113 protein-coding genes and 6 pseudogenes (2 of these 119 only partly in view) are annotated in these 115,075 nt (G+C 40.8%); 69 read left to right on the forward strand and 50 right to left on the reverse strand.

What is annotated here, in order from left to right; all coding sequences use genetic code 11:
- The 4 genes from ACKTT2_RS47785 to ACKTT2_RS47800 form a co-directional block, all read right to left on the reverse strand.
- On the reverse strand, positions 1-584 hold the 5' portion of the coding sequence (locus tag ACKTT2_RS47785) for an aspartoacylase (RefSeq protein ID WP_407900282.1). Its footprint begins 331 nt before the window's first position; the window shows 584 of its 915 coding nt (coding positions 1-584); it begins with the start codon at positions 582-584; its stop codon lies beyond the left edge, outside the window.
- Positions 585-865: 281 nt separating this feature from the next.
- Entirely contained in the window at positions 866-2,041 is a 1,176-nt protein-coding gene (locus ACKTT2_RS47790; RefSeq protein ID WP_407900051.1) for a lipocalin-like domain-containing protein, read from the reverse strand.
- Between the two features lie 122 nt (positions 2,042-2,163).
- Positions 2,164-4,728 (reverse strand): FtsX-like permease family protein, encoded by a 2,565-nt coding sequence (locus tag ACKTT2_RS47795; RefSeq protein WP_407900053.1) that lies wholly within the window; start codon positions 4,726-4,728, stop codon positions 2,164-2,166.
- A 104-nt stretch (positions 4,729-4,832) separates the two neighbouring features.
- Positions 4,833-5,552: an ABC transporter ATP-binding protein gene (locus ACKTT2_RS47800; RefSeq protein ID WP_407900055.1), complete on the reverse strand. Its 720-nt coding sequence runs from the start codon at positions 5,550-5,552 to the stop codon at positions 4,833-4,835.
- 231 nt (positions 5,553-5,783) lie between these two features.
- Between ACKTT2_RS47800 and ACKTT2_RS47805 the strand changes: the two genes are divergently transcribed.
- The 8 genes and pseudogenes from ACKTT2_RS47805 to ACKTT2_RS47840 all read left to right on the forward strand — a co-directional run bounded on the left by ACKTT2_RS47805 (position 5,784) and on the right by ACKTT2_RS47840 (position 9,893).
- Positions 5,784-6,035, forward strand: a complete 252-nt coding sequence (locus ACKTT2_RS47805; protein WP_407900057.1) for a hypothetical protein — start codon at positions 5,784-5,786, stop codon at positions 6,033-6,035.
- Positions 6,032-6,481, forward strand: a pseudogene (locus ACKTT2_RS47810) (type II toxin-antitoxin system VapC family toxin). Before ACKTT2_RS47805 ends, ACKTT2_RS47810 begins: the two are co-directional and overlap by 4 nt.
- A 233-nt stretch (positions 6,482-6,714) precedes the next feature.
- A complete protein-coding gene (locus ACKTT2_RS47815; protein ID WP_407900059.1) occupies positions 6,715-6,933 on the forward strand; it encodes a type II toxin-antitoxin system HicB family antitoxin in 219 nt (72 codons plus the stop codon).
- A complete protein-coding gene (locus ACKTT2_RS47820; RefSeq protein ID WP_407900061.1) occupies positions 6,930-7,163 on the forward strand; it encodes a type II toxin-antitoxin system HicA family toxin in 234 nt (77 codons plus the stop codon). Before ACKTT2_RS47815 ends, ACKTT2_RS47820 begins: the two co-directional genes overlap by 4 nt.
- Positions 7,164-7,616: 453 nt before the next feature.
- Entirely contained in the window at positions 7,617-8,132 is a 516-nt protein-coding gene (locus tag ACKTT2_RS47825) for a hypothetical protein (protein ID WP_407900063.1), read from the forward strand.
- Between the two features lies 1 nt (position 8,133).
- A complete protein-coding gene (locus ACKTT2_RS47830; RefSeq protein ID WP_407900065.1) occupies positions 8,134-9,183 on the forward strand; it encodes an RAMP superfamily CRISPR-associated protein in 1,050 nt (349 codons plus the stop codon).
- Positions 9,183-9,305, forward strand: a complete 123-nt coding sequence (locus tag ACKTT2_RS47835) for a hypothetical protein (protein WP_407900067.1) — start codon at positions 9,183-9,185, stop codon at positions 9,303-9,305. Before ACKTT2_RS47830 ends, ACKTT2_RS47835 begins: the two co-directional genes overlap by 1 nt.
- Positions 9,306-9,473: 168 nt before the next feature.
- Positions 9,474-9,893 carry a hypothetical protein gene (locus ACKTT2_RS47840; protein WP_407900069.1) on the forward strand — a complete coding sequence of 140 codons (420 nt, stop codon included), beginning with the start codon at positions 9,474-9,476 and terminating at the stop codon, positions 9,891-9,893.
- A gap of 136 nt (positions 9,894-10,029) precedes the next feature.
- Here ACKTT2_RS47840 and ACKTT2_RS52480 read toward each other — a convergent pair.
- Together ACKTT2_RS52480 and ACKTT2_RS47850 are read right to left on the reverse strand one after the other, a co-directional pair.
- Positions 10,030-10,482 (reverse strand): annotated as a pseudogene (locus ACKTT2_RS52480) (hypothetical protein); the annotation flags it as partial.
- Between the two features lie 245 nt (positions 10,483-10,727).
- Entirely contained in the window at positions 10,728-12,026 is a 1,299-nt protein-coding gene (locus tag ACKTT2_RS47850) for a glycosyltransferase (protein ID WP_407900073.1), read from the reverse strand.
- A gap of 24 nt (positions 12,027-12,050) precedes the next feature.
- Here ACKTT2_RS47850 and ACKTT2_RS47855 point away from each other — a divergent pair, with 24 nt between their 5' ends.
- On the forward strand, positions 12,051-13,385 hold the full coding sequence (locus ACKTT2_RS47855; RefSeq protein WP_407900075.1) for a cytochrome P450: 1,335 nt from the start codon (positions 12,051-12,053) through the stop codon (positions 13,383-13,385).
- Positions 13,386-13,772: 387 nt separating this feature from the next.
- Here ACKTT2_RS47855 and ACKTT2_RS47860 read toward each other — a convergent pair whose 3' ends face one another.
- The 4 genes from ACKTT2_RS47860 to ACKTT2_RS47875 form a co-directional block, all read right to left on the reverse strand.
- Positions 13,773-14,714, reverse strand: a complete 942-nt coding sequence (locus ACKTT2_RS47860; protein WP_407900077.1) for a glycosyltransferase family 8 protein — start codon at positions 14,712-14,714, stop codon at positions 13,773-13,775.
- 896 nt (positions 14,715-15,610) lie between these two features.
- A complete protein-coding gene (locus tag ACKTT2_RS47865; protein ID WP_407900079.1) occupies positions 15,611-16,795 on the reverse strand; it encodes a glycerate kinase in 1,185 nt (394 codons plus the stop codon).
- A gap of 9 nt (positions 16,796-16,804) precedes the next feature.
- Positions 16,805-17,521, reverse strand: a complete 717-nt coding sequence (locus ACKTT2_RS47870) for an HAD family hydrolase (protein WP_407900081.1) — start codon at positions 17,519-17,521, stop codon at positions 16,805-16,807.
- Positions 17,522-18,340: 819 nt separating this feature from the next.
- On the reverse strand, positions 18,341-18,592 hold the full coding sequence (locus ACKTT2_RS47875) for a peptidoglycan-binding domain-containing protein (RefSeq protein ID WP_407900083.1): 252 nt from the start codon (positions 18,590-18,592) through the stop codon (positions 18,341-18,343).
- Between the two features lie 413 nt (positions 18,593-19,005).
- Here ACKTT2_RS47875 and ACKTT2_RS47880 point away from each other — a divergent pair, with 413 nt between their 5' ends.
- On the forward strand, positions 19,006-19,887 hold the full coding sequence (locus ACKTT2_RS47880; protein WP_407900085.1) for a LysR family transcriptional regulator: 882 nt from the start codon (positions 19,006-19,008) through the stop codon (positions 19,885-19,887).
- Between the two features lie 646 nt (positions 19,888-20,533).
- A complete protein-coding gene (srmL, locus tag ACKTT2_RS47885) occupies positions 20,534-21,559 on the forward strand; it encodes a PheS-related mystery ligase SrmL (RefSeq protein ID WP_407900087.1) in 1,026 nt (341 codons plus the stop codon).
- Positions 21,560-21,741: 182 nt separating this feature from the next.
- Here the strand turns inward: srmL and ACKTT2_RS47890 are convergent, their stop codons facing one another.
- From ACKTT2_RS47890 to ACKTT2_RS47900, 3 genes are all read right to left on the reverse strand, one after another.
- Entirely contained in the window at positions 21,742-22,407 is a 666-nt protein-coding gene (locus ACKTT2_RS47890; protein ID WP_407900089.1) for a hypothetical protein, read from the reverse strand.
- A gap of 103 nt (positions 22,408-22,510) precedes the next feature.
- Positions 22,511-22,705 (reverse strand): hypothetical protein, encoded by a 195-nt coding sequence (locus ACKTT2_RS47895; protein WP_407900091.1) that lies wholly within the window; start codon positions 22,703-22,705, stop codon positions 22,511-22,513.
- A gap of 209 nt (positions 22,706-22,914) precedes the next feature.
- A complete protein-coding gene (locus ACKTT2_RS47900) occupies positions 22,915-24,183 on the reverse strand; it encodes an FGGY-family carbohydrate kinase (RefSeq protein WP_407900093.1) in 1,269 nt (422 codons plus the stop codon).
- 221 nt (positions 24,184-24,404) lie between these two features.
- Here ACKTT2_RS47900 and psaM point away from each other — a divergent pair, with 221 nt between their 5' ends.
- Entirely contained in the window at positions 24,405-24,539 is a 135-nt protein-coding gene (gene psaM, locus ACKTT2_RS47905) for a photosystem I reaction center subunit XII (protein ID WP_407900095.1), read from the forward strand.
- A 222-nt stretch (positions 24,540-24,761) separates the two neighbouring features.
- Positions 24,762-25,166: a slr1601 family putative cell division protein gene (locus ACKTT2_RS47910; protein WP_407900097.1), complete on the forward strand. Its 405-nt coding sequence runs from the start codon at positions 24,762-24,764 to the stop codon at positions 25,164-25,166.
- 352 nt (positions 25,167-25,518) lie between these two features.
- On the opposite strand, the gene ACKTT2_RS47915 is transcribed toward ACKTT2_RS47910, so the two are convergent.
- Positions 25,519-26,616 (reverse strand): Gfo/Idh/MocA family protein, encoded by a 1,098-nt coding sequence (locus ACKTT2_RS47915; protein ID WP_407900099.1) that lies wholly within the window; start codon positions 26,614-26,616, stop codon positions 25,519-25,521.
- Between the two features lie 525 nt (positions 26,617-27,141).
- On the opposite strand from ACKTT2_RS47915, the gene pstC reads away from it, so the two are divergent.
- From pstC to ACKTT2_RS47940, 5 genes are all read left to right on the forward strand, one after another.
- Positions 27,142-28,074, forward strand: a complete 933-nt coding sequence (pstC, locus tag ACKTT2_RS47920) for a phosphate ABC transporter permease subunit PstC (RefSeq protein ID WP_407900101.1) — start codon at positions 27,142-27,144, stop codon at positions 28,072-28,074.
- Between the two features lie 4 nt (positions 28,075-28,078).
- Complete coding sequence (pstA, locus tag ACKTT2_RS47925) at positions 28,079-28,981, forward strand: phosphate ABC transporter permease PstA (RefSeq protein ID WP_407900103.1); 903 nt, start codon at positions 28,079-28,081, stop codon at positions 28,979-28,981.
- Positions 28,982-29,143: 162 nt separating this feature from the next.
- Positions 29,144-29,974 carry a phosphate ABC transporter ATP-binding protein PstB gene (pstB, locus tag ACKTT2_RS47930; protein WP_407900105.1) on the forward strand — a complete coding sequence of 277 codons (831 nt, stop codon included), beginning with the start codon at positions 29,144-29,146 and terminating at the stop codon, positions 29,972-29,974.
- A 251-nt stretch (positions 29,975-30,225) separates the two neighbouring features.
- The gene (locus ACKTT2_RS47935) at positions 30,226-31,137 is read left to right on the forward strand and encodes a pirin family protein (protein WP_407900107.1); all 912 of its coding nucleotides are present in this window, start codon (positions 30,226-30,228) and stop codon (positions 31,135-31,137) included.
- 502 nt (positions 31,138-31,639) lie between these two features.
- Positions 31,640-31,966 (forward strand): RpnC/YadD family protein, encoded by a 327-nt coding sequence (locus ACKTT2_RS47940; RefSeq protein WP_407900290.1) that lies wholly within the window; start codon positions 31,640-31,642, stop codon positions 31,964-31,966.
- A 67-nt stretch (positions 31,967-32,033) separates the two neighbouring features.
- Here the strand turns inward: ACKTT2_RS47940 and ACKTT2_RS47945 are convergent.
- The 5 genes and pseudogenes from ACKTT2_RS47945 to ACKTT2_RS47965 all read right to left on the reverse strand — a co-directional run.
- Positions 32,034-32,129 (reverse strand): annotated as a pseudogene (locus tag ACKTT2_RS47945) (hypothetical protein); the annotation flags it as partial.
- A complete protein-coding gene (locus ACKTT2_RS47950) occupies positions 32,114-32,389 on the reverse strand; it encodes an effector-associated domain EAD1-containing protein (protein WP_407900110.1) in 276 nt (91 codons plus the stop codon). The gene ACKTT2_RS47950 and the pseudogene ACKTT2_RS47945, both read right to left, overlap by 16 nt.
- Before the next feature lie 204 nt (positions 32,390-32,593).
- On the reverse strand, positions 32,594-33,046 hold the full coding sequence (locus ACKTT2_RS47955; protein WP_407900112.1) for a clan AA aspartic protease: 453 nt from the start codon (positions 33,044-33,046) through the stop codon (positions 32,594-32,596).
- Positions 33,047-33,247: 201 nt separating this feature from the next.
- Positions 33,248-34,789 (reverse strand): tetratricopeptide repeat protein, encoded by a 1,542-nt coding sequence (locus tag ACKTT2_RS47960; protein WP_407900114.1) that lies wholly within the window; start codon positions 34,787-34,789, stop codon positions 33,248-33,250.
- Positions 34,786-36,492 (reverse strand): ATP-binding protein, encoded by a 1,707-nt coding sequence (locus ACKTT2_RS47965; RefSeq protein ID WP_407900116.1) that lies wholly within the window; start codon positions 36,490-36,492, stop codon positions 34,786-34,788. The genes ACKTT2_RS47960 and ACKTT2_RS47965 overlap by 4 nt, the downstream gene beginning before the upstream one ends.
- 277 nt (positions 36,493-36,769) lie before the next feature.
- On the opposite strand from ACKTT2_RS47965, the gene ACKTT2_RS47970 reads away from it, so the two are divergent.
- A complete protein-coding gene (locus ACKTT2_RS47970; RefSeq protein ID WP_407900118.1) occupies positions 36,770-37,363 on the forward strand; it encodes a hypothetical protein in 594 nt (197 codons plus the stop codon).
- A 56-nt stretch (positions 37,364-37,419) separates the two neighbouring features.
- Here ACKTT2_RS47970 and ACKTT2_RS47975 read toward each other — a convergent pair whose 3' ends face one another.
- Entirely contained in the window at positions 37,420-37,719 is a 300-nt protein-coding gene (locus ACKTT2_RS47975) for a hypothetical protein (protein WP_407900120.1), read from the reverse strand.
- Positions 37,720-38,021: 302 nt separating this feature from the next.
- Here ACKTT2_RS47975 and ACKTT2_RS47980 point away from each other — a divergent pair, with 302 nt between their 5' ends.
- Positions 38,022-39,371, forward strand: coding sequence for a serine hydrolase (locus ACKTT2_RS47980; protein ID WP_407900122.1), 1,350 nt, complete (start codon positions 38,022-38,024; stop codon positions 39,369-39,371).
- Positions 39,372-39,392: 21 nt separating this feature from the next.
- On the opposite strand, the gene ACKTT2_RS47985 is transcribed toward ACKTT2_RS47980, so the two are convergent.
- Positions 39,393-40,160, reverse strand: a complete 768-nt coding sequence (locus tag ACKTT2_RS47985) for an alpha/beta fold hydrolase (RefSeq protein ID WP_407900124.1) — start codon at positions 40,158-40,160, stop codon at positions 39,393-39,395.
- Between the two features lie 329 nt (positions 40,161-40,489).
- Between ACKTT2_RS47985 and ACKTT2_RS47990 the strand changes: the two genes are divergently transcribed.
- A complete protein-coding gene (locus tag ACKTT2_RS47990; protein WP_500691436.1) occupies positions 40,490-40,792 on the forward strand; it encodes a type II toxin-antitoxin system RelE/ParE family toxin in 303 nt (100 codons plus the stop codon).
- 13 nt (positions 40,793-40,805) lie between these two features.
- Positions 40,806-41,108, forward strand: a complete 303-nt coding sequence (locus ACKTT2_RS47995) for a HigA family addiction module antitoxin (protein ID WP_407900127.1) — start codon at positions 40,806-40,808, stop codon at positions 41,106-41,108.
- 177 nt (positions 41,109-41,285) lie between these two features.
- Here the strand turns inward: ACKTT2_RS47995 and ACKTT2_RS48000 are convergent, their stop codons facing one another.
- A complete protein-coding gene (locus tag ACKTT2_RS48000) occupies positions 41,286-42,314 on the reverse strand; it encodes an NAD(P)/FAD-dependent oxidoreductase (RefSeq protein WP_407900129.1) in 1,029 nt (342 codons plus the stop codon).
- Positions 42,286-44,508, reverse strand: a complete 2,223-nt coding sequence (locus tag ACKTT2_RS48005) for a hypothetical protein (RefSeq protein ID WP_407900131.1) — start codon at positions 44,506-44,508, stop codon at positions 42,286-42,288. Before ACKTT2_RS48005 ends, ACKTT2_RS48000 begins: the two co-directional genes overlap by 29 nt.
- A gap of 552 nt (positions 44,509-45,060) precedes the next feature.
- Between ACKTT2_RS48005 and ACKTT2_RS48010 the strand changes: the two genes are divergently transcribed.
- Together ACKTT2_RS48010 and mtnB are read left to right on the forward strand one after the other, a co-directional pair.
- Positions 45,061-45,612: a 1,2-dihydroxy-3-keto-5-methylthiopentene dioxygenase gene (locus ACKTT2_RS48010; RefSeq protein ID WP_407900133.1), complete on the forward strand. Its 552-nt coding sequence runs from the start codon at positions 45,061-45,063 to the stop codon at positions 45,610-45,612.
- A gap of 52 nt (positions 45,613-45,664) precedes the next feature.
- Positions 45,665-46,294, forward strand: coding sequence for a methylthioribulose 1-phosphate dehydratase (gene mtnB / locus ACKTT2_RS48015; RefSeq protein WP_407900135.1), 630 nt, complete (start codon positions 45,665-45,667; stop codon positions 46,292-46,294).
- 278 nt (positions 46,295-46,572) lie between these two features.
- On the opposite strand, the gene ACKTT2_RS48020 is transcribed toward mtnB, so the two are convergent.
- On the reverse strand, positions 46,573-47,022 hold the full coding sequence (locus tag ACKTT2_RS48020; RefSeq protein ID WP_407900137.1) for a hypothetical protein: 450 nt from the start codon (positions 47,020-47,022) through the stop codon (positions 46,573-46,575).
- Between the two features lie 433 nt (positions 47,023-47,455).
- On the opposite strand from ACKTT2_RS48020, the gene ACKTT2_RS48025 reads away from it, so the two are divergent.
- From ACKTT2_RS48025 to ACKTT2_RS48055, 7 genes are all read left to right on the forward strand, one after another.
- Entirely contained in the window at positions 47,456-48,145 is a 690-nt protein-coding gene (locus ACKTT2_RS48025) for a cadmium resistance transporter (protein ID WP_407900139.1), read from the forward strand.
- 342 nt (positions 48,146-48,487) lie between these two features.
- Positions 48,488-49,138, forward strand: a complete 651-nt coding sequence (locus tag ACKTT2_RS48030; protein WP_407900141.1) for a hypothetical protein — start codon at positions 48,488-48,490, stop codon at positions 49,136-49,138.
- A 453-nt stretch (positions 49,139-49,591) separates the two neighbouring features.
- Entirely contained in the window at positions 49,592-51,040 is a 1,449-nt protein-coding gene (locus tag ACKTT2_RS48035) for an AAA-like domain-containing protein (protein ID WP_407900143.1), read from the forward strand.
- Positions 51,041-51,045: 5 nt separating this feature from the next.
- Entirely contained in the window at positions 51,046-54,741 is a 3,696-nt protein-coding gene (locus tag ACKTT2_RS48040) for an AAA-like domain-containing protein (RefSeq protein WP_407900145.1), read from the forward strand.
- Positions 54,742-54,775: 34 nt separating this feature from the next.
- A complete protein-coding gene (locus ACKTT2_RS48045; protein WP_407900147.1) occupies positions 54,776-56,212 on the forward strand; it encodes an ABC transporter substrate-binding protein in 1,437 nt (478 codons plus the stop codon).
- Complete coding sequence (locus tag ACKTT2_RS48050; RefSeq protein ID WP_407900149.1) at positions 56,202-57,599, forward strand: ABC transporter substrate-binding protein; 1,398 nt, start codon at positions 56,202-56,204, stop codon at positions 57,597-57,599. The genes ACKTT2_RS48045 and ACKTT2_RS48050 overlap by 11 nt, the downstream gene beginning before the upstream one ends.
- A 215-nt stretch (positions 57,600-57,814) precedes the next feature.
- Positions 57,815-59,266, forward strand: a complete 1,452-nt coding sequence (locus ACKTT2_RS48055) for a sugar ABC transporter substrate-binding protein (RefSeq protein WP_407900151.1) — start codon at positions 57,815-57,817, stop codon at positions 59,264-59,266.
- 166 nt (positions 59,267-59,432) lie between these two features.
- Here ACKTT2_RS48055 and ACKTT2_RS48060 read toward each other — a convergent pair whose 3' ends face one another.
- Both ACKTT2_RS48060 and ACKTT2_RS48065 read right to left on the reverse strand, forming a co-directional pair.
- The gene (locus ACKTT2_RS48060; protein WP_407900153.1) at positions 59,433-60,851 is read right to left on the reverse strand and encodes a hypothetical protein; all 1,419 of its coding nucleotides are present in this window, start codon (positions 60,849-60,851) and stop codon (positions 59,433-59,435) included.
- Positions 60,852-60,920: 69 nt separating this feature from the next.
- Entirely contained in the window at positions 60,921-62,414 is a 1,494-nt protein-coding gene (locus tag ACKTT2_RS48065; protein ID WP_407900155.1) for an FAD-dependent oxidoreductase, read from the reverse strand.
- A 106-nt stretch (positions 62,415-62,520) separates the two neighbouring features.
- Between ACKTT2_RS48065 and nudC the strand changes: the two genes are divergently transcribed.
- Both nudC and ACKTT2_RS48075 read left to right on the forward strand, forming a co-directional pair.
- Positions 62,521-63,336 (forward strand): NAD(+) diphosphatase, encoded by an 816-nt coding sequence (gene nudC, locus ACKTT2_RS48070; protein ID WP_407900157.1) that lies wholly within the window; start codon positions 62,521-62,523, stop codon positions 63,334-63,336.
- Positions 63,337-63,345: 9 nt separating this feature from the next.
- A complete protein-coding gene (locus ACKTT2_RS48075) occupies positions 63,346-64,011 on the forward strand; it encodes a gamma-glutamylcyclotransferase (protein WP_407900159.1) in 666 nt (221 codons plus the stop codon).
- On the opposite strand, the gene ACKTT2_RS48080 is transcribed toward ACKTT2_RS48075, so the two are convergent.
- Positions 64,000-64,947 carry a 1-aminocyclopropane-1-carboxylate deaminase/D-cysteine desulfhydrase gene (locus tag ACKTT2_RS48080; RefSeq protein WP_407900161.1) on the reverse strand — a complete coding sequence of 316 codons (948 nt, stop codon included), beginning with the start codon at positions 64,945-64,947 and terminating at the stop codon, positions 64,000-64,002. The genes ACKTT2_RS48075 and ACKTT2_RS48080 overlap by 12 nt on opposite strands.
- A 203-nt stretch (positions 64,948-65,150) precedes the next feature.
- Here ACKTT2_RS48080 and ACKTT2_RS48085 point away from each other — a divergent pair, with 203 nt between their 5' ends.
- Positions 65,151-65,774 carry a hypothetical protein gene (locus tag ACKTT2_RS48085; protein WP_407900163.1) on the forward strand — a complete coding sequence of 208 codons (624 nt, stop codon included), beginning with the start codon at positions 65,151-65,153 and terminating at the stop codon, positions 65,772-65,774.
- Between the two features lie 97 nt (positions 65,775-65,871).
- Here the strand turns inward: ACKTT2_RS48085 and ACKTT2_RS48090 are convergent, their stop codons facing one another.
- The 7 genes from ACKTT2_RS48090 to ACKTT2_RS48120 form a co-directional block, all read right to left on the reverse strand.
- Positions 65,872-66,339 carry a hypothetical protein gene (locus tag ACKTT2_RS48090; protein ID WP_407900165.1) on the reverse strand — a complete coding sequence of 156 codons (468 nt, stop codon included), beginning with the start codon at positions 66,337-66,339 and terminating at the stop codon, positions 65,872-65,874.
- Complete coding sequence (locus tag ACKTT2_RS48095; protein WP_407900168.1) at positions 66,336-66,788, reverse strand: hypothetical protein; 453 nt, start codon at positions 66,786-66,788, stop codon at positions 66,336-66,338. Before ACKTT2_RS48095 ends, ACKTT2_RS48090 begins: the two co-directional genes overlap by 4 nt.
- A 24-nt stretch (positions 66,789-66,812) precedes the next feature.
- A complete protein-coding gene (locus ACKTT2_RS48100; RefSeq protein ID WP_407900171.1) occupies positions 66,813-67,466 on the reverse strand; it encodes a hypothetical protein in 654 nt (217 codons plus the stop codon).
- Between the two features lie 134 nt (positions 67,467-67,600).
- Positions 67,601-68,086 (reverse strand): MEKHLA domain-containing protein, encoded by a 486-nt coding sequence (locus tag ACKTT2_RS48105; RefSeq protein WP_407900173.1) that lies wholly within the window; start codon positions 68,084-68,086, stop codon positions 67,601-67,603.
- A gap of 204 nt (positions 68,087-68,290) precedes the next feature.
- Complete coding sequence (locus tag ACKTT2_RS48110) at positions 68,291-68,458, reverse strand: PIN domain-containing protein (protein ID WP_407900284.1); 168 nt, start codon at positions 68,456-68,458, stop codon at positions 68,291-68,293.
- A 24-nt stretch (positions 68,459-68,482) separates the two neighbouring features.
- Positions 68,483-68,674, reverse strand: a complete 192-nt coding sequence (locus tag ACKTT2_RS48115; RefSeq protein WP_407900175.1) for a type II toxin-antitoxin system VapC family toxin — start codon at positions 68,672-68,674, stop codon at positions 68,483-68,485.
- 4 nt (positions 68,675-68,678) lie between these two features.
- The gene (locus tag ACKTT2_RS48120; protein ID WP_407900177.1) at positions 68,679-68,912 is read right to left on the reverse strand and encodes a DUF2281 domain-containing protein; all 234 of its coding nucleotides are present in this window, start codon (positions 68,910-68,912) and stop codon (positions 68,679-68,681) included.
- Positions 68,913-69,241: 329 nt separating this feature from the next.
- Here ACKTT2_RS48120 and ACKTT2_RS48125 point away from each other — a divergent pair, with 329 nt between their 5' ends.
- The 4 genes from ACKTT2_RS48125 to ACKTT2_RS48140 all read left to right on the forward strand — a co-directional run bounded on the left by ACKTT2_RS48125 (position 69,242) and on the right by ACKTT2_RS48140 (position 70,255).
- Entirely contained in the window at positions 69,242-69,376 is a 135-nt protein-coding gene (locus tag ACKTT2_RS48125; protein WP_407900179.1) for a hypothetical protein, read from the forward strand.
- A 142-nt stretch (positions 69,377-69,518) separates the two neighbouring features.
- Positions 69,519-69,749, forward strand: coding sequence for a DUF433 domain-containing protein (locus ACKTT2_RS48130; RefSeq protein WP_407900181.1), 231 nt, complete (start codon positions 69,519-69,521; stop codon positions 69,747-69,749).
- The gene (locus ACKTT2_RS48135; RefSeq protein WP_407900183.1) at positions 69,746-70,015 is read left to right on the forward strand and encodes a DUF5615 family PIN-like protein; all 270 of its coding nucleotides are present in this window, start codon (positions 69,746-69,748) and stop codon (positions 70,013-70,015) included. Before ACKTT2_RS48130 ends, ACKTT2_RS48135 begins: the two co-directional genes overlap by 4 nt.
- 96 nt (positions 70,016-70,111) lie before the next feature.
- On the forward strand, positions 70,112-70,255 hold the full coding sequence (locus ACKTT2_RS48140; RefSeq protein WP_407900185.1) for a hypothetical protein: 144 nt from the start codon (positions 70,112-70,114) through the stop codon (positions 70,253-70,255).
- On the opposite strand, the gene ACKTT2_RS48145 is transcribed toward ACKTT2_RS48140, so the two are convergent.
- From ACKTT2_RS48145 to ACKTT2_RS48155, 3 genes are all read right to left on the reverse strand, one after another.
- Positions 70,252-70,575 carry a hypothetical protein gene (locus tag ACKTT2_RS48145; protein ID WP_407900187.1) on the reverse strand — a complete coding sequence of 108 codons (324 nt, stop codon included), beginning with the start codon at positions 70,573-70,575 and terminating at the stop codon, positions 70,252-70,254. The genes ACKTT2_RS48140 and ACKTT2_RS48145 overlap by 4 nt on opposite strands.
- Positions 70,576-70,584: 9 nt before the next feature.
- Positions 70,585-70,842: a hypothetical protein gene (locus ACKTT2_RS48150; RefSeq protein ID WP_407900189.1), complete on the reverse strand. Its 258-nt coding sequence runs from the start codon at positions 70,840-70,842 to the stop codon at positions 70,585-70,587.
- Positions 70,843-71,079: 237 nt separating this feature from the next.
- The gene (locus ACKTT2_RS48155) at positions 71,080-71,409 is read right to left on the reverse strand and encodes a helix-turn-helix domain-containing protein (RefSeq protein ID WP_407900191.1); all 330 of its coding nucleotides are present in this window, start codon (positions 71,407-71,409) and stop codon (positions 71,080-71,082) included.
- Positions 71,410-72,048: 639 nt separating this feature from the next.
- Between ACKTT2_RS48155 and ACKTT2_RS48160 the strand changes: the two genes are divergently transcribed.
- The 6 genes and pseudogenes from ACKTT2_RS48160 (at position 72,049) to ACKTT2_RS48185 (ending at position 76,472) form a co-directional block, all read left to right on the forward strand.
- Complete coding sequence (locus ACKTT2_RS48160) at positions 72,049-72,441, forward strand: transposase family protein (protein ID WP_407900193.1); 393 nt, start codon at positions 72,049-72,051, stop codon at positions 72,439-72,441.
- 27 nt (positions 72,442-72,468) lie between these two features.
- Positions 72,469-73,011, forward strand: a complete 543-nt coding sequence (locus ACKTT2_RS48165; protein ID WP_407900195.1) for a transposase — start codon at positions 72,469-72,471, stop codon at positions 73,009-73,011.
- Positions 73,011-73,376, forward strand: a pseudogene (locus tag ACKTT2_RS48170) (ISL3 family transposase); the annotation flags it as partial. The gene ACKTT2_RS48165 and the pseudogene ACKTT2_RS48170, both read left to right, overlap by 1 nt.
- A 52-nt stretch (positions 73,377-73,428) precedes the next feature.
- Positions 73,429-73,533 carry a hypothetical protein gene (locus ACKTT2_RS48175; protein ID WP_407900285.1) on the forward strand — a complete coding sequence of 35 codons (105 nt, stop codon included), beginning with the start codon at positions 73,429-73,431 and terminating at the stop codon, positions 73,531-73,533.
- Between the two features lie 139 nt (positions 73,534-73,672).
- Positions 73,673-75,763 carry a GAF domain-containing sensor histidine kinase gene (locus ACKTT2_RS48180; protein WP_407900199.1) on the forward strand — a complete coding sequence of 697 codons (2,091 nt, stop codon included), beginning with the start codon at positions 73,673-73,675 and terminating at the stop codon, positions 75,761-75,763.
- 61 nt (positions 75,764-75,824) lie between these two features.
- Positions 75,825-76,472, forward strand: a complete 648-nt coding sequence (locus ACKTT2_RS48185) for a response regulator (protein ID WP_407900201.1) — start codon at positions 75,825-75,827, stop codon at positions 76,470-76,472.
- A 74-nt stretch (positions 76,473-76,546) separates the two neighbouring features.
- On the opposite strand, the gene ACKTT2_RS48190 is transcribed toward ACKTT2_RS48185, so the two are convergent.
- Positions 76,547-78,235, reverse strand: coding sequence for an FAD-dependent oxidoreductase (locus tag ACKTT2_RS48190; RefSeq protein ID WP_407900203.1), 1,689 nt, complete (start codon positions 78,233-78,235; stop codon positions 76,547-76,549).
- A gap of 457 nt (positions 78,236-78,692) precedes the next feature.
- Positions 78,693-78,884, reverse strand: coding sequence for a hypothetical protein (locus ACKTT2_RS48195; RefSeq protein ID WP_407900205.1), 192 nt, complete (start codon positions 78,882-78,884; stop codon positions 78,693-78,695).
- Between the two features lie 303 nt (positions 78,885-79,187).
- Between ACKTT2_RS48195 and ACKTT2_RS48200 the strand changes: the two genes are divergently transcribed.
- From ACKTT2_RS48200 to ACKTT2_RS48250, 11 genes are all read left to right on the forward strand, one after another.
- Positions 79,188-79,886 carry a pirin family protein gene (locus ACKTT2_RS48200; RefSeq protein ID WP_407900207.1) on the forward strand — a complete coding sequence of 233 codons (699 nt, stop codon included), beginning with the start codon at positions 79,188-79,190 and terminating at the stop codon, positions 79,884-79,886.
- A gap of 71 nt (positions 79,887-79,957) precedes the next feature.
- Positions 79,958-80,395 carry a YybH family protein gene (locus ACKTT2_RS48205; protein WP_407900209.1) on the forward strand — a complete coding sequence of 146 codons (438 nt, stop codon included), beginning with the start codon at positions 79,958-79,960 and terminating at the stop codon, positions 80,393-80,395.
- A 76-nt stretch (positions 80,396-80,471) separates the two neighbouring features.
- The gene (locus tag ACKTT2_RS48210) at positions 80,472-81,206 is read left to right on the forward strand and encodes an NmrA family NAD(P)-binding protein (RefSeq protein WP_407900211.1); all 735 of its coding nucleotides are present in this window, start codon (positions 80,472-80,474) and stop codon (positions 81,204-81,206) included.
- Between the two features lie 12 nt (positions 81,207-81,218).
- Entirely contained in the window at positions 81,219-81,524 is a 306-nt protein-coding gene (locus tag ACKTT2_RS48215; RefSeq protein ID WP_407900213.1) for a hypothetical protein, read from the forward strand.
- Between the two features lie 235 nt (positions 81,525-81,759).
- Positions 81,760-81,909 carry a hypothetical protein gene (locus tag ACKTT2_RS48220; protein ID WP_407900215.1) on the forward strand — a complete coding sequence of 50 codons (150 nt, stop codon included), beginning with the start codon at positions 81,760-81,762 and terminating at the stop codon, positions 81,907-81,909.
- A complete protein-coding gene (locus ACKTT2_RS48225) occupies positions 81,909-82,661 on the forward strand; it encodes an alpha/beta fold hydrolase (protein ID WP_407900217.1) in 753 nt (250 codons plus the stop codon). Before ACKTT2_RS48220 ends, ACKTT2_RS48225 begins: the two co-directional genes overlap by 1 nt.
- Complete coding sequence (locus tag ACKTT2_RS48230; RefSeq protein WP_407900219.1) at positions 82,658-82,996, forward strand: SDR family oxidoreductase; 339 nt, start codon at positions 82,658-82,660, stop codon at positions 82,994-82,996. Before ACKTT2_RS48225 ends, ACKTT2_RS48230 begins: the two co-directional genes overlap by 4 nt.
- A gap of 74 nt (positions 82,997-83,070) precedes the next feature.
- Positions 83,071-84,087, forward strand: a complete 1,017-nt coding sequence (locus ACKTT2_RS48235) for an NADPH:quinone reductase (RefSeq protein ID WP_407900221.1) — start codon at positions 83,071-83,073, stop codon at positions 84,085-84,087.
- A gap of 66 nt (positions 84,088-84,153) precedes the next feature.
- Positions 84,154-84,351: an SDR family NAD(P)-dependent oxidoreductase gene (locus ACKTT2_RS48240; RefSeq protein ID WP_407900223.1), complete on the forward strand. Its 198-nt coding sequence runs from the start codon at positions 84,154-84,156 to the stop codon at positions 84,349-84,351.
- A gap of 53 nt (positions 84,352-84,404) precedes the next feature.
- Positions 84,405-84,581: a type II toxin-antitoxin system HicB family antitoxin gene (locus ACKTT2_RS48245; protein ID WP_407900225.1), complete on the forward strand. Its 177-nt coding sequence runs from the start codon at positions 84,405-84,407 to the stop codon at positions 84,579-84,581.
- Positions 84,578-84,850, forward strand: coding sequence for a type II toxin-antitoxin system HicA family toxin (locus ACKTT2_RS48250; protein ID WP_407900227.1), 273 nt, complete (start codon positions 84,578-84,580; stop codon positions 84,848-84,850). Before ACKTT2_RS48245 ends, ACKTT2_RS48250 begins: the two co-directional genes overlap by 4 nt.
- On the opposite strand, the gene ACKTT2_RS48255 is transcribed toward ACKTT2_RS48250, so the two are convergent.
- A complete protein-coding gene (locus ACKTT2_RS48255; protein ID WP_407900229.1) occupies positions 84,820-86,334 on the reverse strand; it encodes an aromatic ring-hydroxylating dioxygenase subunit alpha in 1,515 nt (504 codons plus the stop codon). The genes ACKTT2_RS48250 and ACKTT2_RS48255 overlap by 31 nt on opposite strands.
- Before the next feature lie 47 nt (positions 86,335-86,381).
- Between ACKTT2_RS48255 and ACKTT2_RS48260 the strand changes: the two genes are divergently transcribed.
- From ACKTT2_RS48260 to ACKTT2_RS48275, 4 genes and pseudogenes are all read left to right on the forward strand, one after another.
- On the forward strand, positions 86,382-86,513 hold the full coding sequence (locus tag ACKTT2_RS48260) for a hypothetical protein (RefSeq protein WP_407900231.1): 132 nt from the start codon (positions 86,382-86,384) through the stop codon (positions 86,511-86,513).
- 12 nt (positions 86,514-86,525) lie between these two features.
- A pseudogene (locus tag ACKTT2_RS48265) lies at positions 86,526-86,747 on the forward strand (tudor domain-containing protein); the annotation flags it as partial.
- 125 nt (positions 86,748-86,872) lie between these two features.
- Complete coding sequence (locus tag ACKTT2_RS48270) at positions 86,873-87,109, forward strand: DUF433 domain-containing protein (RefSeq protein WP_155745252.1); 237 nt, start codon at positions 86,873-86,875, stop codon at positions 87,107-87,109.
- Entirely contained in the window at positions 87,106-87,456 is a 351-nt protein-coding gene (locus tag ACKTT2_RS48275) for a DUF5615 family PIN-like protein (RefSeq protein WP_407900234.1), read from the forward strand. Before ACKTT2_RS48270 ends, ACKTT2_RS48275 begins: the two co-directional genes overlap by 4 nt.
- Before the next feature lie 51 nt (positions 87,457-87,507).
- Here the strand turns inward: ACKTT2_RS48275 and ACKTT2_RS48280 are convergent, their stop codons facing one another.
- The 3 genes from ACKTT2_RS48280 to ACKTT2_RS48290 all read right to left on the reverse strand — a co-directional run bounded on the left by ACKTT2_RS48280 (position 87,508) and on the right by ACKTT2_RS48290 (position 90,438).
- Complete coding sequence (locus ACKTT2_RS48280; protein WP_407900236.1) at positions 87,508-89,214, reverse strand: RluA family pseudouridine synthase; 1,707 nt, start codon at positions 89,212-89,214, stop codon at positions 87,508-87,510.
- Between the two features lie 208 nt (positions 89,215-89,422).
- Positions 89,423-89,782 (reverse strand): S8 family serine peptidase, encoded by a 360-nt coding sequence (locus ACKTT2_RS48285; RefSeq protein ID WP_407900238.1) that lies wholly within the window; start codon positions 89,780-89,782, stop codon positions 89,423-89,425.
- On the reverse strand, positions 89,773-90,438 hold the full coding sequence (locus ACKTT2_RS48290) for a hypothetical protein (protein ID WP_407900240.1): 666 nt from the start codon (positions 90,436-90,438) through the stop codon (positions 89,773-89,775). Before ACKTT2_RS48290 ends, ACKTT2_RS48285 begins: the two co-directional genes overlap by 10 nt.
- Before the next feature lie 30 nt (positions 90,439-90,468).
- Between ACKTT2_RS48290 and ACKTT2_RS48295 the strand changes: the two genes are divergently transcribed.
- From ACKTT2_RS48295 to ACKTT2_RS48305, 3 genes are read left to right on the forward strand one after another with little or no spacing between them, the layout of a single operon-like run.
- Entirely contained in the window at positions 90,469-90,783 is a 315-nt protein-coding gene (locus ACKTT2_RS48295) for a tetratricopeptide repeat protein (protein WP_407900242.1), read from the forward strand.
- Entirely contained in the window at positions 90,776-91,735 is a 960-nt protein-coding gene (locus ACKTT2_RS48300; protein ID WP_407900244.1) for a hypothetical protein, read from the forward strand. Before ACKTT2_RS48295 ends, ACKTT2_RS48300 begins: the two co-directional genes overlap by 8 nt.
- Positions 91,728-92,417, forward strand: coding sequence for a hypothetical protein (locus ACKTT2_RS48305; protein ID WP_407900246.1), 690 nt, complete (start codon positions 91,728-91,730; stop codon positions 92,415-92,417). Before ACKTT2_RS48300 ends, ACKTT2_RS48305 begins: the two co-directional genes overlap by 8 nt.
- Positions 92,418-92,581: 164 nt before the next feature.
- On the opposite strand, the gene ACKTT2_RS48310 is transcribed toward ACKTT2_RS48305, so the two are convergent.
- Positions 92,582-92,920 carry a HepT-like ribonuclease domain-containing protein gene (locus ACKTT2_RS48310; protein WP_407900248.1) on the reverse strand — a complete coding sequence of 113 codons (339 nt, stop codon included), beginning with the start codon at positions 92,918-92,920 and terminating at the stop codon, positions 92,582-92,584.
- Positions 92,917-93,207 carry a nucleotidyltransferase family protein gene (locus ACKTT2_RS48315; RefSeq protein WP_407900250.1) on the reverse strand — a complete coding sequence of 97 codons (291 nt, stop codon included), beginning with the start codon at positions 93,205-93,207 and terminating at the stop codon, positions 92,917-92,919. The genes ACKTT2_RS48310 and ACKTT2_RS48315 overlap by 4 nt, the downstream gene beginning before the upstream one ends.
- A 504-nt stretch (positions 93,208-93,711) precedes the next feature.
- Between ACKTT2_RS48315 and ACKTT2_RS48320 the strand changes: the two genes are divergently transcribed.
- The 7 genes and pseudogenes from ACKTT2_RS48320 (at position 93,712) to ACKTT2_RS52490 (ending at position 101,999) form a co-directional block, all read left to right on the forward strand.
- On the forward strand, positions 93,712-94,005 hold the full coding sequence (locus ACKTT2_RS48320) for a type II toxin-antitoxin system HicB family antitoxin (RefSeq protein WP_407900252.1): 294 nt from the start codon (positions 93,712-93,714) through the stop codon (positions 94,003-94,005).
- Between the two features lie 691 nt (positions 94,006-94,696).
- Positions 94,697-95,620: a CHAT domain-containing protein gene (locus ACKTT2_RS48325; RefSeq protein WP_407900286.1), complete on the forward strand. Its 924-nt coding sequence runs from the start codon at positions 94,697-94,699 to the stop codon at positions 95,618-95,620.
- 192 nt (positions 95,621-95,812) lie between these two features.
- Positions 95,813-96,472 (forward strand): tetratricopeptide repeat protein, encoded by a 660-nt coding sequence (locus tag ACKTT2_RS48330; RefSeq protein WP_407900254.1) that lies wholly within the window; start codon positions 95,813-95,815, stop codon positions 96,470-96,472.
- Between the two features lie 125 nt (positions 96,473-96,597).
- Positions 96,598-97,947 (forward strand): CHAT domain-containing protein, encoded by a 1,350-nt coding sequence (locus tag ACKTT2_RS48335; RefSeq protein ID WP_407900255.1) that lies wholly within the window; start codon positions 96,598-96,600, stop codon positions 97,945-97,947.
- Positions 97,948-97,964: 17 nt separating this feature from the next.
- The gene (locus ACKTT2_RS52485) at positions 97,965-99,689 is read left to right on the forward strand and encodes a tetratricopeptide repeat protein (RefSeq protein WP_500691437.1); all 1,725 of its coding nucleotides are present in this window, start codon (positions 97,965-97,967) and stop codon (positions 99,687-99,689) included.
- 194 nt (positions 99,690-99,883) lie between these two features.
- Entirely contained in the window at positions 99,884-100,255 is a 372-nt protein-coding gene (locus tag ACKTT2_RS48350; RefSeq protein ID WP_407900256.1) for a hypothetical protein, read from the forward strand.
- 36 nt (positions 100,256-100,291) lie between these two features.
- Positions 100,292-101,999 (forward strand): annotated as a pseudogene (locus ACKTT2_RS52490) (IS1634 family transposase).
- A 359-nt stretch (positions 102,000-102,358) separates the two neighbouring features.
- Here the strand turns inward: ACKTT2_RS52490 and ACKTT2_RS48365 are convergent.
- The 5 genes from ACKTT2_RS48365 to ACKTT2_RS48385 form a co-directional block, all read right to left on the reverse strand.
- The gene (locus ACKTT2_RS48365) at positions 102,359-102,880 is read right to left on the reverse strand and encodes a MarR family winged helix-turn-helix transcriptional regulator (RefSeq protein WP_407900259.1); all 522 of its coding nucleotides are present in this window, start codon (positions 102,878-102,880) and stop codon (positions 102,359-102,361) included.
- A 143-nt stretch (positions 102,881-103,023) separates the two neighbouring features.
- Complete coding sequence (locus tag ACKTT2_RS48370) at positions 103,024-104,808, reverse strand: hypothetical protein (RefSeq protein ID WP_407900260.1); 1,785 nt, start codon at positions 104,806-104,808, stop codon at positions 103,024-103,026.
- Between the two features lie 1,058 nt (positions 104,809-105,866).
- Entirely contained in the window at positions 105,867-112,178 is a 6,312-nt protein-coding gene (locus ACKTT2_RS48375; protein WP_407900261.1) for a DEAD/DEAH box helicase, read from the reverse strand.
- A gap of 223 nt (positions 112,179-112,401) precedes the next feature.
- Positions 112,402-113,325 (reverse strand): hypothetical protein, encoded by a 924-nt coding sequence (locus ACKTT2_RS48380; protein ID WP_407900262.1) that lies wholly within the window; start codon positions 113,323-113,325, stop codon positions 112,402-112,404.
- Positions 113,325-115,075 carry the 3' portion of a coiled-coil domain-containing protein gene (locus tag ACKTT2_RS48385; protein WP_407900263.1) on the reverse strand. The gene runs 2,191 nt beyond the window's last position, so 1,751 of the gene's 3,942 nt are visible here — the last part of the coding sequence; its start codon lies beyond the right edge, outside the window — the gene reads right to left on this strand; its stop codon occupies positions 113,325-113,327. Before ACKTT2_RS48385 ends, ACKTT2_RS48380 begins: the two co-directional genes overlap by 1 nt.

Consider the following 115,075-nt stretch of genomic DNA (forward strand, 5'->3'; position numbering starts at 1 on the left):
TTATCTAAATAATCCAGAATAGCAAGAATTAACTTTTCCGTTTGAGCAAAAATATGCGCGTTTAAAGTTCCATGTGGAATAGGACCTACTTCAATACCAAAACCCCTTTCACAAATAGAATTTAGGAAAGATGATTCTTTATCGGGTTCAATCCAACTATAAATTTTGACTTTCTGTTCGATTGAAGTCAAATAAGCAGCTAACTGAATATTAAACGGATGATTGTTGAGTAGAATTATACTCAACCCCATATTAGCAGTAGTCGTATGTAAATCTAAAAGAAAATCAACTTGTGGATTTTCTTTTGGTCCCAGAGTTTGATTAAGAAATTTTGCTCTATTTTCTTCATAGGTAGCTCCTAAAGAATTATTTAAAATTTCGTTTGAAAAGCAGCGATTTAAATCTTTGTCAACATATCTTCTACTAACTTGAAAGGCTTCTGGATTAGAAAGTACTGTCAAGGTTTCAAAACTAGATTTTGTGATAATCTGCGGAAAATTCTCAAACTTTTTAATTAAATATATTCCTATAAATTCATTGCCATGAGTTCCTCCCACAATAGCCACTTTTTTAAAGTTTTCCATCATTAACCCTCTCTCAACATAAAGTATCATAGCGCTACCTAGGTACACATTTAACTTAACTTTTTGGATACCTAGATGTTTGGGTTTTTGAGAAAGCGATCGCACTGACCTAATGAGCCACGTGGTACATATAATGCGATCGGGATAACGGCATTCACAGTTCCCGCCGCCGATAACTTTTCATTATATATTCTTAGATCTTTGTTTTTTTCTACTGAATCGGTTGAAAATATGCCGGAGTTACCTACACAAGAACAAGTACTGGAAAACTAAACCTGATATCAAAGCACATCACTTAAGCTTTTATTAGCATAGCCCGTCATTTCAATGTAACCTGACGCTGTAACTGGTGTCCCTGCCATTTCACCACGAAAATTAACAGCGCCTTCCCAGTAAACAGTAGAGATATTGAGTTCTTGATTTGCCATTAAAGGTTTTCCTTCCAAAGACAACCCTAGTTTGGGAATCTTTATTTTCCAATGTGCGGGATACTTAGCACCACTATAAGAACTTTTCCAAGTATCCAAAACTTCTACTTGCCAATCTTTCGGAGATAATAATTCTACTTTGCCATCTGCTGCAATGAAATTACCACTCGATAGGGGTTCAATTGTACCATCTTCTCGCCGTAATAAATACAACATCAGTGCTGTGTGATTATCAAATTGCAGCGAAAACCAATCCCAACCAATATCGCCAGCACTGAGAAAACTGGTAGAGTACTCGTGGTCTTTCCAACTTAAACCTTTCACTGCAAAGGTTTCTTTTCCTACTGTGACTGTACCTTTAGTTTTTTGCCGCACTATAGAGTAGTAGTAAGAAGCATTTCCCGGTTCTGAACCTTTCCGGCTATAACCGCGATCGCCTTGCAACACTGGTGGTAGGGTTTGTTGCAAAACCAAGTCTAGTGCAACTTTATCGGTTTTCGCCTTGAGTCTGACTTGACCTGGTGTTACTTCTGTTACAGACCAATCATCTAGCCAAACACTGTATGGTTCGGCTTGTGCGCCTGCTAACTCCACAGCATCGCGATTAAAGCGTTCGTTTGGATAAAATTTCTTTTCAGCAATATCACTGACAGTAAAATGAGCAAAGTATATTTGATTGCTACGCCAATGAGAAGCCGATTCTACAGAAATGGATTGATTCTTTGGGGTTAAAGCACGGCGGAAAAAGGTGAGTTCAAAACCAAAAGGGCGACCTGTTGCAGTTTCTAAGTTCCCTGTATAGTACCACCACTCCGTTTGGTAATCCTCATGAGAGCCATAATCGCGAGGAAAAATGATGTCAGTAGGTGCAAAAACTTGTTTAAATTGTCCCTCCGAAGGGGAAGCTGTAGATAACCATTCTACTGTTGCTTGACCGCTTGCAGTCACTTTTTGCGAGGGGAACAGAACAACAGCAATGCTACCAAGTAATGCGATCGCACAGAGAAAGACAACTAGTGTTCGTTTCATAATTTTGAATGAGGAATTATAGCGGTTTTCAGTTGGGTGTAATATATAAAAAAGTTATGGAACCGCAGCCTGTAGCAGATGGACGCGGATAAATCTGTGCTTCATTCCAGTTGACAAATGACTTATTCTTGTCGAATAGCAGAAGCAATGACAGTATTACCCAAACGCCAAGCAGGATAAACTCCTGCTAAAAGAGCAGCCACTACCGCAACACCAAATGCTTGTAAAAAATATCCTGGTTGTAGTTGCATTTGCAATGTCCAACCAAAAGAGCGAACGTTAATGACGTAAATCAAAATCCATGCCAAAACATATCCCAAAGGCATTGCTAGGATACCAGACGTTGCACCCATTAAGCCAGTTTCAATGAAAGTCATAAACCATAATTGCTGAGGCGTCATACCATTTGCTCGCAAGATACCCGTTTCTCGCGATCGCTCTAGTTGTAAACTCATTAAAGCACTCAAAACGCCAATAAAAGCAACAACCACAGCTAACAATCGCAAAGCATCTGTAATAGCAAACGTGCGGTCAAAGATTTCTAAAGAACCCTGACGTAGAGTTTGATTGGATTGAACGAGTAAATCTTGTTTGCCTTGAAAATGGTGTTTGATAGCCGTCACAACATCTTCTACTTTTTCCCCTGGCTTTAAAAACAGACCAATAGATGCAATATTATCATCCCTCCATAGGTGTATATAAATGTCATTGTCTAGTAAAACCGTGCCTCGATCGTTAGAGTAGTCATAAAAAACTGCTAACACGGGAAAACTACGCCAACCTACAGGAGTTTCTATAGTAATAGCTGTCGGAGGAGTCGAGATATTTTCTTTTAGTAGCAAAGCTTCCGAAACAATGACACCTTCCCCTGCTTCTAGACTTTCCCACGGGTTGACACCTTTGTCACGCTTCCAACTATAAGGACGTTTGCCATGAGAGACATCACCATCAGCTGAAATGAGTTTTACACGACGATTGAATTCTTTAACCGTAATTTCCGTTTCATTGTAGGTAACAACATCCTCCCAATCTTCCTGTTTTTTAATTTCAGCAACGACATCAGGCGATAATTTGCCCAAAACGCGATTGGCTGTTGTAGCAGGAGGGGTGATGTAAATATCAGCTTGCAAAGTTTGGTCTAGCCACTGTACTACAGTGACGCGGAAGGAACCAACCATAATCGATACCCCGACAATTACGGAAACAGCCACCATCAAAGCAGCAATGGCTACTGAGGTACGACTGAGCGATCGCACAATATCCCGTATTGCCAAGCGTCCGACAATACCAAAGACAGCATTTCCCACCGAAGTCAAAGTTTCCATTAAGAAAGCCGTTACAGGTGGTGTTAGTAAGGCTGTAGCCAGTAAAATTGCGAACAACCCAGCAAATGCCAAAATTAATCCACCCGCACCAATTCGGAGCAACCCAATTCCCAAAAGCGTGAACGCCGCCCATGCTAGCACTAACCAAGGTAGCAAAAGTCGTACCCGACTTTCCAAACTCGAGCGCTGTAAAGTTGTTTGAGGAGAAGTTCGCATCGCCTCAATAGCGGGAATGACCGAAGCAACAATTGATGCTGCAATGCCAACCGCTAAACCCTTCCCTAAACTCCAAGGGTTAATACTGACACTTTGCACGTTGACGACAAAATAAAAGTCGTTAATACTTTGAGTAATCAGACCTACAATCCCGCGTCCCAGTAAAATCCCTAGTCCCAATCCCAAGATAGAACCAATTAAACTAAATACCGTAGCTTCACTGAGAATTAAGATAAATAGCTGACCGGGAGTTGCACCTAAACAACGAAGAATGCCAAATAGAGATCGCCGTTGAATAACACTGAAAGTCACCGTGTTATAAATTAAAAACATTCCTACAACTAATGCCAGCAAACTCAAAGCTGTGAGATTGAGTTTAAAAGCAGCCGTCATTTGCTGAATAGCATTTTTTTGAGCTTCTGCTGTTTCCAGTTTCACTCCTTCAGGTAGAATCGCCTCAATAGCCTCTTGTTCTGTTGTATTTTGCAGAATTAAATCGATATAGCTGATATGATTCACCATTCCTAAAATATCTTGGGCTGAGGCTATATCTGCAAACAAAATGCTACTCAAAGCATTACGAGTGATGTTATTAGCTGGTTTCAATAACCCCACTACTTGAGCGCGGATATCCTTTCCTGCTAAATCTAGAGTTATACTATCTCCCGCACCAATACCATATTGCTTAGCCAAGTCTTGAGAGAGGATAAGAGTGTTAGGTTGTGTTAGAAAAACAGTTCCACCCGTGGCTGCTTGAGATTGATTCTCCTCAAAATAATTGCGGAATGGAGGCTCAGCAAATAAATCAACTCCTACCAATCGTAAAGGTTGAGAACCAAGTTCTTTAGCTGAAACATAACCTTCAACGATAGGGGCTGAAGTCACGCGAACTTCTCGCCGCATTCTAGTGTAAAGACTTTCATCGATACCTGTGGGAGAGACAGCGACTATCCGATGCGTGGCGTGTCCGGTTATAGCGTCTGTTGACAATTCAAAAGCACGTTGAGCGGAACCATTGGCTAAGTCGATGGATACCATCATGGCAACTCCCAACGCCACTCCTAAAATTAGTAAAATATATTGCAAGGCGTTTTTCTGAATGCGTCGCCACGCCAAACGCCACAAAGGTTGATTGGATATAGTCATACTAATTTGAGTGAAGAATGGGATATAGCGGTTTTCAATTTGTAATATATGAAAAATGGAACCGCAGCCTGTAGCAGACGAACGCGGATAAGTTTATGCTTTATTTAGGTGAGAACTGCTATGGTCTCTTGCTGCAAACGCCCATCGTGCATTCGCAAAACTTGGTTAGCATATTGAGCAATTTCCGGGTTATGGGTTGCCATGATTAAGGTTTTGTTAGTGTCGCGAGTCAGTTGCAGCAACAAATTTAAAACTTTTTCTCCTGTTTCTTCGTCTAAATTTCCTGTCGGTTCATCTGCTAGTACTAACATTGGTTTGTGAACTAAAGCCCTTGCGATCGCCACTCTTTGCTGCTGTCCTCCTGAAAGTTGGTCGGGAAATGCATTGCATCTGTCTGCTAAACCGACTTTTTCTAAAAGATTAATAGCCGCCTGTTTTAATTCTTTTCCCTGTTTTCCCGCCAATTCTTGGGGAAGCATGACGTTTTCTAAAACTGTTAAAGTTGGAATTAAATTAAAAAATTGAAAAATAAAACCAATATTATCGCGTCGGAATAGAGTGCAAGCTCTTTCGTTCAGTTCTGTAATCGCGACATTTTCGATCCGAACCGTTCCTGCTGTTGGTTTTTCAATCCCACTAATGAGATTTAACAAAGTGCTTTTCCCGCTACCACTATGACCTAGAAGAACAATAACTTCTCCTTTGTTAATGGAGAGACTCACATCATCTATGACAGTACGGGAATCTGCTCCTTCTTGGAATTCTTTGCGGAGATTTTGGAGTGCGATCGACACTGACTGAGTATTAGTATCATTTTGGCTCAAGGTTTCCCCCTGTTATAAGATTAAAAAAACTTTACAATCTAGATTAGCAGGAGAATAGCATATTATGTAATTATCCCAAGGTAGTGGTGGAAAACTTGAACTCGACAACATATTTAGTCAATGTTGACGCTCCTCAATTCATTTCTAGAAATGTTGGGATTTTTGAAAAAATTGAGATATATTCGAGAGAAAAGATGTTAAAATTTACAATTATTGACAAGGTTTAGATTGATGAGCCCGTCACTTGAAAAACTTTTAAGCGAGATTGAGCAACTAACTCCAGAAGAGCAATTGACGGTAATGGGACATTTGGTGGAGCGCGTAAAAAAGTATATCAACCAAGCTCCACCAAAATCCAAGTGGAGCGACTTGAAGGGTATGGCTCCTTATCTGCTATTAGGTGAGGACGCTCAGGAATGGGTTTCTCGGACTCGACAAGAAGGAGATGAGCATCGAGAACAGTTGTTGCGAGGAGAGGAATGAGGATTAGTGATGCGTTAGCAAATATCGATCGCTTATTTCTTGATACAGCACCCGTAATTTATTTTGTAGAACGCAATCCGCAGTTTGTGGATTTAGTCAATCCAATTTTTGAGCGATTAGAGGCTGACATCACAGCAGTAGCGTCTGGGATAACTTTATCAGAGTGTTTGGTAGGTGCTATACGTCTAGGCTTAGTTGATTTAGAGTAAGCTTTTGTCGATGTATTGCAACAAGAACAAGTAACTTTTGTGGAGATTAATGCTGCTATTGCGCGAGAAGCTGCAAGAATTCGGGTACGTTATAACCTTCAGTTACCCGATGCGTTGCAGGTGGCGGCGGCTTTAATGGCTGGTTGTGAGGCGTTTTTGACCAATGATGCAGCTTTGAAGCGGGTGACAGAGTTGAGGGTTTTGGTGGTGTGTGAGTTGGAAAGCGAGAACTCGTAATGACAACGCTAAGAGCGATCGCTTAAACTGGTCTTTGAAATCGTTTTCAAGTGATTTTTGAAATGTGGTAAAAAAATATACGCTCCGGTTTTTACAACAAGCAGGATGGGGAAGCGGTGATTATACACAAGAAAGAAAAGAATTTCTAGATAAAGTAACACCAGAAGAGTTTTGGTCAGACCTTCAGCGTATTAGAAATAGAAAGTAAAATAGGTCAAGTTGGTAGAAACACTATGAAAACATTTACTGCTTACATCGAATACGATCCAGCAACCAAATTATATGTTGGTATTGTACCCGGAATTGTCGGTGCTCATACACAAGGAGAAACCTTGGATGAATTGCAACACAATCTCAAAGAAGTCTTAGAACTTTGTTTGGAAGAGTACGGCAATAATTTAGAGGATTTACCCCGTTTTGTAGGTGTACAACAAATAGAGGTAAGTGCGTGAGCCGTCTACCCATCATTAAATTTCAAACAATGGAAAAGTTATTGCTGAAACTAGGTTTTGAGTCAGTAAGGCAAAAAGGAAGCCATGTTTTTTACAGACATCCTGATGGAAGAACAACTACAGTTCCAAATCACCCAGGTAAGGATATTGCTCGTCCATTAATACGAGAAATTTTAAGGGAAATTGAGTTAAGTCCGGAGAATTTCTCTCAAGAATTAGAAAATTTATAATTGTGCGATCGCCTACGAAAGAATGAGGATCGTGGGAACTCTAACTGTCGTGAAAATGACTGACCTGCTCTCTGACTTGGTTTAACCACCTGAGCGATCGCTATTCCATTTGCATTATTTTACTTTAAACGAACGGAACATTTTTAGTGTAAATAATTTATCTGTTTTTTAAATCTCATCTATCTTCATAAGTAAACGTAGATAGGATAGTGAAGATGTCAGAAATTAGACGGATAGGAGTATTACATACAGAATACCATTGATAGGTGTTTAGTAAATCCCAGTGCTTTTTCTCCAATGCCTTGCTGTCACCATAAGTATAAATAATAATAGGAACTCTAAATTGTTTTGCGTTATCAAATACTCTTTGAAAGTAAGTAAAATCGTTTCCTAAGCCTAGAATAACAAGCCGGTTGAAGCGTGGAGTAATTTGCTGCAAGAAGGAGGCGCGGTATGTGCTTCGTAGGGGTAAATCTGCAACCGCTACCCGCAGACAAGTTAATCGAACTACTTGAAGAACTTTCAACTTCACCCAGCTATTACTTTTTGCGCTGGACACACCGAGTCGGAGGATTTTGGCAACGGCGTAGTGCGGACTTTTCTAGTTTAGAAGAAGATATCCGCGAGCGGTTACAAAACAATCACATCAATAACTTTACACCAAAACAACCAGAAGCTTTTCCCAGTCCTGAAGGACAGTTATTTAATTCAGTGTTGGAAGTGCGGTGGAAGCAACAGAAAGAGTGTTATCAAGTACTAATTCTTAGCTCTCAAAGTACAAAACCTGATGGTTTTAGGGACTTACAACGTGATTGGGAAATCATAGAGCAAAATGCGCTTGTACATCCTCCCAACAAAACCCGTTTTCCTAAAGGTTTTAATTCCGACAAAGTAGATATTGCTCAAAGGTATTTTCGTGACCGCCAGACTGCTACAGTACATTTTGTCGCACTAACGGTAAAAAATTAAAATGGCTAATAGTTCCTATCGTTCCAGAAATTTTGGTGGGTCAAATCAAGAACGCGGTCCCCGACCATACGATTTTGTTTACTTTCCTGACAAATCACCAACTCAAGACAAACCCCCCGGACACGACAAATATTTACCCGATCATTTACATGGCACTCTATTTCTTAGTTTAGAAGTTCAGACAGTGTTGCACATCTCCACAGGGGTTGTGGTCATGGGAAGTGACTTTGATGAAGATATTCCCCTCATTAAAACTATGGTGCAAGGTGAAGGTAATGAACTCTTAATTCAAGGTAGCTCTTTAAAAGGTTGTATCCGCTCAATTTATGAGGCAATTACTAATAGTCGTGTAGGAGTCAAGCCAAAAAATCATAGTCAATACCCAACAGAACGTTTACCAGCAAACAATAAAAACCAACTTTGTCCAGCAAGTATTGTTTTTGGTGCATCTGGGGAAAAATGGGGATGGCAAGGGTTAGTTGCCATCCAGGACGCTTATTGTGAAGTGACAGGTTTTGAAGTTGGTTTTATGCCTAATTTATGGAGTCCCAAACCTAATGTCAATGAGGCGTATTACTATAACGGTAAAACAGTTGGTCGGAAGTTTTATTATCACATGAAACAGGCAATTGACAAAGGTATAGGGAATGGTATACCAGTACAAGTAGCATGGAAAAATGATATATTTACTACTCAATTATACTTTAAAAATCTTAAACAAGAAGAACTTGGAACTTTACTCATTGCTTTGGGACAGGATGAAAAACACCCCATTGTCTTAAAAGTTGGTGCTGGTAAACCCATTGGTATGGGAAGTATGACAGTAACAATCACAGAAGCTAAAATTATACAAAATCAAGCTGATTTGTGCGCTCGCTATACCTCTTTTATTTCACCATATACTCATTCTTTTACTGGTGAAGATCTCCAAATTTTCATGCAACAACAAATTCAACAAGCGCATGAAAAACTTATTGAAAAACCGCAACTTAAAAAATTATCAGAAATTCTTCATAAAAATACAAATCGTTTACCTCATGAAAGTTACTAATGAAAAACACTACCGAACATCTCAACTACTCCATCTCCGACGAATATAGCAGTTTTCAGTTGAATAAAGTACAGATTTATCTGCGTCCATCTGCTACAGGCTGCGGTTCCTTAATCATTTAATGTATTGCACCCAACTGAAAACCGCTATATCTGCAATTAGCTCAGAAAATTGCTAAATTTTTAGTTCAAGAACAACAGCGTATTGAACCAGGTAAAGAAGGAATTAGCACCGAATTAAGTAAATTAATTACTTATCTTGACTCTAAAATTAAACAAAGAAAACCAGCCATGTTTTTTATATACTTAGAACAACTGGTAGAGTATGGTAATGTTATTGGTCATAGTGGAAAAACTCCTATTTATTACGAAAGTATTAACGAAATTTGTAAAATTTTTTTAAAAGTTTATGCCAAAAAACCATTAGTTCTTATACAAATTTTAGGCTGGAGTCAACGCTTGATGGGTTACTATAAAAAAGTTAATTCCAATTCTGAAACTGAGAATTCCCCAATTGAAGAGATAGAATCAACCGCTGTCAAAACTTCTCGGACGGTGGAGAAACCCAAGGTTGTCAAACCTATCAAAACAAAAGCGTCAAAAACATTAGAACTGTCTCAACCACCGCAATCACCTAAAGCTGTACCGCCTAAAGTTATCGAACCTACGAAAGCAGAAAATTCAGATGTTTTAGAACGCCCTAAACAGTAAACCAAAAAGTTTTTTTTAAAAGAGTGATTGCTAAAAATTTTGTAATCAATAATACTTTTTAATCCAATTTTTCTAACCAGTACACATAGTATATATTAAGATTAGTTATGTCAAACTGGTTAAGTATTTATTAAAACTAACCTGATGGAAGATGAATGCTTTCTACTACTTGATATTTGTGTTCAATAGCTTGAGATAAAAAGGCTAACATCTGTTTAAGTGTGAAAAATGTGCGATAAATTAATCGACCCTTCGGGTTCGCCAGTTGCTTCAAGCCGGGGAACCCGTCCAACGCACTGGCTCACCACCTTTCCTCTTACGACTGATTCTCAACCAAAGGAGATTCACCCAAATATTAACTAAAAGATTCATAAATTCCAACAAATAGTAGTCTTAAGACCGGATTTTTGTTCTTCGTTCTAATTCGACAAATATTTTTGAGCCGATAACTAGTTTCAATTCCAAAGATTTTTCAATAATCTTGATAAATATAAGATAGACTTGTTTTTACTTTATGAATAACATAAACAAAATATTGAACTCCACGTTTTTTACGCTGACCCTTGCCATATTTACAAATAAAAAGCAGCAATCAATGAATCTATCGGTGCCATACGCTGACCACTCAACTCTAATCTACCATTTAATGTCCCCCAAGTTCGCATGACATTAATGTCAATTGCTAAAACGAATCAGTAACTCATCGTTTAACCAAGTGTGTAATTCTGTTTTGCGTTTAGAAATTAGGCGCGATCGCAATCTCTGTGCTCTCCGCATTTGGATTAGTTACAATAAATGACTTTAATTTATCTATGTTTATTTTTACTTACATATTTACGTATTCATTCCAAGATAGTGGTGAAAAACCTTAACCGCATTTGCAATCCCATCTTCTTGCTTTATCTTGTTGCTAAGTGCGATCGCATTAGACCGTATTGTTTCATTATTGACTGCTTCTTGTATAGCTGTAGCCAAAGCTTGAGAAGATAAATCCTTGTACGGTATTGGTGAGGGACTGACTCCAAGTTGATAGAGTTTTTTACCCCAAGATGGCTGATCTGCAAAAAAAGGAACGATGACTGAGGGAACACCAGCACGCAAGCCAGCCGCAGTTGTGCTAGCCCCTCCATGATGAACTACCGCCCCCATCTTTGGAAATAACCAGTCATGAGGAACGGAGTCGATAACGAACACCTGGTCAGAATTCTTGACCTCTGAAGCTATACCAGCCCAACCTGAAAGCAAAATTCCTCGCTGTTGACTGATTTTCAAAGCTTCTAGTACAATTTCTGTGAGCAATTCTGGTTGGCTGGCAATCATACTACCAAATCCAATACAAACAGGTGGTGTACCGTCATGAATAAAATCAACCAATTCTTGTGGCGGTTGATAATCCTTTGCTTGGTCGAGGAACCAGTATCCTGTAATATGTACTGAGTCAGGCCAATCAACAGGCTTGGGAATAACAGAGGGACTAAATCCGTACAAGATAGGAATTTGTGAAAGTAAGATAGGAACTTTTCTTCTGAAACGACGACCTAAAAATGGCAAGGGTGGCAATTTTAAAGTCTGTGTTCTAAAGTTATTAATTACTTTCCGACTTCGTCGCCATAACACAAATTCCATCAGAAAATAGCTGGCATAATTGAGAAGACTCTCAACTGGATTTGTAGATACTTCAGCAAACTTTAGAAAAGGAAATGTCCGGGTTGGAGTCAATGGTATACAACCAGCAAAAAAGCACGGTACTCCTAATTCCTCTGCTATATTGTATCCCCACGTTGAAAGAGAAGTATAAATAATAACATCAGAACCTTGACAAGCAAGCCTTGCATCTGATAAAAGGTCTTGAAATAGCTCGTCACTTATTAGCTTACTTTTTTGCCCTGCTAATAATTTTTGACCTTCTGGCGATCGCAATAGTTCTTGAAAATTAACTGCTAGTGGAGCAAATTCAAAATCCATTTGGCTCACAAATTCCGCAAAATTCTTGTGAGTCGCAATTTTTACTTTATGTCCCGCACGTTGCAAACCAACAGCTAATGCACAGTAAGGCTGTAAATCTCCTCTAGAACCAACAGCTAAAATAGTAATTTGCAATTTGGTTTGTAAAATAGGTAAAGTTGGCGTCATTTCAAATATTTTTACAAAAATCCAATGCTTAAAGTTATCTTAACCGCTACAACTCCAGAAGGTAAAACCAATCGCGGGCATATGGGAGCCATGCGAGAGGATATGATTAGATACCTCGAACATCTAGCGGGACAAGGTAACTTCCTTCGCATTCCTCTTGGATTTCTTGGTTCAGCTTATTTTGTTAATAGCCCCGATTTAGTGCAAGAAATTCTGCTCAAGCAATCCAAGAAATTTCAAAAACCTTTTACCATAAAGTATACAGCAAAAGAGTTTTTTGGAGAAAATCTCTTTACCAGCGATGGAGAATTGTGGCAAGCATTACGTGCTACCATTCAGCCAGCATTTCACGCTCAACGCATTAATGCTTATGCAGATACTATGGTCAATTATACCAAGGCTATGGTTTCTCAATGGCAACCAGGTCAGGTTATTGACATTCCCAAAGCGATGATGGATCTGACGTTAGGTATTACGACTAAGGCTCTATTTGGTCAAGATTTACGCGATGATGTAGCAGGTCAGGCAATTATCCGCTTTATAGAACTATTTTCTCAGCGCATTAGTGGATTACCAGTTCCAGCTTGGTTACCAATTCCCAGTAATTGGGAAATTAAACGATTGATTGCAGTAGGAGAGCGTCACCTTAGCCCATTAATAGCAGAACGTCGTAAATCCTCTGAAAAGCACGATGACGTTCTATCTGTGCTTATTCAGGCGCAAGCTGTAGATACGACAGGTCTTCTCAGCGATCGCCAAATTCGCAACGAAGTCACGAACTTATTTGCAGCGGGTTATGAAGTAACAGCGCATACACTAGCTTTTACTTTATATCTTATCTCCCAACATCCAGAAGTGGAAGCACGATTGTTGGAGGAGATTGACAGAGTTTTGGGTCAAAGAGCGTTTGCAACGTCTGACTTAGAGCAAATGCCATACTTAGAGATGGTGTTGAAAGAATCCATGCGCTTGTTACCTGTAACAACTGTGGTATCCCGTCAAGCTGTAGAAAATGTCGTGCTCCAAGGTTACACTCTTCCTAAAAACAGTGTTGTCTTGATTGCGCCTTGGACATTGCATCGCAGCCCTGAGTACTTCCCCAACCCACTTGACTTTAATCCAGAAAGGTTTCATCGCGATCGTCAAGACAAAATTCCAAAATTTGCCTATCTTCCCTTCTCAGGAGGTCCTCGCATTTGTATTGGCAATGCATTCGCAATGATGCAAATGCGAATCAATTTAGCAACAATTTTGCAAAATTATCGGCTTGCGATCGCTCCTGGATATCAGTTTGAGACATTTTACAGATTCAATACTCGTCTCAAAAATGGATTACCTATGACTGTCATTGTCCGATAAGGATAAAACCAGACCTTTATAAGCGATTCGCATGACAGTAATTCTTCTCCAATACCCTTTGCTTATTGCCTAAGGGATATCCAAGAAATAAATTATCCATCTTGTGGGACCCAGAGCAGCGCCCCTTCGGGGTTCGCCAGTCGCTGTGAGTTCGGGAAACCCTCCTGCAGCGCTGGCTCACCGTGCGGGGGTCTCCCCCCGTTGAGGCGACTGCGGAGCGTCCTCGCCCGTTCTATACTGGTGGCGGGCGGGACGCCCGCACCACAAGAGACAGCTGAATATTTTTTATTTGGAAGTCCCTAATAACCTCTTTCCAAAACAACCAAACACGAAAATGTCTCTTTCCTAGTCCCCAATCGCCAATCCCCAGTCCCTACTCCCTTAATTTTATAGTTTTGCTTGAGTGAGTGAAGTAACTTTCATAAATTTTCTCCAAAGTCTTCTCCAGAGAGTATCTCTGTACCCCGACCACGCCGTTAGGTCAACATATTGAAAGAATAAATTCTTTTTAGGATGTTTACATTCTGCTTTCAATCCTGCATACCAAGGTTTAGGGGAATTCGTATAGTGAATAACGGCAGGATGCTGATACAGTTCATCATAGACTTCTAGCGTGAAAGGGCTCTCTTGCCACGATTGATAGTCATATACTTTTGGCATAACATTCCACTTGGGATGAAGTTCTCCCCATTTACCTGCAAGCACTGCATTTAGAGCATCCTGATCGTTCCGGACATATTTGCTATTTTGTTTTACATATTCAATGACTTTTTGCCCAATATTCTCAGCCCGCCATTTTTCCAAATTAATGACTAAAAGTCCAGAATTAAAGTATTTATCTTCAGGAGAAAGACCTATCTCTCTATAGTTTCTTAAACCATCAGACGTTCCTATAAATAATTCTACATCATCCTGAACTGCTAATACATAATTATCTTTAAGATCGATATCCCACAACTCAGATAAATCTCCCGTCACTACCATATCGGTATCTAGATAAATTGCCTTATCAAAATTTTTGGGTAGAAATTCAGCTACGAGAAGTCGGTAATAGCAAGTAACTGTTAAATGTCTCGTCAATACAATATTTTCAAATAATATATCATCTGGTTTAATCCAAGAAATACTAACCTGTGATGAGTTCAGCGATTTTGTTATCTTACGTTTATTAAATTCGCTAATTCCTCCATCTAGAATAAATAATGCTATTTCGCGATTATTTTTTAGGTTGGCAACTGCCGAACAAACTGTAACAGCAAGTGGCATTGCATAGTTATTATCAGCAGCACAAATAAGAACAATTGGTTGATTCTCGGATTTAACAGACATATTTGAAAAAACAAAACTGTAGATTACAAGAAAACTTTTCTACTGTTTCTCTAAATATTACTCCCTTCGGTGCGCTTATGATTACCTGAACGTGTAGGTAGGGCATAGCCCCACCTACAAAGTGAGTGGAATTTTAGAGCCCAAAGGGAGTAGCAACGGACGATCCTCCCTAGCTCCCCTTAAAAAGCTATAGTGTACACACAAGTTACCGATGAATTGGAGAGGGAACTGGAAATTCAATTTCCTCCCTTTCATGGGTGGGGACTAAGGGGGGTAAATTTAACCCTAAAACCTCTGTTTGAGAACTATTTCAGACTTGTGTTTACACCGTAGCCTTAAAAAGGGTAAAAATTCTCAAAGTTCTCTTTTTTAAGGGGGATCTCAATGTTTTGCTTTAATTAAGAGAATTGGTATTACTCACAACAATATTCCGTTTTACCGTAAGGAAATATTGTAGTTATATAGTATCCGCTTATATACATTAATACATCTCGATTAAAGACACAAAGATCGGTGAAAGACGATCGCTTCCATCAAGATATAATTACTGTATTTTTTGTACTATTTATAACTAAATTATTAGTGTGTCAGGGGGGAGTCTCGCCAACTTCAGCCATGACGTTGAAGTTGACCATGGGAGCGAATAAATATACACTTCCCCGACTACTATAACGGCTTACCTGTATCCAGTTTTCCGAGTCTATGACTGTAAACATGGTAACAAAATTGTTTTTCTGCTATAAAAACAAATAGTCTATAAATATTCTAGATAACGAATTGGGAAAATATTTGGAATTATACGGCTTTTAATATATTTGGTTTTTCTATGGTATCGCTTAATTATCGTTATGATACTCAATGAATAACAAAAATAGACTAATTATCTTGATAAACTCTCAAAATAAACCGCGTCCGCATAACCATAGCTCGATCGCTCGCTCTGTCGCATCAGCTAATAGTTTATCTGCCCTTTGTATGCATTCTTCAAGTGGAAGAGGTGCATCAGGTAGAGGGAAAGCAACGAGTATTCCTAATTTTTGCAATTCATCGCTAGTTAATTGTACTGTCCCGCCAAAGGCTATGACTGGAACGCCTTGACCGTTTTTAGCTGCACTCGCCGCCCGTGCTACGCCAGATAACGCTTTACCACGCAATGTTTGGACATCGATTGAACCTTCAGCTGTCAGTACTAAGTCAGCTGTTTCTAGTTTTTGTGCTATCTGTGTTGCTTCTAGTACTACATCAATGCCAGCTTTTAGTCGTGCATTTAAAAAAGTCATTAACCCAAAACCCATACCTCCGGCTGCACCCGCGCCTTTGGTATTGTTAAAATCCTTTCCAGTTGTCACAGCCGCAATTTGTGCAAAATGCTCTAGAGCCGCATCCAGTTCCTTGACGTCACTGGGTGTTGCCCCTTTTTGCGGTCCGTAAATATATGCTGCACCATTAGCTCCACAAAGCGGATTATCTACATCAGATAGAACGGTAATTTGAGTTTCTTGAAGTCTTGCATCCAGATGTGTCAGATCGATCTTTGTCAATCGATGCAGAGCCAATCCCCCTCGTGGTAAATCTTGACCATCTGCATCAAGCAAGCGTACCCCTAGTGCTTGTAAGGCTCCTGCACCGCCATCAGTTGTTGCAGAACCGCCAATACCGATTAATAGATTGCGACAACCGACATTCAATGCAGCTTGTATCAGTTGTCCAGTGCCATAAGATGAAGCTTCCTTGGGACGGCGATCGCTCTGAGGAACGAGTGTTAGCCCGGAGGCTTGTGCCATCTCAATAACTGCTTGCCCATTTTGAAGTATACCCCACTTGGCTTGGACTAGATCTCCCAAAGGATTACTAACAGTTTCCATACGTTCCTCTCCACCAATACCCAAAAGAAGAGCTTCAACTGTTCCCTCGCCTCCATCAGCAAGCGGTACAACGCTAATCTCGCATGGAATTTTTCCCATTGCCCTCTGTATTCCAAGCTTCATTGCCGCACATGCAGTGACGGCGGATAACGAACCTTTTAAAGAATCAGGAGCAAGAACAAAATGGATATTTTGAGTACGAACAGTGTTGCTCAAGTTTGCCTCCTATGGGCTTTCAAGTAACTCTTGTAGATTTTCAATAATGAGATCGGGACATACAGAACTCTCATTCAACTTTTCACTGTAGCGATTAATCCAAACAGTTGATAATCCCACGGCTTGTGCTCCAGCTATATCATATTTGATACTATCACCAACAAAAACAATTTTTGATGGCTCAACTGCTAACAATTCAACGGCTTTTCTAAACAAACGAGGTGATGGTTTAATACAGCCATGCTCTGAGGAGAAGATGATAACATCAAATAAATGAGCGATTCCCACTCGCTCAAATTCTTGTCTATACAAATTACTTGTAGACCATATATTAGAAACAACTCCTAGCTGATGGGTTTGACGTAGTTGATGTAAGATAGATACATAGGGTTCTGATATTATCCCCACTTCATGCATTACAAATACCTGTTCTAATAAACTAATTTCATCACATGGTAAATCTTTTATTAAATCCAGGTTTTTTAAATAACTTGAAACAGAAGGAAAATTTTCGTAATAGTTAGGATTTTCGTAATCTGCAAACATGGTGTTGCAAACATTTTTAATAATATGATTGACTACCTCGTCAGACAGAAAATTGCCCCCTATCTGTTGGTAAGTTGCTCCGAAATTTTCAGTTTCTGAAAATCGTTCTGCTTCAAACATAAAAGTGTTTCCCATGTCAAGCAAAATTACATCAAAACCATCGATAAATCTTGGCTGCATTTTGATAATTTTTCAATTAAAGTTTTCGCGCACCGAGAAAATTTAGTTATAGCAGTTTTCACTTGAATGAAGTACAGATCGATCTGCGTTCGTCTGCGTCGAGGGTGCGGTTCCATAAATTTTTTATGTATAATGCTATATTCGTTAAGTTCAAAGATGAGTTCACCAAAGAAAGGTAGATGGCAAATGGCAGAAAGTGTATAGACTAAGTTCTCCAGTAGAATTTAGCTAACAGTTTCTGTCTCCTGGTTACTGGTCACTGGTTACTGGTCAGGTGATTAGTCACTGCTTATTCAGAAGAGAGTTGCACTTTTCCTCTGTTCCACCCTCTGACACGCACTCGCTATATTTGAGATATTGCTCCACTTTTGAATTCGTTTGGTTCTGCTTTTCTACTTGCACACCTCTTGCCCCACTTCGGTCAATAAAATTCTTTTGATATATTAAATAACAAATATATAAAGAGCCGGTAATGACTCCCGTGAGGAATACTGTTAAGCCCAGTCTGTTCCAGAATTTGTTTAGGTTGCTGTATTTTGTGTCAACTTTCATTGTTCAGGTACAGATACTTACGCTGCTAATTCTTACACTATCTTTGGTTACTAAATTTAAAGAGTATGTAAAGCATTATTTGAGTGCCCCGCTCATAATGTAGGTCAAATTCTGCTGGGTCGTAAATTATATAACTAATTAATTACGAAAGATGCCAAAAAGAGTGTCTTAGTTGATAATAGAAGAATTATAAAAACGTGCTTAAACCCTATGTAAGAATCTTTACATAGGGTCAACATCTTTTAGCTTAATTCAAAAACTGTGTTTTTACGAATCTGCAACCTCATGCAATACTGTCCAAGTTTGAGAATCGATAACTCCATTTACAGGCAATCCATGCTTCTGTTGAAATGAGATAACTGCTGTAAGAGTCGCTGAGTCAAAAGTACCATCTGTAGGCAGTGTAGAACCCTGAGCATTTAATAGCTCCTTCAAGTGAGTGACAGCAGCACCTGAATCTCCCTTGTGCAAGGTTGTTTCGGCTTGAGTTGAAGTAAACTCCCTATTGTTATTCTGCATGACTCTCTCCTTCTTCTAGAATTTGTTCGAGTCTTTGTAAACTTAGTTAAACACTTCAAAAGAAGTTGTTAATTTTAAGTGTGCTGATTTCTACATTCGTTTGCCTCCTACTTTTGGTATATAAAGTTTTTTTACATACTATCTTGAAAATAGGGCATTGGGCATTGAGCATTGGGAAAAAATGATTTTCATAACAAGCGTTGTAGGTGATTGCTATGGGTGTCTATATTCATTTTCAGTTCAGCCATTTATTGGGTATGCTCAACACACATTACACGCTCAATCTTTTGTTACTAAAAATAATCCAACAGCGAGCGTAACACAGCCAATTATGCCTATAGGAGTATCATAGGTAGACTCCTTTGAGATTTCCAATATTTATTTAAAATTGAAACTTTTAAAATATCAAAAATATGGAATTGCGACACCTTCGTTACTTTATTGCTGTCGCTGAGGAATTGCACTTCAGTCGAGCGGCTGAGCGATTGCATATAGCCCAACCGCCTCTCAGTCAGCAAATTCAGCAGTTGGAAGCAGAATTGGGAGTTGAGTTGTTTCATCGCAAAACGAAGCGACAGGTGCAACTGACAGAAGCGGGAAGGGTATTTTTACAGGAAGCTTATCAACTGTTGGAGCATTTGGAGAGTATAATTCAGGTTACTAAACGCACCGGACGGGGAGAGATAGGACAGTTACGAGTAGGATTTATTAGTCCGGCAATTTACAGTGTTTTGCCTGTTATATTACAGGAATTTAGGCAACAGTTTCCAGATGTGGAATTGGTCTTGCAAGAGTTAACAACTGCCGAACAAGAACAAGCACTTCGCGATCGCCGTATTGATGTTGGCTTTGTGTATTTACCTTTAGCAGATACTGGGCTGAATTATATGTCCATTCAGAAAGAGGCTTTGATTGCAGCATTATACCAAACCCATCCCTTAGGACAACAAGAATCCATTGCAGTGCAGTCCCTTGCTAATGAACCATTTATTTTATTCCCCCGTCATTTAGGAATAGGGCTATATGATGGGATTATGGCTCTGTGTGAGCAAGGGAATTTCACTCCAAAGATTGCACAAGAAGCAATTCAAATGCAGACAATTATTGGGCTTGTTGCTGCAGGTATGGGAGTTACAATTGTGCCATCTTCTTTACAGAATCTTCAACGCACTAGTTTAGTTTATCAGGCGATCGCACACCAAACACCTCTGATTGAAACTGCGCTCGTGTGGTGTGAGGAGGAGGAGAAACCTGTTGTGCGGCAATTTCTGAAAGTTGTGAGTCAACTTAAGTAAGTCAGCACAATTAAAGTTAACTAGTGACGATTCTAACTGGTTAGCTTTCTTTATAACGACCTACTTATATTGCAATACAGTTCAGTTAGCAGTGTTCGATTCTGTTCGATCCCCTCAACCCCCCTTCCCAAGGGGGGCGAGTGAAAATATTTTCCCTTTCCTAAAGGGGGCGAGTGAAAATATTTTCTCCTTCCTAAAGGGGGCGAGTGAAAATATTTTCCCTTTCCTAAAGGGGGCGAGTGAAAATATTTTCCCCTTCCTAAAGGGGGCGAGTGAAAATATTTTCCCCTTCCTAAAGGGGGCAAGTGAAAATATTTTCCCCTTCCTAAAGGGGGCTAGGGGGGATCGTGCATAAAATCTAATACTTCTGTTGACGTCCTCTTAAGGAGGATCGAGTCTTAACTGAACCGTATTGACTTATATTGTGCTACTATTATATGTAGTAATACCAATTCTCTGTATTAAAGTAACAGATTGAGATCCCCCCTAGCCCCCCTTAACAAGGGGGGAAAGTCTTTAAAGTCCCCCTTTTTAAGGGGGATTTAGGGGGCTCGTGTGTAGCAATCATTTGGAGAATTGGTATAAATTTGTAATACACAAATAAAGAGAGGCAAAAAATGAACCACCGGGACTTCTAAAGCCGGACTTGACGAACCCAGCAAATGGCATTCACGCCGTAAATCTCATCGTTTATCAAATAGCTGAGGCTCTTCAAGCGTCCGGATACCCAGAACCAACAATTTGGCGTTCTTCACCCGTCACCACAGTTGCTGACAACTTCGACAAACTTTATTTCCCTTCAGAGAGTTTATCGCGATCGGCAAAATACACGCGCTACCTAAACAACGGTAGACTGTTAAGAACTCACACTACTGCAATTATGCCAGAGTTACTTCCGAAATTACAGGGAGAACAACTCATCCTCCATCCCGGTATTTGTTACCGGCGGGATGTAGTGGATAAACGCCATGTCGGTGAACCTCACCAAATGGACGTGTGGCTAGTAAGCGAACATCAACCTTTAGGTAGAGAAGCTTTAATCAAATTCATTCAAACCATTATCCATGCAGTTCTTCCTGGGGTATCTTACCGCCTCAACGAAACCTCACATCCATATACTTGTCATGGGTTAGAAGTTGAGGTTTTAGTTGATGGTAAATGGGTTGAAGTCGGAGAGTGCGGCGAAGCTCATCCTGGGTTACTCAAACCAGGAGATACAGGCTTAGCATCAGGTTGGGGCTTAGATCGTTTGGTTATGCTTGTTAAAAGAATGGACGATATTCGCTTGTTGCGAAGTACCAATCCTAAAATTGCAGAGCAAATGACTAATTTAAAACCTTACCATCAAGTATCCAATCAACCAAGCATCTACAGGGATATGTCCATTGTGACTAGGCTTGATGTAGAGCTAGAAGATATTTGCGAACAAATAGTAGAAACGTTAGAGGATGACGTAGAACTTTTAGAGTCCGTAGATATTTTAAGTGAAACTCACTATCACCAACTTCCACCACAAGTAATTCAACGCTTGGGTATCCAACCCCATCAAAAGAATTTGCTGGTGCGAATGACACTCCAAAGCCTCCACACTTCCATCACAAATCAAAAAGCTAATATCTTACGGGAATTAGTTTACCAAAACATTCACCAGGGATTGCCAGTTATAGTGTAAATTCACTTACTCTTGTGGGATGGGCGTCCCGCCCGTCCCAGAATTGCTTGGATACAACTTGTAGGTAGGGTAGAGGGAAGTGCGAAACTCAACACAAAAGTATCATGTGGTAAGCAATGCTGACCCTACAGTACTTAAAATTCTTTAGAAATCATTTACGATTCCTATAAAAGTTTGATTTCTTAAAAGTACATATTAGAAAGTCTTGATGTCAATTCTTCAATATTTCTCAAAATTTCCTCACGCTCTAACATAACTCTTTTATAAACATAATTCTTACTATGGTTAATTTGCCCAACAATATTAGGTATATTATTATTATTATCAGTCATTAAAACAAGAGTAGCACATAAAGTATTTTCCTCAGCATCAATAGAATGGTACTCTCCAGGCTTGACAAAATAACTTTGACCGGGATAATACGTCTCGCTATTTAACAACTCACAAGATACTCTCACACCTGTAGACTCAACTAAAGAATTATTATTACTGATATACTTGGCTTGATACAGTTCGCGATCGCAATCGCGATTGGGTTGAACGTCATAGATATGATTCGTGATGCTTCCACACAAAATTCTGCTTTGTAATGTCCAAGAATGAAAATGTATTGGCCAATCAGGTACTTGTCTTGGACGCATACTTGAGAGCCATATATGAAGACGAACAATCTCGGTAGAGGTAGGAGGATTTAGACACGTTATGATGAAGCCAAAAGGACTCCATATACCAGATAAGCCGCTCTGTCTTACTCCATTTATTAACAATTCGTAGAGAATTTTAATAGTTTCAACATGGGGAGCGTTTTCCTTCAATGCTTTCAATAACTTTTCTCTATAGTCAATCATAATATATTTTGTAGTACAAATTTTATTTTAAAAGATTAGCTGTCAAAACTAAACTGGTTTGAATACACTTGTTATTACTTATAAAATAGCTTAAAACGATCTGCTAGAGCGTTAGTACTGGAGTACGTACAGTACTAGTATATACGAGCGCTTGTGTTTTCCAACTACACAACTGATTATGATTTAATAATCTGCGCTCGACTAATATTTCATCAACAGTATTTGTTAGCTTCACTTGCACTTTAACCTCTCCTATCTCGTGAATAACTATATGATTGGAACGATTGAAATATAGCATGACTTATACCTAACTGCTTGCAATCTTCTGCCTTCTAGTGTAGGTATTGTTTTCTATTTTCTTGTAAGATGGGCGTGCATCCGTTCAAAACTTTCTATTTTCTTGTAAGATGGGCGTGCATCCGTCTAATACTTTCTATTTTCTTGTGGGATGGGCGTCCCGCCCGTCCATATTCCATGCTAGAAAACCCATTCATTTTCCAGAAAGGGCTAGAAGCCCGTTCCACGAGATGAGCTTCCTCTCATTGCTAACAAAGCAGTTCCAAAAGCCGCCTCTGCATTCACAGAACACTCAATAGGTACTTGCAAAAGACGCCCTCTAATAACTCTCCAAATATGATTCCCTGCACCACCCCCAGCCGTATAAACACGAGTTAACTTATCAGCCCCTAAATTCTGCAACAACTCATACCCCCGTGCTTCTATCCGAGCAATGCTTTCTAATAACCCATGCAAAAATTCCACCTGACTATCCGGACGTGGTTCTAATCTTGGAGACAAATTTGGGTCATTAATCGGAAATCTTTCCCCTGGCTTTAATAACGGATAGTAATCTAACTGACTTGCTTTCAATCCATCAATTTCTTGGCTGAGGTTTTCTAACTCCGCACTGGTAAAAAATTGCTTGAGGACTGTACCTCCGGTATTAGAAGCGCCTCCCGTCAGCCACAAATCTCCTAAGCGGTGGCTGTAAATTCCATATCTTGCATCATCTACACGAGTCCGACTTAACAGCTTGAGTACTAGTGTCGATCCCAGAGAAGTCACTGCTTCACCTGGGAGTGTTGCACCACTGGCAAGAAAAGCTGCAATACTATCAGTTGTACCCGCACAGATTGCACAATCGCGACGAAAACCTAATTTATCTGCAATGTCAGTACGTAATTCTGCAATTGGTGTCCCTGGAGCGATCGCTTCTGGTAGCTGAACTTTAATTTGTAACTGTTTCAGCCAATCGGGATATTCTAACTTTTCTACGTCATAACCCAACTTTAATGCATTATGGTAATCGCTAGTACCCAATTGCCCGTGTAAAAGAAATGCTAACCAGTCTGCTTGGTGCAGGAAGTGTGTTGCTTCCGCAAAAGATGGCAATTGTGACATCCATAAAAGTTTGGCAAGGCTGGAAGTTGCACTGAGAACTGTATGATTGGGAGGTGCGATCGCTTTTAATTCTTCCATCACCATCGCTCCTCGTGCATCGTTGTACAACAAAGGGGTATCCACGGGTTGACCCTGGCTGTCGCACAACAAGACTGTAGACGATGTACCATTAATTGCGATCGCTCTAATTTCTCGCCTTAACTCCGGTGAAATTTGCTCGAGCAGATTAAATAAAGCGTTTTTCCAGTCGTTTGCTAAGTCAAAGGCTTTTAATGTATCGAAGGGATAGCGTCCCTCAAACTGAATACAAGTTTCTTGGTCTATGACTGTAGCCCTTGCACCTGATGTGCCAAAGTCTATGCCTAAATACATCATTGGGGATTGGGGATTGGGGATTGGGGGTTTTAATAAAATTTATTAAAAAAGCTTGACTTTTGTGAGGTTTACAGATGAACTTTTGAGGTAAAGATGCGCCATGACACGTCTCTACAACTGTTTATGTTGCATCTTGTAACAACCTATTCCCCAATCTTCGCAAAACAGGGAAAAGTAGTAAACGAACTGTTCAAAATCGTAGAGATTGTGAGGTTTAAACCATGTCAATCGCAAATCTTCTCTATCTGGCAGAAATCACTAGTATCTCAGATACTCAAGTGTTCATCGCTCTTATTGTTGCGCTTATCCCAGGTGTTCTGGCTTGGCGTTTAGCAGCATCACTTTACAATTCATAACTTTCTTGTAGATAGTTATTAACCTGGTTTTACGAGTATGGTTTTTAGGCACAGCGGCTTGGTGTCATCACAACTAAAAACGATATCCGTAAAACCAGGATTTTTTTCTCAAAATCTCAGTGTACCAAGTTAAAAAAATGAAGTAATATGACAGCAAATAAAACTGCAACCAGTACAAATGCTCTTTTTGCAGTTTAAGGTTACGATTATCTTTTTACTACCATGAATGCTTTTCAACCGTCTCAACCACCGCTGCAACCAATAGAAAAGCGCCGAGTTACTCCTCGCCCAAAGAGGCGTCTTCGTCAACGCTCATATCAAATACTAGCTTTGGAAACGACAGCAAAGATAGGGGTTAATCTTGTTATCTCAGCAGCAGCAATTTCCGCTCTTATTCAGCTTTTACCTTATCATTGGTCGCAACAAGAAAAGCTAAGAGCTATCCGTGTTGATGTGAAGCAGCTTGAAGGACGGGTTTATGATTTGCAGGCTGAATTCAGTCGAAACTTTGACCCACGTCAAACGAAAAGAATTATGCAAGAAGAGGGCTACCGCTTCGATCCTTCTCAACGTCAGGTAGTGTTCCCTAAAAATAATACAGAAGCAGAACAATCAGAATCAGATTAATTCATATTTAAAATAGCTTCCAACCCCTACATAAATAAAAAAACCCCGATGGATTTCGGGGTCTACGGTGCTTTAATCTATGCAGCGTATTCCAGTGTTGTTTGTATTTTGATTTGTATAGCAAGCTTCTACACCATCCTAAAGAAATAAACTAAATTATGCGATCGCCTATACATAACTTTCTACTAATATTCTCCCATAAAAAAACCCCGATTCTTTCGGGGTTATGGGTGTTTGCCAAAACAGATTTCCTGTGACATATATATTTTCCTTGAAGAAATAGCGATCGTACTACCTACAAAAGACATATATACAGTGACCAGTGACCAGTGACCAGTAATCACCTGACCAATTACTTATTGAAAATTTCTTCTAAAGAAGGGACATTTACCCAAGTGGATTTAGTATTTGATTCTTGGGATAAATCCATTAATAATTGCGAATAAATTCCTTCTTTCAAAGATGGAACTGTTTGCTGCTTGCGCTCAATACCTTGAACCCATTGGTCTATAACTCTTATAAATGCAGAAATTCGACCATCAGCAAAGTTTTTTGGAAATAGCAATCGTAGTGGTATTTCTACTTCAGTCAAAGATTTCCCTGGATTAGAAGTCCAAACACGAAATCCGTGTACGTAATCTTTTTGATTTTCACTTCCCAACACTAAACTACCCCGATCCCCATAAACTTCTATCCAATGGGTGCGGTGTGCGTACACTACAGCGCTGATAGATACTTGACAAGGAGTTCCATCTGCTAATTCTAGGGTCAGCATACAGGTATCATCTGTTTCTACTGGCTTGAATTCTCCTGTTTTGGGGTCTGGTCTTTGAGAAATGGCAGTCCTGAAATGAGCGTTCAATCTGCGTATAGGACCAAATAACCAATGAATATAGTCAAACGTATGGGAACCTAAAGAACCCAACGCACCGCCTCCTTGGTCTTTGCGAGAATACCAGTTCCAAGGACGTGTCGCATCCGAACGAGAAGAACCCAACCAATCAATTTTAATGAAACGCTTGGAACCAACTATATCTTGAGACAAGAGTTCGGAAAACAATTGCCATCCCGGTACAAAACGAAATTCAAAATCTACAGAAGCAATAACACCTTTTTGTTTGGCTAATTCATACAATTCTTGAGCTTCAACGACATTCATAGTCACGGGTTTTTCCAATAACAGGTGTTTCCCGGCTTGTAGTACGATTTTTGCCATTTCGTAATGCAAAAATGGCGGTGTGGAAATACTAACTGCTTGTACTTCAGGTAATCGAACAATTTCTTCTACCGTATTGCAAGCATGGGGAATATTGTAAGATTGCGCGATCGCTCTTGCTTTATCTAAATCCCGATTGTAGACAGCAACCACTTCTGTCTGAGGATGAGCTTGAAATCCAGGTAGATGAACTTTTTGCCCAAATCCCGTGCCAACAACTGCAACGCCAATCACAGCTCGATTATTTCCTTGTAGTACGATTTTTGCTAGTATACCATCTCTTGTACTCAGGAGTGGGGAAGAGGAATTTTTGCAGTCGGGGTGAAAATTTTTTATGGAAAGTCCTTATTCTTCAGGTATAAAGTGTAAACTTTTGAAAAAAAACAGACTTCTGAAACACTGACTGATATAATTAGGGGCTTATAGAAAATAATGTATAAAATGCTATATTTAGGCGATCGCATTCCTAAAAATTGTTGATACTCACTAACCTGAGTCGCAAAGCATTTCAACAACTATTTGTCAATATCTACAATATTAAAGAATCATAACAAAACAGTATTTTGTACTGTTAAATTTAAGATTTTTCCAATACAATTGATGGTAACAATACGGTAAACTTATGCAAATACCGTATGACAAGACTATGAAAACTTACTTGTGCAGGGACTTGTTTCTCAACAAATTTAACACTTAATAATCTAAAAACGCAAGTTTTCATCTGGTTAGTCTAAATCTAAAATCCAAAATTGTACGACTATGCGGGGCGCAAACTATTTGAACGACGATTACGATCGCTCAATTGACAAACAAGCAACTGACGACATTCAAGAAAAAATCATTGCGACAATTTTGTTTTGTTGCGGATTAGTTTCAATTCTTACAACAATTGGAATTGTCGTTATTATCTTTCGAGTAGCATTTGAATTCTTTCAGGAAGTCTCCTTTGCTAAGTTCTTCTTAGATACTGAATGGACACCGCTATTTGCAAACAAACATTTTGGAGTGTGGCCATTAATTAATGGAACTTTACTCACGACAGCGATCGCAATGGCAGTTGCAATTCCGTTAGGATTATCTTCGGCTATTTATTTGAGTGAGTACGCTCAACCAAAAGTAGCAGCCATTTTACGTCCTGCTGTGGAACTTTTAGCAGGAGTACCGACAGTCGTATACGGTTACTTTGCTCTGTTATTTGTGACTCCGTTTCTACGAAGTTTTCTTCCACTGGAAATCTTCAATGCCTTGAGTGCTGGTTTAATGATGGGAGTCATGATAACCCCTACCGTTGGTTCTATTAGTTTAGATGCCATACAAGCTGTTCCTCGTACTTTGCGAGAAGGCGCATTTGCATTGGGACTCACAAAACTTGAATCTATATTTAGGATTCTCCTACCTGCTGCTCTTTCGGGAATTACAGCGTCAATTATTCTAGGAATTTCTCGTGCTGTAGGTGAAACAATGACTGTTGTAATCGCTGCAGGACAACAGCCGAAGTTGACTGTAAATCTTTTTGAGTCAGTAGAAACTATGACAGCTTATATGGCTCAAATTTCAGGAGGAGACAGTCCTCGTGGTAGTTTGAATTACAAGACTTTATACGCTGTAGGAGCCGTTTTGTTTTTGATAACGTTGGCTCTAAATATTGCCAGCAACTGGATTACAAAACGCTTTAAGGAGAAATACGATTAACGGTATGGCTAATTCAATTCATCCTGAGAACTTTCAACCAAGAGTCGATGAGTTTACCGACAATATAGACCGTAGAGAAACAGTAGGTAAAGTTTTTGAAATCTTGTTTTTGCTAGGTTTACTCGTTGGTTTATTTGTCCTTGCTCTCCTAATTTTTGATATTTGTAGTGACGGATTGGGAAGATTTCTAACACCAGGTTTTATTACAGAAACACCTTCGAGATTTCCAGATCGAGGTGGTATTCTTCCTGCAATTATCAGTAGCCTGTCATTGGGTGTCATCGTGATTTTAGTTTCTGTACCCATAGGAGTAGGAGCAGCTTTGTATCTCGAAGAATATGCACCAAAAACTTGGTGGACAGATATCATTGAGATTAATATTAGTAATCTAGCTGGTGTTCCTTCTATTGTTTACGGATTGCTAGGATTAGGTGTTTTCAATTATCTTCTAGGCTTTGGTCCTGCATTGATTTCGGGAGCGCTAACTTTATCTTTGCTGTCTTTACCAGTCATCATTGTGACATCTAGAGAAGCTATTCGTGCAGTTCCTGATTCTCTTAGGAATGCTTCCTATGGTTTGGGCGTTACAAAGTGGCAAACCATCAGCAATCATGTCATACCTTATGCTGTTCCAGGAATTCTAACGGGTGTGATTATTTCAGTCTCTCGTGCTATTGGTGATGCTGCATCTTTGATTGTAGTTGGAGCCGTCAGTTTCTTAACGTTTAACCCTGGATTGTTCCAACGATTTATGGCATTGCCCATCCAAATTTACTCCTACATCACTCGTCCAGAACCAGGTTTTTCTAATGCAGCAGCAGCAACTATTATTGCTTTGATGCTCGTGATTCTAATCCTGAATGGTGCAGCAATCTACATCCGACAAAAATACTCGCTACTACGGTGATTGGGGATTGGGGATTGGCGATTGGTGATTGGGGATTAAACCATAAGCGTTCAACAACTAACCACTAACAACTAACAATTAACCATGACAAGCGAGACACCTATGCTACACCACCAACAACTAACAACTAACAACTAACAACTAAGAACTAACAATTACATCATGACCTACAACAACGCAAGAAACAGACCAAATAGCGCAACACAATCTCGACAAGGTAACTCAGTTTTTGATGTCGAAGGTGTTAGAGTTTTCTACAGTGGATTTATGGCACTTCAGGAAGTATATTTAAAGATTCCTGAAAGGCAGATTATAGCCTTTATTGGTCCTTCTGGTTGCGGGAAAAGTACCTTGTTGCGTTGCTTTAACCGAATGAACGATCTAATCCCTGGTGCAGAGGTTAAGGGAAAACTTCATTACCGCAACAAAAATATTTACGACACAAGTATTAATTCAGTCAAATTGCGCCGACAAGTAGGTATGGTTTTTCAAAGACCAAATCCTTTTCCTAAATCCATATACGAAAATATTGCCTTTGCACCACGTACAAATGGTTACAAAGGAAATTTGGATGAACTCGTAGAGCAGTCGTTACGTCAAGCAGCTCTATGGGATGAGGTAAAAGACAAACTGAAATCCAAGGGAACAGCGTTATCAGGAGGACAACAGCAACGTCTTTGTATTGCACGTGCGATCGCAATGAAGCCTGATGTGCTGTTGATGGATGAACCCTGTTCTGCTCTAGATCCTATCTCTACACGTCAGGTTGAAGAACTTTGTCTTGAACTCAAGGAACAGTACACCATCATCATGGTGACTCACAATATGCAGCAAGCTTCACGAGTCGCTGACTGGACGGCTTTCTTCAATACTGAAGTCGATGAACACAACAAGCGTAGAGGAAAATTAGTTGAGTTCAGCCCTACAGAGGAAATGTTTGATGCTCCTGCAACTAAGGAAGCTGCAGAGTACATCAGTGGGCGTTTCGGTTAAACTCAGCTCGTAATTCTTTAACTCGTATACCCTTAGTAAACCTAAATCTTGTGGAACGGGCGTCCTCGCCCGTTTTTTACTTGAGGTGGAAACAGCAACTCAATTCTTACACTTATTTTCAGTTGGGTACACTACATAAAAAAGTTATGGAACCGCAGCCTGTAGCGGACGAACGCAGATAAATCTGTACTTTATTTAAGTGAAAACCGCTATATATTTATTGTGGAAGAAAACTTGAGCCAAATGATTTTATGTCTACTATCAGTCAACTCCTCAAGCCTCATATTATGGATTTAGGTGGCTTTAAGGCTCGGCGTAGTTTACCTCACGAACATTGTCAGATGGTTGGTCCGTTTATTTTTTTCGACCATCTCGGTCCAGCAGTGTTTCCACCAGGTAAAGGTGTCGATGTCAGACCACATCCACATATCAATTTGGCAACTGTAACTTATTTATTTGAAGGAGTGTTGCTGCATCGTGATAGTCTAGGCAGCGTTCAAGAAATTCTTCCTGGTGCAGTTAACTGGATGACCGCAGGGCGCGGTATTGTTCACTCAGAAAGATCGCCAAGCACTCGCGATCGCGAAGCGACTCTACACGCTATCCAAATCTGGGTAGCCCTTCCTGAAGAACATGAGGAAACTGAACCTTGGTTTCGCCACTATCCAAGTAAGGATTTACCTGTTTGGAGTGAAAATGGGGTGACGATCGCACTGATTGCTGGGAAAGCTTGCGATCGCTCCTCTCCAGTGGAAACTTTTACCCCAATGTTTTACCTAGATGTATTACTACAGCCTGAATCGCGGTTTGTGTTACCCGACAATTACAGTGAAAGAGCCGTTTATAGCGTGACTGAAGGTCTAAGCATCAATGACGAACCGCTAGAACAACATAGATTAGCTGTTATGGAGTCGGGTAGTTCCATTGAGATTGCCTCAAGCACTCAAGCCCGTTGTATTATTATTGGTGGTGAACCTGTAGGGAAGAGATATAAATGGTGGAACTTTGTTTCTAGTAGACCAGAGAGAATTGAACAGGCAAAACAAGATTGGCAAGAAGATCGTTTTGGCAAGGTTCCAAACGAAACAGAGTTTATTCCACTACCAGGGGAAATTTTGGAATCTGGTCAAGTTCAATCCAATGAAGTGCAACCGTTGAGTTAGTACGTATGCAGTGAACAATTACTGCAAGCAAGGTTTCCGAAGAGAGGGGGTAGAGTAGCAACACTCCCCTCAACTCTACCTCTCGGTATCTACCCTATACAAGATGCTGCTAGGAAATCGGGTTTGGCGATCGTTGATTGGGTGGCAAAGGTTTTGTCTGAGGCTGCTTCTCAATAACTCAGTGTATACTGCTGATTCTATTAAATTTAGCGCTCTCCAAAATTCTTCTCCTATTTGATAAGCTTTGCGAGCAAGCCGCTTAATTGTGTTTACCTGGAAGCGTTATATATAAGAGTTAAACTTCTAAATTTAAAATAAAAATTTGGTAGATTCACACTAAAACACCCTAGAGTGAATTCTACTTGTTCAGTCCATGAAAGCTAGCCAAATGCTTGCCTAACAAGTGAACTCAATACTAGATTTTCTTAGCCAATATCATTTCGTAAAAGTAAAATGACCGAAGTCAGAGCCAATTATGATAAATCCTGGAAGGAAGCTTTAAATGAATATGCGTGAAGACTTCTTAGCCTTCTTCTTTCCCGCCGCACACAGCGCCATTAATTGGACACAAACCCCTCAATCTCTTGATAAAGAACTACAAAATATTACGGCTGGAGCAGAAACAGGAGATGGCATAGCCGATAAGCTTTATAAAGTTATGTTGTTAGACAAAAAAGAAGCGTGGATTTTAATTCACGTTGAGGTGCAAAGTTATTATGATGTGTACTTGTCCAAGCGGATATACACTTATAATTACCCTGCTGGGGATACGATGCAGCAATCAGTTCCTCAACCCATCCCTCAGCTTCTGCTGTTTCAATCAAATTAACAATATCTATTTCATTTATTTCGCTTTCACTTTTATCCATTTGTTTGTATAAATCATCAGCCTGTCTCTGAAGTCGAAGGCGCTTAACTTCATCGTTTTCTCTATCTATTTGCTCAGTAACTGCATTATATTCCTCGCTAAGGTTAGCTAAACGCTTCTCCAAACTTTCTTTTTTGATAGCAGCAATTTTGAGTTTCCAGAATTTAACTCACGAGCACCTCTAATCAATTTCTCCACCCACTCCTCAGACTCTGCTGTAGCAATCAATTGATAAACAATGTCTGTTAAGTAATTTCCTCCAGCGATCGCATTGAGCTTTTTGTCAAGCTTATAATCTAACATTTGTTCGAGTTTATTCTTATCCGGAAACGCGCTAATCAAAGCATCTTTTAGTTGTTCGCGTTGTTTATTAGTTAATTCCATGCACTTTTCCTACTCAAATAACTTAAAAAACATTAAGATTTTTTTTAAATTTTGAGCGAACATAATTTGCTAAGGCTTCACAGACATCCTCTAAGTACTTTATAAAGTTATTAGCTATTAACTTATGTACTTTAATTCTATTTTGACAAGTAACCCGACACTGTATCATCCGTGAGACAGAATATAAATTTAGCCATAGCAAAACTAAATTCTAAATACAGGATATTCAGGATGTTCTGGATTTGGAATCAACCTCTGATTCTTGCAATCGACGTGCAAATCTAAAGTTTCCAATACTGTTTGACCGATTAACACTTCATCACCTGAGACTAAAGTAGCTTCTGTTGTTTCACGTCCCTCGATCTCAATAATCACAGGTTCAGTCAATCCAACTGGTTCTTGTCTTCCATCAGCATACTTTGCTATCTGCTGAGAGCGAATCTTCAAACCGAGCTTTTCCACTATTTCTATCGGTAACACAGTCCGTACAGCACCAGTATCTACAAGCGCTTGTGTCTCAAACACGCGCAACTGATTCGGATTTAATAATCCACGCTCAACTAAAATTTCATCGACAGCATTTGTGAGCTTAACTTGCACTCTAACTTCTCCCATATCCCTACTAACTATACGATTGGAACGATTGAAATCTAGCATGACTAATACCTTACTACTTGCAATCCCCTGTTTCTATTGTAAATAATGTTTTCTTGGAGAATTCTGATACCGCATCAGAACTATTGCAGTTTTCACTTGAATGAATTACAAATTTATTTGCGTTCGTCCGCTACAGGCTGCGGTACCATAACTTTTTTATGTATTGCACCCAATTGAAACTCACTATAATACAGTCAAGTACTAAACGGGGATCGCCAAAAGCCTCCGAAAAAATCGAAAAGTTTCCTCAAGGGTTCTCTCTAAGATTAAGCGACTGTTAGCACTCGTCCATGGAGGTAAAATGAGTAAACTCTGCATGACCAACCACAAGCTGTGAAAATATCGATCTTGATGAAAATAAATATTTGCCAAACACGCTAACTCTCGCCCTTTCGCTTCTTTGGGATCGGTTTCACAGGGAATCCCTTGAGCTTGCTGCAAGTACTCAATAGCTAGATCGGGTTGTTTCAAGCAACCATAGCAATAACAGAGATTAAACAGTATACCTGCTTCTGTGGTTCGGTTTGCGATAAGCCTGGTACGGCTTGCGCCAAGGGCGATAAGCTGGGTACAGCTTGCGCTTCGCGACGCACGACTTATTTCTAAAGCTTGCTGATAGTATTTCAGAGCAACTTGATATTGTTTTATATCAGTATAAACAGAACCTAAAGCTCCTAATGCCGATGCTTCTGTCGCTTTTGAAGATGTTTCGCGAGCAAAGTTGAGAGTTGCACTTAAGTATTCAATGGCAAGTTGAGGCTGCTTTATAAGATTGTAGGCATTGCCCAGATAGTATGAGGCTAAATATCTTTGACATTGGTTGCCAATTTGAGTGCTAATTGTTAATTGCTGCTGTAAGTACTCAATTGCTAACTTATATTTTCCTCTAGATAAATACGTCCCTCCCATCCATCCCAAAACTAGCGCTGACAGTTCTCCATCATCAATCGATTGTGCGATCGCTAACGCTTGCTGACAATATTTTATCCCACGACGATAATGTCCTCTTAAAATACAATAAGCACCCAGTCCACCCAGAGCTTGTCCTTCCTCTCTGCTAGCTCTAACTTCACGAGCAATAGCTAGCTGCTCTTGAAGGCAATTTAGTACAGTCTGATGCTGTCCTAATAAGGAATAAACACTTACCAATCCACCAAACGCCTGTGCTTCTACTTGTCGGTTACCAATTTTATGTGCCAGTTCTAACTGTTGCTTGTAGCAGCTCATTGCTTGGGGGACTCGATCTAAGTAAGCATAAGCACGACCCAAACCTTGCAGGCAAAAACAGTCTACCTCAGAATCGAGCTTACCGAGAAGGCGACTAAAAAGTTCTATTTGTTCCGAATAGTAGCCCCAACTCCTGAGTTGTTCGTACAGTTGTTTAGCATCAGCAGTCTTCGTTGGTGTAAAGAGTATTTGGTAAGCGGATCGCCATGCAGAGATTTCACACAAATGATGGAAGGCTTCTAAATAACCGCGTACTTGTTCTAAGCGAGAAGTTTCAGGTTCTGGGCTATAGACATTTAACCAATAGAAAGCGGCTTTAAGGTGAGATACCTCTAAAGCGTTTAATTTTCTAAGGACTGGTATTGATGAATCTTGAGTTTGAGGGAGTTCAACCCGCTCAACTTGAGTGTTCGGTGACGCGAGTTGTAATTCCCCCTTTGAATTGCAACAAATATGCAAAAGTTCTGATGAAGTCAGCTTCTGTAGTTCTACTGGTTTACCAAACTCATGACTCACAACGGTAACACCTCTACTTCTAACTGAGCTAAGCGATCTAATGCCACTCGACGAATGAGGCTGTGCAACCGATACAAAACTTTACGCTCGGTATATTCTTCTTCTAAAAGAAAACGTCGTTGAAGTGATTGAAAAGCAGAAGCTTGTGCTTCATGAGAGTGTTCGGAAATCATAAGCAACCATGCAGAACGCTCAACCGCACGTCTATAAACAGCTCCTTGGCAAAGCATCAAACAAGCTAATGGTTCCGCTTTATACAATCGGGTAAAAGTACGGTCTATCCGTTTTTTGACTAAATCTGTTAAGCCGATACTGTAGCGATCGAGTCGAGGTTTATCTTCCCTCGATCTTTCTTCTGTAACATCTTTCATGCTTTCTACAGCTGTAATTTCATCACCGTAATCATACCAGTATGCTCGAACATCTCCATTATAGGGTGGCATACGGATTTCACCAGCAATGACTCGTAATGCTAAAGGATGTCCTTCGTAAACGCGAATAATTCGCTTGAGATTTTCTAAATCTACTTCTTCAAGGATATGTACATCCCAAGTCTCGAACAATTCAAGAGCTTCTGTTTCTTCCAATCCCTTGAGTCGTTCTATATGTGCTCGTGATGGGTAGCGTCCTTCTGCGATCGCTGGAGGTAAATCTTGAGAAGTCAAAATGATTCGACTAAGCATTTGTTGGGCTTTAACAATTTGCTCGAAGAATTTTGTGAAGAGTGGCTCGCTAAATTGATGACTTCCTTCACCATCTGACTCTAAAACCTCCTCAAGCATATCTAAAATGAGCAAACAGGGTTGCGAGCGCAACTTATCGACTACAGCCTGAACTAACAAATCGGGTTCCTTTTGTAGCTGTTCTTCTTGTGCTATTCTTTCTCCCAAAAGTTGACGTGCTATTTCCCAAAAATTAGATAAAGTGCGATCCAGGTTAACAGTGTATGATTCTTGAAATTTAATAGCGAGCGACGGTTCTACAGTTAGACGCATTGCAAGAGATGTTTTTCCAATACCAGTCATCCCAACAATGGATAAAATTCGACCATCTTCTTGCAACTGATGTTCTAGCTTAGCAACTAATGCATTGCGTCCTACCCACCGAATTGTATCAAAACCAATCGGAATTATTGACTGGGAATTAGATTTTGAGGAATGAGACGCACTTGATGGAAGTTTCGTAGAATTTTCCAAACCTTGTTCCATGCATTCATCAAAGGAGCGATCGAGCAATAGATGACACAATCCATCAACTAACCAATGTTCGCATGAGTTGCGTTCCTCATTAGTTAAAAAATTTCTGAGTGTTTGATGTCGGGGAGGATCTGAATCGTTGAGATGTTTTCCCCAAGCCACAGCAAATTCTCCCCAAGCAATCTCTCCTTGCACCTTAAATTGTTGATAAAATTTATTATGAAGCTCCTGTTTTAACGATAGAGGTATTTGTTTTAGGCTGTTATCTCTATAAGGTCGGTGAAGCAATAGCTGACAAACACCATTAATTATCCAGTAAACGCAAGTGCTTTGTGTTTGTGAGTACAAAATATTCTCAATATCAGCTTCTAAAGGAGATTTACCTAAAGCATCAGCTTGCTGAGTCCACCTCAGCAAAAAATCCTCAGTTGACTTGAACTGTTGCTGAAATGACGACTTTAGCTTTCGTCGCAAAGATGGTGTTACAGGAACTAAGCGATCGTTCATATTGATTTTCAAGCAGACTCTAATCCTAGTGGTACATCGCATTAGGGACTTCCAAATAAAAAATATCCAACCGTCTCTTGTAGTACGGGCGTCCCTGCCCGTCTTACATTAGTGGCAGAGAATCTGAGCAACATTACTCTTAGAAGACACAGATGATTACCAAGTTGTTTTTCAATTGATCTCAAATCGATCTCAAATAAAGCACAAGCACTATTCTAACGAGCTTACATAAAAAATATATTACCTGTACGTATGTATTACCAAGAGGAGTGTGTAAATGAAGAGAGTACCACTACTAAGTTTTAGTGCTTGCCTAGCAATTCTAGGTGCTAGTTTAAGTAATACGCAATACACATCAGCCGAAACAGCATCTATTTTTACACCAATCTTAAACGATCTCCGTAACCAGCTACCCCAGGGTACAGAAATACGTTTACCATCTACCCTTCCTACCATGAATTGGTCGCTCATTTCAAAAGCATTCTCCGAGCTACCTGTTGATGGCAAAATTTATCCCTATGTTGGTTCCACCAAAGAAGCCACTGAAGTTCGATTGGCTTTAACACCAAACTGTGAGTCTTCTCCTAAACCTAACCAATGTACCATTGGAGGCATTGGCGTCTTTAAAAGTCGCAAGCCAAAATATTGGCCTCCAAAAGGAGAGAATCTCACACCAGTAGATTTAGGTCATGGAATTCGAGGCTTTTACCTGACCAGAGGTAGCGGGCATAATACTCTCAGGTATGTTTTCTGGAAACAAAATGGATTGGAATTTGTATTGGGAACTGCTGCTTTCGCAATGTCTCAACAGCAATTGATAGACACTGCTATTTCAGCAGCTAATGAAGCCCCCATTACAAGCGCAAATTAAAGTAGAGTTGCTCAGTACAAAGCGATCTCATTTTGCGATTGTATGGTGATTGGCAGTTAGGGGTGAGGATCTATACGACTAATTCCTAGGGACAGTAGCTTGTGTCTGACATCCTCTAATGAGATGCCACAAAAATAATATTTTCTGTCCCGAAGATTGGCTAGGTAATAGCCTGCCTTTCCTCCATTGATTTGGAAGAGGGCAATTAGTAACTCATCACTGCTAACACCATATTCTTCTCCTGGCAAGCCAATAGAGCTATTGAGACCGCAAAGTTTTGCAGTTTTGATAAACCACCTGCCGTTTTCACACCTAATAACTCGGTAATAATTGGGGTAAACAATTGTTGTGCTCATAATTGTTAAACTGGGAGTAGGTAAGCCCCCAAGGACTAGTTGGGGGCTTTATGCTAGTTAGTTACGTTTGGGATTGGATGAACCATCATCATTTTCATCCGTCTTTTCCGGTTGAATTTCTTCCGGAAGTTGTGGAATAAAAAGAAGTTCGCTTTCGTCAGTCTCCGCGTTGGTCATGAAGAAGTGATGGCGAAACTTCATGCACGTCATCAGGCGGCTTTAGCTAACGGTTGAGCCATGAGTCGTCATAGCAAAAACATCCTCAGAGATATAATATTTAACTCATACCTTGGTGAGTCTTTATGAGTGGGCAAACAAACCAATCAAAGTTAAGTAACCAAGCCATTGCAGATGACATGGTTGCCTACCTGCAAGCTTATCTGGAAACTGGCTACTTCATGGGTTCTGTACTCGTTGCTCGTGGAAGTGAAATTCTGCTGAATCAAGGTTATGGTATGGCAAATTTGGAACACGGAGTTAAGAACGCACCTCACACCAAATTCTGTATAGGTTCCGTTACCAAACAGTTCACTGCAACGGCAATACTGCAACTTCAGCAACAAGGTTTGCTGAATGTCAATCAGGCAATTTCAACCTATTTGCCTGATTACCCAAAGGGAGAGCAAATTACCGTTCACCACTTACTCAATCATACGGCAGGTATTCCCAACTACACTGATGTACTTGAAAATCCACACCTAAGAGTGACCCTGGATGAGGTAATTACTTGGTTTAGTGATAAACCCTTAGAATTTACACCAGGCGATCGCTTTAAATACTGCAATTCTGGTTATGTGTTACTCACCAAAATTATTGAGACGATTTCTGGTCAATCCTATGCGAATTACCTACAAAACCAACTGTTTGAGCCGCTAGGAATGACTGCTTCGGGATACGAACAGCGTGAGTTAATTTTGCCGTACCGCGCTTCAGGTTACACCATTACTGAAACAGGGTATCAAAATGCATCTTTTTGGGATCAGTCACAGGGGTCTGGAGCGGGTGCAATGTACTCTACTACTGAAGACCTCTACAAGTGGGAACGCTCCTTTTATACAGATGCTGTTCTGAACGAAGTCTCTAAAAAAGCTATGTTTGCGTCTACAATTTTGACTAGTTCGTCAGGCTCAAAAAGCTACTACGGTTATGGATGGTATATCGATACTTATTGCGGACGCGATCGCCATTTTCATGCCGGAGGATTTAGTGGCTTCCGCGCTATAATCGCCAGATATCCAAGCGAACAATTGTTAGTCATTGCACTTAGCAATATTACAGGAACATCCATCGAGCTCATCGCTCAGGATTTAGCTACGATTGTTTTTGGCGAACCTTATGAACTTCCCAAGCAACGGCGAGCGATAGAACTGGACGTTAATTCTACTGTCTATGATGCCTACGTGGGAGAGTACGAACTTGAACCAGGACTAGTTGCGACTGTAACAAACCGATCCAAACGCTTCTTTATCCAGATTACTGGACAGAAACAGGTGGAAATATTTCCTGAATCATTGTCAGAATTTTTTGTCAAGATCGTAGATGCCCGAATTACATTCATTTTAGATGGAATGAATAAAGCCCAGCGTCTGATTATCCATCGAAACGGGAACGATAGCGTAGCAACCAGAGTCGATGTCAATTACACCAAGTAGAAACGTTGTCACACAAACCAATCATAATTTCGACTCACCAAGAAACTCTCTAATAATACTAGAAACCTCCAATGAATGAGTCAGAGTCGGCATATGGTCTGCACCTTCAATGTGGGCAAAGCGAATGTCAGGAACTTGTTTGAATAAATCTGCAATGCGGAAACAATCCTCACTATCTTGAGTACCTATAATAAATAGGGTTTTGACTCTTAGCTCATTCAATGGAGGAATGGCAGGTAATTCCCCCCAAACTTGCAGATTCTTCCATAGATGCTGCCATTCAAGCCCTCGGAGTGTGTTGTGCTTTGTCATCTCCACCATGCGATCGCGTTGCGGACTTGTCATCACCACTTGGTAACTGGGTAACTCCAAACTGAGTTGTGCCATTTTCTCGACATTTGGAGCCACAGATTGAATCTCCTCAAACCTCTGAACCAATTCGGGTGAAAACTGGTATCCTGTCAGCCCAGGACCAATCAGAACTAGTTTCGATACTCGTTGCGGATATGTAAGAGCGAAATCGGTAGCAATCCGTCCGCCAATTGAATGCCCTACCAAAACTGTGTTATCGATATCAAGAAAATCGAGAAGATTTTTCAAATCCTCAACGTAATCACCGAACTCAATCGGTGATGGCGATTGTCCTGCACCTCGACCATCGTAAGCTATGCATCTGTAAGATTTAGCCAAAGAAGGAGCAATAAATTCCCAATCTCGCAAATCAGCTCCACCACTGTCAAGGAAGACAATCGGCTCGCCGTTTCCTTGAACAACGTAATGTAAATCCATTTTTTTGTCCTCTATCATTATTTGATGACAGGGCTGTTTTTGCTTTTACGTTATTGTTGCTACTCTTATTCTATTTATGACTGAATGTAAAGTCAATGAAAAATAGAAAAAGTTTCTAGAAGCGAGAAAGCGTTCGCACCAGTACGTATAGAGACATGAGGTATACGATACAGCTTTAGCCGTAATCGCTCGCTTATATTTCATCCGCGTGCATCCGCGTGCATCTGCGGTTCATTATTCTTACTACCTAGGTAACTTAGCGTACATCGTGCTGAAGATACAAATATTCGTAACATAGCTTTTTTTGGTAGCATGATAACCGTGTCATTATGCTAATTATGATAATATCATTTAAAGACCAAGGAACGGAAGATATTTTTGATGGAAATGACTCCAAAGAAGCTCGCAAGCAATGTCCTACAAACTTGTGGGAAGTTGCACGCAGAAAATTAGACCAACTCAATGCAGCATCATCTCTAGATGATATTAAAGTTCCACTAGGTAATAGGTTAGAACCGCTAAAAGGTGAACGTAAGAGTCAGCATAGTATTCGGATTAATGACCAATATCGAATTTGTTTTATATGGACACTTGAAGGCGCATCGGAAGTTGAAATAGTCGATTATCATTAGGAGACAAAAATTAATGAAAGTTCCCAAGTATAGACCTCCATCCCATCCAGGTGAAATATTACTTAAAGATTTTCTCGAGCCAATGGGAATAACTCAGCGACAGCTAGCAGATGCGCTTCACGTTCCCTATCAACGAATCAATGAGTTGATAAATCAGAAGCGTGGTGTTACACCAAGTACCGCGCTACGGTTGTCCAAGTTTTTTGGAAATAGTTCTAGTTTTTGGTTAAATCTCCAGCAAAATTGGGAAATATACCACATTCTCCAAGAAGAAGAAGAGGAATTAAAAGCTATTTCGCAATTTAAAGCGGTTTAAGTAAGCTGTCACAATTAAAGTGAACTAGTCAGGAGCGTCATTGGTCAAAAGTCCTTGGTCATTTGTAAGAGTTTTAGTGTATTTACATACCTTTACAATACATTCAGTACAAACTATATTTCCCGACGTAAATTTCATCCGCGTGTATCTGCGTGTATCTGCGGTTCATTATTCTTACTATCTAGGTAACTTATCGTACATCGTGCTGAGCTTATCCACATCATGACGAAACCAATTATCCAGCCATTGACAGTATTCCCGAATCGCATGAATCTCGCTGAGATTATCCAACAACTGTGCAGTTATTAAATGCCCAGCCCACATACCAGACATGATAGCTTTCAACACCCCATGACTAGATGCAGGATCGAGAACCGCCGCCGCATCCCCAACAATAAAATAGCCAAGCCCAGCAGGTTGAGAAACAATTCGCCAAGTCACCTCAGCCGCATGCATTCTCTTATGAATTTTGAGACCATGAAACTCCTCTGGAAGCCAGTCTTTTTTGACTTTCTCACCAACTAACGACAGCCGCGTCCATTGGTAGAAACCCGATCGCACTCTAGCCGTCCAAGTCCAACCATCAGAATCAGCCACAATCGCCGGAGAACCATCTCGTTTTGGACACTCTCCCGTGACATAACCGTAATAAGCAATCAGACGAGGAGAGTGTTGGTGAATTTTTAACCCCAATTGTCGAGCCAACAAATGATGGTTACCACTAGCATCAACCACCTTAGATGCTCTCAAAATTCCTTGAGACGTTTCAACACCAACAACTCTGCCCTCCTCCACAAGTACCTGAATAGCACGACAGGGTTGCATAACAGTAACTCCAACAGCTTTTGCCCGTTCCAGCAAAATGCTATCAAAATCGGCTCTCCATGCTTGAAACCCCAACCATGCTCCCGATTCGTCTTCGCCAAAAGGAATAAACTGGAGTTCTGCATCCCACTGCACCCAGTTTCCACTGTGGCGGACAAAATTAGCAGCTAAGACTGACTCAGCCGCACCTAATTGCTCGAGGAGTGGTTCGATACCGGGATGCAGTGTTTCACCAGGATGCGATCGCGGAAAAGGTTTTGCTTCAATTAGGGCAACCTGTAAGCCCTTTTGAGCGCACCAAATAGCGGTAGCAGAACCACCAGGTCCGCTACCTACTACAACAACATCAAAACTAGACACGTCTGCTAGACCAGTTACCATTGCCACGTTTTAACAGGATATTGATAGGTGTTACAAACAAAGTCACCGTTTCTGTAAATTCAACGAGACGTTTGCGAACATCCTCTGAACTTAAAACAGAATTGCCCGGTCGGTAAATCTCAAACCTATAGATAGTACCACTGAGTGTAGTTCCGGTTTGAGTTTGTGCCTGTCTCAATTCTGCATCGGTTGAAACGACTTCACGGAAAGAGAACACGCTCCATTGACCCCTTGCTTGAAGAGTATTCAGCCCCAAGACACGGTAAACATTTGCCATTGCCAAAACTCTAGCTTCATATTCCCGTACATCCACTTGACCTGTAAGGGATATGGAGAATTTCTTCTGTAAAGTATTATCAACATAATCCGCATGGGCAAAATCTGGATATTCTATAAAGTTTCTACCATTCCTTGTCACCTTACGCGGACCAGCTATACCATCCCAAGATTGGTTACCGACCTGACCAATTTCTTCATCTGTCAGGGGGCTAACGGTTGGCCAAGTGGGACTTGGTTGGAAAGTTCGAGCCGCATCGGGAGCCACTGCAGGCCAAAATGTACTGAGTGCAGCACAAAGTTTTGCATCTTCTGGGAAAGGGCTACCCAAACCGTAGGATGCCAAGTGATTCACACCTTCAGCAGTGGTATCGGTACTGATATCCCAGCCAGGAGCAAAGACACCAGCAGCTGCATCAGGCAAATATGCGTGCCGCATTGTTGGGGAACCACTTAATGGCATTTGTCGCACCGAGCCAGTTACAGGTGGCGAGACAATTGCAGTCACAGTTTTATCTTCTGGGCGAAAGTTTGCATCTTTTAACTGAAGATTAGGAGCCAAACGCATATCAGATAAAGTGTCTGGTGGAACTCGCCAAAGATTGTTTCTTAGTGCAGTAGGAACTGATTGTTCAGTCCATTCTAAAAGTTCTCTTTGGTCGCAATTGGGGAAGAAATCTGGCGCTGTGACTAAAGAATAAGCAGGGATGCGACGAGGGATTGCTACTGCCAATTCGGGACAGATAGCCTCAACCGAACCATCACCTGTAAAGTCTACATAGTGTTGAGCATCGTACCCACCTGCTCGGACGACACGTTCTACATCTTGGCGATCGTTCAAATTTTCTATTTGACCATTGGACAAAACTCTATGACGAGCATGGACATATTCGGGAGCGTGTCTTGCATCTCCATCAGCAGGAATTTCCAAGCTAGAGGAAAGAGTAGCACTATTCTCTGGAACTCTAAAAGTGAGTGGTTTATCTTTATATCTTGCAGCTTGAATAAGATTTGGGTGAACAACCGGAACTAAAAGCCCATCGCCAAACTCAGATTTGGTTGATAGTTCAGCAATACCTTCAGAAAAAATGAAGGGTGGATTGCTGATGTCTGGCTCGCCCCAGCCCGTACCTTTTAAGGATAGGTGAACTCGTCGAAGTTTTTGATTGATGTGACGAGAAAGCAGACTCACCTGCAAGTTCAAATTGCGAATACACTCCGTACCATCAAAAAGCTTGTGAAGAGGAACCCAAAATAATCTGCTGTCATCTCCTGTTTGAAAACGCATGGGACCGAAAGCATTCAGATTGCCTTGGCGTTGTACTGCAATATAGGCAGAATAACGAGCGGGTAAAACGCGGAGACTTGTGGGATCGGACTCAACAAAGGGTATAAATCCTCGTGCTTTGGCATCGTATAGTGGTTCAGCCGTTCCTACTCTAGTAACACCTGTGCGTGAGAAACACAAATCCGCGTGTTTGCGGTGAACGGTTTCTGCACCAGGGCGATACTCTGAAGCGAAGACAACGATCGCCAAAGGTTGGTTTTGAGCGCGAACTCGTAAATCTTGTAAGGATGGAGGTTGTACGCCGTAAACAAAGTTTTCAATAATTTCGAGTTCGGCGAGAGTTGGGTATGCGTTAGAATTTGTACTTTGAGTACTTAGAACAACATTGGGTGAAGCGAAGGCATGAAAGAGCAAACTCCGAGATGGATTTCCTGCTTCTACTCCGCGTTTGCCTTCAAAAGCAAAATCTTCAAATCCAGGAATCTGACGCTTGATAGCTGGTAATTCTTTTGTTAGTTCCTGCTTGAGGTTAGTTGCAGTGATATCTAATCCGTGCTGTAGCAACAGATCTCGCCATCCTAGAGGAGCTAGGCGATCGCAAACCCGTTTGACTTCATCAATTAAGGACATGAATAATCAATTACCTTGTCTTACAGTTATGTGTGAGGGATTGGGGACAAGTGATTGGGGATTGAGAATTAATTTCCCAGTCCCTATTCCCCAATCCCCATACCTATAAGAAATTCAAGCCTTCCTAGCAGAATTACGTAAAATTTCACTAAATTTTTTAAAAATTGTGTTTCAATCTAGGGACTTCCAAATAAAAAAATATACAACTTTCTCTTGTGGTGCGGAGAGCAGCGCCCTGCGGGGGTTTCCCCCCAACCCCAGAGGGGACCCCAAAGCCCCCCGTTGAGGCGACTGCGGAGGTCCCGCCCGCTACCAGTATAAAACGGGCGAGGACGCCTGTTCCACAAGATGGATAATTTATTTCTTGGAAATCCCCTAATACCAAATCAAAAAGTGTTCGTAACGGATCGGTGTAGGAGCGCAATGCCTTACGTCCCCACAAAATCTGTGCGTCGCATTCTTTTTCAAAATGGTATAATTACTTTACAAATTAAACTACACTAAATCTATAAAAATACAGTATAATTTATGCTCTGCTTTAAGAGGTGACATATGGCTATTCTAAAATTAGAAGATGGATCGCAACACACTGATTTAAATAAAATCACACAAGAACTCGCACCTTTGAACATTCAACTGAATCGCTGGACAGTGGGAGATGATGGACAGTTGCACCAGCTGTTAGCACAAGATAGCCTGAACGAAGATGAAAAAGAACAAGTCTTAACATCGTTAGATAGCTACTTCAAGCAACTCCAGCAAACAACAGGTTATCAAACACGCGACCTAATCGTTTTGCATCCTGGAATTCCAAACCTTGATGTTATGCTGTCAAAATTTGACAAGATACACACTCATGCAGAAAACGAAGTACGATACATTATTGATGGAGAAGGCATTTTTGGCTTTGTACGACCAGATGGCAGCCAGGTAGAACTGACAGTACAATCAGAAGAGTATATTAACGTCCCAGTAGGAACCGAACATTGGTTTTATTTGACTCCAGCAAAGCGGATTAAAGCAGTGCGTTATTTTACTGGAACAGAAGGTTGGACGCCTGAGTATACAGGTACAGAGATTCGTACCAATAAAGTAGCTGCTTGAGAAGTAACCAGTGACCAGTGACCAGTGACCAGTGACCAGTGACCAATAACAAATGACAAATGACAAACATCTTACTGAACTTATTGCTAATGCCTGTCATTTTTATCATCAAGGATGGATGATAGGAACTGCTGGTAATCTTTCAGCAAGGTTACCTAATGGTAGTTTCTGGATTACAGCTAGTGGATGTTCCAAAGGAGAATTATCACCTAGCGATTTTGTTCGCATCAGTCCACAAGGTCAAGTGGAGCAAACCTCTCCTAGTTTGAAGCCTTCAGCCGAGACAGCAATTCATCAAGTTATCTATAAATTGTTTCCTGATGCGACTAGTTGCTATCACGTCCATTCAGTTGAAGCTAATTTGGTTTCTCGCTTTGTACAAGGAGATAGTTTACCCCTTCCACCATTAGAAATGCTTAAAGGTTTAGGAGTTTGGGAAGAAAACCCTAAATGCAGTCTCCCCATATTTGCCAATCACTTACAAGTTACCAGGATTGCGGCTGACATTGAAGAGCGCTTTACAAAGTCTCCACCTGACGTACCAGCTTTGCTGATTCGCGATCATGGAATTACCGTTTGGGCAACTTCTCCCGAAACTGCTCGCAATTATATAGAGTTAGTTGAATATATTTTCCGCTATCTAGTAGCAGCAAGGCGTACAGGGATTGAAGAATTTGGTTAGTGGTTAGTTGGTAGAAGCGGTATCACCCCCATTGACTAGCTGTATCCTTTTTCAAGTTTTGGATTATAGTGGTTTTCAATTGGATGCAATACATAAAAAAGTTATGGAACCGCAGCCCGTAGCAGCCCGTAGCAGATAAATCTGTACTTCATTCAAGTGAGAACCCTCCCCTTGGAAAGAGGAGGGTTAGGGTGGGGTAAAGCTGGCGAAAAAACTCCCATTTATGAGACTTTAGACTCGTACATACACCGTAGCCTATGAGTGGGGACGTTTAACTTCTACTTGCTAAAAGCATCCTTGACGCTCTCAACAGCACGCTCAACCACATTCTTTTCGGTTTCTAGTACTTTCTCAGTCCGATTTGCATCTTCCTCTGCTCTTTTCGCTATTCGAGCAGCATCTTTGTTAGCTTTGCGCTGAATAAAATTGCCATCGTTATCTGTTGCGTCCTCAACTCGGTCAGCATTTTTCCTTGCAGTTTCCTTAAGACTCTCTTTGGTATCTCGAATGAAATTCTTGGTTCGTCCAGTATCTTCACTGACTTTTCCTTGAACTTTTGAGCCTAAATCTGCCTCAGCTATCAAGCTTGCAACAGGAGCAGCCATTGCTGTATTTTTAGCGAAAAACGCACCTTGCCAAACGAAAGCGATCGCTGACACGCAAAACAAAGCTGTAGCTAGGAAGCGTCCTACATTAGAAAATTGTTTCACCAAATAATTTAACTTCATAGAATAAAGTCCGCAAGTTTGCTTAGCAATCTATTTCTACTTCATCTAACTTGGAAGCCAAATCGTTCCTCAGACAGAGGTTCTCCCGTCATAAGTAGTTATGTCGATTCACTCTTTCAGTAGATTGAAGGAATATCGCACAATCTGCTCAATTGCCCCTTGATACCCTTTTACTGGTCACTAGTCACTGGTCACTGCTTACTGGTTGCTGCCTTCAATCACTTTTATTTATCAATTCAACAAAAAAGAACATTTGCTTAGTTTAAAAGAGTTACTTAAAGTGAATATTACAGAGATAAGTTGACGGTTCAAACAACATGATAACTATTCAAGGATTCACAAACTTAAACTCACACAATAACAAGTCTTAATAATACTAAATTCTCAATCTAAAAATCAAAATTCAAAATCTAAAATTCAAGGACTAGCAATAATGAGCACGTTCATCAATGCTGTTCCCTCTGGGATCGCTGCATTTACCGCGACTAATCTTGATGATATTGTCATCCTCACACTACTGTTCTCACAGGTTAATACAGCATTTCGACACCGCCATATTATTGTCGGTCAGTATTTGGGCTTTACAGTTTTGGTTGCTATCAGTCTGTTAGGATTTTTTGGAAGTTTTGTTCTGCCTAGTATCTGGTTGGATGTTTCTGGCTTTATCCCCATTGCTGTAGGTCTAAATCGCTTGGTCAATATAGAAGAGGAAGATACAGACGATGAATTAGAGATACCTTCGTCTCCATCCTCACTTATAAGTGGTTTTCTTTCTCCTCAAACCTATGGTGTAGCAGCTATCACTTTTGCTAATGGTGGTGACAACATCGGTATTTATATGCCATTGTTTGCAAGCAGCAGTTCAGTGAATTTGTTAGCAACTTTAAGTGTGTTCTTTATTCTAGTAGCGGTCTGGTGTTACATAGCCTATCAGTTAACTCATCAAAAAGCGATCGCTACAATACTCATGCGCTATGGTAATTCACTTGTACCATTTCTTTTAATTGGATTAGGTGTATATATTGCATTAGATAGCTTATTGCTAGCAATATTGTCAGTTGTTGTCATGTTCTTTGGTTGGATATTTTTTAATATGTCTCGTCAGCGCGTCACTTCTGCATAACAAGAATTAGTCAATCCCTACATGAGTAGGTGACTATAAATTTTTTTAATCTTCTAACAAAGCTACGCTCGGTTTTAATAAATTCTTTCTATAATTTTGAAAAAATATGGTGTTTGTTGCTATTAAAAGAGGTCAGATATAGTAGACTATACCTCCAAGGATAGTTAACAGTGACTAGTGACCAGAAAGTAGGTAGGGCAATGCCCAACAGCAGGAAGTGGTGGGCAATGCCCACCCTACGTAGATTTCAAAAATCTAATAGGATTCCTATAATAGTCCAGTCAAATAATAAAAGAGCAATAAAAAAAGCTCGGTGTTCTCATAATAAAGAGGAGAAAAATTGTGAAAAGCTTCAAGGCAATTTTGGTGTTTCTGCTACTATTAGTTAACTTAGTTGTTGCTCAGCCTTCTTTTGCAGATCCAATCGCGAAAAAGAGCCCTGAGTATCTTGGGATCAATCAACAGCTCGATCGACTCCTGCAAATCAGAAATGATCCATCTCAAGGTGGTTACACTGCAGAAGACCTACAAAAAAGAATTGCCGACCTGCAATTTCAGAAATATATCCAGGAGAGTACAGAAGATTGGGGCGTTTGCCGCAATGAGACCGGGAAGACAATAGGTGTCTATGCCCATAAGCCAAGCAAATATGGCACTCCCACCAATACCCTCTTTTACTTGGGAGCCGGTCAAAAGACAGATGATGACTGGGACTGCGATGGTATATACCTACCTAACGACGAGAAGGTAGCTGGTATTAACCTTCCTGCTCCTACAGCTTCTGAAGTTGAACAAACAGCAGGACAACAGCCTTTCGTTCTCAAGATTGTAGATGGAACAAAGCTAGTTGCTAGAACTAATCCTATCACTGGTGAAGTTGAATTGAATGCTCCTATTGCTGGAGTCATTGCAGCTGGTGAGCCAAACTGGTCAATTCCCAATCTCTCTCAAGCAGAAGTAAGTTCTCAAGTTCCCAATGCTCCCATTGACTAGAAAGTACACTGCTGTGTCATCAAGCTTCCTCACCTAATAATGTTTCACCTCCTCAATTGAGGGGGTGTGCTCTTAAGGAATTGTACAGTATTTTGCAACTCACTTCTGTGAAGAAGTCTGTGTTCTGAGAGGATGTCTCTCAAAGTATCAAATTTTATTTAGATCCCCCCTAACCCCCCTTAAAAAGGGGGGAAAATACTCTTAAAGTCCTACTTTTTAAGGGGAACCCTTGACTTGTATGCCTTGCAAGCATTTGGGTGCTCGCAATGCAGCTGTATGATACCTCTAGACTTTTTTGTCTCAAAGACCTATAATTCATCACAAAACAAAATTTCAAAATAAAAAATATTACCAAAGACAGAGTAACACTCTTAAATTTAGATAAAACAATTAAAAAAATGTGAAAAATTCGGATAGAGTCATATAACAGTCAACCATTACCGTCTCTAACAGATGAATGTTGATGAGGCATTGGTTGTTCTAGATATATTTCTAGAAAACCGCTTAAACAATCTACAGGAGTTAGTTTTCCGCCAATCTTGGGAAGGACAGACTTACCAGGAAATAGCGGACAGCTCTAGCTATGATGCGAATTATATTAAAGATGTTGGTTCCAAATTATGGAAGTTACTGTCTCAATCTCTCGATGAGGAGGTAACTAAAAGTAATTTTCGTTCGGTCATTAGAAGGCGGGCGGAAAGTTCTGCTATTTATAAGAAATCGCAAAATGCCCAAGCGGTTCTGTTGCATTACCAACAGTTAGCAGATAAAGAGTATCTCGAACTGCCCAGTAGCGATCGCGAAAACTTGGAGCCTTGTATCGGTTACACGCGGCAAGAAGACCAGAAATCTCCAATCCCCGTTCCCGAACGCTTAGATATTCCCAGCGGTCCGGTACCGCTCAATTCCTTCTTTTATATTGAGCGTCCTCCCATTGAAGAACGCGCCTGTGCTGAGATTGCTAAACCGGGAAGTCTAATCCGGATTAAAGCACCCAAGCAGACGGGTAAAACTTCCCTGATGCAGAGAATTCTCACTCATGCCAGACAGACAATAGGCGTACAGACTGTATTGATTAGTTTTCAACTAGCAGACAGTCACGTTTTCACCAGTTTAGATAAATTCTTGCGGTGGTTTTGTGCCAACGCCAGTCGCCAGTTGCACATAGAACCGAGGTTAGATGATTACTGGGATGAAGATATTGGTAGCAAAGTCAGCTGCACGTTGTATTTCCAAGAGTACCTATTGCGGAAAATCGACTGTCCAGTAGTATGCGCTTTGGATGAAGTCAACCGAATTTTTGAGTATCCAGAAATCTCTGGCGATTTTTTACCACTCCTTCGCTCGTGGTATGAGGATGCAGCAGAATTGGAGATTTGGCAAAAACTGCGATTGCTTGTGGTGCATGCGACTGAAGCTTATATCCCTCTAGATATCAATCAATCCCCTTTTAATGTCGGACTGGCAATTAAGTTACCAGAATTTACCTTGTCACAGGTACAAGATTTAGCCATTCGTCACGGCTTGGATTGGGCAAAAGGTGAGGTAGGGGCGCAAACACTGACTCCTCTTGTGGCTATGATTGGCGGTCATCCTTATTTAGTCCGTCTTGCTCTCTACCATTTGGCACGTCAAGACGTGACCCTAGAACAACTCCTGCAAGAAGCACCGACAATTGGCGGTATTTATAGCAATTACCTGCGCCATCATCTCGCCAATCTCCAAGAACATCCCGAATTAGCAACAGCATTTAAACGTGTTTTGACAGCAACTGAAGACGTGCAATTGGAAGCAATTACTGCTTACAAATTAGAAAGCATGGGTTTGGTAAAGCTTGAAGGAAATCATGCAGTGCCTAGCTGCGAGTTGTATCGGCTGTATTTCTGCGAGCAATTGGGCTAGTTTTTATGAACGCTTACGAGTATCAAATTGGTGGCAGTCTCAAGATGGATGCTCCTAGTTATGTGGAGCGACAAGCTGATTTTGAACTATACGATGCCTTAATTAAGGGTGAATTTTGTTATGTGTTTAGTTCCCGACAAATGGGCAAATCTAGCTTGCGTTTGAGAACGAGGTCTCGATTGCAAGAAGCAGGTTATTGCTGTGCTTCTGTTGATATGACGAGGATTGGCAATGGCAATATTACCCCGGCTCAATGGTATAAAGGTATTATTGTCGATTTATTGAGGGGATTTGACCTTTTTGGAACGGTTAATATCAAAACTTGGTGGAACGAGCGAGAGGATTTGCCTCTCTTACAGAGATTAAGTCAATTTGTTGAAGATATTTTATTAGTTAAATTAAAAAGTGAGAAAATTTTTATTTTTATTGATGAAATTGATAACGTTCTTAGCTTAAATTTTCCAGTAGCTGATTTTTTTGCCTTGATTCGTGCTTGCTACAATCAACGAGCAGAAAACCCAGAATATAACCGTCTAACTTGGGCTTTGTTTGGTGTAGCGACTCCCTCGGATTTAATGGCTGACAGGACTTGTACACCATTTAATATTGGAACATCTATCGATCTACAAGGTTTCCGTTTATCAGAAGTCGAGCCCCTAGCAGCAGGGTTAGAGGGTAAAGTGGCTAACCCCATGGCAGTGCTGAAAGAAATTTTGACTTGGACTAATGGGCAGCCATTTCTCACACAAAAGTTATGCCATATCGTAGAACACGAAAGAATTAGCGGTAGCATGGCTTTACATCAGGAAACGGGATATTCGGAAGCAGAAGAACGATATAAGTTGGATTATCACTTACCTATTGTTAATTATCATCTCATCAGCATATATTACCAGTTCCCTTCAATTATTTTGGAGAAGCTAGTCCAAACAAATATTATTGATGATTGGGAATCTCATGATGAACCGGAGCATTTAAAAACAATTCGCGATCGCCTCCTCAATAACGAGCAACATGCGAGCAGTTTGTTGGCACTTTATCAAAAAGTGTTGCAAGGCGTTGACGTACCAATAGATGATTCTCCCGAACAAATAGAACTCTTATTATCTGGGTTAGTTGTTAAACAACAAGGAAAACTTAAGGTCAAAAACCGCATTTATCAAGAAATTTTCGATCTGGCTTGGGTAGAAAAACAATTAGCAAAACTACGCCCTTACTACCAAGGATTAAATGCTTGGCTTGCATCATCGCGTCAAGATTATTCAAGGTTATTGAGAGGACAAGCCCTGTTAGAAGCACAAGCTTGGTCTGTCGGCAAAAACTTAAGCGAGTTGGATTATCAATATCTAGCAGCCTGTCAAGACCTTGACAGACGAGAAGTGGAAACAAGATTGGCTGCAGAATGCACTAAAGAAATTAAAGCTAGACTGACTCAAGAACAAAAAGTAGCACAACTTCAAAGAATATCTCTAAGTACCCTTGCTTTAGGATTTGTCATTGCATTAGGGTTGGGAGTTGCCACCTTCTTCCAATACCGCAACGCATTGCAAAACGAACTAAAAGCCATTACCACTTCTTCCAAAGCTTTGTATGCTTCGGAGAAAAAATTAGATGCATTGGTGGAAGCAATTAGGGCAGGGCACAAACTGCAAAGTCTTGGAAGTGTAGATGCACAAAACCAAACGCAGGTTGAATCTGTACTAAGACAAGCTATGTATGAAGTGAAAGAGTATAACCGCTTGTCAGGACATAGTGCGGGGGTAAATTCAGTTGCCATTAGTCTAGACGGGCAAATATTTGCTTCAGCCAGTGCAGACAAAACAGTCAAACTTTGGAAATCAGATGGATCTTTAATTCGGACGCTCGAAGGACACACTGCAGGAGTCAACACAGTTGCTATTGGGACTCACCATCAAGATAAGAAAAACAAGATTTTCATTGTCTCAGGCGGTGAAGATAAGACAGTCAAACTTTGGAATCTTGATGGCACCCTACTAAAAACTCTGAAAGGGCATACTGATGCCGTAGAGTCCATTGCTCTTAGTCCTGATGCTAGTACGATCGCATCAGCAAGTGACGACAAGACAGTGAAATTATGGACGTTAGATGGAACTTTGCTACGTACAATTAGAGGACATAGCGATGAAGTTGAGGCAGTTGCCATCAGCCCTGATGGAAAAATGCTTGCTACAGCGAGTGACGATAAAACAGTCAAACTCTGGAAAATGGACGGTACTTTAGTACATACACTTAAAGGGCATCGCGATGAAGTCAAGGGAGTTTATTTCAGCCCCAATGGGAAAATGATTGCCTCGGTAAGTGCAGATAGAACTGTCAATTTGTGGAATTTGAATGGTACTTTAAAAGCAACTTTGATAGGACATACCAATCAAGTTGAAGGAATTGCCATTAGTTCTGATGGTAATGTTATTGCTTCGGCAAGTCGAGACAAAACAATCAAAGTTTGGAGACCAGATGGCACATTGCTAACAACTCTTCGCGGTCATGATGCGGGAGTCAGGGAAGTTGCTATTAATTCTGTCACCACGATGATTGCTTCAGCAAGTCGGGACAATACCGTGAGGTTTTGGAGACGAAACAGTTCTCTATTAAGCAATCTCTCCGGTCATAGCGATAGCGTTAATGGAGTGGCTTTTATACCTAACGGGAAGATGATTGTTTCCGCAAGTCGGGACAACACAGTCAAATTTTGGAATCCAGATGGAACATTGCATCTTAGTCTTATCGGTCATCAAGCGGGGGTCAATAGTGTTGCTGTCAGTCCGGATGGGAAAATCATTGCATCCGCTAGTTCGGACAAGACTGTCAAAATCTGGAATCAAAAGGGTCAGTTGCTTGAGACTTTTGTTGGACATAAAGATGTAGTCAAGGGGATTGCAATTGGTACTGACGGTAAAACCATCGTGTCAGTCAGTGATGATAAGACAGTTAAACTTTGGAAGATTAAGGTTACGGGTAATACCATTTCACCAAGTGATTGCTACACACGATCCCTCCAACCCCCCTTATTAAGGGGGGCTAGGGGGGATCGCATTTGTCTCAAAGATATAGGGAATTGGTATAAGTCTGAAACCAGAGCTTATGCAACTCTAGTAGGGCATACTTCTGGAGTCAATGGAGTTGTAATTGGTTCTAACGGTCAAATTATTGCTTCAGCCAGTGATGACAATACGGTGAGATTGTGGCAAATAGATGGAAAGTTAGTGAGAATTCTCTCAGGGCATAGCAATCAGGTGAATGCAGTTGCTATAAGTCCCGATGGCAAGATGGTTATTTCTGCAAGCGATGACAAGACTGTCAAACTCTGGAACATGGATGGTAAGCTGTTGAGGACTTTGAATGGACATAGTGCAGGAGTTTATGCAGTTGCGATCGCACCTAATGGTAAAATGATAGCCTCAGCTGGTTCAGATAACACCATCAAATTGTGGACGATTGACGGGCAGTTGTTGACAACTCTTTCTGGACATAACGATACCGTCAAAGGAGTTGCATTTAGCCCTGACGGTAAAGTTTTAGCTTCAGTGAGCGATGATAAAACTGCTATCCTATGGGATTTAAACCGGGTTTTGGCTTCAGATGAGCTTTTTGTTCATGCTTGTGAGTGGGTGCAGGATTATTTAAAGACAAATCCCGATTTAAGCGAAGGCGATCGTCATCTTTGCACTCACCGCAGATAATAGCACGGCAAATCGGGTACGATTATTTCAAAAAATGTTTATATTACTCTCAACACACGGAAAACGCCTTTATATTCTCAAAATACTCCTATTAGGCTTGATAACTTACAGCTGTAGCTATTTATCTCAACCCAAATCGCCCTCATCTAGTAATTCTTCCAAAAATACTACTTTAACAATTTGGTGGGACAAGGGTTCTAACTTAGAAGAAGATGATGCTCTTATCAAGTTAATAAAAGACTGGGAAAAAAGAAGTGGTAACCGAGCCAAACTCACTTTCTACAGCAACGATAAGCTTCCGGAAACAACGAGAAGGGCAATTCAAGCTGGCAATACCCCCGATCTTGTCATGAGTAGCAGTGCAGAGAGAGAGTTAATACCGTATCTTGCTTGGGAAGGTAAATTAGCAGATGTTTCAGATATTATTGAACCTGTGAAAAACAATTATTCTGAAGCCGCACTAGAAGCTGTTCATTTTTACAACAAATTCGCACGCAAGCGTAGTTATTACGCAGTGCCAATCAATCAGCTAACAATTCATATCCATTATTGGCGGGATATGCTTAAGCAAGTCTCTCGGAGTGAGAAGGATATTCCTAAAGATTGGGATGGTTTTTGGAACTTTTGGAAACAGGTACAGGATAACCTAAAAGCACTAAACTCATCACAGGATAAAAAAGAACTGATTTATGGGTTAGGTTTACCATTTTCTCCGGCAGCAGCTGATACTTACTATACCTTCGAGCAGATTTTAGAAGCATATAATGTTGAAATTGTCAACTCTCAAGGCATACTTCGTCTTAACGATCCTAATGTGCGTCAAGGCATTATCAAGAGTTTGACTTGGTATGCAAACTTTTACGAGCAAGGTTACGTACCTCCCAATGCCACTAGATGGTTAAATCCAGATAACAATCGCAATTTGATTAACCGTAAGGTGGTTATGACAGCAAACACTACACTTTCAATTCCTGCTGCTGTACGTCAAAATCCCGATATTTATCAAAATAAACTTGGGACTTTAGAGTTTCCTAAAAAACCCAATGGCGAACCAATGCGTTATTTAGTTGCAGTGAATGCTGTCATTTTGTTTGCCAATTCTAACAATCAGAAAGAAGCAAAAGATTTTTTGGCATATCTAGTTCAACCTGAAACCATAAAAACATATATTAAATCGGCGGGAGGGAGATACCTACCAGTCATGAAGCTATTATGGCAAGACTCTTTCTGGACAAATCCAGCCGATCCCCATCTTTCCACTGCATCTAAAGTATTAATGAAAGGTCAAACACGTCCATTTTATTTTGTCCAAAATCCTGCCTATAGTGTTGTTTTACAAGAAAATATTTGGGGGAAAGCGATCGCTCGAATAGTGCAAGATAAAGTTTCTCCAGAACAAGCGGCTAATGAAGCGAGCGCACGCATTGAAGAAATCTTTGCTACATGGGAGCGAGCGGGCAATGATAAATAAAAAATTACAAATAAATTGTTGTTTTCTCCTGCTAGGAGTAACGCTCAGTTTAAGCATTTTTTCTTGTACCAATAATTCTAATTCTGACACCTCATTGCCAACCGAATCTTTAGCAAAGAACGGAGTTTTAACACTTTGGTGGGACAAAGGTTTTACGCTAGAAGAAGATGAAGCCATACAGCAAGTTGTCAAGCATTGGCAACAAAAGACTGGTAAAAAAGCAGTGCTTTCTCTTTTTAGTGCAGATGAGCTATCAAAAAAGACTCAAAGGGCGATTCGAGCAGGCAATCCACCTGATATTGTCATGAGCAACAATGCAGATCGAATTCTCAATCCAAGTCTTGCTCGCGAAGGTAAACTAGCAGATGTTTCTGAGGTAATACAATCTGTCAAACCTTTTTACTCAAACACTGTATTAGCAAGTGCTTATTTCTATAACAAGCTCACAAATAAGCAAAGCTATTACGCTGTTCCCCTTCACCAAAGTATTCCCTATATTTTTTACTGGCGAGATTTGCTCCAGGAAGTTGGTAAAAGTGAAAAAGATATTCCCAAAGATTGGAATGGGTTTTGGAATTTTTGGAAACAAATACAAGATACTTTACAAACTAAGAAAAATCAAAAGATATATGGGCTAGGGTTACCTTTATCGGTTGGGGCTGGAGATACTTTTGAAGTTTTTGAGCAGATTTTAGAAGCTTATGATGTAGAAATTGTCGATTCTCAAGGTCGATTGCGTACAAGCGATTCAAAAGTTCGTCAAGGAATTATTAATTGCATAGCTTGGTATACAAAATTTTATACTCAAGGTTATGTACCTCCAGATGCAGTAAATTGGTATAACCCAGATAACAATCGTAGCTTATTTAACCGTCATGTGGTTATGACTGCTAACAATTCTCTCTCAATTCCTGCGGCTGTACGCCGAAATTCTGACGTTTACTTCAATAAATTAGGGACTATTGGGTATCCTAATAAACCTAATGGTAAGCCGATGCGTTATGTTTCTCTCATCACCCAAGCAATTATCTTAACCAACTCAAAAAATCAGAAGTTAGCTAAAGACTTTTTAATATATTTTATCAGTCCAAAAATTATGGGAAATTATCTTCAAGCTGCAGGCGGGCGTTTTTTTCCAGTACACGATCTTGTGTGGAAAGCTCCTTTCTGGACAAATAAGAAAGACCCTCACATTTCAGAAGGTGCTAAACCACTCATCCTAAAACGAACTCGTCTATTATATATCGCTCAAAATTCTTCTTATAGTCAAGTGTTGATGAAAAATGTTTGGGGTCAAGCTTTGCGTCGAGTCGTTATGGATCGCGTTTCTCCAGAGGAAGCAGCCGATAAGGCAATTCAACAGATAAATGAAATTTTTGCTGAATAGCGTGGGTTTGCGATCGCCTGCTACAGAATAATTCGTAATTACTCCAAATGAAAGCTAGCGCTCGGGAGTGTCTTCTGGATTATAGCTGTTTTCACTTGGGTACAATACATAAAAAAATTTATGGAACCGCAGATGCACGCAGATGAACGCAGATGAAGTTGTACTTCATTCAAAAGAGTACTTCAGGTGAATAGTTAATAAACACAATGCAACCTATGAAAAAATGCAATCAATTACAGGGCGATCGCGATAAGCCGAGTACGGCTTGCGCTAAGGGCGATCGCTTTTCCCGCTTTGTCTTAACAGCATTAGCCCTAAGTTTCACAATTTTTTCCTGCTCTCAAGCGAGCGCTCCTCAATCCGAAAAATCCTCTGTTAGGACATCTCCTAAAGATGATAAAGTTTTACAAATTTGGTGGGATAAAGGTTTTGACTTAGAAGAAGATGAGGCGATTACTGCGGTTGTCAAGAAATGGGAGAAAAAAAGCGGTTATAAAGCTAAGCTTTCTGTTTATGGACCTAACGAACTCTTGGATAAAGCTCAAAGAGCCATGAAATCGGGTAAAACACCTGACCTCTTATTAAATTTCCGAGCGGAAAGACAACTTAATGCCCGTTTGGCGTGGGAGGGGAAATTAGCAGATGTTTCTGATATTATTACACCTATTAAAGAATTATATCCCGAACCTATCTTAAAAACGGCTCATCTTTATAATAACGTTCAGAAACTGCGTAGTTATTATGCCGTTCCTATTAGTCAAACAACTATGCTCTTTTTTTATTGGAAAGATTTATTAAGACAAGCAGGACAAAGTGAAACTAGTATTCCTACAGAATGGAATAGCTTTTGGGAGTTTTGGAAGAAAGTGCAGGACGATCTCCGAAAAAAGCAAAATAACATATATAGTTTAGGTTTGCCTTATTCAATTGGCTCGGGAGATACCTATTACTTTTTCGAGCAACTTTTAGAAGCATATGATGTTCAAATTTTTGACAATAGAGGCAAATTGCAGATTAGAAACCCTCAAGTGAGACAAAAAATTATTGATATTTTGAAGTGGTATGTCAAATTTTATCAACAAGGCTATGTACCACCAGAGGCTATCAGGTGGTTAAATCCAGATAATAATCGTAGTTTACTTAACCGTCAGGTAGTGATGACACCTAATGGTACGCTCTCAATTCCTAGTGCTGTGAGTCAAGATAGAGAGACTTACTATAAGAAGCTAGGCACTTTAAAACTTCCTAATAAACCAAACGGTCAACCAATGCGGTATATCGTTGCAATTGGTCACGTAATATTGTTTGCCAATTCTAAGCACCAAGAAACAGCTAAAGACTTTATGAGATACTTAATTCAACCACAAATATTAGGAACTTATCTTAAAAGTGCAGAACGAGGTCATTTTCCAGCACTCAAGTCCGTTTTGAAAGACCCTTATTGGACAAGCTCAACAGATCCTCACATCTCCACTGTTTCCAAAATATTAATCCAAGGTTCAATACGACCATTTGACTATGTTAATAATCCAGCGTATTCCCTAGTTCTCGATCGCAATATTTGGATCGAGGCACTCAATCGAATTATTAGCGATCGCATTCCTCCAGAACAAGCAGCTGACGAGGCAATTGTGCAAATAGAAGAAATTGTTAACACATGGAAGTGATATAGCAGTCCTAAATCATTTATAAACAATTTTAGGTACTGTAGGGTGGGCTATGCCGCACATTCGCTCTTGATAGGCATTGCCCACCCTACTTGTATTTTGTAAATCAAATAGGATTGCTATATTTGGTCATTAGATATAATCCCAAAGGGAATAATGAAGAAGTTCAGTGCTCAATGATTTTGCGGATTTGAGTTGCTTCCTGTAAACTTTTTTCTACTCCTCCTTCTGCAATTCCTTTAACGTAGTTAATTTTGATTTCTTCTAGTAAATCAATAAGTAGAGAACGAATTTCTTGAATGTTTTGTTGCTTTTGCATTTCTACTTCTAACGCAGCACTGAAATTGTCAATCAACCGATTAGATATTGCTGCTACCTCACGGTCTTTTAATAATATTGTCATAGTGGTGTATGCTGTTTGAGAAATATCTGTCACTAACTTCTCTGTCAACCGCTCGGGTAATTGATTGAATCCTGGTACCTTTTGTAATTGTTGATAAGTAGGAGATTGACTGAGCATTGTGTGAATGCTACGATGCAGTAATATTTCTAAGTCTGGCTGAATTTTCGGAACAACTTGATAAACTGATATCTGAAGGATGCGTTTTGCGATCGCCTTGATTTCATTGGTATTATTAATATCAATATAATGATGGCGTGTTTGCGGTCGTAAGAACCAATTAATAATTTTACCTTGTTGAATTGACTCTTGAATCTGAGTAATCAAACGGATTGCGACAATTTCAGTTAAGTCCTCTGCAAAATTAGCAACAAATTCGTGGTTGATTTGCCGACGAACAAAATTGAGATTTAATAAACGAGCTTGGTTGAGGCGAACTATAACAGGAATAACTCGTAACCACCGCCAAAACAGTAGTAGTAAGAAAATATCGTACCAACGTCTTACCATTGCTTGCTGCCAAGTTAATCCAATTTGTTGGCGACTCCTTAGGAAGGTTCGACCCAAAAAATCTAGAAAAAATAAAGCAACAAATGGTAAATCGATCTGCCAGAAAAGATTAATGAACCTACCATTAATTCCAATTTTACGATAGTAATTTGTTTGAATTAAAGGTTGAATCTGAGTCTTAAAAAATTGAATTTCTGGTTGCCAACCTGCTGTCTCAAAATGCGCCTCACTCCAAAATAACCTAAAGGCTTGATGTGCTGATTCAATCCCCATGCGATCGCGCATCAAATTCTTAATCTTTTCTAGAGTACCACTTTTATTAGCTACAGCAAAGGGATTCTCCTTAATCATCTCATCGCTCTTAACTCGTAATTCTTCTAATAAGTTTTCTGTATTAGGTGAGTGCAGTCCTATATGAGAAACCTGCTCTTCTAGTTGGTATACTTTATTGAGATAATTCTGCGTGTCTCGATGAGGTTCAATGCCTTTAATTGGATCGTACAACTGAGTCAAGCTGGGAATTTCGAGTACGTATAAGTTACGCCAAGGGACGTAACTCAAATCAAAAAAGACTAAAAATAAATTAATTACGGCAATGATTGCTATTAGTCGATTAAACCAAGGGTTTTGACGGGTTACAGTTTGTTTAAGAGCAAGTTCTTCAGTGGATAGCATAGCTGAGTCATCAAGTTTCTTCCTTTAGAATAATTGAAAGTCTAATTTGACCAAAAAGTACATCCACTGTTAAGCTCCTACCATTTGGTCATAATTCCGACAGTATACCAACTTGCTGTATTCTTGCCACTCTTTTTTATGACTTGGGGACAACTGTTGTAATGTTGCCTGTTGAACGCGAACCATGAACGGACGACGAAAATGTTCGTATTTTTCAAAGGCTTGAGTTATGGCTTGTATGTCATCCCAACCCTTCTCTCCTGCAACGTTAGCGATTAAAGTTGCAATGGCTAGCGCATCTTCAAGCCCTTGATTTGCTCCTTGTGCCATAAAGGGAGGCATTCCATGGGCTGCATCACCAACCAATACCACTCGTCCTAAACTCCAAGGTGGTTGAATTTTGACAAGATTGTTTTCTGTATCTCGAGAAGAAGTGCTAGGAAGTTGTAAGGAATCTGCTACACTAGCATGGTGGATGTAGTATGGACGCTGTCGCATATTGGCAGGAGTAGATAGGCTCACTAACTGTTTGATAACATCGGGAAAACCCGCTTTCTCCAGTACAGGTACAACTATGTCAATTAAAGATTTGCCAGATTTTCCTTGTAATGTCTCTAGAGGCAAAGCAAGATGTATGACATATCCGAATGGAGCGTTAGGTCTGTGAGACAAAATCATCCTTGGCACTTCCATATGGAAATCTTCTCCAGAGATTTCATCGTTACGGATTGTGACAAGAGGTGACCCTTGGAAGATACTTTCTTCTAACGCTGACTTGAGATTATCTGGAATGTCAATAATTTGACTACAGGCAGTCGCAGCAAACCCAGAATATTCGGGTTTTACAAAAGCAGAGTACGGACTATCTTTGTAAAGAATCTGGCGAACCGTAGAGTTGATTCCATCGGCTGCAATAATGAGTTTTGCCCGAAAGGATTTTGTTTCAAATTTTTGGGAAATTGTTTCTAAATTCTGGGGGAGGTTTTCTTCCGGTTTCTGTTCTTCAGACCAATATGCATAAGGATTGGCTTCTATCGTTGTATCGGAGACACAATCGACTCGGATGTACCCAGTCTCTGATTCATCCACTATATTGATACATCGATGATTGGATCTAACTCGATCTTGGGGAAGTAATTCTCTGAGGGCAGTTTGCAAATTATACCAACTAATTGATGTTCGACCTTCTCCATATTCTTTGAACCAATCATCGTAATTCAGAGAAAATGACGAGATTCGCTCTCCGCGCAAATTCTTGTATACCCATTCGGGTGTAGTTTTTGAAGGGTTTGTTTCAGGAGTTGTCCTCACAGTTCCTTCGCTAGGTGGCTTGGGATTCAAAAACCTATTACCAAATTCTTTGATTTGTTCGTAAGCTTGAGAATCTAAATATTTGAGAGCTTTTAATCCATTGGGCAGAAGATCCACCGTTTGACCAACTTGACGAAAGGCGCGAGTTCGATCGACAACTAACAGATTTTCAACACCTCGCTTGCGTAAGCCGATGGCAGTTGCCAATCCAACAGGTCCAGCACCAATGACAACAACGTCGTAGCTCTCCATAAAGGCAATCTTGTTATCTTCACCTACTTATCTTAACTGCTGTTCTGGCAATTTTCAGAAGCTCTTGCTGACAATGTTAGGATCGAAGTAATGGCGTTCTAGTGATATGCAGCAAACTTTCATCCCTGGCATTATTCCACCTGCGGTACAATCCGAACCCTCTTTGTGGTTCGCGTTTGTTGGCAACAAGTTGTTAATCCATTCTGAAGGGACGGTTGGTCACATTCCCAGATTTGTCAGTTTAGCAGAAATTGGTTTGAAGCCATTGCGATCGCAATTCCTTGGTACTTTTGATGGCATTGGGTGTTACTCTGCCGAACTGCCCAAGGACTCTATAATCCATGATGGTTTGAAGTTAATGGGACTAAGGGAATTGTACGGAAGCTTGGATGAGGAATTGTACGCGTTATGCGGTCGCGCCGTTCAGATTGTAGAATGGGATCGTACCCACCAGTACTGCGGTTATTGCGCGACACCTACAATTCAATTAGCACACGAGCGTGCCAAGCGTTGCCCTAAATGCGAATTGGTAAATTATCCGCGCCTCTCACCTGCCATGATTGTTCTTGTCTCGCGGGGTGAAGAAGTCTTATTAGCTCGTGCGCCTCGGTTTCCACCGGGTATGTACAGCGTACTAGCTGGATTTGTGGAACCAGGAGAATCATTAGAAGAAACGGTGGTGCGAGAAGTCCGAGAGGAAGTAGGGATTGAGGTCAAAGATATTCGCTATTTTGGCTCGCAACCCTGGCCGTTCCCCAACTCACTTATGATTGGATTTACTGCGACTTATGCGAGTGGTGATATTGTCATCGAACCGCAAGAGTTAGTAGAGGCTGCTTGGTTTAGTAAATATAACCTCCCGCAGATTCCTCCCAAGCCGAGTATTGCCCGAAAACTTCTCGACTGGTTTGTTTCAACTTAAGGATGTGCCATGTCACTTACGCGCTCTGACCTTGAATCTCAACGTTTGCAGCAAACCATATTACAATTGGGTAGAGCTGTAAGTGTCTTAAGTGAAGACCAGTTGCAAGAGTCAATACGTACAACTCTACAGCAGCAAAAGCCATCCTTAGATGTTTGGATTTTTGCTTACGGCTCGCTCATCTGGAATCCGATCGTCAAATTTGAAGAACAGTGCATCGGTACAATTTACGGATGGCATCGTCGATTTTGCCTGTGGGTACCCCAAGGTCGAGGAACTCCGGATAACCCAGGGTTAGTGCTAGGTTTGGATCGGGGTGGTTGTTGTCGCGGTATTGCCTACCGGATAGCTGCTAGTGATGTAACATCGGAACTACTGCTGCTTTGGCGGAGGGAAATAATCGTTAATTGTTATGTTCCCCGTTGGGTAAAAGTTTTTGACGGTACGCAACAGATAGATGCGATCGCATTTGTGATTAACCGCAATCATCGGGCTTATGCTGGTGATATTTCTTTAGAAACTACAGTTAATAGCATAGCGACTGCTAAGGGTGAGCTTGGTTCTTGTGCTGATTACCTCATGCAAACTATTGACGGTTTGATGACCGTTGGGATTAAGGATAAGCCATTGCAACTTTTACGCGATCGCGTCTTAGCAAAACTGTCAGCAAAATAGCTTCACACTAGAATTTTTGAGTTTAATTTGATTAAAACCTTCAATGCCTTGCAATCCACCCGTATGGATGGCAACAATTGTGGTGTTAGGGCGGAAAAATCCTTTGTTTGCCAAATCGAAAATACCGAAAAACATTTTTCCAGTGTAAATTGGGTCAAGAGTAATAGAATGTTTTTGTTGAAAATTATTAATAAATAAAATTAATTCTGGCTTCCACTTGGCATAGCCACCAAAACAGTAATTATCGGTAATTTGCCAATTCAAATGGCATATATTCTCTTGATTGTCAAGCATTGTTTGCACGTCATTTTTCAAGAAATCTCCTTTTAAAGCTGAAAAACCGATGATATGTTGAGCCGAATTGGCTGCTGCAATAAGACCAGCCAAAGTACAACCCGTGCCACACGCTGTACAAAAATAATCTGGTCGAAACAGCATTTGTGAATGAATTTCTTCAACAATTTCTTTACAGCCTTGTAATGCTAAGGTATTCGAGCCACCTGATGGCAAAAAATAAACATGACCAAATTCTTTTTCTATCTGTTGAAAAATTAAACTTTCATCCCTAAACTCAGAGCGACTGACAAAAAGCAATTTCATCCCACACTTTTCGGCAAAATCAAGTGTTGCGTTGAGTGGTTGGGTGCGATCGCCGCGAATAACACCAATGGTTTCAATACCAACATATTTTCCCACTGCTGCAGTGGCATAGATATGATTTGAAAATGCGCCACCGAATGTCACAAGTTTTGGAAATCCTAACTCTTCAATTTTCAAGCAATTGTATTTGAGTTTTCGGAATTTATTACCGGATACGGAAGAATTTAGCAAATCGTCTCTTTTAACAAAAAGCCTAACCTTGGCTTCTGTGAGCGTTTCGTCAAAAATTTCCTGAATTGGGCTGACAGGTATATTGAAGAAATTGGCGATTTCCATTTTGGATTTTGGATTTAGATTTTGGATTGAGCACCCTCTTTAAGCCTAAACGACTGAAGTCGTGACTACACAAACGAAGTCCGCCTACGCGGACTAAAATTTTAAGTGTCGCGGGATAGTTACATACTTATAATTAAGTTAAGTTGGCTTCATGGCGTAGAACAGTTAGGATGCTTTCTTATTAGCTGTATATTGAATTTCTTATGTCCAAACCAAAAATTTTGCAAGAAGGAACTAGTTACACTTTTCGTTCTTACTTCGAGTTACCTTATGAAACAGAAGATATTTTAGCTGAATTAGGTTATAGCTTTTCACGTGCGCGTATGACCTTACCCTCTTCTCAACGTGTACCACAACGTTTACCTGAATTACGTCAGCAAATCGAGGAGTTGTTACCATTAGTAACCTTATCAAGCGAAACTGCACGTCGAGAAATTATGGTGGCACCAGTACTTTCGGAACTAGCGCGTTTTTGTAAGTGTCAAATGCGTTTAGAATATCCTCTTCAGGTAAGTTCTCAACTCAAAGGTAATCTAGATTACTTACTGCGAAATACGAACACAGAAGAAAGAGGTAAAAATTTTCTGGTAGTTGAAGCTAAAAACGACGATTTATCAAGAGGTTTTACTCAGCTATCAGCAGAGTTAATCGCTTTGGCAATAGCAGAAGAACAAGATATTCTTTATGGTGCAGTCACAGTAGGTGATACTTGGCGGTTTGGTTTATTAGAACAACAGCCTCTTCATATTACTCAAGACATTACTTTGTATCGCGTGCCTGATGATTTAGATGTTTTAATGCAAATATTGATTGGAATTATTGAATAATAGTACCTTTTATTGTAAGTAAGACACAATAGGGGCGCAAGGTATTGCGCCCTTATAAAAAATATGGTTTATTTAGGTAAAAACTGTTGCGATATCATCAACTCCTAATTTTCAGTTGAGGTTTTGATATTTGTGTGAGTTTTTGTATATCTGTTTTATCCCAACCAGCCCATATATTAATATCAGTACGGTTACTTTTCAATTTATTGCAAGTAATACAGAGCAGAATAAAGTTATTTGTCGTGTTAGTCGTGTATCCCCAAAGCTCATCGGGATCTGTTGGAATCTTTTTGGGTGTTAAGGGTTTGACATGATCGATAGTAAATGGATTGTCATCAGTAAAAAGACATCGGCACTTTTTGTTAAAACAGCGATTTCCTTGTATTTCTCTTTGCTCTTGAATCCACTTGTCATAAGTTCCGGATACTTTTAACTGGTGATACAAAGAACGAGGCGAACACTGTTCGTTCCACCTTTGAGTGGTTTCTTCAATGTCATTTATTGCTGTTTCCGCTCTTTTTTTGATGTTATTTAGCTCTTTTCTAAGTTGACTTAGAGTTTTCATAAAGTCCCTCCAACACTTTGCAAGAATTCTTCTCGCTCGTTTGTAGATAGTGAATCCGCGTACTCTTGCATAGTTTGACAATGCCCTTCTATTGCATCAGTTATCATCTGTATTGCTTGTGTTGATTTTCTACAAATCTCTGAATATCTTTTATTAAAATTATCGATTTGATTGACAACTTCTGCAACTTCAGGTGAATTGACTGTTTGCTGAAACTCCAGGGGAGATGGTCTTCTCAATTTTTCCAACAAACCTTCAAGTAGTAATGCGGTTCTATGTTGAAGCCGTAGTGAATTCTTCAATGTATGTTCAATTCTTTTAACTACGCCTTGACAAACGTAATTACGCTCTTTTTTAGCCTTGGTATACATAACACCAACTGTTAGCTTTTGAGCTAAATAATTTGAGCATCCTAATGACTTTAATTGTTTTCTCGTGATAGTTTTCATAAAATTCTGTATAACTGTCTGAATCTAGCCAATGTCTAAAAGTTTCTTGATTTCATTTGGGATATATTTTATAGTTGACATTATAAAATTTTTAATTTTCACTAATGTCTGGTTTTGGGATTCTGCTATATCTCTTAGTTGCTCATTCTCCTCTATTAATATCTCACTTCCCTTTTTGAGTTTTTTAATTGCTTGAAGATTTTCATTCAAGGTCTTTTGATGTATTTCGATTTGTTTTTCTTGTATTATAATTTCTTGCTTTTGGTCTAAGATTGTCTTTCTTTGCTCATTAATTCTTTCATGCTGTTCTTCTAGTTCTTTTTTATTTATTTCAATCTGCTTTTTGTCTTTTCTAATTTGTTCCTGAAGAGCAGCTATTGTTTCATTAAGAGTAACAATACTCTTATCTCGTATGGTAACAAGTCGTTTCTGGGACGCTTGCTGTCTTTGACGAGTTTTCGTCTCTGAGCCTCCAAAAGATGCCAATCTCAACGATAATTCGTTCCATTCTTCTTGAGAAAAGACTTTGAGTACTTCCTCAACTGTTACTGATGGTGATTGTGCGATCGCTCGTTCAACATCAGCCATTGTCCAACCCAAGGACACGCGGAGAACTTTTTTACGTTCAGTATCCAGTTTGATAATAAATTTCAGATCTTGCTCATGCGTTCCAGTCACCGCTTCACACCCCCCAATACTTATCCTTCACAATAATCTGTAGTAGCAGATTCAACGAGCCTACTTTTTGTTCCGGACAACTTCTGTTTAATTCACCAATTAATTTTTCTAAGGTTAGAAACCCACCAACACCATCATGATTGGTTAATCTGCGTCCATTGGGAAAACCTAGCAGCCTGACCGCAATATTGATTTTCCTCGTCGAGTAGGTTCCAAATAGTGAAATCTGAAATCTCGTAGCGTTTACCAGTGCGAGAAATACGAACTCCCTGACTATTGCTTACGTAACCTTTGTTTGTCACTTCTTTTAATAAGCGCAAGCGCTCCTCCTGACTGACAGGTTCTGCTGAATACCTTGAAGGCATTTGAAGGAGTTGCTCCCAATCAAGTTCCCAAAGTTCCAAAGCTTTGCGGTTAGCGTAGTTGTAAATCGGGTCTGCCTCAGTCCCGTGAGAAAATACTGGAAAGGGTGCTTCAAACAATGCCTGTGCTATTTGGGTAGGTGAACCGCTGACTTCAAGTAGAGGGTGCTTTGTCCAATATTGGAAACTGGAGAGTATGCGTTGGCTTTGGAGAATCACCGCCTCTTGTTGCCAAGGAAGTAGGATATTGGTGCTCATGGGTTGTTTGTAGTGCGATCGCTCTGTTTTTATATTTAGGAAAAATTATACCAATCATATACATACAACTAAGACTTATAGACACTAAACTAAGCTTCAGATATTATAGCCATTAAAGAATCATTTAAAGACGATACTTGGAGATTAAAGGCGTCTTTGTCAACGGGCTAAAACCCTTTGCTGGTTGCTTTTCTGAGTTTAGTTTCAAAACTGAACCATTTCATAAGCCATGATAGCTTCATCAGCAGTCAACATAGTCAAGTTATGCTGTAGAGATTGACAGATGAGTAAACGGTCAAATGGATCGCGGTGTAAAGATGGTAATTTTATTAACTGAGCTACGCTCTCTTCATCAATAGTCAGGCTATTAATTTTGTGTCTTTCGCGTTGCTCAGGTCAATATATTTCAGGAGATTTTGGTAGCGGTAATTTTCCAAGTTGATATTTAATAATGCATTCCCCTAAAGAGACAACACTCAGATCGACAGTATTTTTAGGATTTTGAATACCATCCATAAAAGTTGTTGATAATTGATTGCTACCACTAATAAACCAAAGAAATATGTGAGTATCTAATAATAATTGCATTGAATTAAAACTTACCCTCGAAGTCACTTAAAATTTCTTCAGGTAATGGATCGTTAAAATTATCGGGGACAGTAAACTCTCCAGTGCAAAGACCGAAGGGACGAGCTTCTTGCAAATTTTCTGAAATTACTGGCTTGCTTCGGCGAGCTTTTGCAAACAGTAGAAAATCCAAAACCTCTTCAACTAAAATATCTGGGGCTTGAGCAATCTCTTGAATCAATTTTTCTCTTGCAAGCATTATCTTGTGCCTTCTTTAACATTTTTGATTTTAACGTACTTTCTCCAAGGTTAACATGGCAAGAGTGCAGTAGAGGATGTGAAAACCTTCCAATTTAAGTTGGTAGTGTGATAGGTTCGCACTCTGTCAGCAGATTGCCGTTTGAACTATCCAACGCACGAAGATAGTTCCTGATAACACAGGTAAAAGCGCAACAACAACCTGACGGTTATAACCGTGTTTTAAGTATAAAAAGTTTAGATAATTACCTCGGAATTTAACTAAACTATCAAACATTAAGGAAGCGATCGCGGGTTAAATCACGGCTTTAGAGGAAAGAGGAAGATGTTTTGCCTGTTCCAGAAGAAACTTTGGAAGCGTTTCTGGGTTGTGTGAGTAAATTACCAAGAATTTTAAGCAAAGAGTCTGTCAAAGCTTTGCACAAGGTAGTCAATAAACCAGCCATTTGCTGTCCTACCGCTTAAATCATTAAAGGTACATCTTCGCGTATTATCTGACTTCTAAAGACTTTACCTTATAAATCAATAAACAGATAGCAGTTTTGGTTATCCAACCCTCGTTAAAGGTAGAATTAAAAGAGAAAATAAATGCAAAATGTATATAATTATGCACGATCTCACCAGAATTACCCGCAATTCAGAAGTTATGGGTGGTAAACCCTGCATCCGAGGAATGCGTGTCACTGTTGGTACTATTGTCGGCTTAATGGCATCTGGACATTCTTCCAGTGATATCCTCAATGCGTATCCTTACCTAGAAGAAGCAGATATATATGAAGCACTAGCTTATGCAGCTTGGCGAGCAGAAGAAATTGAAGTTCCCTTGAAAACTGCATGAAAATTTTGATAGATATGAATTTGTCCCCAAATTGGGTTGGGGTTTTTGAGAGGTACGATATTGAATCAATTCATTGGTCTAGTTTTGGCGATCCCCGTGAACGAGATGTAGTAATCATGGAATGGGCAAGAAGTAATGGGTACATAGTCTTTACCCACGATTTAGATTTTGGCTCCTTAACAAAACCTGATTTTTGGCAGGTAGATACTGCTTGGTTTTCAGAGATAAAAGAGCACGCTATAAACAATACCTCAAGAACGAACTAGGATAGGATTGACGCACTAACAGACGATGAAATCAATACCTCCGATATTCCACCACTAACAGAAGACTTTTTTAGCAAGTCACAGTGGCGCAAACCTATGTCATTACTTAGTATTCTGGTTACAATTGAGGCAGAAACTCTTGCGTGGTTTCAAGCACAAGGAGAAGATTGTGAAAAACGGATGGCGGCATTACCGACTTTATGCAGAAGCACAAAAGCATTAAAGATTGAGAAAGATTAACGTAGTGGATGAGCAACAGATGGATCTGCGGGTGAACGTTCTTTTGCTACGGCATCACTACTGGGTTCGAGCAGCAATTCTCTGTCTTCTGCTACAAACAGAAACAACAACCGATAAACCAAGCGCAAAAGTTGACGGTAGTAATCTTGAGTGTTGAGCGTTCCCGTTCTCAGTTTTTGCCGCAATTCTCCGTTACTGGGATGGGACAAAAAACCCTGCCCCAGGGCTTCGCCCTCAGCAATGCGCTGCAACAGATCGGCTGGAAGAATGGCTCCTTCAGTACGAATTGTGATAAAACTTTGACGTTGGCGAGTTTGCATTTCCCCCTCCTAACCCTGTGGCAAATAAATATAAATACCCAATCGAATAGCATCCCGCAACAACCGACAAGAACAATAATCGCCTAGCTGTGTGGGTTCGGGCAAATCAAAGCGAGCCGATTCCACAGATTCCAAAGCTAGATGAATACCCGTCACCTCATCCTCAGTTCCTCCAAGAGGAAGTACAACTAGCATTTCATTCGATTTTGGCAAAACCACCCATTCGCGATCGCGTACTTTAACCAAAGACCCCACAGCAAAAGTCATAAATTATACGATTTCGGATTTTAGATTTTGGATTTTAGATTTTTAGATTGATATCTGTTATCGTTAAGTACTTGCTTGTATTTTAATTTTCTCAGTCATTTTTGCTCTCCTTGTTGAATATATGGCGGTTTTCAATTGGGTACAATACATAAAAAAATTATGGAACCGCAGCCTGTAGCAGCCCGTAGCGGATAAATCTGTACTTCATTCTAGTGAAAACCGCTATATTACTAAAGATTACCTAGACACAACTCGTGTTTGAGCTTGTAAGTCAGATTGAGGTTTGCTTGTCACTACAATCTCTACATCTTGACCTAGTGCATTCAAGAAGCGAAACAGGCGCACAGTCGAAAATTCTGATAATTTTCCCGTCATCAAAGCAGAAACCTTTGCTCGATCGATTCCTAAAAGTTCTGCTGCTTCAGCCTGCGTTATTTGTTGTGTAGCAATAATGTTACTAATCTTACGTGCAAGTTCAGCTTTTACCAGCAATTCATCGGAGTTCTCTAAACCCAAATCGGCAAATACATTACCGCTACTTGCTTGTACTTTAATTTCCTCAGTCATTCTTTTTCTCCCTGTTGGGTATGTAAGTGTAACCGACTAACAACGGTATGACATCCTTGAAGCGATCGCTTAGCCATAAATCTTATAGTTTTACCGTAGAAATTACTAAACTAGCGTTAAATTTATTGAGCAACAGCTAAACAGCGATCGGATTAAGTTAAAATTTGTTGCAAAATGAGGCTATTTTGCACAAGACAAGGAAGACAGAATAAGAGCGTGTTATCAGCATGCTTGTTTGCGATTCGTATCTAACGAACAAATGACTAATTCTTCATTGCGAAAAAAATTTTCAATTTCCTCAGAGAATGCCTCGATTGCCTCACGTATTATCACAGACACAATAAAGGCGGGGTTGAGCAAACCTTACGATCCAAGTAGTGAATCTAAAAAACACACAAAGTATGTCCTTTTTGGGCTTGACTAGCTTTTGAGCTTTGAGTTTTATTTGACGGTTATTTGACTGGCAAAATAGTCTGAAGTTACAAAATCATCCTGTCGTTATTTAAAACCCCTATTGTATCTAGCTTTTGAGCTTTGAGTTTTATTTGACGGTTATTTGACTGGCAAAATAGTGGTTCTTGCGTACTTAGCGTGCTAAAATATTAATATTTGTTCTAATATTTTTGAGTAAAGCTAATTATGAAAAGAATAATGACTCCACTCTTAAATTTGCCTGAAGTAGTAGTAGAATCAAGTGTGCAACAGGATAAAATCTTATTTTTATCAGTACATAAAAAGGTGAAAAGTGCTGTTTGTCCACATTGTGGTACAAGGTCGGAACATCTACACCAAAATAAAAAATATTTAGTCAAAGATTTACCAATGGGAGATAAAGAAGTAATACTAGATGTAAATAGACGAAGATTTAAATGCAAAAAATGTTGCAAAACATTTAGTGAGAAGTTAAATTTTGTAGGAACGAAAAAAACATATACACATCGATACGCGGAAAACATTGTTAAACAAGTGATTAATAGTAATGTAAGTAGTGTGTCTAGAAATAATGGCTTAACCAAAGAAGAATCAAGGTAATTGATCGAAGATGTAGCAAACAATGTGATGCCGATAGATTTAACAAATCTGAGAAGATTAGGAATAGACGAAATTAGTTTAGTTAAAGGACAAGGTAAATTTATTGTTGTGCTAGTAGATATAGATTCAGGAAAATTAATAGGATTGGTAAAAGAAAGAAAACAAATTCAAATCGAAAAGACTATGAAACAGTGGGGAGAAGAAGTTCTTCTTCAAATAGAAGAAGTCAGTATTGATATGACAGGAAACTATAAATATTTAGTCGAGAAGATTTGTCCAAACGCTCTAATAACGGTAGATAGGTTCCATGTTACCAAGGTAATACATGAAGAGTTAAATCAAGTTAGAATAGCAGAAAAGAAAATAGCCTCAGAATTAAATGTGCCAGAGAGAGAGAAAGTATTTGAAAGTTTAAAAGGGAATAAATTTACAATCTTAAAAGCTGAAAATAAGCTGACGAGGATCAAGCTCTTAAAAAAAGGCGGAACCCTCAAGCCCCTAGATAAATCAAGGGGTAGGAGAGGATATCCTATAATAGGGTTCCGCCTTTTTTTCTTGCCCGGTGCGTGACAGAAAAGCAAAAAGAGAAATTAGATAAAATTAGAGAAGCTTCTCCTTTAATAGCAAGAATGCATTCATTGAAGGAAGAGTTTCACGATATATTTGATAAGAGCAAAGATTTAGGAACAGGAATGTTAAAACTAATCGATTGGTTAAAGTCAGCTGAACCTTATTATCAAAAAAGTGTCAAGACAATTAAACGGTGGTTTGGAGAAGTAGTAGGATATTTTGAAAGAAAAACAACGAAGGTCGTAGTAGAAGGAATCAATAATAAATTGAAGTTAATAAAGCGGAGTGGATTTGGCTTTAGGAATTTTCACAATTTTGAAATTAGAGCTTTACTTTCTTGGCACTATGATATTGATTTAGCACGCGCTTTGTACGCAAGAACCGCCACTATTGGAATTGCAACCCTTGCTACATCGCGTGTACGATCGCGCTCGATTAGAACTCGCTATCGACTATAATACACCTTGCATTCCCAAGTTATCTAAAGAAGATGAGACTTGGCAGCGAAGTTTCATATCTTAAAACACTCAATTATTGCGGGCATATTCAAAATGGTCAAGTTATTTTCTCCAAGGTTAACATAGCGGGAGTTAAGTAGAGCGCGTTAAAAGCCTTTGCCAAAATTTCACTTCAATAAGCGCGAATTCTTACTGGTGATATATTGCTAACTATCCTGGTACGTGAAATGCTGGAAAAGGCAGAGGAAGCCTTAGAGTTACCTATGGAACCTGACTTAGAGCTGGATATGCAACTGCTTCGGCAACAGATTGCCAAACTAACAGAGGCAAATGTTACCTTGCAAACCGAACTTGCTAAGTGTCGGCAAGCAGAAGTTGCGCTGCAAGGCAAGATAACACAAGCGTATCGAGAGCTTAACAAGTTGAAAGGTGCCGAGCAACTAGCCCACCGACAAACAACAGTCTTAGTCCGCACGCTAGAAGAACTAGTCGAGAATCCAGATCTAGACAGATTTTTAGGTCAGGTAATGATTGCCATTGCTCAGCAGTTAAATGTCCCCATTACTAGTGTTTGGCTAGTAGATTCAGCCAAAGAAGTCGCTTACCTGTATATGATGTGCTACGAGGGGCAGATTCTAACTGGGGAACAGCAGTTGGGACATCCCAATGCAACGGTGCCAGATTCTATAGCTGACAGTGCTGCGTGGCAAACTGTCTATTCAGCTCGTCGTCTGGTCATTCACAGTAACATCGCCAATAATCCTGTGTTTAAGCCATCACAACGCGAGTGGCTGATAGCTCACAGTATAAGTAAGCTGCTCTCAGTACCCCTACTACTCGGCTCGGAGACAATTGGCAAGTTGACTCTGGCTCTTAAAGACGGCAACTTTACAGCCGAATCGGTTAAGCTAAGCCAAGCACTGGCACACCAAGTCACGCTCGCCTTGCATATAAACCGCTTAGTTGAGCTAAGTCGGGAGACTGCCATTCTTCAAGAGCGAAATCGCTTAACCCAGGAGCGTGCAGCCGAGCTAGCAAAGGCAAACGAAGTGTTACAGGCTGAGATTACTGAACGCCACCGTGCCGAACAAGTGTCCCGAGGGCAGACAGAAACCCTGGTTAAGGTTCTCACAGTTCTGAATGCAGAGCCTGTCCTGAACGACAACTTTCTTGGCTATGTGCTGCAAGCAATTGCCGAACAGTTAGGCGAGTGTTCTGGCGGTGTCTGGCTGTACGACCAAATACAAGACAATACAGTATTGCATGTCAACTACGAGGATAGTCAGATCCAACCCGTAGCACAGACCTCTACTTGCGTCCCTTTATCACAAAATCCGCTTAGGAAGTGGGATGAAGAATATCTGCCGTTGCTACGGGAGAAAAAGATTTTGATCCACAAGGAACAGGATTTTACCCAATCGTTTGCATACGCCCCTTACTGCACAAGCTTGGCAAAGCGGGGGATTAAGACAATTCTTATTGTTCCTCTTGTTTTCGCACAGACACTCTTAGGATACCTTACCATACGCAGCAAGAAGCAGCGCGACTACAAGCTTGAGGAGTTGGAACTAGCTCGCGTGTTGGCGTATCAAGCTAGCTTAGCCATTCAGATCGCTCGGTTAGCCAAGCAAGCGCAAGAATCGGCAGTGCTGGAGGAACGCAATCGCATGGCGAGGGAGCTCCACGATAATTTAGCACAGGGCTTTACTGGTATTGTGGTACAGTTGGAAGGTGCTGAAAACGTCCTGACCAAGGCACCCCAGAAAGCGCAAATGCGCCTTAATCGGGCACGCCAGTTAGCCCGTGAAAGTCTCGCTGAGGTGCGCCGTTCAGTGCGGGCGTTACGTCCTCAAGCACTCGAAGCAAGCGATTTAGCACGTGCCTTGGTTAGCATCGCCGAAAGGATGACCCAGGACACATCGGTTAAAGTGAGTTTTCAAGTGACTGGTACGTATGTTTTGTTACAGCCAAATGTAGAAGAAAATCTGCTACGCATATGTCAGGAAGCACTGACCAATGTCTTAAAACATACTTGTGCCACCAATGTATGGATTGAGTTAGTCTATACTCGTCAAGAGGTCTGCCTGAGCGTGCATGATGATGGACAAGGCTTTGACCTTGACTCGCAGCGGCAGGTAGGAAATTCTGAAGCAGAGAGTACTGGAGTCGGTTTCGGTCTAACTAGTATGCGCGAACGAGCTGAGTACGTTGGCGGACGCTTGACCATAACTAGTAAGCTCGGTCAAGGAACAAAAGTTAGCGTTGCGATACCAGTTCTCCCAAATACCAAGTAAGCGCGATCGCAAGCTGTCTGGCAATTCCCAACTCTTCAATAGTTGAAACAAAGTAGTACACATGAGTGAAAAGGAACTGGTTCACAAAGAACAAATCCGTGTTCTGGTCGCAGACGATCACCCCGTTGTGCGCGAAGGTCTAGCTTGTATCATCGAAGACTCTAAGGATATGCTCGTTGCAGGCGTTGCCGCAAATGGACACGAAGCAGTGGAACTCTTCAGCCAGTATAAGCCTGATATTACTCTTATGGATCTGCGGATGCCACAAATGGAAGGTGTCGAAGCTATAACGCTCATCCGCCAACAATCAGCAAACGCCCGCATTATTGTGCTGACGACTTACGATAGTGACGAAGATATTTACCGCGCCTTACGTGCTGGCGCGATGGCATATCTACTTAAAGACACATCGCGCCAAGAGTTGCTCAACACAATCCGTGCTGTACACGCAGGTCAGAAGCGCATCTCACCGGAGATGGCACTCAAATTGGTCGAGCGACTAAATAGCCCGGAACTCTCCGCCCGCGAGGTAGAGGTCTTACGCCTGATTGTCGCTGGTAAAAGCAACAGCGAAATCGGTACGACACTTTACATTACCGAAGGCACAGTTAAAACTCATGTCAAGACTATTTTAAAGAAGTTAGAAGCTAGCGATCGGACTTCTGCGGCAACCACGGCGCTCAAACGTGGTCTCGTGCGGCTGGATTGACATTTGCCTACTGCCTGGTTGTCAAAGAAGCGTTGAATCGTGCGAGTTGTGGTCTCGCGAACTGCCGTAATTGACTATCCGTTCTGCTCACTTAAAAACTGATGTACCTGGCTGATGATGATTGCCCCCTCACCCACCGCTGAGGCAACACGCTTCACAGAACCAGAGCGTACATCGCCAGCAGCGAAGATACCAGGAACACTGGTCTCCAGGATCATCGGGTGTCTTTGTAATTTCCAGACTTCACGATCGATAAGCTGAACACCTGTACAAACAAAGCCTTTCTCATCCAGCGTCAAGCAGTTTTGCAACCAATGGGTATTCGGAACTGCACCAATCATTAGAAAGACATAGCGAATATTATGCGTTTCGGTTGTATCAGTGCGGCTATTATGCCAAGTCACTTCTGCTAGATGCCTATCACCGTTTAAGGCAGTGATTTCAGTCTGTGTATGTAGAGTGATTCGCTCCGAGGCGTTGATGCGATCGATTAAGTAATCAGACATACTCGCTTTCAGATTCTCACCGCGTACCAGCATATGAACGTGGCTGGCATAACCGGATAAGAAGACAGCCGCTTGTCCGGCTGAATTCCCACCTCCTACAACAATGACTTGCTCGTTCTGGCAGAAACTTCCTTCCATCGCCGTTGCGGCATAATAAACCCCCGCATTGTCAAAGGGATGATCGAAATTCAGAGTTCGATACCGCGCACCAGAGGCTACTACAACGGTTTTAGTCTGAATCTTTGTTTGATTATCTAACGTCAGGGTGAACGGTTGTCTTTGGCAATCAATATTGTTGACAGAAAAGGGAAGTGCAATGGTTGCGCCGAACTTCTGAGCCTGCACCTGTGCCCTTCCAGCCAGAGCCTGCCCAGAAATTCCAGTAGGGAAACCCAGATAGTTTTCAATTTTTGAGCTAGTGCCAGCCTGTCCCCCTGGCGCTTCAGCCTCTATCACTACAGTATCTAAGGCTTCTGAAGCAGCATAAACAGCAGCGGAAAGCCCAGCAGGTCCACCACCAATAATAGCGACGTCATAGATATGGTCTGGTGGCAGTGTCTCGACTAAGCCAAGGCATTCAGCTAATTGTAAGTTAGAAGGATTGTACAACAGCTCCTCGCCCAAGTGAATGTACACCACTGGGAAATTTTCTTCTTCAATGTCAACATCTTTCAAAAAAGCTGTTTCCTGGCAGGCAGTATCATAATCAAGTACCTCCAAAGGATAGCCGTTGCGGCGTAAAAATCTTTCAATTCGCAGCTTATCAGCAGATTCTTTCATCGCAATCAGCGTGACAGAGCCTTGTTGGTGGGAAATAAAGCCCATCCGACGGAGAATAAACGCTCGCATGACCAATTCACCGATATCCGGCTCAGCAGTCATCAGTTTGTGAAACTGCGGGCGATGAAAGCGCAATACACTCCCGTCCTCGCCCATACGACCGCCGACCAAAATTTGTCGGTCATTCAATAAATCTAATTCTCCAGTGAACTGATGTTCCCGGTGTACAGTAAACACATTCAGCCCATCACGTCGATGCTCGTAAATCTCTATATTGCCCTGCAATACGATAAAAAAATCAACGCTACGTTGCCCTCGCTCAAACAGGATAGTTCCTTTTGGCAAAAATTCTTCCTGACCGAGCAATCTGGCTCGCTGAATCTGCTCCTCTGTCAAGATGGGGAACGTTTGAGCAGTACGGACATAAGGATCTGTTGGATCGAATGGATTGGCTGGTCTATCAAAATTTGTTTCCATTGATAGGATTCTTCTCAATCACTTTTATTATAGATGAGGAAATGCTTAAGCAGAGGAGTAAGTGAACTGGAGTAATCCAGAGTAAAACGGAGTAATTCGTCTTACTGACTCCGCCATGACTCAACTTTGAACCAGTTTCAAAGTTACCCGTAAGGGTTGGTTTAGGTCTGCTTAGGAGTGATGACGCGCGGGAGATTAGCCAGTCTCAAGCGTCGGGCAAGGAACATGGCTGCGTCACACAGTGCAACACCAAAACCCATAAACACAAGCTCTTAAGCAGTGTCGAGGCAAACAATACCCCGCAAGGGAGCGCTCAAATGAGCAACAAGGTAAATTTGGGGTTCGGTTAAGTCCGATTAACCCCAAATTACTCCAAATAATTCCGAAATAATGAAACTTGGTAGCATGACGGGACGGATTTGATTGCCATCCTTAAGCGTCGTCTTGCTGAAATGTTTCAGGACATGACGAAACCGCATCGACGGTTCCAACAGCATTGTTTCCAATGGCATTCACCGAATCCAACCCCGATTGCTTCTACCTTCAGCCGGATTTCGCCAGAACCAGGTTCAGCTACAGGATGTGTTTCATACTTCATTACCTCTGGTTCGCCAGTTCCGTAAATCCGAACGATCGTATTTTCTTTCATCTAAAAACCTTCGTGAGCGGGGAACATGAGCGTCTTTAGACCAAAAAGGAACCGCGACACGTGCCATTTTAATGGCAGTCCAAATATCTTAGAAAACATACGAGTAACCGTCCTTTTTATGAATATGCTTGCAATATTTATGACTGATTCCTTGAACTAATCCAGGGGTAGAAAGTACTCCTCCTTAAGAAGAGTCGTGCGGTTGCTCTTTAGAGGCAGCTGAATTTGCCATAAATGAGCGATGGCAAGAAAGAAACTTGTTTCTACTCTTAATAAATAGAGTTTGGTACAAGGTAGCAGGTAATGATTGAACTTCGACTAGCCCAGGAAAGAGGTCACACGCAGTTTGGCGGGCTGGACTCTTACCACACGTTTTCCTTCGGCTCCTATCACGATCCGCGCTACCTTGGTTTTCGCGATCTCCTAGCTCTCAATGAAGTTTGCGTGCAAACTGGCTGCGGTATCCCAGCACACGCTCACCAAGACGTAGAAATACTCCTCTACGTTCTTAAAGGCAGTCTCGTGCATGAAGACAGCTTAGGCAACCATGCGCTCGTCCATACTGGTGACATAGAGTGCATGAGTGCTGGAACTGGCATCGCACACTCCAAAGTTAATCTTTCTGCGACTGAACTCGTTCATCTGTTGCAAATTTGGCTCGTACCCGAACAAGAAGGATTGCCACCCTGTTACGAACACAAAACATTTTCCTTTAAGGAACGACGCAACGTGCTACGCCTAGTCGCTTCCCAACATGGTCGCGATGGGTCTTTAACTATCCACCAAGATGCCTTGCTCTACCTCACCACCCTAGATAAGGAGCAACAAGCCGTCTATCACCTCAGCAGAAGCCGCCATGCCTGGATACAGGTGATGCGGGGGGAGGCGATGCTCAATGGTACTCCAATTAAAGCAGGTGATGGTGCCGCAGTGCGTGACGAAGAACGACTGGCGATCGCTGCTATTAATACGGCGGAAGTGCTGTTATTGGAACTAGCTTGATGAGGAAACAAGCCATAATGACCAAAAGCTACTCATCCTGATAAACAACTCATATATTAAGGAGATAAGCCGTGCAATTGACATTGATACCAAAAGAACGCGAAGAATTTAAGAACTTGGTGCAGGATTACCTCGCTGCTTGGAGTCCTGGGCGTAATTCATTTGAAATCAGTTCTGCAGAACGCTTTTACAGCAAAGGAGCCGAACTAACCGCCTACGATGTGTTCCACACTGACGGGGTTATCAAAGGTTGGGATAACTACAAGGCTGAATTAACTCGGATTATGAATAGCTTTGCCGATTTCAATATTATCCTAAACAAGGACGATTTGGAGGTATTTCGCCAAGGTGATATTGCCTGGACAGCTTGCTACTTCAAAATCCAAGGAACTTTCAAGAGCGGTCAATCGGTTGAGACAGTTGGTCGTGCATCACTTGTTTGGCAACGGCAAGACGACGGACGCTGGTTAATTGTTCACGAACATTCTTCAGCGCCAATTATGAGTTGAACTCGACTTCATCCATTTTATTTAGCTTTGACCATTTGGGATTTTTGCCAGAGGCGGGCATCCACAATCAATAGCAATGAATGTTTCTTACCGTATAGAGCAAGTTAGGAGCATGAACAAACCAACTGCACGTACAATTCTCGTAATTGGAGCAACAGGTGCAATGGGTCGCCCTATTGTTAGCCGACTGCTGGCTGATGAAAATAATAACTGGCACATTCGTGCTTTTACTTGTAATCCTGAAAGCTCTCATGCACAACAACTTCTCGAAATGGGCAAGGAAGGAAACCGAGTTGAGCTTTTTCAAGGTGACATTAATGACTCTGCTAGTGTTGCAGCAGCAATGGAAGGTGTATATGGTGTGTTTTGCAATACCAATTTCTGGGAAAGTTGCACTGTAAGCGCCGAACGCGAACAGGGATTGCGATCGCTTGAAGCAGCACGTACTGCTGGAGTGCAACACTTTGTGTATTCGTCATTAGATTCCTGTGTTACCCTGTCTCACGGTCGCCTTCCAGTGCCTCATTTTGACTCTAAAGCTGCGGTGGAGCATGAAATTAACTGGCGACGTTCTGAGGAATTCATGAATCAGGAATCTGATGGTTGGTATTCGCGCCACGTCACTGTGCTTGTCACATTACCTTACATTGAGAACGTTAAGCAATTTGCTGTACCCGAACAGGGTACACTGAGTGATGGCCGTGAAGGAGTCATTTTCAGATTGCCAATGGCTGATGCAGTCTGGCCAATGGTAGCGCTTGATGATATTGCTTTCTTCACTGCTCACATCTTCGCACATCCAGAAGAATGAGGTGGTAAGACATTGCCGATTGGAAGTGAAAGCCTCACGTTTGGGGAAATTGCCGCTGCGCTGGAGCGTGTAACAGGCGTTGGAGCCGAATACAGTCCGATGACTCTAGAAGAATATGCTGCCCTCGACATTCCCAATGTCCACGATCAGGTTAATATGCTGCAATTTTTCATTGAGTACGGATTGCCACGGGATTACGAATCGCTGTTGAAAATTCACCCAGACTTGATGAGCTTCGAGAAGTGGCTCAGGAAAACTGGCTGGCGGGGCGAACCTAGTGAAGTGCAGAAAGATGCCATGACTGGTAGCAAGAAGTAGAAACAAGAACAAACTATGAATTATAAACCCACCATTCTCGTTCTCGGTGCTACAACTAACTCTGACTGGTCAACAAAGCTACCCTGTGACAGAGACGATTCGCAGAATTGGTGCCGTCAATCAAATTGAAGATGATGTAGCCAGCCTCTTCTTCAAACAGGTGTAATTGTCGCTGTAAAGACTTAGCAGATTAGTCGTAAACGCTGTTGTTAAGCAAGGATAAAGACTATGGTTAATGAGGAAAGTTTCAACACCAGATTTACTCATTGCACGGCTGAAGTCAATGGTATTCGTTTACACTACGTTACGGGAGGCAGGGAGAACGGGGAAGCAGTCTTGCTCCTTCACGGCTATCCACAAACCTGGTACGGGTGGCGGAAGGTGATGCCCACGCTTGCCGAGCGCTATAGGCTTTACGTACCGGATATGCGTGGCTTGGGTGAGAGTAGCCGTCCTGCCGATGGCGACTACACGAAGAAAGCAGTGGCTGACGATGTTTATAAGCTGTTGCAAAGTTTGGGGATCGATCGTGTCTACGTCGCGGGTCAGGATATGGGCGCACCTGTTGCCTACAGCCTTGCTGCTCAGCATCCCGATCTCGTGGCTGCGGTGGCTTTGATCGATTCTGGTATTCCAGGTTTGGGACTAGAGGCAGCAATGAATCCGGCTCAAGGTGGCTCTTGGCACTTTGGCTTCTTTGCAGCCCCAGAGTTTCCCGAAATGCTAACCAAGGGACGCGAAAAAGAGTTTTTGACGAAATTCGCTTTCAGGTCGCACTATGTGTATCGGCAAGAGGCTATCACCGATGCCGACATTGAGGAATATCTCCGCTCCTACGTGGCTCCTGGTGGCATGAGTGCAGGCTTTGGCTACTACCGCGCTTTCGCCCAAGATGCGATCGACAATGCCACTTTAGGCAAGACACCGCTCTTGATGCCATTTCTTGCAGTAGGCGGCGACAAAGGAAGTGGTAACTTTATGCTTACCAACGTCGCTCGTACAGCCTCAAATGTGCGCGGTGTTATCCTCGAAAATTGCGGTCACTTTGTTTATGACGAGTGCCCTGTTGAACTGAGTCAGCAACTTCTATCTTTCTTTGAACAAGAATGTTTTGGTGCAGTAAAGGAGAAACTATGATTTTGGTAGCTGGTGCAACCAGCACTGTTGGACAAGAGTTAATCAAACGTCTTACTAGGCTGGGTCTTCCGGTGCGTGTCCTTGTACGCAACTCGAAGACGTTACAGATTCACTACGCATGGAATTGGCACAGAACCGAAATCGGTGTTGCCTGTATCGAATCAGCCGGAGTTACCACGGGCATTTATGACGGTTGGCAACAGAACAAGAGTGATTACTTCGTGAGAGAAGAACCGATCGAACCAGAAGACGTTGCACGGGCCATTCGTTTCATTCTGGAACAGCCTGCTCATGTCCGCATTCCCAAACTGGCCGTCTTTCCAGCGGCTCATTGACAGAAGATTTTTGGTTAAGTCTGTCAACGCTCAACTGATTGTTTGCATGGAGTATTTAGATAGTGGAGAAAACAATGGAAACAATACAAACAATGCAAGCCGCTTGGTATGAAAAGCAAGGTGCGGCAAAGGACGTGATGCAGTACGGTGAAATGCCCGTACCGAATCCTAGTCCCGGTGAAGTTCGAGTCAAGATTCATGCCTCAGCTGTGAACCCATCCGACACCAAAACGCGCGGCGGTTGGGGTGGAATAGCAATGCCGTTTAAGCATGTGATTCCACACAATGATGGGGCAGGGGTGATTGACAGTGTCGGTGAAGGCGTTCCCACGTCTCGTATCGGTGAGCGGGTTTGGCTTTATGAAACGCAGCGAATACGAGGGTTTGGCACGGCGGCTGAATACGCTGTGGTACCGAGTGACAAAGCTGCTCGTCTGCCTGATAATACTAGTTTCCCGGAAGGAGCTTGCCTCGGTGTTCCAGCGATGACAGCGCATCGTTGTGTATTTGCCGATGGGTCTGTAAAAGGACAGACAATTCTAGTCACTGGTGGTGCAGGTGCAGTTGGCTACTATGCCCTACAACTGGCAAAATGGGGGGGAGCGACTGTTGTTACCACAGTGAGTCGTCCCGAACAAGCGGAACTAGCTAGGCGTGCTGGGGCAGACCACATCATTAACTACAAGTCAGAAGATGTGGCGCAGCGCATCAAAGAAATCACAGGCGCAGAAGATGGACGCGGGATCGATCGTATCATTGATGTCAATTTCACAGCGAATCTACCAATTACAGAGGCAGTGTTGCGACCAAACTCTGTTGTCACATCTTATTCAAGCGCTAATTCAGACGATCGCCCCGCGCTACCGTTCCTGTCGATGCAACTGAATAACGTTACGATTCGCTTAGTGCTGGTTTACACAATGCCAAATGAAGCCAAGCAAGCGGCAATTCGCGACATCACTTCTGCCCTTGAAGCGGGCGCGTTACGCCACAACATTGCTCAACGCTTCTCGCTCAATGAAGTTGCTGCGGCTCACGAAGCACAGGAAAGTGGCAAGCTGATTGGTAAAGCGGTGATTGAGATTGCTTAACCGAATAATTTATGATCGTGTGAACTAAGTTGAAATTGCGTTTCAAATACAAAGGAGACTTAGCTAATGACTCAGAACGTCTTTGAAACTGTGACACTGAATGACGCTAAGAGGGCGATCGTTAACACCAGCAGCACCACGTCGATCGTCGGGAATCCAATGATGGTCACTTACGCTTCAACTAAGGGAGCAATTAACGTCTTCACCAAGTCGCTGGCAGAATCCCACAGAAGAAGTTGCTCCGAACAAAGCGATGCTGGTTAATGTGGTCGAAGCAGTGGAAAACGCATCGTTGAGCTTGCAGCTACGTTACCCTAGTGACTGGCGGCAAGTTTTACGGTCTTAGCCTCAGAGGATGTATTAGCCAAGGTAAGACTAAAGATGAGGCACTAGCAAACATAAAGGAAGCGATCGCGGGTTACATCGCAGCTTTAGAGGAAGATGGTTTACCCGTTCCAGAAGAAACTTTTGAAGCATTTCTGGCTGTTGTGTGAGTAAATTACCAAGAATTTCAGGCAAAGAGTGTGTAAAAGCTTTGCAAAAGGTAGGGTTTTATCAAAAGCGGAGAGAAAGCAGCCACATAATTCTTCGCCGAGATGAACCGTTTATCCAAGTCGTTGTTCGAGATCGTCAAGAATTAGCAACACGAACATTACGAGCAATTAATTATTCGAGATGTCGGTTTAAGTGTGGAGGAATTCATCCTGTTATTGTAGAGTGTCCTAGAAAAAATCAATCATTGCGGGCGTGTTCAAACTTATAAATATAGAAGAGTCGGCTAAATCTCTTGAGCTGGTATCCCACTACTGCAAATAGAATTGCGCCTCCAATTGCCAACCAAAAACTAGCAGGAGGAATAACAGCCAGAATCGAGTCACCTGTTTGCTGAGAGGATGCGATCGCCTCTGGCGCAAGCGAAGCTATCGCAACTTTCACAGCCATAGCCCGTGCATCCACAATTACCCCCACAAACAAACACACAGCAGCAGCTACATAAGCCGATACAGAGAGGCGATTGAAATTTTTCAGAGCATCTTGGCAAACCTTACAGTGTTGAGTATGAGTTGTCCAAACATCAAAAAGCTTTTGCTTGTCCCCCTCTTCTGAAGCAAGACGAGCTTCCGCAGCCCAAGGAACACCACCTCCTGCTCTTGTCTCCAACCACTGACGAAAAGTAATTACCATTTTGTCTTGAGGGTTGGGAGTATAAACTGCATTGAGCCATTTGTCCTTTCGTCGCTCCAGAATCTTCTGCTGATAGTGAAGGAACACCAAATCTTGATGTAAGAATAAAGAAGACAACACGTGAATTAACCAATTTGGCATGGGTAGTCCAAAAAAACCCAACCCATTTGGCTTTTGCCCTGCATTATTCTTCACTAACACTTGACATCCTATATGACGGCACCATCCCGGTCGAGTCGGGGTAGCATATAATGCTAGTATGAGCTTTCCACCATCCGTATTGCTTGTGACAATTCTCATGTGACATGGTGGTTGAAAGTCATGAACTGCTTGTTCTATATTAGGAGCCGTTGGCGTAATTTCAAAAGAAAACCCATCTTGGGTAGATACATTCCGCACTCTCTTCATGTCATAGTACTTGGCATCTTTGTAGCGATTACCAATAATTCCGTGGTGAGAGACAGGAACATGAGCGGGATCTGCCACATTCTCCATGAAAAAGTCCCATCCGTAGGGAAGATCGCGTATATTCCAAGATAGCTGCACCACTTTATCTGAGATATTCTCAAGCTCTGGTATGATTCGTGGCGATCGCAATTGACTTTCCTGTTGAGCTTGTGAACCTGACTCTGACCATACCCACAGCAAACCTTGGCATTCTTGAGTGGGATAAGCGACAGCACATGACCTCGTGCTCGAGCAATTCTTTGCCTCAGTTTGCTTATTTTGTGATTGAGGAATGTTGACACAGTTCCCTTGAGAATCAAAACGCCAAGCGTGGTATGCACACAAAAGCGTTCCATCAGATTCCACACGACCTTCTGAAAGTGGAACCAATCGATGAGGGCAACGATCTTCAAAACATCGCCATTTATTAGCTCCATCGCGCCACAACACAATATCTTTTCCCAGTAACTGCATTGCGTGCGGGCGAGAAGAGTCTAGGAAATCTACAACAGCCACCGGATACCACTGTTTAGTCCACTGAAATACTTCTTCTTGCTGTTGAAATTGTTCGACAGTATCACGTATGTTTCCTGGCAGACTTATCTCAGTAGTCACGGAGACTCCTTTCTTGAATAAAACAAACTCTTTTAAGAAATTTTAACATGACATCCATAGAGACGAGCGCCCAATTGATAGGTATCCCAATTCCTCGCGTTGCAGGGGTTCTCGCCGTCGAGCAAGAACAGCAGTTAACGCCCCGCGCTATGAAAACTGATACCGATCGGTATACATAAGGGACAAAAGTAGAGGTTTGGGATAGTGACGATGAGGAGTGGTACAAGGCAACTGTTGAACAAGTGAAAGGTAACCGTTACTTTATTGAATATACTGGTTACAATTCCTCTCATAACAAGTGGGTTGAAGAAGACAATATTCGGACACGCGCTCGCGCTTCATCTGGCGACGGTGAGTATAGATTGGGTCAATTTGCTGGTCTTCAATCAGTAGCGAATCCTACCGTCAACTGATTGATTCTGAATTCTGAATTCTTCTTCAAAAAAAGTGTTTTCTCGCAGGTTTAACACTATCAAGTATAATTGTACCTTAACAAGCTGTAACCCTTAAAACGTAACGTTTGCTGAGAACTGACAACATGGATAACACACTTTTACAACGCATCACCCATAATCCTGATATCTGCCATGGAAAACCGTGCATCCGAGGACTTCGTTACCCAGTTGAGTTAATCTTGGAGTTACTAAGTTCTGGTATGACCACGGAGGAAATCTTGGAAGATTATGACGACATAGAGTATGAGGATATTTTGGCTGTCTTGTTGTTTGCAGCTCGACTTAGTCAAGTTAAAAGCATTCATAAAATTGCCTCATGAAATTTCTTGTTGATGCTCAGTTACCGATTCGCCTTGCGCGTTTTCTACAAGCTTCAGGTTACGATATTCATACCAGAGATTTACCTAAGCAAAAGGCTACCTCGAATCCTGAAATTAATGTTATATCAATTCAAGAAAGTCGAATTTTAGTTACAAAAGATTCAGATTTTATCAACCCTTTCTTAACTGTTCAGCAACCCTATAAACTACTTTTAATTACAACAGGGAACATTAAAAACTCAGAACTTGAAACCCTGTTTTCAGAAAACTTTCAATCTTTAGTTGAACTTTTTAAAGAGCACTCCTACATTGAAATGAGCCAGAATACCATTATTGTGCATTTGTAGTCTCAGTCAAGATTTTAGACGCTCAATTTTGTCGCTGCCACAAATTCCCTGTCAAAATGGTGTCTTTGCCTCCAAGTACAAAGCTTTTCCGTGCTGCGGATGTTGAAAGCAAAGTTCTCTAGCGTGCAAATGTAATCGACTTGCTTCAACATGACATCCATAAAGACGATCGCCCAATATAGGTATTCCAAGTCCGCTTTTATCAGCAGCATGAACTCTCAGTTGATGAGTCCGCCCTGTAAGGGGTATAAATTCTACGCGAGTATAGTTTCCTTCTTTCGCCACTACCTGAAAGTGAGTTACGCTAGGTTTTCCATACTGCCAATCAACTTGTTGATGAGGACGATTTTCAGGATTTCCCCACAAAGGTAATTCTATAACACCGCTCTCAGTGGTAAGAGAACCAGCAAGCACGGCTTCATAAACTTTGTGAACTTGTCGTTGCTGAAATTGCTGACTGAGTTGCCGATAAGTTTGCCCATCGCGAGCTAGCAAAAGAATACCAGAAGTGTCTTGGTCTAAGCGATGTACAGCCATAAGTTCTTCACCATCTGGCAACAAATGACGCAAACGACTCAGAATACTGTCTTGGCGATCGCGATAACGTCCTGGAACTGATAATAACCCCGCAGGTTTGTTGACAGCAATCAACCATTCGTCTTCATAAATAATGGGAAGTTTTTTTTCTTGTTGATAATGTAAAGATACGTCTGTTGTTTCTACATTTTCCAATGGCAATCCCGAAAGCAAAAATCCCATGAATTGCTGACACCGTTCCGCACAAGCTCCATAAAATTCTCCCGGAAATTTATCTTGGTTATTAGAAGATATTCCCCACCAAAACTCTGCCATTGCCAATGGTTTTAAACCATGTGTTGCCGCACAGTGAAGCAACTTTGGAGCACAACAATCTCCTGTTCCGGTAGGCATAGAACCTTTTGGAATTAACTGTTGCAATGATGAAGATTGCCCTAAAAAATTCACGACAGAGTAAGAAGCGTGCATCTGAGCTTGAAGTTTACGGGATAGTTCTTTCCGCAACTGTTTCAATTCGCGAATTTGCCTATCTGTCGTTTCAATCAATTGCTTGAGCGATCGCAATGCTTCATCCCGAAGACGTTTGAATCTACGTTTTTCGATTCCATTCTGACGGCTTTCTTCATCAAGTTGTTCGAGGGCTACAGTTAGTGATTCTCCTGTTAGCGTCTCACAAAATTTTAAGCGTTTTTCGTGTCGTTGTTGCTTGCTATTTTGATGGCGAGCGCTCATTTCTTGCAGGCGTAACTCAAACTCACGCGACAAAATTTCATATTGCTGTCGTTCTGGAAGTTGCTTGAGGAAAATAAGTTTTTGCTTAATAGTTTCCAATTCAACCAGTACACTGGCTTCGTCTAAAGCTACTTGTTCTCGCCCAGGAATGCATGGAACCCAGCCCTCAACTATACTGCTACCATTTAGCAGCCCAGAGAAAGCCTTGAGTATCCTTTGTTCTCCCGATGGTAGTTCTACTAGCAAGACTCCATACATCTTACCCTCACGAGAATAACGCTCGTCAGTGGCAAGATATTTCATTAAACCACGAGCGATCGCTTCTACAAAAGGAGTGCGCGGAAGTCTCAGTATTTCACCACTTTGAGGACAGCGCCCTTCATAGTAATAGGTAGGAGTGGAGTTTGCTGTAGTGGGATAAGCCAACTGCCTACGGGCTGAAGCCGTATCGCTTTCAAGAAAATCTGAAAGTGGGTGAAGAAATACCATAAACTTAGAATAAAAATACCACGCACAAACATAAATGGTAGGTCACAATGAATCCAGAAAAACTTGCCTAAAGTAGTTATGTGGCAATAGTCCGAGTTCTTTTCCAATGAGGTACAGATTTATCTGCGTCGATCTACGTTCATCTGCGGTTAATTATTTCTTAGAGTACCTCAACAAAGTGGGAATTGCTATAGCTTACCACCAATCCCTATTTTTGCCTCACACTTGCCACTGCAGCATCAGCATTTACCAAACCCCGTCCGAAAAAATACTCCTGTGCCGATACAGGTTTGGTCTTAGCAAAAATCCCTGAAGGTCGAGAAACTGGAGCATCTACAACAGTGCCAAAACCCACTTCCTTCTGCAACCGATACCGATTAACATCAGCCTTAGAAAGATTTAGCCTATCATAGGTAGCAGTCTTCTTCAAAATTGACACCATTTCCTCCCGACTCAAACGCCGTTTCGGGTCTTCCCCCTTCATGAGTGCCACCACTCCCGATACAATGGGAGCCGAGAAAGAAGTCCCCTGTACCTGGACGTACTTACCTATAGGGTCTAAACCCACACCCCAAGAATTGCCCGGTACAGGTATTCCTTGCCAAAAACCATCCAGCCAAGTGCTTCGACAGGTGTGTCTTTTGGTTGAGATAACTGTGCTAACTGCTGTTCCAAGCGTTGAGTGGCGTTCGGGGTTTCTGGTAAATTAGCGAGATGCGCCAAGAGTTTTGATTGTTGGTAGGATGTGGCTTGAATAAAATTTGGTGTAGCAGATTGCACACCTGTCACCAATTCTAATTGATTCGCCACATTTAAAATCTCTGTCCCGGATACTGACTTAGAACGTACTAAGTACCGATTTTTACTAAACCTCAACGGGCGAATCACTTCTAAATCGTGACGCAGTAATACCATTTGTCTTTGACTTTCAGACATATCCCGCTTAAAGCCGATCGCGATCTCATTAGGTAGAACAATAACTTGCTCGGATTCTTTTTCTTTGGATGTTTCCCCCGATTTGCGGGTTAAAATAGGTAGAGTTTCTTTTACGTAAGACTGCTTTTGAATCTGCTGTTGTACTGAATTTAGGGAACTACGAGTGCCGTTCGGTACACTCATAAGGGCAAAATTTTCTCCCAAAGGTTTTACATCGATATCAAAGCCATTATTGTTAATACTGCGAGTATTGCCACCACCACGTCTTAAATCCTGTTTTAACCGCAAGTGTAAAGGTTAGAATCATTTGCTAATTCAATGCTGAGTATTGCTTATACTAATTTGGGAAATGACCAAAAAGCTATGGAGTCAGCAAAAACAACTTTAGCGTTTGCAAGACAAGTAAAAAATTCAGCTTGGGAAAAAAGTGCATTAGCTTTAATCGGGCATATACATCGCAAGTTTGGCAGAAAAGAACAAGCGATAGTTACCTATCAACAAGCATTAGCAATTCAAACCGATAATCAAGTAAAAGGTGCAGATGCTGGTATTTATGCTGGTTTAGCACAAGTTTATCAGGATTTAAACCAACCTAACATTGCTATTGTTTGTATTCGCGGGAACTATGCCTGATGGAGGAGGATGGCAGACTGTTATACCAGATATCGCTAATTTAAATTGGAGTTTAGATGGGGACATTGACCTATTATTTTGCGATGATATAAAGCGTATACCTTGTTATATGACACTTTTTCCATCATTATTACCGTCATCAACTTCTCATTCAAAACCATTAGGTTTTTCCAGTTTATTGGCTTTATCCCATCAGCTACAAAATCCTACATCTAATTCCTTGAAAGCTAGCGAAAATAATCTGCCAGTTCTCCAACCCAAACTAGATAGTCAAAGCAATTTTTGGCAGCAGCTAAATAATTATCTCAGTCAGAATAAACATAATACAATTTTGCGATCGCCCCGTTCTCGGTTGCAACCAATCACAGATTACAGTACCATAATTGCCCAAATGTGGCTGCATCCTATCATTGATTTTTCTATTCCTCCAAATCAAGTCTATGAATCTGTCCCTGCTTGGCAGCTTTTAGATAACAACACTAGAAATCCACCTTTAGCAAACATACAAAAACAAGTAGTTATCATCGCGCCAGGGGGATATGGGGAAGCAGGAATGTCAATAGATAAAGAAGATAATTTTGATTTACCCCCAGCACTAGATTTTTGGCGACTACAACAGGGAAACAATAGCAGAATTATACCTGGTGGAGAAGTTCATTCATATATGGTGCATCATTTCCTCAAGCAGAGATTGGTCATACCCATTCCCGATGTTTGGATATTGGGGATTGCTGTCTTGATGGGGAAATATCTCTACTATATATTATGCAAAAATCCCCGGTATCGCTGGCAATGGCTGATGTTACTTACTTTACTAACAGGAGTTTATGGAATTATCAGCTTGGAAATATACATATCATCCCTAGCGGTTATATTACCTTGGTTTTTACCATCTGCCACCGTTTGGACATATTTCATAACAGCTTTTTTACGGAGAAAGGTTCATGAATAATGACAACTTGATTTTATCTGGCTTAATGATATCTGTGATGACTGCTACACTCATCCCCGCTTTACCAAATCAAGCATCCCATGCAGAAAACCGTTTTGTACAGTCATCTTTATCCTGGGGGAATATTTTTAGGAGAAAACCTCCCGTGGGAAGGGGTTCAGGTGGATCGCGTCCAACAATACATGGTGTTTGTGTCGCTGCACCAGATTTTGGCGAAACTATTTGGAGCGATCGCCCATTTATAATTTGGCAGGGAAATCTCAAAAAAATCGGACTTTCTCAAGGTATTCCCGATGCGACTGCAACTGAAAATATTAAAATAGGACAGCTTTATGCAAGTTACACGGGAAAACCTTTGCAACTCGGTCAAACTTACAGTTGGTTAGTAGCGGTTATTGACCAATCGTGGACGGGAAATATCCGGTTTACAATTATGGAACCGCAGCAGCGACAACGCATCACTAATGATTTACAACAATTGGAACAACAAGAGAAAAGCAAAAGAACAACTGCTGAGGGTATAGCTTTTGCAAAAGCGAAGTATTTTTTAGAACAAAAACCACCATTGTGGTCGGATGCATTGCAGCAAGCTTACTCAGTGGAAAACCCTTCACCGGATTTAGTCAAGATGCGGGAAGAGGTTATAAAGGATTTGTGTAAATCCAATCAACCACAGACTTAGAATTTTTAACTTTTTGAGAAGTGGGACATACCACATCTTTAAGATGCCTGAAATTAAGCTCCAAACTGTTGTTATACAAGAGTTTGGGCATTTATATCACTAACTACTACTTTTTAGCGATCGCAGAACTTTTAGGTCTACTAACTTTTAGTGAAACGCTATCACTACTTCCCCAATTCTTGTAAAATAGCCTCAAGAGTTGCCTTAAGTTGGGGCAAATTCTGCTCAATCGCGCCCCAAACTCGATTTAAATTCACCTTTAAATAATCATGAATCAGTACATCTCTAAAACCTGCTATTTGCTGCCAAGGTACATCTGGATAAGCTGCTCTGATTTCGGGAGATAACCGCTTCGTTGCTTCCCCAATAATTTCAAAATTTCTAATGACCGCATCTTGAATTATTGTGGTTTGTAAAAATACCTCTTTGCCATCACGAGTATAAGACTCTATACGCTCGATACATTCAAAGATGTTGCTCAAGTACAGCCGATCGTCTCTCATAACGCCACAGCTTCCCGCAACACTTTATCTCTAATCAAATCATGTAGGGTTTCTGGTTCAGTTACATCCACTTTACGTCCCAGCAATTCTGACAAGGACTGTATCAAAGCAATTTGGTCTAGCAAGGTTCGTTGTGGTTCAAGTTCCACCAGAAAATCTACATCACTGTCTAGTCTTGCTTCTCCTCTCGCCACAGAACCAAACACCCGGACATTATACGCTCCGTACTCAGCCGCAATTCTCAAAATTTCTTCCCGATAAGCTTTAAGTATTTCATCAATGCCCATAGCCTAACCCAAAATGATTTCAACAAATCTCTACCTCTAGTTTGGCATTTTCAGGCACATATAAGCTCTTTCCGTAAACGCTTCTTTTTAGTAGCAACATAACTGATTTCTTTTTAATAAGAAGATAATGCAGTGAGATCGGATGCTTTCTTTACTGGTAAGGATTTGCTCTACGGGATGCGGGAAGAACTATCTAGATTTGGGTTTGAATCCCCACCAAGATCTCTCGCCCGTCTGCTCCAGCGTGTTGTTAGATTGGGCTTTCGTGACAAGTTTACAACTTCTGTGCCGCTTTCAGCTTGTTGAAGAATGCAAATCGGCAAAGATAGCTCTCAGGTCATGATTGAATGAGCGAGAGTACTCTTCACGAATTCTGTGGATTTCTTCAACAATCTCATCGTGGAACATAGTCAACCTCCAAAAAGTAGCATTTTATATCATTTTCGGTATAATAAATGCTGGCATAAGGATTATGATGGAAACAATAAGTTGCGATTGCTGTCTATGAATCTTCAATCCGTTGCAAATTTAAACAAGCTGCCTCTTCATATCATAGTTGAACGGCTGGATTCAGGGCATTTTATAGCATCAGTGTCAGAGTTAGCTGATTGTGTAGCCGAAGCTGAAAATCGTGAGGATGCGATCGCATCCCTAGAGGAAAAAATTAAAGCAAGGCTAGCAAATATTGAGATTTTGACGAAGTTTCAAATAATCCCTGGACAGATTTTATTGGTATGTTTGAGGGAGATGAGGAGTTTGCAGAGCTTGCAGAGGAATTGCGGACAGAGCGCGAGCTAGATATAAATGGTGCAGCATGAGCCTTTGGTTCGACTGGATGGATGAAATCTGAAATCGCTCGCCGTGGGTAAGATGCCCACATTACTTGTTTTTGCTCAATTCCTTGAGGGATAAGGTTAAACAATAACGGTTCTTTCGTACAAAGCGCGTGCTAAATCATTAATTAAGTTTGATAAGTTTGCCTTAAAACCAATGCTTACAGGCGGTTGTAGTCGAGATTTAAGCAATCTTACACAAAATGCAGTGAGGAATGGCTTTTATGATTGTCCAGCAAGGGTTTTCAGCTATTTTTTCAACAGTTTAGCACGCTAAGTACGCAAGAACCCAAAAAATATCAATTTTTGAACAACAAACTACTACTTACCGCTGGTTGCAGAAAGCATTAGTCGCCCAAAATAAAATAGAACAAGCATTAGAAATATCAGAACGCGGTAGAGCCAGATCAATTATTGATTTAATTACCTCAAAATCAATCAGAAGTAACGAATCTTTAAACACAATCCCGTCCATCGCCCAAATAAAAAAAGTCGCTTAACAGCAAAAAGTCACATTTGTTGAATATTCCTTAGTCAAGGATGAAAAACTTTACATTTGGGTAGTCAAACCCACAGGAGAAATCGTCTTTAAACAAGTAGACTTAAAATCCCTCAAAACACCTCTGAAAAAATTAGTAGAAACCAGTCGTCGATCTATTGGTGTTACAGGACGTGGTGCTAAGGTTGAACACACACCCCTACCAAATCCAGAAAATCAAAAACAACGCTTACAACAACTCCACGAACTCCTAATTACACCCATCGCCAACCATCTCCCCAAAAATCCTGACGATCGCGTTATTTTTATCCCCCATGAATCCCTATTTCTCGTTCCCTTCCCAGCGCTCCAGGATGCAAATAACAAATACCTGATTGAAAAGCATACCATATTCACTGCTCCAGCGATTCAGGTACTAGACTACACCTGCAAAAACGCAGAAACATTAAATCTTGCGTCTCTACAACCCAAAGATACATTACTGGTGGGAAACCCAATTATGCCCATTACAGGGATTCCTCCCATACAACAACGTCCTTTACCCGGTACGGAAAAAGAAGCGAAAAAAATAGCTCCCATTCTCAATACTCAACCTCTTATCGGTAAACAAGCAACAAAATCTGCTGTACTGGGAAAAATATCAACAGCCAAAATAATTCATTTAGCCACACATGGGTTACTCGATGGATTTGGAGAAAGAATACCAGGTGCGATCGCATTGGCTCCCGATACTCCTGGTGTCAACGAAGGATTGCTCAAAACCACCGAAATAATTGACTTAAATTTGAAAGCAGACTTAGTAGTTTTGAGTGCGTGCGATACGGGTAAAGGGGAAATCACAGGTGATGGAGTCGTGGGATTATCCCGTTCCTTGCTGACTGCGGGAGCAGAAAGTGTCATCGTTTCCCTGTGGGCAGTTGATGATGGTTCCACTTCAGAATTAATGGTGGAATTTTACCGCCAATTGCAGCAAAAACCTGACAAAGCCAAAGCACTGCGTCAAGCGATGTTAATGACAATGAAAAAACATCCCCATCCCATACATTGGGCAGCTTTCACCCTAATTGGGAACGCAGAATAAACCTGAACTTAAAAAAATTTCACCAAAGCGCAAAATTTTTGCATATCCTCCTTTCCCTCAGAAATACATAAACACAAGAGAAGAAAAGAGACTTCCAGAACGCGAAAAAACATTGTAATTCACTCTACGATCGTATCTATTCCTCTTGAGCAAACATCACTCAACAATTATCAATATCAAGGACTCAGAAAAATGAAAAAATTCACATTAGCACTTGGCATGGCTGTATTAGGTGCAATTGTTTCCAGTCCCAAAGTATTCGCAGAAAACCTCAATCAACTAGAACCAATTCTCATCGCTCAAGCCAAACCTCAACTCAAGCCACAACTACAATTACCCTCAATTAAACTCCAATTGACACCTAACTCCAACCCTGAAAATAGCAACAATATCGAGACATTACTAAATCAGGCAGGAGAGTACTTAGAAAAGGGTAATTATGACAAAGTGGTTGAAAATTGTAACCAGGTCTTAGAACAGGATAAGAATAATTATGGAGCCTATATAATGCGAGGTTTAGCATACACCCAGCTAGAACAATACCAACCAGCAATCAATGACTTTAACCAAGCAATTAACATTGAACCCAAATCTCATTACTCTTACTTTGGTAGAGGCTTTGCTCTCTTCCACTTAAAAGAATACGAACAGTCACTAGCAGACTTTAACCAAACAATAAAACTGGAATCAGATTTTGCCCATGCTTATTTCTGGCGCGGCATTACTCAAGGTTATTTAGGTAATAAACAGGGAGCAGTTGCAGATTTACGACAAGCTGCGGAACTGTATAAGAAAGAAGGTAAAACCGACAATATGAAGACAGCACTTGACCTTTTAAAGCAAATTAGTTAGTGCAAATACTAAGTCAAGATTCCCGACTTTTTCAAAAGTTTGGGAATCTGTAGCACTAGCAAAAGCCTCAATTTACCCTATTCGCATATCTTATAAATCTCCCTACCTTAACCACTCTCAGAATCATGCTAAATCCAAAATACCTCTTAAAGATAATTATCTCCACAATAACTATTAGTCTTGTCGCTATAAACTCAACTTCAATTAATCATGCGATCGCTTCGGAAAAATCACAAAATCAGTTAGAGATGACAGCAGAGAACAAAGATAATTCTCCAGCCCAACAACCTAATAAATCATCACTTGTAAAAGTAGCTCAACAACAAAACGCCACACTTGTACAGTATTCAATCATAGCGCATGAATCCATAGTTGATGGTAAACCCCAAACTCAAGAATCAGAACTATATATTTGGGTGATTAAGCCGAATGCTGAAGTAGAATTTCGCAAAGTTGACTTAAAAGCTTGGGAAAAAATAGAAAAAATTTCATTTCTCAACTTGTTAAGAAGAAATAGACGCGCATTTAGTGCTAGAAGTACAGATATAAAAGGAGCTAAAGTCGAACCCGAACCAAAGGAAAATAACTTATCACCTGATTTACAAAAATTGCATCAAATATTAATTAAACCCATTGCTGATTTCATACCACAAAAACCCGAGGAAAAAGTTATTTTTATTCCTCAAGGTGAATTTTTAACTGTTCCATTTACTGCATTAAAAGATACAAATGGTAAATATTTAATTGAGAAACATACGATTTCCACTGCACCATCAATTCAGGTATTAGATTTACTTTACCAACGAAAAATAAAACGTAAGGGTGAACAAGCTTTCGTCCCCAAAAATATAACAGGTGATGAATTATTAATAGTAGGTAATCCTACTGCGCCAAAAACACCCCTAAAAGCAGGAGAGGAAATCTGTAAATCACCACCATTACCGGGTACGGAGAAAGAAGCAAAAGCGATCGCACAAATATTTAAAGCTCAAGCACTCATAGGTGATGCTGCCACAGAAACCGCGATCGCACAAAAAATGCCCCAAGCCAAAATAATTCACTTAGCAGCCAATGCTTTTCCTGATAATTGTCAGAAGGAAAACTCTCCTGATGCGATTGCCCTTGCTTCTTCAGATCGAGATGACGGTTGGTTGAGAACTGAAGAAATCCAGAATATGAAGCTCAAAGCTGATTTAGTTGTCTTGACTGGTTGCGATACAGCATTGGGAAAAATCACAGGTGATGGTGTTATTGGGCTTTCCCGTGGTTTTTTAGTGGCTGGTGCAGATAGCGTCATAGGTTCACTATGGGATGTTGATGATATGGCGACGGCATTTCTGATTACTGAGTTTTATGTTAATTTAAGCAGAAATACGGATAAAGCTGATGGGTTACGTCAAGCGATGCTGGAAACGATGAAAAAGTATCCAAATCCTCGCGATTGGGCTGCTTTTACGCTGATTGGTTTGTTGTAGTGGTGAGGGGTATGACGATGCGTTCCTGCAAAATTGGGTTAAGTGTGTTTATTTGTTTGTTGGCTGTTTTTTCGACTTCATTAAGTTCTAGCTTGCCGATGGTATTTACAGCGTCGCAGGTGTTAGCGCAGACTAATACTAACCGCAAAGCAGAAGCAGAGAAAGTGATGCAGCAAGGTCGTGAGCAACTCCAAACCAGTCAATTCACCGCTGCATTACAATCTTGGCAACAAGCACTTTTAATCTACCGCGAAATAAAAGACCGTCAAGGCGAGGGGAAAACACTGGGAAATTTAGGTCTGGCTTACCATTTTCTGGGAGATTACCGCAAAGCCATTGAATACTATCAGCAAAGTTTGCCAATCTTGCGAGAAATTAAAGACAGTAAAACCGAGGGTATTGTACTCTCGAATTTCGGTAATACCTATGATAACTTGGGAGATTACCGCAAAGCCATTGAATACCATCAGCAAAGCTTGAAAATCGCCCAAGAAATCAAAGACCGTCAAGGCGAGGGGGCTGTATTTGGAAATCTCGGTATTGCTTACTATAGTTCGGGAGATTACCGCAAAGCCATTGAGTACCATCAGCAACACTTGAAAATCGTCCAAGAAATCAAAGACCGTCAAGGCGAGGGGGCTGCATTTGGAAATCTCGGTATTGCTCACCACGATCTGGGAGACTACCCTAAAGCCATTGACTACCAACAGCAAAGATTGAAAATCGCGCAGGAAATTAAAGACCGTTTAGGAGAGAGACAATCACTGGGAAATCTTGGTCTTGTCTACTATAGTTTGGGAGATAATCTCAAAGCTATTGACTACCAACAGCAAAGTCTGAAAATCGCCCAAGAAATCAAAGACCGTCAAGGCGAAGGCGCGACACTCGGAAATATCGGTATTGCCTACTATAGTCTAAGAGACTACCCTAAAGCCATTGAGTACCAACAGCAAAGTCTAAAAATCGCTCAAGAAATTAAAGACCGCCGAGGGGAGGGTCAATCACTGGTAAACCTTGGTCATGCCAACTATCGTTTGGGAGATAATTTCAAAGCCATTGATTCCTATCAGCAAAGTCTGAAAATTGCCCAAGAAATTAAAGACCGTCAAGGGCAGGGTAATGCGTTGGGTGGTCTCGGTAATACCTACTATAATCTGAGAGACTACCCCAAAGCCATTAAGTACCAACAGCAAAGGTTGAAAATATCTCAAGAAATAAAAGACCGTCGAGGGGAGGGTGCTGCACTTAACAATTTAGGACTTGCTTACTACAAACAAGGAAATCTCAAGTTAGCAGAAAGTATCCTATTTGAGGGGATAAAAGTTTTAGAATCTCTGCGATATCGAGAATTAAAGGATAGTGATAAAATCTCTTTTTTTGACACTCAAAGTAGTATTTATCGCCTTGTAACGAGAGAAACTAGCATATCCTCCCTCACTCCCAGAAATACAAATAAGCAAACAATCCAAAATCTAAAATCTAAAATCCAAAATCACCATGTCCCACATCAAACGCCGTCAATTTCTCCAATTCGCTGGTTCTGCTTTAGCCACAATGGGTATCAGCCAGTTAGATATTATGCTTCAAGGAGAACGTTACGCAAAAGCTTTAGCACAAGACACACCCCGCAAACTGGCGTTACTTCTGTACGTTCGCTCATTTTTGAAGGGCAAGAGGAATTAATGCCTGACTGTGTAAGGTTTCAACGTGATTGTGGATCTGATAGTGGTGATACCGTGTAATACTTGGGGAAGGGTTTGACAGCCTACCGGTGTATTACACGGTAGGGGGGGTCGAGCCTTCCCGTGTAATACATGGGAGGAATTAGAGGCGAGCGTGCATAAATATGCCCTTGGTGTAATTCTTCATATTACGTCCGAAAGATACCGATTAAGGGTTAAAATTACGGTGTAATACACGGGAGAAGAGTAGAGTAATGTTGAAGCGGGACATTCAAGGGAAGTTCGCGCTCAAGAACGATGATTATCGTCAAGTGCGCTCACTAAGATTAACTGATGATACCTGGAAAGCTCTGGGGATCGCAGCTGAATGTTTTGGTATGACTAGATCTGATTACTTGGAACAGGTGCTCAGGGACAATGCTAGTCCAAGTATTACATGGGAAAAAGAGCCGATAAATCAAGCCAAAACTACTGTTGTTGAACTTGCGACTACGCCACTGTTGGTGGCAACACTTGAAACTTTACGTGACCAAGTTTTACTACAATTGAAGTTAGGTAAGCAAGCTCCAGGCTACAAAGCAGCACTTAAAGCCCTGAATCATTTTATTGCAGCACTAACTAGCTAGTATACACAAGAATCCGAATAGATTAGAGGAAAAACAGTGGAAATAAGTTCCGAGCGGATAGACGATATTCCGTTAATCGTGGAATGGCTCAAACAGATGGAGATAGCCAAATGTATTGACCAAAAACTGAGGGAACCCCACGGAAACCACAAAGGATTGAGCTACGGACAATTGAGTGTATTGTTATTAACATATATAATTACCCAGTCAGACCATAGGTTGTCTGCTGTGGAACCTTGGGTGCAAACACATCGAACGATTTTAGAGTTAAGTACGGGGTGGTCGATAGGGGAAAAAGATGCCAGTGATGACCGATTAGCAAGGGTAGTCGAAGAGTTAGGGTTGCAGTCACAGGCCAGGTTGGAAATAGAAGTAAAGCTAGGACGGCATCTAATTCGTGCCTACGAATTGCCGACTGTTGTGGCACGAGCTGATACAACTAGTTTTAGTGTGAATCATCAACAGGGAGAATCGCCAGAAGAAAGTCTACTGCATCATGGGTACTCCAAAGATTTTCGCCCAGACTTGCTGCAATACCGTCAATTACTGGCAACCCTTGACCCAATGGGAATGCCTTTGGTCAGTGCCACCCTAGAAGGGAATGGAGCTGATGATCCATTATATTTTCCTACCTGGCAACAAATGGTAAAGGTGATTGGACACAAAAATTTTGTCTTCATCGCTGATTGTAAAGCAGGCTCGATTGCAACCCGCGCCACCATTGCAGCAAACCGAGGGATTTACTGCGTTCCTGTACCCACTCGTTTTGCAACACCCCCAATATCTGAAGCAATGGGTACTCTCCCCACCAGCAGAAACTGTGGAGATTCGTTTACCGCGACTTGATGAAGAAGAACCTGCTGTGGGAAAAGGCTTTGAAGTAGAGTTAGGCAAGTTTTGGTTCAACGAAGAAACTAACAAGTGGGTACGTTGGCATGAACGTTACTTAGTAGTTTATTCCCAAAGCCTTGCGGCCTCTGAGATTCATGGTCAACAGCAACGCATTAATACTGCAAGAACTGCTCTCGATAAATTAGCATTGAAACCAGGTGACGACCGGGAGCAACTCAGCCATAAAGTAGAAAACATTCTTAAGCGCTATCGTGTCAACGATTTTTTCTCAACCACTATTATAGAAGAAACACTTGTGAAAACTCGCCATGTCGGGCGAGGACGACCATCAAAAAACTCTCCGACTGAAGAGGTGACGAGTATTTGTCTTCAACTTCATATCCAGCAGATTGATGATGCGATTAAGCTTTCAGAAACCTTGGCTGGATGGCGATTGTATGTCACCAATGCTCCGACCACTCAACTGACCCTACCACAAGCCGTAATGTATTACCGAGATGAATGGCTTTTGGAGCGTGGGTTTCACCGTTTTAAAAGAGGTTCTTTGCCCGCCTTGCCTATTTACTTCCAAAACGAAGACCGAATCACTGGTTTGATGTTCGTGTTGAACATTGCTTTGCGCGTATTTACCCTAATGGAGTTTGTGGTAAGGTTAGCTCTTCAGCAAACCCAACAATCTTTGGCTGGTCTTTATGATGGCAATCCAAAGCGAAAAACAGAACGCCCATCTGCTGAGAGAATGCTTCAGGCTTTTTGTAATTTAACTCTTTATTTCCTTCCTGATTCTACCATCTTCATCACACCGATTAACGCCCTTCAAAAACAAATTCTCTCCTTGATGAAAATACCTGAGTCCCTTTATCAGCATGAAGTAGTGCAAAACTATACATAATTACGTCTTACCCCTATAAAATCAGCACTCCTAGACTTTAAGACACAGAACTGAATGTCCCATTTCAACATCAGATACCACCGTGTATTACACCGTGAGGTTGATTGAAAATAGCGCTCCTCTTCCATGTATTACACCGAACACCCGCATCGTTACAGTTTTTTGTGCATCCTTTGGGATTCCATACATTACACGGTAACACTTGATTCCCTCGTACCGTGTAATACACCATTAAGCTCCTAAAGCTTTTACCAAGTATTACACGGTATTACCTTTTAAAGATCCACAATCGCGTTTTTTCCTTCAACAGTAAGGCATTAATTCCTCTCTCCCTTCAATCAGGAGCGAACGTACAGTAACTAAGGCTCAAGCATTGCTGAAGTGCCTGCCTGTAATTTCTGTAGAAGCTCTATCAAAGTTCTCTTTTCGTCATTATTCAGATTTGCCATCAGCCCAGTTGTGCGACAAAAATGATCTGGTAACATTTGAGCCATGAGCGTATGCCCTTTTTCTGTAAGGTGAACGCTTAACGTCCTGCGGTCATTGGGACAGGGTTGTCGTTCTACTAATCCGTCCCGTTCTAGTCCATCTAACAGTCCCGTAATAGTAGCACGGGTAACTCCGGAACGTTCTGCACATTTAGAGGGCGTTAGTCCTTTTTCGTTTGTCTGTAGCAGTTGCATTAACAAAGTAAATTTGCCCATTGATAAACCATAGCGAGCAAAGTGTGTCTCTAGCGCCACTTGTACATCTACGGTTGCTCGCAAAAATGCCAAACACGCTTCGACAGAAGCAATGTCTAGCTCAGAATAACGTTTGGCAAGATTTTGTAGGGTAGAAAGATCGACAACGCGATCGACAAAGGAACGTACAATAGCCACAATTTTACATTATTCTATTAGGCAACTAACTATACAATAACTCTTTTTACCTTTTTTTGACTGAGTAGGGTAGGAAAAACACAACTATGTAAAGGTGTGTAAACATAGCTACAACCCTTACAAATGACCAATGACAAACATTATCAGCCCTTATCTTGCGATTTTTTGAGATAAGCTTTTGCCCATGCATACCGTTTACTATCTTTTTTGAGTAGGTATGCTACGGCAGTTTGTCTTTTTTCTTCATCTTTTGTATTCCTAATCACTCGCTTGATTTCATCATCAATATCTTCTGTTTTAGCACCACGTTGAATTGCTTCTTTAAACCAATAATCTCCATTGGGATAGTCACCTTTGTCATAGGCAATAGCTCCCATTAATGTGTAAGGCTGATAACTGAGCGGATGATATTTCATAGCTTTTTTCGCACAAATTTCCGTATCAATTAATTGACCAATATCTCTGAATGCGGCTCCTCTAGTGACTAAAATTGCTGATTTAAGAGTATTGTCTTTTATTTGGTTTAAGTCTAAGTTAGTTAATTGTAAAGCTTGCTCGGATTTGTTTGCCTTACGCCAATAACTACTAGCAGTTGGAATATGCCATTTGTTTCCTGTACGCTGAAATTCTTGGACATAAAACTCTGCTTCAAGGCTGTAATATTTTAAAGCAACCTTGCCGTCACGAGATAATAAATCTTGTTCTACAAGTTTAAAAAATAGTATAGGATCTAATCTTTCGTTTTTCTCCAGTTTTAGTAGAATTTGATAAAATGGTTCTAGTGTTAATTTATTTGTGGAATCTATTAAACCATACTTTTTCTTAAGCATGATAAAGTACTGTTTTTGAAAAAGCGTTATAATATCTTCATAGCCATTATTTTTCAGCCATTGAATTTCTGATTCATTGAGAGTCTTTCCTAATTCTATTTTAGACTTCAAACTGTTAGAGTATTTTTGATTCGCGATCGCGATGGTTTCAGTAAGTTTGCGATTTTTCATGAAGTTAAGATCTTGTTCGCTTAACTTACTATCTAACTCAAGTCTTTTGAGAACTTTGTACAGATGGCTCTTAGGAGAGCAATCCTCATATCGCGTGGCGTTATACTTAACTTTTAAAGCAGCAAATTCTCGTGTTTTTTCTAATTCTTGAGCAATAGTAATTGTTTCGCTAAGCCCTTGCTGTTGCAGCCAGTTGATTTCTGACTCACTTAAATTATTTTGTGCCTCGATTTTTTGTAGAATTGGATATAATGGAGTTGATAATGACAAAGCAGAATATTGTTTCGCTTGATATTTCTCTATTAATTGAGCAAATATATTCTTTTTTTCTGACTCTTGTTGTTCAAAACACTTTGCTGTTTCCAAGAGTTTGTTATCTATAAGAAACTTATATTCAAAATCATTTAAACGTTCTGCTATCTCTAGCTTTTTCAGGATTTGATACAGGGGACTATCTGGATAAGAGTCTTGATATTGAGTCGCTTTGTACTTGAATTTAAGTTGAATAAATTGCTGAATATCTTGAGCGATCGCCTTTGTCTGAGATAAACCGTTTGAACTTAGCCAATCAACTTCTTCAGAACTGAGGAATTGTCCTGATTCAATTTTCCAAAGTATGAAATACAGAGGATTATATTGCCAGGAAACACTATGGGGTGTAGCTTTGTACTTAGACTTTAATTGTGAGAACTCTACACCTAATTGGACAAAATCCTTTAATTTATCTTCTTGTTCTTGACATATAAATTCTAGTTTCTGCTCTCTCAACCATTTCATCTCTAGTGTATTGAGTTTAATGCCTAAGTCAACTTTTCTAAGTACAAGATATAGAAGACTGGTAGGTAATAAATCTTGATATTGAGTTGCTTGGTATTTAGATTTGAGAGTCGTAAAATGTTTGATTCGGTTTCGGTCATCTTTATGCATATTGCTAGCACCCGCTATAGTACTGAATTAAATTTTTTCCACTTATTTTTGTCGTAAATCTTTTATCCCTCGTTATCCCTCGTTCCCAGGCTCGTTATCCCTCGTTCCCAGGCTCAGCCTTATCCCTTGTTCCCAGGCTCAGCCTGGGAATTCCTTCCTAGAGGCTCCGCCTCCAACATTCCCTCGTTCCCAGGCTCGTTATCCCTCGTTCCCAGGCGGATGAGGACACGAGGACACGAGAACACGAGGACACGAGTGTATAAAAACAATAAAGTTCAACTCTTGGCAATAAACCCTTACCCCAGACAATAAAGTCCTACACTGGAACCTACCTAAGTTTGGTACGTTTGCGACTGGATTTTGTATGATAGGCCTCTATTCTCAAGCATTTTCAAAAACTTGGTGTAAAACTTTATTGTCACGCTCGCTCCTCAAAAAAGGAATGGGCAAGCGTCCCTTGGTAAAACTTTATTGTCAATCCAGTTTTTTTGGCTAACGTAAGATTAAGGCTTGGGGGCTACGCCAGTGTAAGACTTTATTGTCTCAATACAACGAGGACAGGCTCAGGCGTTATCTCTCGTTCCCAGGCTGAGCCTAGGAACGAGGAATATATGGAAAATTAGCTACTACATGACTTATGCGAGCGCATATGGCGGTTTTTACGATTTTTGTATTTGTTAAATAACAATACTACTTTAGCTTGCTAGATCATTATTAATAGATAATATATGCAATCTTTAAATTCAAATATATTACGTAAGTAAATTGGTGAGATTACTTACATAATACTAGATATAAATCGGTTTTTACTAAGTGAGTTTAATGTACCTTGAATAAGGTTTGCGATCGGAATTTGATAGTAATAACTATGTAGAGTAAAGTAAATAGCCATTACTCTAAGTTTTATGCTCGAAGCTTGTTGGTTACTTCAGTGTATTTGTTTTATAAGAAGAGGAGGCGGAGCCTCTAGGTAGGCATTCCCAGGCGGAACCTGGGAACGAGGACACGAGGACGCGAGGACAAGCTCAGTCTAGGAACGAGGACACGATGTTTATTCCTTACACCTTCAACTGAGTGACTACAACATAACTTCGTTCTACAACGCGATAGATACTGTTTGTTCGTTGTTCTAAAAAGTCAATTCCTTTATCAAATAAGACTTTAAATTTCTGTCCGTCTTTTTGATGGACTTCAAGTTCTCGTGCATGAGGAAAATGAATGCGATGTTGCCAAGGTCGAACAATTATATTTAGAGAAACTCCTATTTCTTTGAGTTTGCTCAGCGCTAATTCGAGTTGGTGTTTTCTCTGTTTCTGTGTTTCTCCTTGGGAGTCTTCTAAAACCTCAATTGTCACGGAAGAATTTTGATTCAGACCATCACTTTGTAACAGATGGTCAAGAATTTTTGCTCCTTTTTCATTTAAGTAGCGATCGCGATACACTATTTGTCTTATTTGACCGCCTAACAAAACTTTGTCTAATCCCAGTTTCTTACGTAACTGCGGTAATGTTAAATCTCCCCAATTTCTATCTGGAAATGCTACTGAAGTTTGTGGATCTTCTAATTCTTTAGCTGTCACTAACTTAGCTTGCGATCGCAAACCCTGTAATCTTTGAAAAACAGTACTGACTCCCTCAGAACTTCTCGTTTGAAACCATTCCCATACACCGCTCTCTGAATTTCGATGAAGTTGTAAAGCAATCCGGTTTTGTTGCTCGGTATTCAGACACAAAATTGGTAAAGCCCGAACGGGAGCTTTATAAAGCTCGAGCAATCCTTGGTCGAGCCACTGTCCTAAACGTTTGTAGAACACCTGTAGATATATTCTTTCTGACTCCGAAGCAACACTACGCGATTCTAATAACTGATTAATAGTCAATTCTAATGGAATCTTGCTACGTTGCATGAAGTAAACAATATCTTCTAATAACGCAAACCAAGACAACGGTGAATTATTGTTTAAATTATACGTATCTAACAAACTTGGTAAATAGATTGCACTTACTTCACTCGCCCTTCGTGAAAGTGCAGGTAACCGATCTGCCATTTGAGCTAATTGCACGCGAGTTGCATTGGGCGCAAAGTTTTGTAATTCTGGATCGGGAGTGAGTCTTTCTACTAAAGGTCTTAGAAATTCAGCAATTAAATTCCTGTTTAACTCAGCATGAAATGGCTGATTTGAATAAGTTCTCAAACAATCGTAACAACTCCTGTCACAACTACAAGTAGCAACAATTTGATAAGCTAACTCCAGTACTTGTTGAAAAGTGTCTGCTATTCGTTTGCTGTATCCAGCACCTCCCGGCACATTATCGTATATAATGATTTCTGCTAATCCATCCGGGAGAGGTCTAAACAATCCATCGAGTTCTTGTCGTGGAACATCAATAGCTTGAGCGGCTGCGGCGAGTAAAGCGTAAGTGAGAGAACGCCAAAAATCTAAGCCATTGATTGCTTGAGTAGGAGTGTTTGTTACTGATGAAACGGTATTGCTATCCCCATAATTAACGACTTTGCCAAACAGCAAATTTGGTTTGGTATCTCTATCAAATTTTATTTCGAGGAGATCGCTGCGGAATTCATGACCTAAATGCAGAAATTCATAATTTCCTCTGCACTCTCTTCCAGTAATAGGATGATTGTGAATCAGCGATGACGATCGTGAAGGAGTTGAGGGCTTTTTACCTTTAGATTTACTGTTATTTGTTTGGCTCTCTATTTGAACCTTATCGCTTAAGTTGTAGCCACAAGTTTTACAAATCGCAAAACCTTGCTTGTTCAACCCTTTACCAGGTACTATTCCTTGGTTTGCAAGGAAGAATCTTCCACCTTGACTAGTTGTGAGAAAATAAAAGCCTGAATGCGAAAACTCCTCTGATTTTTCTCCTTCACCTGCTAAGAAAACCTGAGATGTTGGTTGGCGTTGGGGTTTGGTGTATGGAGTTACTTTTGGAGTCGCTGTCCAGTCCGTGCAGAAAGCTTTGGGGACTTTATATGCTTTCATTTTCTTAGCAGCTGTTGAGGGTTCTACATTACAGACGGGACATTCATCAATAACATCTGACTGATTTGAGCGACGAAAATGATTGCAATTTTGACAAATCCAGTAGTATTCTTGTTCTAAGTCTCCAGGTCTAACAATCCCTACGCTTTGATAAACTCGGTCATCAACAACTATTTCCTGTCCTGGTGCATACTCCCCAAGGGCTAAACGACGATCGCGTTCCAGTCTGTGTTTCCCTTGAGAGGACTTATACTCATTGCTTTCACCTGTCAGTAAACGCACGACATCTATAGGGAAACCATAAATTGGTAAAATACTGGCTTGGACTAATTCATCATAAAGTCGGCGTTTAATAATTTTATCAAGCTCATCTTCAATACTATCGCGACGCTTTTCGAGTAACTTGCGTTTTTTGCGATCGCTTTCTGTGCTGATATCTTCCAGAATATTTTGCAGTAGTGATATCAGACCGTTCCAATCTCCGAGTTGCTCTCGCTCAAAATTTGATAGTGCTGCCAAAAACTGCTCGATAACACTACGAGCAGTTCCCACACTCTTGAGTCGCTCAATCCAAGATTGTGCCATAGAACGAGCGCGATCGCTATCCAACCATTCTTGAAATTCATAAAATAGTGAAGTTGCAGGTGGTCTAAAATTTTCAGCAGAATAGTTTTGTGGTAAACTGAAGAAATCACCAATTTTTACTTCCTCTGCACCTACATTATGAATTCTCAAAAATTCAGCTAGTAACTCAGCCCGGAGGTGACGCTGCTGGATTTGAATGTTACCACCGTCTAATTTGGGAATTTGATTGCTACCTGCTATGAGCTTTTCTGGTTGCTCAAAATAAAATCGGTCATGAGGACGCCTCTGTCCGTACATTAAAGTAATAGCAACACCGTCAGTACGCCTTCCCGCACGTCCAGCCCTTTGTTGATAATTACTAACATGAGGTGGAAAATTCCGCAAAACGACTGCTTGGAGTTCGCCGATGTCTACTCCCATCTCTAAGGTTGTCGAAGAGCTGAGCATATTGATTTGTCCCCGGCGAAAACGATTTTCCCGTTTTTCTAATTCACCGACACCTAACTGTGCTGTGTGTTCTTGCGATCGCAACGGTAAAGGCGATCGATGTTTGATAAGATGCTGTTGATAATGCTCATTTGTAACTCGTGTCATTTTTTCGCACGAGTAAGGTTGAAGCTTCCCTTTACACTTATATGACGGACATCCAAAGACATTAATCGTTGGTTTGTCTACTTTCGATAAACCAGGAACGTGAAAAATATGCTGACAAGAACTACATTGATACCAATCTTTCTCTGTGTTCTGAAGATTCAATTTCATCCAGTTGAGTTGATAGCCATTTTTAGCACTGACTAATAAACGAGAATCTTTAAGCTGCTGAAAAAGCCAAGTTAACTTTTCTCGACTTGGAAATCTTTCCCCAAATAGCTGAAAATAATACCACCCCAGACGATTTTGGGCTTCGCTTACTTTCCCGTCTTTTCTCCACTTTGGCAAAAATGAAGGAGAATCTTCAAATTTTTTCCTTTCTTCTAGTGATTTTTCCAAAAACAAATAATTTTTAGATTTTCCATGAACGTCTACCATCTCTGGACGAACGCCCTCAACACCACCAGTTTCAGGAAAGTACCGCGATGCACCATCAATACTCACAATCCCCGTGCGGCGAATAATATCTGTCAGAACTGTCAAGAAAATTTGCGCCTCATCTTTTGAAATTTCAAATTGAGCCGATACCAACTCAATCAAGCGTTCATCGAAAGATTCAAGATGACAAGCTAAAATTGTAAATGCTTCTAATGTAGAACGACGGTTAAAAGGTAAAGCAAATTCTCGGAGTAATAGCTCCTTAGCACGGGCTTCAGAACTATCTTGGCAATCTTTCTTATTGTCCAGACTCTCCTCATCTTCTGGGAAATAGCTAAGATAGTTCCGTCGTGAATCTCGGTCTGGATGAGGAATTGATGTTTCTAAAAATAAGAGTGTTAATTTGTTAATAACTTGAGAAACTGAAGCGGTATTATCATGATCTTTGGCATCATCAAAAGCTTTCCAAATCATTTGACGGTAAAGGATTTCTGTATGATTTCGCTGATAATCAGAAGCGAAAAATGCAGCATCTTGACGACCATCAGAAAAGGTTAAAAGTTTTCGTTTGGAAGCACTTCCTTTGATGTTTTCTGATTCTGGTAAAATATTAAAAAGGCTATCAATCATAGTCTCTAAAGGTTCATCAGTGTAAGCAACAAAACGATTGATTGCTTGAGTGCGAATTGGGCGCGTACCACAAGCCGCACACTTAGGAAGATAGCATCCTTCTGAATCTTTGGCATTGTTTTGAGAATTTTGACGATACCAAGCTAAATGAAATTCACCTTGTCCGTGGGATTTTTGTGAAAAAGTTTCATTTGAGGAAATACCAATCCAACCATTTCGCTGACGTATTGTAAAAGTTTTTGGTGCTGAAGAATTGTCTTCCTCTTCTATTTCGCCTATCTCCTCGTCTTCTATAACACTATCTAAAACACCTGAAGTTAGAGTGTAAATATTTTTTGTATTGTCTTGTTCTCTCAATCCTTGATTCGATCTAGGCAAAGATTCTAATCTAGAATTATTTAATTGGGTGAAAGCATAAGCTTGTCCGCACTGCGAACAACTCCCTAATTCTAAAACTGGTGCGTTACAGTAATCGCAAGTTATCTTTTCATTTAAATAAAGACGACCGTAACGTGGTTTTTGTGGATAGTCTGGATCGCATTCTACACCAGAACAATCGGGATTAATACAAGCATAAACACTTTCTAAACTCCGGAAAAGAAGATGCAGACGAACTGGTAATAAAGGCAAATCATCGGGATTTTCACGCGCTAGAGTGCCTAATTGTAGTAGATGAGAGAGTGCTATTTTGGCATCTGTATCATCAACTTGTCCATCTAAAGAGAAAGGGAGATTTGTATACCATAATTCTTGCGATCGCGCAACTTGTTCCCATTGTTGAGGTTGACGGCTGAGGAGATCGATGAGTCGATGTATGAGAGGATGTTGTTTGAGAGCAAACCACAGAAGTTTATGTATATTGCCTTGGGATTGAGATTGTGCTGATGCTAATTGTTCTTGTGGAACGATATTACCAAGTACATCCAACCACTTTTTAATACTGTCATTATGATCGGGGAGTTCTAGAATTCTCAAAGAGTTAAAGATTTCTTGATGACTCAATTCAGAAGGTAAAACATAACGGCTACCCAATCGTTCTGTAGCTGTAACGCGGCTACCTCGAATAACTTGACTAAACGGCTCATGAAAAAAATCCCGAGCGAACTGCAAGATTTGCTTGTCAACTGATGCGTCTCCTAAGCTTGCACTTGTCGCAATACAGCGTATCTGTCCAGGTTTTTCTATCCCAATCGCTACCTTTAAACGCTGTAATAGCATGGATACTTCGCTACCTGTAGAGCCATTATAAGTATGAGCTTCATCTACAACTAACATTTTAAACGTTGATGTTGATACTCCAAAAATTTCGTTGCGTTCCTTTGGGCGAATCAACATATGTTCTAGCATTGAGTAGTTGGTGACCAAAATGTGAGGTGGTTTTTCCCAAATCTCTTCACGAGAAAGACACTGAACTTTAAGAGTTTTGTCAATAGCGCGATCGATTAATTTTTCCTGACTGTGAAGGTTTAAATTTTTTATTTCCGTTTCTGTAAATAGCTCTTCAAGTTCCTTATATTCGTAAGCAGCAAATTCTTGATATAATGCTTCTATTGCTTTTTCTTTCTTTGTTTCTGTCCGGCTTGTATAAAATCCAAATTTAATTTTTATCGTTGTTTGACGACACAGAAGCTTCCGCAAACGCTTAACTTGATCGTTTACTAAAGCGTTCATAGGATATAAAATTAATGCTCTGACTCCTGAGTTGAATAGATCTGCTTCCTCTTTCAGAAGCAGATCTAGCATTGGCAACAAAAAGCACTCTGTTTTCCCGGAACCAGTACCAGTTGCAACTACAATATTTTGTTTGTCTTGAATAACCGCCTTCACGGCTTTTTCTTGGTGTTCGTAGAGGGGACGCTGACTCGGTACAAACAGCGCTCCCATTTCTGAATGCAAAATCTTTTGATTGACGAAGGCGTTAACGCTGCTAGCTGGTTTGTAGGGTTGAGAACCTTCTAAGTAAGGATGTTGCCAAACTGTCCCTGGTTGTTCGAGTTGTTGTTTGAGAGCGTAACGGAGATGGCGATCGCGTAATGGATATGCTGTGAGCAAGTAGCGAATAAAATCTTGGCGGGGTTGTTCTACTGCTGCAATGGGATCGAGATACTTGCTTGTTGTCATATGATGTCTGCTTATATATCTTGAATAAAACTCACGCAAAGTCGCTAAAGCGCTAAGAAGTTAAAAAACTTTTATTATGGTTATGCTAACGGATACAGCAGTTCTCAGTTGAGTGCAATACATTAAATAATAGTCTTGTGGAACGGGTGTCTCGCCCGTTTTAGGCAGGCGAGGACGCCTACCCCACAAAACTGTATTGGTTTCAAGTGAGAACCGCTATATATCATACGAGAATGCATCCTAAGCGCTGAAATATGTTTTCTACAAAGTGGTGATTTTGATTTTCAAAGAGTCGATGTCGGTATCGTTCGCTGTCTGGTTCGGATAACCTCCAAAGCAATTGAGCATAAAGACTTGGTAAGATAATACCTTGGAGATTTAACCGACCTGGTTGTACATCCCAAGGAATTTTTAAAGGATTTTCTGTTTTTCGATCTTTGTCAAACATTGCCAGAATGGCTGTGTCTGGTTCTAATTCATAAAAAGCTCGATCTTGAAACCAGAGATATTCTCCTGTGGGAAGTTGTAGTAATGTTTTGTCTTGTAATTGGTTATAGCTAAGTGATGTCCAACGATTTCTTTGGATTGTGTCGCGACGAGGTATGTACTGTTGTATATTGCGCTCGCTCCACTCTTTGACGAAAAAGGGGTTTTCTAACCAAGGAGAACGCAAGAGAGCTTTGGATGGTTGGCAAGGTAAGGGTAAATATTCGATACTATCAGCAACAGTAATGAGGCGAATTCCTACTTGGTTTAGACAAGCGTTAATTCTATCAAAGCCATGTATTTTAGGATGGAGTGAGAGAGCATCGTAACTTTGTTCTGTTTTTAGGGCTTGGTGGGCTAGGGGAAGGTATGCGCGATCGCCTCGAAATCTCAATCCTACTAGGTTATCTTTACTTGAGGCTAAAACGGTTGGAGGCGTCATGCAGTAACGATTTCTCATTCCAGCGTAAACTTCACCTCGTGCTTGCAGTTCAGTCAAAGCTTGCTGGATTTCGGTTTGCGATCGCTCTTGCATAGAGTTGGGCGAGGAACTCGAACGGAGTAACGAGACAATCTGCTGTTTTGTCAGCGTCATTGGTATGGCTGAATTGTTGGGCTGTCTGTGATTGCTCAGCAGAAGAATTATTTTGTCAAACCACATTATTTTGCCCTCAAAATTGTGTTTGCGTGTTGTAGAGATAACGGTATCCTTTCTAGATTTTGAAAATATGCAAGTTGGCTGACATGAGGATAGGCTTCTTGATAACTTTTTAAATCCAATAACAAAATATTTTCATAACTTGAATCTTTGGGAACCTCCACTGCCCTAATTATATTCTGCAATTTCTTTTTAGCAATACTTTCTTCTAAAATAATTTTAAATAGCTTTCGTTTCTTATTAGTAACATGAAGTAGATACCAAGTACTAGTTTGAGGTTTAACCGGAGGAACTATAGGTAGTTGATTTAAAAACTTTAAGAGTTTTTTAAGCTTAATTAATAAAATATCCGAGATCAACCAATTTGGAAAATAATACTGTTGATTTTCTAAACTAGAAATTCCTATTTTTATTTTCTGAATATCCAAATTTAACTTCAATGTCTGTACGGTCTTTATGAATTGTTCTGGTGATACGTTGTTATCCAAGATAGCGTACCAGTAGTTTTCTCTAGTTTTCTCTCCTTGAGGAGGTTTAGGCATATCATTCTGATTATTACAATACCACAATCCAATATTTTCTATTAAGTCTTGCCCACTCATCAATTGAATATAATAAACACCAATTGGTAAACTTATACTCACTAAAGTCATTTCTTCAATCTGTTTGACGAGAGGAATTTGTATCTCTTCTGGTTGTTTATCTTGTGACAGCAAATTCCAACAAAGTAAAGAGTATAGCTTTCTAGGTAAAAGCCCTGTTATACAAATATCCTGTTTATCCCAAACCCAAGTGAATTTCTGAGTTGAAGTTTTAATTGAAGTTGGCATTTCTAACAGTCTTTGTGGTTCGTATCCCAAACGTTGATAATCTAGAGCGTACCAATCAGAAGAAGGAAGTAAATCGTGTAAAACAGATACATGGATTGCTAAAATACCAAGTGCATCTGCTTGTAATCGATAAGAGATTTTCTCATTTTTACTCGATAAGAATAAGATAACTTCTTCTAATGGCCAAAGTTCTTTGATTTGAATGACTTCCGCCCAAAATTTTTCTACAGTATCTTGTTGAATAGGCAAGTCTGCTTGCTCAATTCCTTGACTGTTGCAAACACGCAATCGCTTTAAACCAGGATTTTTCAAAATTTGATATTGCCCTCGTATCTCGAATTGATACGCCCATCTCTTTTGAGCAAACCAGAAACGAGCTTCGTAATTTCCTGGTTCGTTTATCCATGTAGCTAAATGAACTGCAACCCAACGAGGTGATGGTGATAAATTTTCAACTGAGCGAGCAACAATAACTCGCTTATCGAAACTTTCTATTAAGACATTCAGAGTTAAAATTTGGTTGATGGGTGGATACCAGAAAGTAGGAGGTTCTAAATAAATAGGCTTTTTGCCCTTTAACCTTAATCCTGTCAAAATAGGTTCGCTGTCAGCAACTAGTTGCCAAGTAATTACTTGAGTCTGATGGGTTTCAGGTAATGTTAAGGTAATTAAAGATGTTGGAACTGTCAACCTCATTTGCCGACCCAACCATCCCTTTATGCTGGAAGGAATACAACTATCTACTATTTCAATACCATCTGCAATTGTTGGTTGAATATTGCGTGGAGTATAACAGACGATTTCTTCAACATCCAAAAGAGAAGGATTGGGTAAATTTAATCGCAAATGCTCCCCTGTTAAAGCATCAAATATTAAACAAGGTAAGTGACTGTTAATACCTTGATACTGCCACTTCATCAGTT

Source organism: Scytonema hankhaensis NUACC26, assembly GCF_045865695.1.
GTDB lineage: Bacteria > Cyanobacteriota > Cyanobacteriia > Cyanobacteriales > Nostocaceae > Scytonema.

What these genes read in the sequence shown, in the direction of transcription:
- ACKTT2_RS47815 (WP_407900059.1), top strand. Translation starts at nt 6,715, where the DNA reads ATGAAAACATTTACTGCTTACATCGAATACGATCCAGCAACCAAATTA.
- ACKTT2_RS47895 (WP_407900091.1), bottom strand. Translation starts at nt 22,705, where the DNA reads ATGCTATATTTCAATCGTTCCAATCATATAGTTATTCACGAGATAGGA.
- ACKTT2_RS47900 (WP_407900093.1), bottom strand. Translation starts at nt 24,183, where the DNA reads ATGATGTATTTAGGCATAGACTTTGGCACATCAGGTGCAAGGGCTACA.
- ACKTT2_RS48320 (WP_407900252.1), top strand. Translation starts at nt 93,712, where the DNA reads ATGAATCTTCAATCCGTTGCAAATTTAAACAAGCTGCCTCTTCATATC.
- ACKTT2_RS48270 (WP_155745252.1), top strand. Translation starts at nt 86,873, where the DNA reads ATGGATAACACACTTTTACAACGCATCACCCATAATCCTGATATCTGC.
- ACKTT2_RS48115 (WP_407900175.1), bottom strand. Translation starts at nt 68,674, where the DNA reads ATGCAATTATTATTAGATACTCACATATTTCTTTGGTTTATTAGTGGT.
- ACKTT2_RS47805 (WP_407900057.1), top strand. Translation starts at nt 5,784, where the DNA reads ATGAGCCCGTCACTTGAAAAACTTTTAAGCGAGATTGAGCAACTAACT.
- ACKTT2_RS48315 (WP_407900250.1), bottom strand. Translation starts at nt 93,207, where the DNA reads ATGGGCATTGATGAAATACTTAAAGCTTATCGGGAAGAAATTTTGAGA.
- ACKTT2_RS48165 (WP_407900195.1), top strand. Translation starts at nt 72,469, where the DNA reads ATGCCGATAGATTTAACAAATCTGAGAAGATTAGGAATAGACGAAATT.
- ACKTT2_RS48160 (WP_407900193.1), top strand. Translation starts at nt 72,049, where the DNA reads ATGAAAAGAATAATGACTCCACTCTTAAATTTGCCTGAAGTAGTAGTA.
- ACKTT2_RS48260 (WP_407900231.1), top strand. Translation starts at nt 86,382, where the DNA reads ATGACATCCATAGAGACGAGCGCCCAATTGATAGGTATCCCAATTCCT.
- ACKTT2_RS48350 (WP_407900256.1), top strand. Translation starts at nt 99,884, where the DNA reads ATGTTGAAGCGGGACATTCAAGGGAAGTTCGCGCTCAAGAACGATGAT.
- ACKTT2_RS48105 (WP_407900173.1), bottom strand. Translation starts at nt 68,086, where the DNA reads ATGAGCACCAATATCCTACTTCCTTGGCAACAAGAGGCGGTGATTCTC.
- ACKTT2_RS48095 (WP_407900168.1), bottom strand. Translation starts at nt 66,788, where the DNA reads ATGAAAACTATCACGAGAAAACAATTAAAGTCATTAGGATGCTCAAAT.
- ACKTT2_RS48240 (WP_407900223.1), top strand. Translation starts at nt 84,154, where the DNA reads ATGACTCAGAACGTCTTTGAAACTGTGACACTGAATGACGCTAAGAGG.
- ACKTT2_RS48330 (WP_407900254.1), top strand. Translation starts at nt 95,813, where the DNA reads ATGAAAAAATTCACATTAGCACTTGGCATGGCTGTATTAGGTGCAATT.
- ACKTT2_RS47790 (WP_407900051.1), bottom strand. Translation starts at nt 2,041, where the DNA reads ATGAAACGAACACTAGTTGTCTTTCTCTGTGCGATCGCATTACTTGGT.
- ACKTT2_RS47875 (WP_407900083.1), bottom strand. Translation starts at nt 18,592, where the DNA reads ATGCAGAATAACAATAGGGAGTTTACTTCAACTCAAGCCGAAACAACC.
- ACKTT2_RS48135 (WP_407900183.1), top strand. Translation starts at nt 69,746, where the DNA reads ATGAAAATTTTGATAGATATGAATTTGTCCCCAAATTGGGTTGGGGTT.
- ACKTT2_RS48045 (WP_407900147.1), top strand. Translation starts at nt 54,776, where the DNA reads ATGTTTATATTACTCTCAACACACGGAAAACGCCTTTATATTCTCAAA.
- mtnB (WP_407900135.1), top strand. Translation starts at nt 45,665, where the DNA reads ATGACAAATGACAAACATCTTACTGAACTTATTGCTAATGCCTGTCAT.
- ACKTT2_RS48310 (WP_407900248.1), bottom strand. Translation starts at nt 92,920, where the DNA reads ATGAGAGACGATCGGCTGTACTTGAGCAACATCTTTGAATGTATCGAG.
- ACKTT2_RS48055 (WP_407900151.1), top strand. Translation starts at nt 57,815, where the DNA reads ATGAAAAAATGCAATCAATTACAGGGCGATCGCGATAAGCCGAGTACG.
- ACKTT2_RS47850 (WP_407900073.1), bottom strand. Translation starts at nt 12,026, where the DNA reads ATGACGCCAACTTTACCTATTTTACAAACCAAATTGCAAATTACTATT.
- pstC (WP_407900101.1), top strand. Translation starts at nt 27,142, where the DNA reads ATGCGGGGCGCAAACTATTTGAACGACGATTACGATCGCTCAATTGAC.
- ACKTT2_RS47825 (WP_407900063.1), top strand. Translation starts at nt 7,617, where the DNA reads ATGTGCTTCGTAGGGGTAAATCTGCAACCGCTACCCGCAGACAAGTTA.
- ACKTT2_RS48090 (WP_407900165.1), bottom strand. Translation starts at nt 66,339, where the DNA reads ATGAAAACTCTAAGTCAACTTAGAAAAGAGCTAAATAACATCAAAAAA.
- ACKTT2_RS48085 (WP_407900163.1), top strand. Translation starts at nt 65,151, where the DNA reads ATGTCCAAACCAAAAATTTTGCAAGAAGGAACTAGTTACACTTTTCGT.
- ACKTT2_RS47870 (WP_407900081.1), bottom strand. Translation starts at nt 17,521, where the DNA reads ATGCAGCCAAGATTTATCGATGGTTTTGATGTAATTTTGCTTGACATG.
- ACKTT2_RS47935 (WP_407900107.1), top strand. Translation starts at nt 30,226, where the DNA reads ATGTCTACTATCAGTCAACTCCTCAAGCCTCATATTATGGATTTAGGT.
- ACKTT2_RS48140 (WP_407900185.1), top strand. Translation starts at nt 70,112, where the DNA reads ATGTCATTACTTAGTATTCTGGTTACAATTGAGGCAGAAACTCTTGCG.
- ACKTT2_RS47890 (WP_407900089.1), bottom strand. Translation starts at nt 22,407, where the DNA reads ATGATTGACTATAGAGAAAAGTTATTGAAAGCATTGAAGGAAAACGCT.
- ACKTT2_RS48065 (WP_407900155.1), bottom strand. Translation starts at nt 62,414, where the DNA reads ATGGAGAGCTACGACGTTGTTGTCATTGGTGCTGGACCTGTTGGATTG.
- ACKTT2_RS48005 (WP_407900131.1), bottom strand. Translation starts at nt 44,508, where the DNA reads ATGTCCTTAATTGATGAAGTCAAACGGGTTTGCGATCGCCTAGCTCCT.
- ACKTT2_RS48035 (WP_407900143.1), top strand. Translation starts at nt 49,592, where the DNA reads ATGAATGTTGATGAGGCATTGGTTGTTCTAGATATATTTCTAGAAAAC.
- ACKTT2_RS48200 (WP_407900207.1), top strand. Translation starts at nt 79,188, where the DNA reads ATGATTGAACTTCGACTAGCCCAGGAAAGAGGTCACACGCAGTTTGGC.
- ACKTT2_RS48040 (WP_407900145.1), top strand. Translation starts at nt 51,046, where the DNA reads ATGAACGCTTACGAGTATCAAATTGGTGGCAGTCTCAAGATGGATGCT.
- ACKTT2_RS47860 (WP_407900077.1), bottom strand. Translation starts at nt 14,714, where the DNA reads ATGTCTGTTAAATCCGAGAATCAACCAATTGTTCTTATTTGTGCTGCT.
- ACKTT2_RS47985 (WP_407900124.1), bottom strand. Translation starts at nt 40,160, where the DNA reads ATGGATTTACATTACGTTGTTCAAGGAAACGGCGAGCCGATTGTCTTC.
- ACKTT2_RS48145 (WP_407900187.1), bottom strand. Translation starts at nt 70,575, where the DNA reads ATGCAAACTCGCCAACGTCAAAGTTTTATCACAATTCGTACTGAAGGA.
- ACKTT2_RS47970 (WP_407900118.1), top strand. Translation starts at nt 36,770, where the DNA reads ATGAAGAGAGTACCACTACTAAGTTTTAGTGCTTGCCTAGCAATTCTA.
- ACKTT2_RS48225 (WP_407900217.1), top strand. Translation starts at nt 81,909, where the DNA reads ATGCCCACGCTTGCCGAGCGCTATAGGCTTTACGTACCGGATATGCGT.
- ACKTT2_RS48010 (WP_407900133.1), top strand. Translation starts at nt 45,061, where the DNA reads ATGGCTATTCTAAAATTAGAAGATGGATCGCAACACACTGATTTAAAT.
- ACKTT2_RS47835 (WP_407900067.1), top strand. Translation starts at nt 9,183, where the DNA reads ATGAAAAACACTACCGAACATCTCAACTACTCCATCTCCGACGAATAT.
- ACKTT2_RS47990 (WP_500691436.1), top strand. Translation starts at nt 40,490, where the DNA reads ATGCTAATTATGATAATATCATTTAAAGACCAAGGAACGGAAGATATT.
- ACKTT2_RS48230 (WP_407900219.1), top strand. Translation starts at nt 82,658, where the DNA reads ATGATTTTGGTAGCTGGTGCAACCAGCACTGTTGGACAAGAGTTAATC.
- ACKTT2_RS48050 (WP_407900149.1), top strand. Translation starts at nt 56,202, where the DNA reads ATGATAAATAAAAAATTACAAATAAATTGTTGTTTTCTCCTGCTAGGA.
- ACKTT2_RS48075 (WP_407900159.1), top strand. Translation starts at nt 63,346, where the DNA reads ATGTCACTTACGCGCTCTGACCTTGAATCTCAACGTTTGCAGCAAACC.
- ACKTT2_RS48150 (WP_407900189.1), bottom strand. Translation starts at nt 70,842, where the DNA reads ATGACTTTTGCTGTGGGGTCTTTGGTTAAAGTACGCGATCGCGAATGG.
- ACKTT2_RS48235 (WP_407900221.1), top strand. Translation starts at nt 83,071, where the DNA reads ATGGAAACAATACAAACAATGCAAGCCGCTTGGTATGAAAAGCAAGGT.
- ACKTT2_RS48195 (WP_407900205.1), bottom strand. Translation starts at nt 78,884, where the DNA reads ATGAAAGAAAATACGATCGTTCGGATTTACGGAACTGGCGAACCAGAG.
- ACKTT2_RS48080 (WP_407900161.1), bottom strand. Translation starts at nt 64,947, where the DNA reads ATGGAAATCGCCAATTTCTTCAATATACCTGTCAGCCCAATTCAGGAA.
- ACKTT2_RS52485 (WP_500691437.1), top strand. Translation starts at nt 97,965, where the DNA reads ATGCGTTCCTGCAAAATTGGGTTAAGTGTGTTTATTTGTTTGTTGGCT.
- ACKTT2_RS48275 (WP_407900234.1), top strand. Translation starts at nt 87,106, where the DNA reads ATGAAATTTCTTGTTGATGCTCAGTTACCGATTCGCCTTGCGCGTTTT.
- nudC (WP_407900157.1), top strand. Translation starts at nt 62,521, where the DNA reads ATGCAGCAAACTTTCATCCCTGGCATTATTCCACCTGCGGTACAATCC.
- ACKTT2_RS48020 (WP_407900137.1), bottom strand. Translation starts at nt 47,022, where the DNA reads ATGAAGTTAAATTATTTGGTGAAACAATTTTCTAATGTAGGACGCTTC.
- ACKTT2_RS47940 (WP_407900290.1), top strand. Translation starts at nt 31,640, where the DNA reads ATGAATATGCGTGAAGACTTCTTAGCCTTCTTCTTTCCCGCCGCACAC.
- ACKTT2_RS48370 (WP_407900260.1), bottom strand. Translation starts at nt 104,808, where the DNA reads ATGCATAAAGATGACCGAAACCGAATCAAACATTTTACGACTCTCAAA.
- ACKTT2_RS48305 (WP_407900246.1), top strand. Translation starts at nt 91,728, where the DNA reads ATGAATAATGACAACTTGATTTTATCTGGCTTAATGATATCTGTGATG.
- ACKTT2_RS48190 (WP_407900203.1), bottom strand. Translation starts at nt 78,235, where the DNA reads ATGGAAACAAATTTTGATAGACCAGCCAATCCATTCGATCCAACAGAT.
- ACKTT2_RS47965 (WP_407900116.1), bottom strand. Translation starts at nt 36,492, where the DNA reads ATGAACGATCGCTTAGTTCCTGTAACACCATCTTTGCGACGAAAGCTA.
- ACKTT2_RS48060 (WP_407900153.1), bottom strand. Translation starts at nt 60,851, where the DNA reads ATGCTATCCACTGAAGAACTTGCTCTTAAACAAACTGTAACCCGTCAA.
- ACKTT2_RS48335 (WP_407900255.1), top strand. Translation starts at nt 96,598, where the DNA reads ATGCTAAATCCAAAATACCTCTTAAAGATAATTATCTCCACAATAACT.
- ACKTT2_RS48295 (WP_407900242.1), top strand. Translation starts at nt 90,469, where the DNA reads ATGCTGAGTATTGCTTATACTAATTTGGGAAATGACCAAAAAGCTATG.
- ACKTT2_RS47950 (WP_407900110.1), bottom strand. Translation starts at nt 32,389, where the DNA reads ATGGAATTAACTAATAAACAACGCGAACAACTAAAAGATGCTTTGATT.
- ACKTT2_RS47880 (WP_407900085.1), top strand. Translation starts at nt 19,006, where the DNA reads ATGGAATTGCGACACCTTCGTTACTTTATTGCTGTCGCTGAGGAATTG.
- ACKTT2_RS48185 (WP_407900201.1), top strand. Translation starts at nt 75,825, where the DNA reads ATGAGTGAAAAGGAACTGGTTCACAAAGAACAAATCCGTGTTCTGGTC.
- ACKTT2_RS48000 (WP_407900129.1), bottom strand. Translation starts at nt 42,314, where the DNA reads ATGGTAACTGGTCTAGCAGACGTGTCTAGTTTTGATGTTGTTGTAGTA.
- ACKTT2_RS47955 (WP_407900112.1), bottom strand. Translation starts at nt 33,046, where the DNA reads ATGCTAGATTTCAATCGTTCCAATCGTATAGTTAGTAGGGATATGGGA.
- ACKTT2_RS48025 (WP_407900139.1), top strand. Translation starts at nt 47,456, where the DNA reads ATGAGCACGTTCATCAATGCTGTTCCCTCTGGGATCGCTGCATTTACC.
- ACKTT2_RS47995 (WP_407900127.1), top strand. Translation starts at nt 40,806, where the DNA reads ATGAAAGTTCCCAAGTATAGACCTCCATCCCATCCAGGTGAAATATTA.
- ACKTT2_RS48120 (WP_407900177.1), bottom strand. Translation starts at nt 68,912, where the DNA reads ATGCTTGCAAGAGAAAAATTGATTCAAGAGATTGCTCAAGCCCCAGAT.
- pstA (WP_407900103.1), top strand. Translation starts at nt 28,079, where the DNA reads ATGGCTAATTCAATTCATCCTGAGAACTTTCAACCAAGAGTCGATGAG.
- pstB (WP_407900105.1), top strand. Translation starts at nt 29,144, where the DNA reads ATGACCTACAACAACGCAAGAAACAGACCAAATAGCGCAACACAATCT.
- ACKTT2_RS48380 (WP_407900262.1), bottom strand. Translation starts at nt 113,325, where the DNA reads ATGTGGTTTGACAAAATAATTCTTCTGCTGAGCAATCACAGACAGCCC.
- ACKTT2_RS48300 (WP_407900244.1), top strand. Translation starts at nt 90,776, where the DNA reads ATGCCTGATGGAGGAGGATGGCAGACTGTTATACCAGATATCGCTAAT.
- ACKTT2_RS48220 (WP_407900215.1), top strand. Translation starts at nt 81,760, where the DNA reads ATGAGGAAAGTTTCAACACCAGATTTACTCATTGCACGGCTGAAGTCA.
- ACKTT2_RS48155 (WP_407900191.1), bottom strand. Translation starts at nt 71,409, where the DNA reads ATGACTGAGGAAATTAAAGTACAAGCAAGTAGCGGTAATGTATTTGCC.
- ACKTT2_RS47830 (WP_407900065.1), top strand. Translation starts at nt 8,134, where the DNA reads ATGGCTAATAGTTCCTATCGTTCCAGAAATTTTGGTGGGTCAAATCAA.
- ACKTT2_RS47840 (WP_407900069.1), top strand. Translation starts at nt 9,474, where the DNA reads ATGTTTTTTATATACTTAGAACAACTGGTAGAGTATGGTAATGTTATT.
- ACKTT2_RS47910 (WP_407900097.1), top strand. Translation starts at nt 24,762, where the DNA reads ATGAATGCTTTTCAACCGTCTCAACCACCGCTGCAACCAATAGAAAAG.
- ACKTT2_RS48210 (WP_407900211.1), top strand. Translation starts at nt 80,472, where the DNA reads ATGAATGTTTCTTACCGTATAGAGCAAGTTAGGAGCATGAACAAACCA.
- ACKTT2_RS47795 (WP_407900053.1), bottom strand. Translation starts at nt 4,728, where the DNA reads ATGACTATATCCAATCAACCTTTGTGGCGTTTGGCGTGGCGACGCATT.
- ACKTT2_RS48280 (WP_407900236.1), bottom strand. Translation starts at nt 89,214, where the DNA reads ATGGTATTTCTTCACCCACTTTCAGATTTTCTTGAAAGCGATACGGCT.
- ACKTT2_RS48375 (WP_407900261.1), bottom strand. Translation starts at nt 112,178, where the DNA reads ATGACAACAAGCAAGTATCTCGATCCCATTGCAGCAGTAGAACAACCC.
- ACKTT2_RS47975 (WP_407900120.1), bottom strand. Translation starts at nt 37,719, where the DNA reads ATGAGCACAACAATTGTTTACCCCAATTATTACCGAGTTATTAGGTGT.
- psaM (WP_407900095.1), top strand. Translation starts at nt 24,405, where the DNA reads ATGTCAATCGCAAATCTTCTCTATCTGGCAGAAATCACTAGTATCTCA.
- ACKTT2_RS47855 (WP_407900075.1), top strand. Translation starts at nt 12,051, where the DNA reads ATGCTTAAAGTTATCTTAACCGCTACAACTCCAGAAGGTAAAACCAAT.
- ACKTT2_RS48130 (WP_407900181.1), top strand. Translation starts at nt 69,519, where the DNA reads ATGCACGATCTCACCAGAATTACCCGCAATTCAGAAGTTATGGGTGGT.
- ACKTT2_RS47980 (WP_407900122.1), top strand. Translation starts at nt 38,022, where the DNA reads ATGAGTGGGCAAACAAACCAATCAAAGTTAAGTAACCAAGCCATTGCA.